The organism is Nonomuraea sp. 10N515B (assembly GCF_052245915.1).
In the GTDB taxonomy this organism is placed as follows: Bacteria; Actinomycetota; Actinomycetes; order Streptosporangiales; family Streptosporangiaceae; genus Nonomuraea.
In genome coordinates this window covers 1-113,643 of the sequence record NZ_JBQQBQ010000018.1, presented here as the reverse complement: position 1 = coordinate 113,643, position 113,643 = coordinate 1, and the positions used below count along the sequence as shown (strand labels likewise).

Annotated in this window: 104 protein-coding genes, 1 tRNA gene and 2 pseudogenes (1 of these 107 only partly in view); 43 read left to right on the top strand and 64 right to left on the bottom strand. The window is 70.3% G+C overall.

All coding sequences use genetic code 11. The features are described from left to right. From ACTWQA_RS26895 to ACTWQA_RS26875, 5 genes are all read right to left on the bottom strand, one after another. Positions 1-150, bottom strand: partial view of a segregation and condensation protein A gene (locus tag ACTWQA_RS26895; RefSeq protein ID WP_443161847.1) — the beginning only. 669 nt of this gene lie to the left of the window's left edge; the window shows 150 of its 819 coding nt (coding positions 1-150); its start codon is at positions 148-150; the stop codon falls past the left edge of the window. Further along, positions 147-1,082 carry a ParA family protein gene (locus ACTWQA_RS26890; protein WP_371825908.1) on the bottom strand — a complete coding sequence of 312 codons (936 nt, stop codon included), beginning with the start codon at positions 1,080-1,082 and terminating at the stop codon, positions 147-149. The genes ACTWQA_RS26895 and ACTWQA_RS26890 overlap by 4 nt, the downstream gene beginning before the upstream one ends. Positions 1,083-1,205: 123 nt before the next feature. Further along, positions 1,206-2,111, bottom strand: a complete 906-nt coding sequence (locus ACTWQA_RS26885) for a site-specific tyrosine recombinase XerD (RefSeq protein ID WP_443161846.1) — start codon at positions 2,109-2,111, stop codon at positions 1,206-1,208. Positions 2,112-2,126: 15 nt separating this feature from the next. Continuing rightward, complete coding sequence (locus ACTWQA_RS26880) at positions 2,127-2,735, bottom strand: NUDIX domain-containing protein (RefSeq protein WP_443161845.1); 609 nt, start codon at positions 2,733-2,735, stop codon at positions 2,127-2,129. Between the two features lie 76 nt (positions 2,736-2,811). Continuing rightward, positions 2,812-4,476: a CTP synthase gene (locus ACTWQA_RS26875; protein ID WP_443161844.1), complete on the bottom strand. Its 1,665-nt coding sequence runs from the start codon at positions 4,474-4,476 to the stop codon at positions 2,812-2,814. A gap of 111 nt (positions 4,477-4,587) precedes the next feature. On the opposite strand from ACTWQA_RS26875, the gene ACTWQA_RS26870 reads away from it, so the two are divergent. Next, on the top strand, positions 4,588-5,250 hold the full coding sequence (locus tag ACTWQA_RS26870) for an acyltransferase (RefSeq protein ID WP_443161843.1): 663 nt from the start codon (positions 4,588-4,590) through the stop codon (positions 5,248-5,250). Between the two features lie 16 nt (positions 5,251-5,266). Continuing rightward, positions 5,267-6,391, top strand: a complete 1,125-nt coding sequence (locus tag ACTWQA_RS26865) for an NAD(P)H-dependent flavin oxidoreductase (RefSeq protein WP_443161842.1) — start codon at positions 5,267-5,269, stop codon at positions 6,389-6,391. Here the strand turns inward: ACTWQA_RS26865 and ACTWQA_RS26860 are convergent. From ACTWQA_RS26860 to ACTWQA_RS26850, 3 genes are read right to left on the bottom strand one after another with little or no spacing between them, the layout of a single operon-like run. Further along, a complete protein-coding gene (locus ACTWQA_RS26860; RefSeq protein ID WP_443161841.1) occupies positions 6,342-7,418 on the bottom strand; it encodes a BadF/BadG/BcrA/BcrD ATPase family protein in 1,077 nt (358 codons plus the stop codon). The genes ACTWQA_RS26865 and ACTWQA_RS26860 overlap by 50 nt on opposite strands. Beyond that, positions 7,415-8,347, bottom strand: a complete 933-nt coding sequence (locus tag ACTWQA_RS26855; protein WP_443161840.1) for an N-acetylmuramic acid 6-phosphate etherase — start codon at positions 8,345-8,347, stop codon at positions 7,415-7,417. Before ACTWQA_RS26855 ends, ACTWQA_RS26860 begins: the two co-directional genes overlap by 4 nt. Beyond that, complete coding sequence (locus ACTWQA_RS26850; protein ID WP_443161839.1) at positions 8,344-10,476, bottom strand: alpha-N-acetylglucosaminidase TIM-barrel domain-containing protein; 2,133 nt, start codon at positions 10,474-10,476, stop codon at positions 8,344-8,346. The genes ACTWQA_RS26855 and ACTWQA_RS26850 overlap by 4 nt, the downstream gene beginning before the upstream one ends. A gap of 93 nt (positions 10,477-10,569) precedes the next feature. On the opposite strand from ACTWQA_RS26850, the gene ACTWQA_RS26845 reads away from it, so the two are divergent. Genes ACTWQA_RS26845 through ACTWQA_RS26825 form a run of 5 tightly spaced genes read left to right on the top strand, consistent with a single transcriptional unit; the run spans position 10,570 to position 15,776 of the window. Beyond that, on the top strand, positions 10,570-11,838 hold the full coding sequence (locus ACTWQA_RS26845; RefSeq protein ID WP_443161838.1) for an ROK family protein: 1,269 nt from the start codon (positions 10,570-10,572) through the stop codon (positions 11,836-11,838). A gap of 31 nt (positions 11,839-11,869) precedes the next feature. Then, positions 11,870-13,198: an ABC transporter substrate-binding protein gene (locus ACTWQA_RS26840; RefSeq protein WP_443161837.1), complete on the top strand. Its 1,329-nt coding sequence runs from the start codon at positions 11,870-11,872 to the stop codon at positions 13,196-13,198. Continuing rightward, the gene (locus ACTWQA_RS26835) at positions 13,188-14,141 is read left to right on the top strand and encodes a carbohydrate ABC transporter permease (RefSeq protein WP_443161836.1); all 954 of its coding nucleotides are present in this window, start codon (positions 13,188-13,190) and stop codon (positions 14,139-14,141) included. The genes ACTWQA_RS26840 and ACTWQA_RS26835 overlap by 11 nt, the downstream gene beginning before the upstream one ends. A 2-nt stretch (positions 14,142-14,143) precedes the next feature. Then, a complete protein-coding gene (locus tag ACTWQA_RS26830) occupies positions 14,144-14,959 on the top strand; it encodes a carbohydrate ABC transporter permease (RefSeq protein WP_443161835.1) in 816 nt (271 codons plus the stop codon). A gap of 58 nt (positions 14,960-15,017) precedes the next feature. Beyond that, positions 15,018-15,776: a GntR family transcriptional regulator gene (locus ACTWQA_RS26825; RefSeq protein ID WP_305922088.1), complete on the top strand. Its 759-nt coding sequence runs from the start codon at positions 15,018-15,020 to the stop codon at positions 15,774-15,776. Here the strand turns inward: ACTWQA_RS26825 and ACTWQA_RS26820 are convergent. Beyond that, positions 15,754-18,111, bottom strand: a complete 2,358-nt coding sequence (locus tag ACTWQA_RS26820) for a GcvT family protein (RefSeq protein ID WP_443161834.1) — start codon at positions 18,109-18,111, stop codon at positions 15,754-15,756. The two genes, ACTWQA_RS26825 and ACTWQA_RS26820, sit on opposite strands and share 23 nt — an antisense overlap. 69 nt (positions 18,112-18,180) lie before the next feature. Here ACTWQA_RS26820 and ACTWQA_RS26815 point away from each other — a divergent pair, with 69 nt between their 5' ends. Then, on the top strand, positions 18,181-19,086 hold the full coding sequence (locus ACTWQA_RS26815) for a phosphotransferase (RefSeq protein WP_443161833.1): 906 nt from the start codon (positions 18,181-18,183) through the stop codon (positions 19,084-19,086). A gap of 19 nt (positions 19,087-19,105) precedes the next feature. After that, positions 19,106-19,711 (top strand): DUF4126 domain-containing protein, encoded by a 606-nt coding sequence (locus ACTWQA_RS26810; RefSeq protein ID WP_327583070.1) that lies wholly within the window; start codon positions 19,106-19,108, stop codon positions 19,709-19,711. A gap of 159 nt (positions 19,712-19,870) precedes the next feature. Here the strand turns inward: ACTWQA_RS26810 and ACTWQA_RS26805 are convergent, their stop codons facing one another. Continuing rightward, complete coding sequence (locus ACTWQA_RS26805; protein ID WP_443161832.1) at positions 19,871-20,677, bottom strand: alpha/beta fold hydrolase; 807 nt, start codon at positions 20,675-20,677, stop codon at positions 19,871-19,873. 3 nt (positions 20,678-20,680) lie between these two features. After that, the gene (locus ACTWQA_RS26800; RefSeq protein WP_443161831.1) at positions 20,681-21,442 is read right to left on the bottom strand and encodes a glucose 1-dehydrogenase; all 762 of its coding nucleotides are present in this window, start codon (positions 21,440-21,442) and stop codon (positions 20,681-20,683) included. A 138-nt stretch (positions 21,443-21,580) separates the two neighbouring features. Here ACTWQA_RS26800 and ACTWQA_RS26795 point away from each other — a divergent pair, with 138 nt between their 5' ends. Then, the gene (locus ACTWQA_RS26795) at positions 21,581-22,186 is read left to right on the top strand and encodes a hypothetical protein (RefSeq protein ID WP_443161830.1); all 606 of its coding nucleotides are present in this window, start codon (positions 21,581-21,583) and stop codon (positions 22,184-22,186) included. Positions 22,187-22,244: 58 nt separating this feature from the next. Continuing rightward, entirely contained in the window at positions 22,245-22,823 is a 579-nt protein-coding gene (locus ACTWQA_RS26790; protein WP_443161829.1) for a Uma2 family endonuclease, read from the top strand. Here ACTWQA_RS26790 and ACTWQA_RS26785 read toward each other — a convergent pair. Next, entirely contained in the window at positions 22,820-23,299 is a 480-nt protein-coding gene (locus tag ACTWQA_RS26785; protein WP_443161828.1) for a hypothetical protein, read from the bottom strand. The two genes, ACTWQA_RS26790 and ACTWQA_RS26785, sit on opposite strands and share 4 nt — an antisense overlap. Positions 23,300-23,790: 491 nt before the next feature. Here ACTWQA_RS26785 and ACTWQA_RS26780 point away from each other — a divergent pair, with 491 nt between their 5' ends. Then, on the top strand, positions 23,791-24,672 hold the full coding sequence (locus ACTWQA_RS26780) for a serine protein kinase RIO (protein ID WP_443161827.1): 882 nt from the start codon (positions 23,791-23,793) through the stop codon (positions 24,670-24,672). Here ACTWQA_RS26780 and ACTWQA_RS26775 read toward each other — a convergent pair. Together ACTWQA_RS26775 and ACTWQA_RS26770 are read right to left on the bottom strand one after the other, a co-directional pair. Then, positions 24,669-25,100 carry a hypothetical protein gene (locus ACTWQA_RS26775; protein WP_443161826.1) on the bottom strand — a complete coding sequence of 144 codons (432 nt, stop codon included), beginning with the start codon at positions 25,098-25,100 and terminating at the stop codon, positions 24,669-24,671. The two genes, ACTWQA_RS26780 and ACTWQA_RS26775, sit on opposite strands and share 4 nt — an antisense overlap. Positions 25,101-25,194: 94 nt before the next feature. Next, on the bottom strand, positions 25,195-25,734 hold the full coding sequence (locus tag ACTWQA_RS26770; RefSeq protein WP_443161825.1) for a PadR family transcriptional regulator: 540 nt from the start codon (positions 25,732-25,734) through the stop codon (positions 25,195-25,197). 58 nt (positions 25,735-25,792) lie between these two features. On the opposite strand from ACTWQA_RS26770, the gene ACTWQA_RS26765 reads away from it, so the two are divergent. Next, complete coding sequence (locus tag ACTWQA_RS26765; protein WP_443161824.1) at positions 25,793-26,554, top strand: alpha/beta fold hydrolase; 762 nt, start codon at positions 25,793-25,795, stop codon at positions 26,552-26,554. A gap of 104 nt (positions 26,555-26,658) precedes the next feature. On the opposite strand, the gene uvrB is transcribed toward ACTWQA_RS26765, so the two are convergent. Then, positions 26,659-28,770, bottom strand: coding sequence for an excinuclease ABC subunit UvrB (uvrB, locus tag ACTWQA_RS26760; protein WP_327583077.1), 2,112 nt, complete (start codon positions 28,768-28,770; stop codon positions 26,659-26,661). Between the two features lie 38 nt (positions 28,771-28,808). Next, positions 28,809-29,042, bottom strand: a complete 234-nt coding sequence (locus ACTWQA_RS26755; protein WP_443161823.1) for a helix-turn-helix transcriptional regulator — start codon at positions 29,040-29,042, stop codon at positions 28,809-28,811. 327 nt (positions 29,043-29,369) lie between these two features. On the opposite strand from ACTWQA_RS26755, the gene ACTWQA_RS26750 reads away from it, so the two are divergent. The 3 genes from ACTWQA_RS26750 to ACTWQA_RS26740 are packed head-to-tail and all read left to right on the top strand — an operon-like array spanning position 29,370 to position 32,998. Further along, the gene (locus tag ACTWQA_RS26750) at positions 29,370-30,974 is read left to right on the top strand and encodes an SPFH domain-containing protein (RefSeq protein ID WP_327583078.1); all 1,605 of its coding nucleotides are present in this window, start codon (positions 29,370-29,372) and stop codon (positions 30,972-30,974) included. Beyond that, positions 30,974-32,215, top strand: coding sequence for an SPFH domain-containing protein (locus ACTWQA_RS26745; protein ID WP_327583079.1), 1,242 nt, complete (start codon positions 30,974-30,976; stop codon positions 32,213-32,215). The genes ACTWQA_RS26750 and ACTWQA_RS26745 overlap by 1 nt, the downstream gene beginning before the upstream one ends. Before the next feature lie 9 nt (positions 32,216-32,224). Beyond that, a complete protein-coding gene (locus ACTWQA_RS26740; RefSeq protein ID WP_443161822.1) occupies positions 32,225-32,998 on the top strand; it encodes a sporulation protein in 774 nt (257 codons plus the stop codon). Here the strand turns inward: ACTWQA_RS26740 and ACTWQA_RS26735 are convergent. Beyond that, the gene (locus ACTWQA_RS26735; protein WP_443161821.1) at positions 32,995-33,780 is read right to left on the bottom strand and encodes a class I SAM-dependent methyltransferase; all 786 of its coding nucleotides are present in this window, start codon (positions 33,778-33,780) and stop codon (positions 32,995-32,997) included. The genes ACTWQA_RS26740 and ACTWQA_RS26735 overlap by 4 nt on opposite strands. Before the next feature lie 148 nt (positions 33,781-33,928). On the opposite strand from ACTWQA_RS26735, the gene ACTWQA_RS26730 reads away from it, so the two are divergent. From ACTWQA_RS26730 to ACTWQA_RS26715, 4 genes are all read left to right on the top strand, one after another. Continuing rightward, positions 33,929-35,002: a hypothetical protein gene (locus ACTWQA_RS26730; protein ID WP_443161820.1), complete on the top strand. Its 1,074-nt coding sequence runs from the start codon at positions 33,929-33,931 to the stop codon at positions 35,000-35,002. Positions 35,003-35,014: 12 nt separating this feature from the next. Then, positions 35,015-35,638, top strand: a complete 624-nt coding sequence (locus ACTWQA_RS26725) for a hypothetical protein (protein WP_443161819.1) — start codon at positions 35,015-35,017, stop codon at positions 35,636-35,638. 10 nt (positions 35,639-35,648) lie between these two features. After that, the gene (locus tag ACTWQA_RS26720) at positions 35,649-36,449 is read left to right on the top strand and encodes an inositol monophosphatase family protein (protein WP_443161818.1); all 801 of its coding nucleotides are present in this window, start codon (positions 35,649-35,651) and stop codon (positions 36,447-36,449) included. A 105-nt stretch (positions 36,450-36,554) separates the two neighbouring features. Beyond that, complete coding sequence (locus tag ACTWQA_RS26715) at positions 36,555-36,797, top strand: hypothetical protein (RefSeq protein ID WP_443161817.1); 243 nt, start codon at positions 36,555-36,557, stop codon at positions 36,795-36,797. A gap of 4 nt (positions 36,798-36,801) precedes the next feature. Here ACTWQA_RS26715 and ACTWQA_RS26710 read toward each other — a convergent pair whose 3' ends face one another. Continuing rightward, entirely contained in the window at positions 36,802-37,974 is a 1,173-nt protein-coding gene (locus tag ACTWQA_RS26710; protein ID WP_443161816.1) for an SLC13 family permease, read from the bottom strand. Between the two features lie 58 nt (positions 37,975-38,032). On the opposite strand from ACTWQA_RS26710, the gene ACTWQA_RS26705 reads away from it, so the two are divergent. Both ACTWQA_RS26705 and ACTWQA_RS26700 read left to right on the top strand, forming a co-directional pair. Then, complete coding sequence (locus tag ACTWQA_RS26705) at positions 38,033-43,603, top strand: TIR domain-containing protein (protein WP_443161815.1); 5,571 nt, start codon at positions 38,033-38,035, stop codon at positions 43,601-43,603. Positions 43,604-43,670: 67 nt separating this feature from the next. After that, positions 43,671-44,393 carry a hypothetical protein gene (locus ACTWQA_RS26700; protein ID WP_443161814.1) on the top strand — a complete coding sequence of 241 codons (723 nt, stop codon included), beginning with the start codon at positions 43,671-43,673 and terminating at the stop codon, positions 44,391-44,393. Positions 44,394-44,401: 8 nt separating this feature from the next. Here the strand turns inward: ACTWQA_RS26700 and ACTWQA_RS26695 are convergent, their stop codons facing one another. Then, positions 44,402-44,953 carry an AAA family ATPase gene (locus tag ACTWQA_RS26695; RefSeq protein ID WP_443161813.1) on the bottom strand — a complete coding sequence of 184 codons (552 nt, stop codon included), beginning with the start codon at positions 44,951-44,953 and terminating at the stop codon, positions 44,402-44,404. 217 nt (positions 44,954-45,170) lie between these two features. Further along, complete coding sequence (gene coaE, locus ACTWQA_RS26690) at positions 45,171-45,773, bottom strand: dephospho-CoA kinase (RefSeq protein ID WP_305922061.1); 603 nt, start codon at positions 45,771-45,773, stop codon at positions 45,171-45,173. 47 nt (positions 45,774-45,820) lie between these two features. On the opposite strand from coaE, the pseudogene ACTWQA_RS26685 reads away from it, so the two are divergent. Beyond that, positions 45,821-45,961, top strand: a pseudogene (locus ACTWQA_RS26685) (Clp protease N-terminal domain-containing protein); the annotation flags it as partial. A 433-nt stretch (positions 45,962-46,394) separates the two neighbouring features. Here the strand turns inward: ACTWQA_RS26685 and ACTWQA_RS26680 are convergent. The 5 genes from ACTWQA_RS26680 to polA form a co-directional block, all read right to left on the bottom strand. Further along, on the bottom strand, positions 46,395-46,868 hold the full coding sequence (locus tag ACTWQA_RS26680; protein ID WP_443161900.1) for a GNAT family N-acetyltransferase: 474 nt from the start codon (positions 46,866-46,868) through the stop codon (positions 46,395-46,397). Positions 46,869-46,952: 84 nt separating this feature from the next. Beyond that, positions 46,953-48,089: an epoxide hydrolase family protein gene (locus ACTWQA_RS26675; protein WP_443161812.1), complete on the bottom strand. Its 1,137-nt coding sequence runs from the start codon at positions 48,087-48,089 to the stop codon at positions 46,953-46,955. Between the two features lie 214 nt (positions 48,090-48,303). After that, complete coding sequence (gene rpsA / locus ACTWQA_RS26670; RefSeq protein WP_443161811.1) at positions 48,304-49,791, bottom strand: 30S ribosomal protein S1; 1,488 nt, start codon at positions 49,789-49,791, stop codon at positions 48,304-48,306. A gap of 192 nt (positions 49,792-49,983) precedes the next feature. Next, positions 49,984-51,078: a polysaccharide deacetylase family protein gene (locus ACTWQA_RS26665; RefSeq protein WP_443161810.1), complete on the bottom strand. Its 1,095-nt coding sequence runs from the start codon at positions 51,076-51,078 to the stop codon at positions 49,984-49,986. 134 nt (positions 51,079-51,212) lie between these two features. Next, positions 51,213-53,903 carry a DNA polymerase I gene (gene polA, locus ACTWQA_RS26660; protein ID WP_443161809.1) on the bottom strand — a complete coding sequence of 897 codons (2,691 nt, stop codon included), beginning with the start codon at positions 53,901-53,903 and terminating at the stop codon, positions 51,213-51,215. Between the two features lie 104 nt (positions 53,904-54,007). Between polA and ACTWQA_RS26655 the strand changes: the two genes are divergently transcribed. From ACTWQA_RS26655 to ACTWQA_RS26630, 6 genes are all read left to right on the top strand, one after another. Further along, entirely contained in the window at positions 54,008-54,379 is a 372-nt protein-coding gene (locus ACTWQA_RS26655; RefSeq protein WP_443161899.1) for a PaaI family thioesterase, read from the top strand. Between the two features lie 476 nt (positions 54,380-54,855). Beyond that, positions 54,856-56,145: a branched-chain amino acid ABC transporter permease gene (locus ACTWQA_RS26650; protein ID WP_305922056.1), complete on the top strand. Its 1,290-nt coding sequence runs from the start codon at positions 54,856-54,858 to the stop codon at positions 56,143-56,145. Positions 56,146-56,161: 16 nt separating this feature from the next. Further along, positions 56,162-57,160: a branched-chain amino acid ABC transporter permease gene (locus ACTWQA_RS26645; protein ID WP_327583094.1), complete on the top strand. Its 999-nt coding sequence runs from the start codon at positions 56,162-56,164 to the stop codon at positions 57,158-57,160. Between the two features lie 4 nt (positions 57,161-57,164). After that, on the top strand, positions 57,165-58,088 hold the full coding sequence (locus tag ACTWQA_RS26640; RefSeq protein WP_443161808.1) for an ABC transporter ATP-binding protein: 924 nt from the start codon (positions 57,165-57,167) through the stop codon (positions 58,086-58,088). Further along, positions 58,085-58,879: an ABC transporter ATP-binding protein gene (locus ACTWQA_RS26635; protein ID WP_371825905.1), complete on the top strand. Its 795-nt coding sequence runs from the start codon at positions 58,085-58,087 to the stop codon at positions 58,877-58,879. Before ACTWQA_RS26640 ends, ACTWQA_RS26635 begins: the two co-directional genes overlap by 4 nt. Positions 58,880-58,941: 62 nt before the next feature. Then, positions 58,942-59,358: a hypothetical protein gene (locus tag ACTWQA_RS26630; RefSeq protein ID WP_443161807.1), complete on the top strand. Its 417-nt coding sequence runs from the start codon at positions 58,942-58,944 to the stop codon at positions 59,356-59,358. A gap of 51 nt (positions 59,359-59,409) precedes the next feature. On the opposite strand, the gene ACTWQA_RS26625 is transcribed toward ACTWQA_RS26630, so the two are convergent. Beyond that, on the bottom strand, positions 59,410-60,708 hold the full coding sequence (locus tag ACTWQA_RS26625) for an ABC transporter substrate-binding protein (RefSeq protein WP_443161806.1): 1,299 nt from the start codon (positions 60,706-60,708) through the stop codon (positions 59,410-59,412). 185 nt (positions 60,709-60,893) lie between these two features. On the opposite strand from ACTWQA_RS26625, the gene ACTWQA_RS26620 reads away from it, so the two are divergent. Then, on the top strand, positions 60,894-61,736 hold the full coding sequence (locus tag ACTWQA_RS26620) for a hypothetical protein (protein ID WP_327583098.1): 843 nt from the start codon (positions 60,894-60,896) through the stop codon (positions 61,734-61,736). 69 nt (positions 61,737-61,805) lie between these two features. Here ACTWQA_RS26620 and ACTWQA_RS26615 read toward each other — a convergent pair whose 3' ends face one another. After that, the gene (locus ACTWQA_RS26615; protein WP_305922050.1) at positions 61,806-62,390 is read right to left on the bottom strand and encodes an ANTAR domain-containing response regulator; all 585 of its coding nucleotides are present in this window, start codon (positions 62,388-62,390) and stop codon (positions 61,806-61,808) included. A 109-nt stretch (positions 62,391-62,499) separates the two neighbouring features. Here ACTWQA_RS26615 and ACTWQA_RS26610 point away from each other — a divergent pair. Together ACTWQA_RS26610 and ACTWQA_RS26605 are read left to right on the top strand one after the other, a co-directional pair. Beyond that, positions 62,500-62,582, top strand: a tRNA-Leu gene (locus ACTWQA_RS26610). 64 nt (positions 62,583-62,646) lie between these two features. After that, the gene (locus ACTWQA_RS26605) at positions 62,647-63,396 is read left to right on the top strand and encodes a helix-turn-helix domain-containing protein (RefSeq protein WP_443161805.1); all 750 of its coding nucleotides are present in this window, start codon (positions 62,647-62,649) and stop codon (positions 63,394-63,396) included. Here the strand turns inward: ACTWQA_RS26605 and ACTWQA_RS26600 are convergent. Beyond that, positions 63,375-63,683, bottom strand: coding sequence for a hypothetical protein (locus ACTWQA_RS26600; protein ID WP_443161804.1), 309 nt, complete (start codon positions 63,681-63,683; stop codon positions 63,375-63,377). The two genes, ACTWQA_RS26605 and ACTWQA_RS26600, sit on opposite strands and share 22 nt — an antisense overlap. An 82-nt stretch (positions 63,684-63,765) precedes the next feature. On the opposite strand from ACTWQA_RS26600, the pseudogene ACTWQA_RS26595 reads away from it, so the two are divergent. The 3 genes and pseudogenes from ACTWQA_RS26595 to dapD form a co-directional block, all read left to right on the top strand. Beyond that, positions 63,766-64,056, top strand: a pseudogene (locus ACTWQA_RS26595) (hypothetical protein); the annotation flags it as partial. Positions 64,057-64,318: 262 nt separating this feature from the next. Next, positions 64,319-64,741: a pyridoxamine 5'-phosphate oxidase family protein gene (locus tag ACTWQA_RS26590; RefSeq protein ID WP_443161803.1), complete on the top strand. Its 423-nt coding sequence runs from the start codon at positions 64,319-64,321 to the stop codon at positions 64,739-64,741. 55 nt (positions 64,742-64,796) lie between these two features. Next, positions 64,797-65,762, top strand: coding sequence for a 2,3,4,5-tetrahydropyridine-2,6-dicarboxylate N-succinyltransferase (gene dapD / locus ACTWQA_RS26585; protein ID WP_443161802.1), 966 nt, complete (start codon positions 64,797-64,799; stop codon positions 65,760-65,762). Between the two features lie 506 nt (positions 65,763-66,268). Here the strand turns inward: dapD and pyk are convergent. The 4 genes from pyk to ACTWQA_RS26565 all read right to left on the bottom strand — a co-directional run bounded on the left by pyk (position 66,269) and on the right by ACTWQA_RS26565 (position 70,648). Beyond that, positions 66,269-67,699, bottom strand: a complete 1,431-nt coding sequence (gene pyk, locus ACTWQA_RS26580; protein WP_305922045.1) for a pyruvate kinase — start codon at positions 67,697-67,699, stop codon at positions 66,269-66,271. Positions 67,700-67,734: 35 nt separating this feature from the next. Next, positions 67,735-68,085 carry a DUF2784 domain-containing protein gene (locus tag ACTWQA_RS26575; protein ID WP_327583102.1) on the bottom strand — a complete coding sequence of 117 codons (351 nt, stop codon included), beginning with the start codon at positions 68,083-68,085 and terminating at the stop codon, positions 67,735-67,737. Beyond that, on the bottom strand, positions 68,082-69,758 hold the full coding sequence (locus ACTWQA_RS26570) for a S8 family peptidase (RefSeq protein ID WP_443161801.1): 1,677 nt from the start codon (positions 69,756-69,758) through the stop codon (positions 68,082-68,084). The genes ACTWQA_RS26575 and ACTWQA_RS26570 overlap by 4 nt, the downstream gene beginning before the upstream one ends. Before the next feature lie 143 nt (positions 69,759-69,901). Next, complete coding sequence (locus ACTWQA_RS26565; protein ID WP_443161800.1) at positions 69,902-70,648, bottom strand: aldo/keto reductase; 747 nt, start codon at positions 70,646-70,648, stop codon at positions 69,902-69,904. A 269-nt stretch (positions 70,649-70,917) separates the two neighbouring features. Between ACTWQA_RS26565 and ACTWQA_RS26560 the strand changes: the two genes are divergently transcribed. Next, the gene (locus ACTWQA_RS26560) at positions 70,918-71,457 is read left to right on the top strand and encodes an MmyB family transcriptional regulator (protein WP_443161799.1); all 540 of its coding nucleotides are present in this window, start codon (positions 70,918-70,920) and stop codon (positions 71,455-71,457) included. A 33-nt stretch (positions 71,458-71,490) separates the two neighbouring features. Here the strand turns inward: ACTWQA_RS26560 and ACTWQA_RS26555 are convergent, their stop codons facing one another. Together ACTWQA_RS26555 and gltB are read right to left on the bottom strand one after the other, a co-directional pair. Further along, complete coding sequence (locus ACTWQA_RS26555) at positions 71,491-72,969, bottom strand: glutamate synthase subunit beta (protein ID WP_443161798.1); 1,479 nt, start codon at positions 72,967-72,969, stop codon at positions 71,491-71,493. A 13-nt stretch (positions 72,970-72,982) separates the two neighbouring features. Beyond that, positions 72,983-77,488: a glutamate synthase large subunit gene (gene gltB, locus ACTWQA_RS26550; protein ID WP_443161797.1), complete on the bottom strand. Its 4,506-nt coding sequence runs from the start codon at positions 77,486-77,488 to the stop codon at positions 72,983-72,985. Positions 77,489-77,972: 484 nt separating this feature from the next. On the opposite strand from gltB, the gene ACTWQA_RS26545 reads away from it, so the two are divergent. After that, entirely contained in the window at positions 77,973-79,592 is a 1,620-nt protein-coding gene (locus tag ACTWQA_RS26545) for a bis-aminopropyl spermidine synthase family protein (protein ID WP_443161796.1), read from the top strand. A gap of 29 nt (positions 79,593-79,621) precedes the next feature. Here ACTWQA_RS26545 and ACTWQA_RS26540 read toward each other — a convergent pair whose 3' ends face one another. The 17 genes from ACTWQA_RS26540 to ACTWQA_RS26460 all read right to left on the bottom strand — a co-directional run bounded on the left by ACTWQA_RS26540 (position 79,622) and on the right by ACTWQA_RS26460 (position 96,059). Then, positions 79,622-80,209, bottom strand: a complete 588-nt coding sequence (locus ACTWQA_RS26540) for a hypothetical protein (protein ID WP_443161795.1) — start codon at positions 80,207-80,209, stop codon at positions 79,622-79,624. 127 nt (positions 80,210-80,336) lie between these two features. Beyond that, on the bottom strand, positions 80,337-81,134 hold the full coding sequence (locus ACTWQA_RS26535) for a hypothetical protein (protein ID WP_443161794.1): 798 nt from the start codon (positions 81,132-81,134) through the stop codon (positions 80,337-80,339). Between the two features lie 62 nt (positions 81,135-81,196). Continuing rightward, positions 81,197-81,388, bottom strand: coding sequence for a hypothetical protein (locus tag ACTWQA_RS26530; protein ID WP_443161793.1), 192 nt, complete (start codon positions 81,386-81,388; stop codon positions 81,197-81,199). 627 nt (positions 81,389-82,015) lie between these two features. After that, positions 82,016-82,720, bottom strand: a complete 705-nt coding sequence (locus ACTWQA_RS26525) for a VIT1/CCC1 transporter family protein (protein WP_305922035.1) — start codon at positions 82,718-82,720, stop codon at positions 82,016-82,018. Then, entirely contained in the window at positions 82,717-84,081 is a 1,365-nt protein-coding gene (lgt, locus tag ACTWQA_RS26520) for a prolipoprotein diacylglyceryl transferase (protein ID WP_443161792.1), read from the bottom strand. Before lgt ends, ACTWQA_RS26525 begins: the two co-directional genes overlap by 4 nt. A gap of 26 nt (positions 84,082-84,107) precedes the next feature. Beyond that, the gene (locus ACTWQA_RS26515) at positions 84,108-84,860 is read right to left on the bottom strand and encodes a DsbA family protein (protein ID WP_443161791.1); all 753 of its coding nucleotides are present in this window, start codon (positions 84,858-84,860) and stop codon (positions 84,108-84,110) included. Further along, complete coding sequence (locus ACTWQA_RS26510) at positions 84,857-85,333, bottom strand: MauE/DoxX family redox-associated membrane protein (protein WP_305922033.1); 477 nt, start codon at positions 85,331-85,333, stop codon at positions 84,857-84,859. Before ACTWQA_RS26510 ends, ACTWQA_RS26515 begins: the two co-directional genes overlap by 4 nt. Before the next feature lie 179 nt (positions 85,334-85,512). Further along, positions 85,513-89,355 carry an endo-alpha-N-acetylgalactosaminidase family protein gene (locus ACTWQA_RS26505; protein ID WP_443161790.1) on the bottom strand — a complete coding sequence of 1,281 codons (3,843 nt, stop codon included), beginning with the start codon at positions 89,353-89,355 and terminating at the stop codon, positions 85,513-85,515. Between the two features lie 152 nt (positions 89,356-89,507). After that, a complete protein-coding gene (gene trpA, locus ACTWQA_RS26500) occupies positions 89,508-90,302 on the bottom strand; it encodes a tryptophan synthase subunit alpha (RefSeq protein WP_327583116.1) in 795 nt (264 codons plus the stop codon). Positions 90,303-90,571: 269 nt separating this feature from the next. Then, on the bottom strand, positions 90,572-91,777 hold the full coding sequence (gene trpB, locus ACTWQA_RS26495) for a tryptophan synthase subunit beta (protein WP_305922231.1): 1,206 nt from the start codon (positions 91,775-91,777) through the stop codon (positions 90,572-90,574). Between the two features lie 38 nt (positions 91,778-91,815). After that, positions 91,816-92,655: an indole-3-glycerol phosphate synthase TrpC gene (trpC, locus tag ACTWQA_RS26490; protein WP_443161789.1), complete on the bottom strand. Its 840-nt coding sequence runs from the start codon at positions 92,653-92,655 to the stop codon at positions 91,816-91,818. 152 nt (positions 92,656-92,807) lie between these two features. After that, entirely contained in the window at positions 92,808-93,239 is a 432-nt protein-coding gene (locus ACTWQA_RS26485; RefSeq protein ID WP_305922029.1) for a DUF2752 domain-containing protein, read from the bottom strand. Positions 93,240-93,287: 48 nt separating this feature from the next. Further along, positions 93,288-93,806 (bottom strand): CD225/dispanin family protein, encoded by a 519-nt coding sequence (locus tag ACTWQA_RS26480; protein WP_305922028.1) that lies wholly within the window; start codon positions 93,804-93,806, stop codon positions 93,288-93,290. Between the two features lie 154 nt (positions 93,807-93,960). Beyond that, positions 93,961-94,608 (bottom strand): DUF4190 domain-containing protein, encoded by a 648-nt coding sequence (locus ACTWQA_RS26475; RefSeq protein WP_305922027.1) that lies wholly within the window; start codon positions 94,606-94,608, stop codon positions 93,961-93,963. A gap of 116 nt (positions 94,609-94,724) precedes the next feature. Then, complete coding sequence (locus tag ACTWQA_RS26470; protein WP_443161788.1) at positions 94,725-95,303, bottom strand: Trp biosynthesis-associated membrane protein; 579 nt, start codon at positions 95,301-95,303, stop codon at positions 94,725-94,727. Between the two features lie 9 nt (positions 95,304-95,312). After that, on the bottom strand, positions 95,313-95,669 hold the full coding sequence (gene hisI, locus ACTWQA_RS26465; protein WP_443161787.1) for a phosphoribosyl-AMP cyclohydrolase: 357 nt from the start codon (positions 95,667-95,669) through the stop codon (positions 95,313-95,315). A 48-nt stretch (positions 95,670-95,717) separates the two neighbouring features. Next, complete coding sequence (locus ACTWQA_RS26460) at positions 95,718-96,059, bottom strand: STAS domain-containing protein (protein ID WP_443161786.1); 342 nt, start codon at positions 96,057-96,059, stop codon at positions 95,718-95,720. A gap of 254 nt (positions 96,060-96,313) precedes the next feature. Here ACTWQA_RS26460 and ACTWQA_RS26455 point away from each other — a divergent pair, with 254 nt between their 5' ends. After that, complete coding sequence (locus ACTWQA_RS26455) at positions 96,314-96,715, top strand: ATP-binding protein (protein ID WP_305922023.1); 402 nt, start codon at positions 96,314-96,316, stop codon at positions 96,713-96,715. 3 nt (positions 96,716-96,718) lie between these two features. On the opposite strand, the gene ACTWQA_RS26450 is transcribed toward ACTWQA_RS26455, so the two are convergent. Continuing rightward, positions 96,719-98,500, bottom strand: coding sequence for an ABC transporter ATP-binding protein (locus ACTWQA_RS26450; RefSeq protein WP_443161785.1), 1,782 nt, complete (start codon positions 98,498-98,500; stop codon positions 96,719-96,721). After that, positions 98,497-100,326 carry an ABC transporter ATP-binding protein gene (locus ACTWQA_RS26445; protein ID WP_443161898.1) on the bottom strand — a complete coding sequence of 610 codons (1,830 nt, stop codon included), beginning with the start codon at positions 100,324-100,326 and terminating at the stop codon, positions 98,497-98,499. Before ACTWQA_RS26445 ends, ACTWQA_RS26450 begins: the two co-directional genes overlap by 4 nt. A 116-nt stretch (positions 100,327-100,442) precedes the next feature. On the opposite strand from ACTWQA_RS26445, the gene ACTWQA_RS26440 reads away from it, so the two are divergent. The 3 genes from ACTWQA_RS26440 to ACTWQA_RS26430 all read left to right on the top strand — a co-directional run bounded on the left by ACTWQA_RS26440 (position 100,443) and on the right by ACTWQA_RS26430 (position 102,841). Continuing rightward, positions 100,443-101,072, top strand: coding sequence for a TIGR03085 family metal-binding protein (locus tag ACTWQA_RS26440; protein WP_443161784.1), 630 nt, complete (start codon positions 100,443-100,445; stop codon positions 101,070-101,072). Positions 101,073-101,257: 185 nt separating this feature from the next. After that, positions 101,258-101,419: a hypothetical protein gene (locus tag ACTWQA_RS26435; RefSeq protein WP_305922020.1), complete on the top strand. Its 162-nt coding sequence runs from the start codon at positions 101,258-101,260 to the stop codon at positions 101,417-101,419. A gap of 60 nt (positions 101,420-101,479) precedes the next feature. Next, positions 101,480-102,841: a glutamine synthetase family protein gene (locus ACTWQA_RS26430; RefSeq protein WP_443161783.1), complete on the top strand. Its 1,362-nt coding sequence runs from the start codon at positions 101,480-101,482 to the stop codon at positions 102,839-102,841. Between the two features lie 184 nt (positions 102,842-103,025). On the opposite strand, the gene hisF is transcribed toward ACTWQA_RS26430, so the two are convergent. The 9 genes from hisF to hisD are packed head-to-tail and all read right to left on the bottom strand — an operon-like array spanning position 103,026 to position 109,139. Next, positions 103,026-103,787 (bottom strand): imidazole glycerol phosphate synthase subunit HisF, encoded by a 762-nt coding sequence (hisF, locus tag ACTWQA_RS26425; protein ID WP_443161782.1) that lies wholly within the window; start codon positions 103,785-103,787, stop codon positions 103,026-103,028. Next, positions 103,784-104,194, bottom strand: coding sequence for a Rid family hydrolase (locus ACTWQA_RS26420; RefSeq protein ID WP_443161781.1), 411 nt, complete (start codon positions 104,192-104,194; stop codon positions 103,784-103,786). Before ACTWQA_RS26420 ends, hisF begins: the two co-directional genes overlap by 4 nt. Positions 104,195-104,214: 20 nt before the next feature. After that, the gene (priA, locus tag ACTWQA_RS26415; protein ID WP_443161780.1) at positions 104,215-104,940 is read right to left on the bottom strand and encodes a bifunctional 1-(5-phosphoribosyl)-5-((5-phosphoribosylamino)methylideneamino)imidazole-4-carboxamide isomerase/phosphoribosylanthranilate isomerase PriA; all 726 of its coding nucleotides are present in this window, start codon (positions 104,938-104,940) and stop codon (positions 104,215-104,217) included. Further along, complete coding sequence (locus ACTWQA_RS26410; protein ID WP_443161779.1) at positions 104,941-105,270, bottom strand: hypothetical protein; 330 nt, start codon at positions 105,268-105,270, stop codon at positions 104,941-104,943. It lies immediately after the preceding gene. A gap of 39 nt (positions 105,271-105,309) precedes the next feature. Beyond that, positions 105,310-105,951, bottom strand: coding sequence for an imidazole glycerol phosphate synthase subunit HisH (gene hisH / locus ACTWQA_RS26405; RefSeq protein WP_305922014.1), 642 nt, complete (start codon positions 105,949-105,951; stop codon positions 105,310-105,312). Then, entirely contained in the window at positions 105,945-106,100 is a 156-nt protein-coding gene (locus ACTWQA_RS26400) for a hypothetical protein (RefSeq protein WP_327583130.1), read from the bottom strand. Before ACTWQA_RS26400 ends, hisH begins: the two co-directional genes overlap by 7 nt. Then, positions 106,097-106,690, bottom strand: coding sequence for an imidazoleglycerol-phosphate dehydratase HisB (gene hisB / locus ACTWQA_RS26395; RefSeq protein WP_443161778.1), 594 nt, complete (start codon positions 106,688-106,690; stop codon positions 106,097-106,099). Before hisB ends, ACTWQA_RS26400 begins: the two co-directional genes overlap by 4 nt. A 59-nt stretch (positions 106,691-106,749) precedes the next feature. Continuing rightward, positions 106,750-107,850, bottom strand: coding sequence for a histidinol-phosphate transaminase (locus ACTWQA_RS26390; RefSeq protein WP_443161897.1), 1,101 nt, complete (start codon positions 107,848-107,850; stop codon positions 106,750-106,752). Then, positions 107,820-109,139 carry a histidinol dehydrogenase gene (gene hisD, locus ACTWQA_RS26385; RefSeq protein ID WP_443161777.1) on the bottom strand — a complete coding sequence of 440 codons (1,320 nt, stop codon included), beginning with the start codon at positions 109,137-109,139 and terminating at the stop codon, positions 107,820-107,822. The genes ACTWQA_RS26390 and hisD overlap by 31 nt, the downstream gene beginning before the upstream one ends. Positions 109,140-109,513: 374 nt before the next feature. Between hisD and ligD the strand changes: the two genes are divergently transcribed. Beyond that, entirely contained in the window at positions 109,514-110,524 is a 1,011-nt protein-coding gene (gene ligD / locus ACTWQA_RS26380; protein ID WP_443161776.1) for a non-homologous end-joining DNA ligase, read from the top strand. 26 nt (positions 110,525-110,550) lie between these two features. On the opposite strand, the gene ACTWQA_RS26375 is transcribed toward ligD, so the two are convergent. Next, positions 110,551-111,657, bottom strand: a complete 1,107-nt coding sequence (locus ACTWQA_RS26375) for an MFS transporter (protein WP_443161775.1) — start codon at positions 111,655-111,657, stop codon at positions 110,551-110,553. Between the two features lie 53 nt (positions 111,658-111,710). Between ACTWQA_RS26375 and ACTWQA_RS26370 the strand changes: the two genes are divergently transcribed. Next, the gene (locus ACTWQA_RS26370) at positions 111,711-112,460 is read left to right on the top strand and encodes an AraC family transcriptional regulator (protein WP_443161774.1); all 750 of its coding nucleotides are present in this window, start codon (positions 111,711-111,713) and stop codon (positions 112,458-112,460) included. Positions 112,461-112,700: 240 nt separating this feature from the next. Here the strand turns inward: ACTWQA_RS26370 and ACTWQA_RS26365 are convergent, their stop codons facing one another. Then, the gene (locus tag ACTWQA_RS26365; protein WP_443161773.1) at positions 112,701-113,426 is read right to left on the bottom strand and encodes a nucleotidyltransferase domain-containing protein; all 726 of its coding nucleotides are present in this window, start codon (positions 113,424-113,426) and stop codon (positions 112,701-112,703) included. Positions 113,427-113,643: the final 217 nt, after the last annotated feature.

Below are 113,643 nucleotides of genomic sequence, written 5' to 3'. Positions count from 1 at the left end.
GATGAACTCGTCGGTGACCTTGGAGAGCGAGACCTCGGTGATGTCCAGCTTATGCTTGGCGATGAGGCCAAGGAGCAGATCGAAGGGCCCCTCGAAGACGTCCAGGTGGACCTGGAAACCCCGAGGTTCGCTCTGCTCAGCGGTGGTCACCTGGACATTGTCGCAGGCTCCGGCCAGCGTGACAGCACCTCACGGGCCAGCTCACGGTAAGCGTTGGCGCCGAGGGACGACGGGTCGAACGTGGTGATCGGCTCGCCGGCCACGGTCGCGTCAGGGAACCGCACCGTACGGTTGATCACGGTGTGGAACACCTTGTCGCCGAACGCCTCCACCGTGCGGGCGAGCACCTCGCGCCCGTGCAGGGTGCGGGCGTCGTACATGGTGGCGAGCAGGCCCTCGATCTCGAGGTCCTCGTTGAGGCGCTCCTGGACCTTGGAAATGGTGTCCATGAGCAGCGCCACGCCGCGCAGCGCGAAGAACTCGCATTCCAGCGGCACCATGACGCCGTGGGCGCAGGTCAGCGCGTTGATCGTGAGCAGGCCCAGGGACGGCTGACAGTCGATGAGGCACACGTCGTAGTGCGGCAGCAGCGGCTTGATCACGCGGCCGAGCACCTGCTCGCGGGCCACCTCGGTGACGAGCTGCACTTCGGCGGCGGACAGGTCGATGTTGCTCGGCAGCAGGTCGAGTCCCTCGACACCGGTCCCGAGCAGCACGTCCTCAGCGGTGACGTTGCGCTCCATGAGCAGGTTGTAGACGGTCAGGTCGAGCTGGAGCGGGTTGATGCCCAGCCCGACAGAGAGCGCGCCTTGCGGGTCGAAGTCGACCAGCAGCACCTTGAGGCCGTATTCGACCAGCGCGGCGCCCAGGTTGATGGTGGTCGTGGTCTTGCCGACCCCGCCCTTTTGATTGACCATCGCGACCACGCGCGCGGGGCCGTGCACGGCAGGGGGCACCGGTTCTGGGAACACCGGTCTGGGCCGCTGTGTGGGCCCGAGGTTGACGCCATTGGAAGGCGCGTTGCTTTTCGTGCCGCCCCAGGGGTTGTCGGGGGTCCCCGGGGTTGAACCCTTGGTCGTCACAGTCACCAGCTCGAACCTCCCTGACGATCCCGAACCGGACCGTCCGGACGGACACTATGGCGTCACCACTTAACGCGGCAAGGCGGCACGCCGAGGGCGCCGCACGTCGCAAAAGACTATAGATCACTGACGGGCGCGAGGATGCGCGGCGGCATAGACCTCGCGGAGCCTGTCGACCGTGACCAGGGTGTAGACCTGTGTGGTCGTCACCGAGGCGTGGCCGAGCAACTCCTGCACCACCCTAACGTCAGCCCCGCCGTCCAACAGATGAGTTGCGAAGGAATGCCGGAGAACGTGGGGACTTATCCCGTCGAGTCCGGCGCGTTCGGCGGCTGTCTGGAGCACCTCCCAGGCTCCCTGCCTGGTCAGACGCCCGCCCCGGGCGTTCAGGAAGACGGCGGGGGTGCCCCGTCCGTGGGCGAGGAGTCCGGGCCGGGCACGCACCACGTACGCGTCCAGGGCGGAGCGGGCATAACGCCCCAAAGGCACGACGCGCGTACGGCCGCCCTTGCCGCGCAGGCGTACCTGCTCGTCTTCGAGGTCGTCCACGGCCAGCCCGACGGCTTCGGAGATGCGGGCGCCGGTGCCGTACAGGACTTCGAGCAGGGCGCGGTTGCGCAGCGTCAGGGGCGCGCCGTCGGGGCCGGAGGCGGCGATGAGCCGTTCGACCTCGTCCACGGCGATGGCCTTGGGGAGCCTGCGGAGCTGGCGCGGCGGGCGCACCTGGTGGGCGGGGTCGTGGGCGGTGACGCCCTCACGGAGGGCGAAACGGTGCAGCCCGCGCACGGCGGACACGGCGCGGGCGGCCGAGCTGGCGACCAGCGCCGGGTGCTCGCCGTCGCCCTCGCGCAACGCGGCGAGGAAGGCCTGGACGTCGGCCTCCCCCACCTCGTCGAGCTCGGCGCGGCCGCGCGCCTGCAGGTGCTCGAAGTAGCGGCGCAGGTCACGACGGTAGGACGCGAGCGTGTTGGCGGCCAGGCCCCGCTCCACCGCCAGATGGGCGAGGTAGCTGGAGAGCACTGCCTCCACGAACCGGTCCTTCCGTCACGCCTCCGGGGCGTCGGCGGGACGCAAGCAATCGAATCCCTCAACCGAAGCCGCATATGCGGCGAGGATACCGGCCACGGCCGGGGAATTGTGGATCATTCCCATGAGCGCCTTCTCCACCGCGTCGGCCAGGGGGATCCATTCGACCGGCATGTCGATTTCCTCGTGCCGGTGGACGAAGCCGTTCTCCTCGTCGGGGATCTTGGACAGGTCGCGGGCAAGGAAGACCCGGATGCGCTCGTCGCTCATGCCGGGCGAGGTGCGCAGGTCGATGAGCGTCTGCCAGGTCCCGGCCCGGTATCCGGCCTCCTCGGCGAGCTCCCGAGCCGCCCCTTCGACCAGCGCTTCCCCTTCCACGTCCCGGATCCCGGCCGGCAGCTCCCACATCAGCTGCCGGGTGGGATGCCGATACTGCCTGATCATGAGCACGCGGTCGCGGTCGTCGAGGGCCAGCACGGCGACCGCGCCGGGATGCACGACGTAGTCGCGGTCGGCGACCTCGTCGCGGGGCATCTTGACGGTGTCGGTGACCACGCGGATGACGCGGCCCTCGAACCGTTCCTTCGTCTCGACGACCTCCCACGCTTCGGGCATGTCTGCGCTCATGGTCGCGCTCCCTCGGGGGCTCCGCTGGTCACGCAAGCTACCGCCCTCCGCCCCCGGCTCGCCGCTCTGGTGATTTTCACTGGCCGACCCTAGCGCCGACGCGGCCGTCGGCGTAGATCAGGGCGGCGCCGATGAGGCCCTTGAACATCGGGTTGGCGCGGGTGGGGCGGGAGCGGAACTCGGGGTGCGCCTGGGTGCCGATGAAGAACGGGTGGATGTCGACGGGTAGCTCGGTGTACTCGACCAGGCGGCCGTCGGGCGACACGCCGGAGAACACCAGGCCGACCTTCTCCAGCTGCTCCCGGTAGGTGTTGTTGACCTCGTAGCGGTGACGGTGCCGCTCGTCGGCCTTGGCCTTGCCGCCGTAGAGCTGCCGGGCGAGCGTGCCCTCGCCGAGCTTGGCGGTGTAGATGCCCAGGCGCATGGTGCCGCCCATGTCGCGCTCGCCCGCGACGACGTCCTCCTGGTCGGCCATGGTGGAGATGACCGCGTGCTTGGTGTCGGGGTCGAACTCGGCGGAGTTGGCGTCCTCGATGCCGGCCATGTTGCGGGCGGCCTCGATGACCATGCCCTGCATGCCCAGGCAGATGCCGAGCAGCGGGATCTTGTTCTCGCGGGCGTGGCGGATGGCGCCGATCTTGCCCTCGATGCCGCGCACGCCGAACCCGCCGGGGACGAGCACGCCGTCCACGCCGTCGAGTTCGCGCTCGGCGCCGTCGGGAGTCTCGCAGTCATCGCTCTTGACCCAGCGGATGTTGATCCGCGCGTCGTTGGCGAACCCGCCGGCCCGCAGCGCCTCGGTCACGGACAGGTAGGCGTCGGGCAGGTCGATGTATTTCCCGACCAGCGCGATCGTGACCTCCTTGGCAGGGCGGTGGACGCGGCGCAGGAGCTCCTCCCACTCCTTCCAGTCGACGTCACGGAACGGCAGGCCGAGCCGCCGCACCACGTACGCGTCGAGCCCTTCGGAGTGGAGCACCTTCGGGATGTCATAGATGGAGGCGGCGTCCACGGCGGAGACCACGGCGTCCTCGTCCACGTCGCACATGAGGCTGATCTTGCGCTTGATCGCCGTCTGCACGGGCCGGTCGGACCGCAGCACGATCGCGTCCGGCTGGATGCCGATGCTGCGCAGCGCCGCCACGCTGTGCTGCGTCGGCTTGGTCTTGAGCTCCCCGGACGGCCCGATGTACGGCAGCAGCGACACGTGCAGGAAGAACACGTTGTCGCGCCCCACCTCGTGCCTGATCTGCCGGACGGCCTCCAGGAACGGCAGCGACTCGATGTCGCCGACCGTGCCACCGACCTCGGTGATGACCACGTCCACCTCAGGACCGGCCATGCCCCTGATGCGGTCCTTGATCTCGTTGGTGATGTGCGGGATGACCTGGACGGTGTCGCCCAGGTATTCGCCCCGGCGCTCCTTGGCGATGACGTTGGAGTAGATCTGGCCGGTGGTGACGTTGGCCGACCCGTGCAGGTCGGTGTCGAGGAACCGCTCGTAGTGGCCGACGTCGAGGTCGGTCTCGGCGCCGTCGTCGGTGACGAACACCTCGCCGTGCTGGAACGGGTTCATGGTCCCGGGGTCGACGTTGAGGTACGGGTCGAGCTTTTGCATGGTGACCCGGAGACCGCGTGCCTTGAGGAGGCGACCGAGGCTGGATGCCGTGAGCCCCTTGCCGAGACTGGAGGCGACACCGCCGGTGACGAACAGATGCTTGGTTTGCGATGCGCTGCGCAAAGGGGCTCCCGTGGCTCGAGGTGTGGTCGAAGTGTCCACGGGCTCTCAGGATATCAAACAACGCCCCTCACATGCCCGAACAGACATGACCTAGCGGTAACTTTGGTCCCTATGGCATTAGTACGGCGGGCTGTGGGCACGCTGATTCACCGTACCTACACGGCGATCCGCCGCGCGGGCGCGATCTCTCCGGCTTCTCCGGCCGGTTACCGATTCCGCCGGTTGGGCGACGGGGTCAGCATCGCGTTCCCCCCGGGCGCCATCTTCGGCGAGCAGTGGATCGAGATCGGCGACCACACGCTGATCGGCGAGCGCGTGTCGCTCTCGTGCGGCATGATGCCGGGCCCGGACCTCGGCCCGGACTCGATCCTGCGGATCGGCCGCGGCTGCTCGATCGGCCGGGGCTCGCACATCGTGGCCCACCAGTCGATCGACATCGGCGACGACGTCTTCACCGGCCCGTACGTCTACATCACCGACCAGAACCACGTCTACGACGACCCGGACGTGCCGATCGGCCGGCAGTGGCCGCGCAACAGCCCGGTCTCGATCGGCTCGGGCTCCTGGCTGGGCGCGGGGGCGATCATCCTGCCGGGCACCACGCTGGGCCGCCAGTGCGTGGTGGCGGGCGGGGCGGTGGTCCGCGGGACCTTCCCCGACCACAGCGTGGTCGCCGGGGTGCCGGCCAGGCGGGTGCGCGGTTACTCGCCGCACCTGGGCTGGCACGCCCCGAACGGCGCCGTCGAACCGGGGATGGACCGAACATCCTTCTAACCGTTAGCGTCGTGTCATGCGGACCGCCATCTGTGAGCGCCTGGGCATCGAGTTCCCCCTGTTCGCCTTCAGCCACTGCCGGGACGTGGTGGCGGCGGTCACGAACGCGGGCGGGTTCGGGGTGCTGGGCGCGATCGCGTACTCACCGGAGCAGCTCGACACCGAGCTGACGTGGATCGACGAGCAGGTCGGCGGCCGGCCGTACGGCGTGGACGTGCTCGTACCCGGCAAGATCGACGACTCGGCGCTGGACCGGCGCGCGCACCTGCTGGACTTCATCCCCGACCGGCACCGCGACTTCGTCACGCACCTGCTGGCCAAGTACGGCGTGAGCGCGCCGGCGCAGCCCCTGACGGCGGTGGCGGACGAGCTCGGCAGGCGGGTCACGGCGGCGGGGGCGACGGGGCTGATCGACGTGGCGTTGAAGCACCCGATCGGGCTGATCGCCAGCGCCCTGGGCCCGCCCCCGGAGGAGATGGTGGCGAAGGCCAGACAGGCGGGCGTGCCGGTGGCCGCGCTGGTCGGCACGGTGGAGCACGCCCGCAGGCAGGTGGCCGCCGGTGCGGACCTCATCGTCGCGCAGGGCACCGAGGCGGGCGGGCACACCGGTGAGATCGCCACGATGGTGCTGGTTCCGCAGGTCGTGGACGCGGTCGCGCCCGTGCCCGTGCTGGCGGCCGGCGGGATCGCGTCGGGGCGGCAGATGGCCGCGGCCATGGCGCTCGGCGCGGACGGCGTGTGGTGCGGCTCGGTGTGGCTGACCACGGAGGAGGCGGAGACGGCGCCCGCCGTCAAACGCAAGATGCTGGCCGCGTCGTCGCTGGACACGGTCAGGTCCAGGTCGCGTACGGGCAAGCCGGCCCGCCAGCTCAAGTCGGCCTGGACGGAGGAGTGGGACTCCGGGCCGGAGAGCCCGGGGCCGCTGGGGATGCCGCTGCAGATCCTGCTGTCGGAGGGGGCCATGGCCCGCATCGGGGCGGCGGCGGAAAAAGGCGAGCCGGGGGCTGTGGACCTGGTCAACTACTACGTGGGGCAGGTCGTGGGCCAGCTCGACCAGGTGAAGCCGGCCCGCGAGGTGGTCTACGACATGATCAGCGAGTTCGGCGAAGCGGTGGAGCGTCTGACGCGCCTGTCCGAGTGAAGACGTAGAGGTAGGGGTGGCGTGGCCGGACCGAGCCGTCGGCGGCGGCCTTGGCCAGGGCGAGCGCGCCATCGGCCGAGGTCCCGAGCGGCGGCGTGAAGCGGGCGCCGGGCAGCGACTCGCGCACGGTGCTCTGGAACGGCTCCATGAGCAGGTCCGCGGCCTCGAAGAGGCGGCCGCCCCAGGAGAAAACCGGTTCGAGACCGGCCGCGGCGGCGACGGCCGTCTGGCCGAGCTGCCGACCGGCCTCGGTCCAGATCCGCCGGGCGACGGCGTCGCCCGCGCGGGCCGCCTCGCCGACGCACGGCGCGAACGCCGCCAGGTGGTGTGCCGCGGAGCCCGACTCGTAGACGAGCGCCACCAGGTCGAGGGGGTGGCCGTAGCGGGCCGTCATGCGTTCGAGCAGGGCGGCCGAGCCGCCGGCCCGGCCGTCGTGGGCACGCAGGGCGGCGTGCAGGCCCTGCGCGCCGACCCAGGCGCCGCCGCCGTGGTCGCCGAGCAGGTGCCCCCACCCGTCGGCCTGGTTCCAGACGTCGTTCAGGTCGGTGCCGAGCGTGATGACGCCGGTGCCCGCGGCCACGACGACCCCCGGCTGGAAACCGAGCGCGCCCACGTGCGTCGTCACCATGTCACCGGCGACCACGAGCGTGCCCAGCGCGAGCCGCTCCCGCAGCGCCCGCCACAAGGTGCCGGGATCCTTGACCAGGCCGGGCAGCCCGGTCACCCCCACCGCCATGCCGGCGAGCCGGTCGAGAGCCGGCAGGGCGTCCGGCCCCGGCGCCCCGGTCTCCTGTCCGAACCCGGCGATCCGAGCGGGGGTCGCGTGCTCGAACCCGGCGGTCCTAGCCGGGGTCGCGTTCTCCACGACCGTGGCGATCCGGGCGGCGAGCCGGTCGAGGTCGACGCGGCCCTGGTCGCGTGGCACCGGCGCCGCGTCCTCCCCGTAGGCGATCACCTCTCCGGTCTCGATCCGGGCCCTGACTCCCCCGCCGCCGACGTCCACGCCGGCGAATCCGGCCCGGCTCACCGGGCGCGCCCGCGCTCGGCCGGGTGGGAGAGCGCGGCCACGGCCGCCCTGACGCCCTGGTGCGTGCCGAGCGCAGCCCGGGCCTCGGTGGCGGAGCAGCCGGTGAGCAGCCGTACGAGCGCCTCCGGGATGACCCCGTCCGCTTCGGCGAGGGCGCTGCGGCAGGCCTCCGCGCCGGCGCCGGTGGCCTCCATGAGCAGGCTCACCGCACGCTCGGCCAGCTTGGCGTTGGTGGCCACCAGCCCGACCATGAGGTTCCCGTACGTCCGCCCGGCCTTGATCATCAAGGCGGTCGAGAACGCGTTCAGCATCACCTTGGTCGCCGTGCCGGCCTTGAGCCGGGTGGACCCGGTCAGCGCCTCCGGCCCGGTGTCGGCGACGACCAGGATCTCGGCCAGGTCACGCAGCGGCGCGTCCGGGTTGCAGGTGATCAGCACCGTGAGGGCGCCCCCGGCCCCGGCCGCGCGCAGGGCGCCGGCGACGTATCTCGTCGAACCCGACGCCGTGATCCCCACCGCCACGTCCCCGGGACCGAGGGCCTGGGCGTCGGCCTCGCCCAGCGACTCGGCGTCCTCACGATCGATGGAGGAGTCGGTGAGCGCGGCGGCCCCGCCGGCGAAGTGCGCCGTGAAAAGCTCGCGCGCCACCCCGAACGTCGGCGTGATCTCGGTGGCGTCCAGCACGGCGAGCCGCCCCGACGCGCCGGCGCCGAAGTAGTGGACGCGACCGCCCGCGGCCAGGCGCCGATGCGCCGCGTCCACCGCGAGAGCGAGCGGCCCGGTGCCGGCGCGGGCCGCCTCGACGGCGCGGGCGTCCTCCTCCAGCAGCAGCCGGAGGACGTCGCCGGACTCCAGGGTGTCGATGTCGGCGGTGCGGGGGTTGCGGAGTTCCGTGGGCGGTGCCGCCTGGCTCATCATGCTCCTCGTCATTCGTGTGCTGCGTCGAGTGTGCCCGCGTACGTGCTGTGCAGGCGGCGCGACTGCGTGGCCAGGTCTCCGGGCCGCACCGGGGCCGCGCCGTCCCGCAGGAAGGTCTCGGCCCGCTCGCGGAGCCGTTCGCGCAGCTCCGTCTCGGCGCCGGGATCGCCGGCGAGCGCGGGGGCCAGGCCCCGCGCCCACAGCTCCCAGCGGTCGCGGTAGTAGCCGCCGACGAGTCCCGCCCAGTGCCGGCCCGCGTAGTCGTCGAGGAGCGGGCTGTCCGCGGTGCCCCACACCGTGATGATGCGGCGGGCGTTGTCCCGCAGGACCTCGCGGTCGGCCGGCCCGGCGGCCCAGGACACGGCCTTGTCCTCCCAGTGCTGGAAGGTGTATTCGGGGCGGCAGGCCAGCATCCGGTCGAGGTCCTCGAAGACCTTCAGGAACCGGGCGACCCGCTCGGGGTCGCCCGCCGACTCCACGACGTCGAGGCAGAGGCGGTCGGCCACCCTGGCCATGTAGGCGATGCCGGTCTCCATGAGGTCGTGCCCGAGCGGCCCGTCCAGGAGGCCGGCGTCGTGCTCGGCCACCTCGATCATCCGCTCCCAGGCCTGTGCCAGCACGGCCGGCCGGTACCAGAGGACACGGGATACCTCGGGTGTCCGCTCGTAGGAGGGATTGGTGGTGAGCACGCCCTGGAACTGGTCGGGAGCGATCCGCACGCCCTGTGCGCCATAGACGGTGTCCAGGAGCCCGCGCCAGGCTGCCCGCAGCTCGGGCGTCCCCTGTCCCTCGTAGCGCTCGCTGACGAAGGCGGCGAGCCAGGCGTCGAGGTCGGGAACCCGGTTCCAGATCTGGTCGGCCACCAGCTCGAAGAAGACCGGGTTGTTGCGGGTGGCCTCCATGGACAGGCCGAGCCCGGCGGGCGGACTCGGCGACGCCAGGGCCGCGTCGATCCCGGCCGACACACTACGCAGGTCGGCGGCCGGATCGGTGCGGCCGCCGAAGTTGAGCAGCGCGCACCAGAGCCACGGCTTTCCGGAGAATCCCTCGAAGGTGCCCCACAGCGGATCGTGCTCCGCCCACAGGTCGGCCACGAGCATCCGGTCGTGCGCGATCGCGTCGAGGAATGTGGTGACGCGGTCCTCGGTCCAGAAGTCCCGCTGGTAGGAGAACGGCCAGGCCTGCATGAGCCACACCGCGTCCGGGTCGGCGGCCCGCAGACCGGCCAGTGTCGCGGCCGCCACGGCGCCGGGGAAGGACGGGTCGGCGTCGATGGGGATCATCTCGATGAACGGGTCGGCGGCGTAGAGGTGGTCGGTGCCGAAGAGCTTGATCTGGGCGCGGGCGAGCTCGGCGCCGATGCGCTCGTACAGCGGGTCGGCAGGGTCGAGGGCCCAGGTCTCGAATCCCTGCCACTGGCGGCGGCCGGCCCGCGCCGTGGCTGCGATCTCGCGTGGAACGTGTCCGGTGAAGGCCGGGAGCACAGGCGTCATGCCGAAGGCCCGCTCACGGTCGAGGATGCGTGCCCCGAGCTCGCGACGAGTCTCGATCCAGGACGAGGGGAGCGGGCCGGCGAAGTCGTCCAGGCAGCCCATGAACTGGAACGGCAGGTAGCCCGGCCCGCCCAGGAAGCTTCGGATCCGGTCGTCGTCGAGGCCGAGAAGGGAGTAGGCGGCGTGCAGCGCGGCCTCGTGGCCGGTGATGGCCAGCGGCATGGTGATGCCGTGCAGGGCCATCCAGTCGATCTCGCGTTCCCAGTCGGCCCAGTCCCAGTAAGGCATCGTGTAGCTGAAGGTGCAGAAGTTGAAGTAATAGCCCTCCCGCACCCGGGCCGAGCCCTGGCGGAGCGGGGCGTCGGGGAACGACGTCAGCCGCAGGGGAAGCACCGTGTCCCAGCCCACGGACCTGCCGCAATGCTCCCGGAGATAGTGATGCAACGCGACGGAGGCGCTCACTCCGTCCGTCGCGGCGACGGTGAGCACGCCGCCCTTCGCCTCGTACGCGTACGCGCGCGGCGCACCGTCATGGGCAGCGGAGCTCGCGAACCGGACCGACTCCGCCACCGGCCCCAGAACACGATGGGCGAGGCCGCGGACGGTGTCCGCCCACAGCGGCGCATGCTCGCCGTCACCGGACAACATCGCAGGTCACACCCCTCGACGAATTAGTTCCGTACGATCCATAATTAATATGCTAGCGTACCGGGACATCGGTCGAAGGGCTCGGAGAGGCACATGGAGCAGCTGGTCGCCGCGGGCACGCAGTTCATGCGGGAGGTCAACGCGGCCGCGATCCTGAGCAGCCTGCGGGCCGAGACCAGCATGAGCGTGTCGGCGCTGGCCAAGTCGGTGGGATTGTCCAGGCAGGCGGTCACCCGTTCGCTCAACGCCCTGGCCGAGGAGGGCCTCGTCGAGTTCGGCCCCATCGACCGCGACACCACCCGGGCGGGGCGGCCCGCGCAGCTGGTGCGGTTCCGGGCGGAGGCGGGTCACGTGCTCGGGCTGTCGATCAGCCCGCAGGACGTGCGCGTGGCGGTGGCGGATCTGTCCGGGGCGGTCATCGCGACCGACGCGGTGCAGCTCGGCCCCGGCGCCGACGGGGTCCACGCGGTGGAGACGCTGCTGTCCACGGTGGCACTGACGCTGCGGGCGACCGGCCTCACGACCGGCGATCTCTGGTTCGCCTCGGCGGGCACCCCGGGCATCGTCGACCCGGCGTCCGGGATCATCAAGCTCATCCCGAGCCTGCCGGGGCTGACCGGCGACGTCCTCCTGCGCCGGCTCCAGGAGACGCTCGGCTGCCCGATCTACCTGGACAACGACGTCAAGCTGGCGACGCAGGGCGAGCGGTGGCGAGGCGCGCAGCGGCGTGAGGACTCGCTGGTGATGGTTCACTGGGGCGAACGCGTCGGCGCCGGGATCGTGCTCAACGGCGAGCTCTACCGTGGCGCCTCCAACGATGCGGGTGACGTCGGCTTCCTCGATCTGTTCACCGACGCGGCGGGCGGCGGCCCCGCCGAGTCCCACCACCCCCACGGCCTCGGCCCGTTCGAGCACCGGGTGGGCGGCGAGGAGATCGTGCGCCAGGCCGCCGCGGCGGCCGAACGCGCCGGCGACGGTGAATTCCGCGCCCGGATCGAGGCCGCGGGAGAGCGCGCGTTCGAGGCCGTGCTGGACGCCGTCGTCGACGGCCGGCCTGCGGCTCTGGAGGCGATCGACGTGGTGGCACGTCGTTTCGCCAAAGGCATCGCCGTGCTCCGAGCCATTCTCAACCCCCGGCTCGTGGTCATCGGCGGGCCCATGGCCAGATGCGGCGAGAGGCTGCTGGCGGCGCTCCGGCGGCATCTGTCCGGCGAGCCGCTGGACCAGCCCGCGCTGGAGGTCTCGACGCTCCACGAGGACGCCGTCGTCCACGGGGCGCTGCGGCACTCGCTGGAGGAGATCGAGCGCACCAGGTTCGGCCTGGTGAGAACCGGTCGTCACGAAGGCCGCCTGAGGACCTGACCCCACCACCCCCCGACAGAGGAGAAAGGTCATGCGTATCACGACACCAGCCCGGCGCGAGCTCCGGCACGCGCTCGTGGCGCTGGGCGTCACGGCGACACTCGCCCTGACGGCCTGCGCGGGCACCAGCAGCACGGCCGGCAACCCGGCGCCGAAGGTCGACGTCTCGACGACGATCCCCAGCGACCCGGTGACGCTCACTCTCGCCTATACCAACGACCCGCCGACCAAGGCGCTCATCGACGGCTTCACCAAGAAGCACCCGAACGTCACCATCAAGCAGCAGATGACGCCGTTCAACGACTACATCAAGTCCATCAAGCTCGCGATGTCGTCCGACGCGGCGCCGGACATCGCCCAGTACAACCCAGGCGCGATGAACTCCCTGGTCCCGGCCGGCCTCATCCTGGACCTGGGCCCGTGGTCCAAGGCGTACGGCTGGAACACGAAGTTCCCGCCGGCCAGCCTCGAGGTCCTGAGCTCGGACAAGTCGGCCAAGCAGTTCGGCACCGGCAGCCTGTACGCCGTGCCCGGCGGGCTCTCCGTGCTCGGCGTCTTCTACAACAAGAAGATCGTGAAGGAGACGCCGAAGACGCTGGCCGAGTTCGAGGCCGCGATGAAGCAGGCCAAGGACGCCGGCCACACGCCGCTGAGCAACGGCGCGCTCCAGGTCGGCGGTTTCCACCTGTGGAACGCGCTGCTCAACGTCACCGGCGACGTCGCCGACTACCGGTCCTGGGTGTACGGCAAGCAGGGCTCGACCATCGAGAACCCCGCCGCGCTGAAGGCCACCCAGATGCTGACCGACTGGGCGAAGAAGGGATACATCTCCAGCTCGGCGAGCGCCACCGCGGACGCCGACGCACTGGCGAGCTTCGCCAAGGGCGGCAGCGCGTTCCTGATCACCGGTAACTGGGCCGCCTCCACCCTGGAGACCGAGATGGGGAACGACGTCGGCTTCTTCCTCATGCCCACGGAATCGGCCGACAAGCCGGCGAACGTCGCCTCCGGGGCGAGCGTCGCCTACGCCATCTCGGCGAAGAGCAAGAACCCGAACGTCGCCGCGGCGTTCCTCGACTACCTGGGCTCGCCGGAAGCGGCCAAGATCGAGTTCGACGGCGGATTCATGCCGGTCGACACCAAGGCCGACCTCGGGGCCGAGGGGCTGCGGGGCGAGATCGCGACCATCTTCTCGCAGGTGGCGCAGAACAACGGCATCGTCCCGTTCCCCGACTTCGCCTCCCCCGGCATGATCGACAAGCTGACCCCCGGCATCCAGGGCCTCATCAACGACAAGATGGCCCCCGATGCCTTCCTCCGCTCCCTGCAGGAGTCGTGGGACGCCCACCATGGCTCGTGAGCTGACCTCGTCCGTCTCTCCGCCGCGCGCCGTCGAGGCACGCGGCGGGGGGCGGGCGGCCCCCACGCCCGCCCGCCCGCCGCGCCGGCGCGGAGCGCGCGGCGGGCTCTACGTGCTGCCCGCGCTCGCGGTCTACCTGGGATTCGCCATCTGGCCGGCGCTGAACACGCTGCGCCTGTCCCTCCTGACGTGGGACGGCATCCTGCCGGCCACCTGGGCGGGCTTCGGCAATTACGTGGAGATCTTTCAGGACTCGGCGCTGTATGAGGCCATCCTGCACAGCCTCGTGCTCATCATCTTCTTCTCGTTCATCCCCATCGGCGTCGGGCTGCTCATGACGGCGCTGCTGATGGGGAAGGTGCGCCGGGGGATGACGTTCTTCCGCGTCGTCTTCTTCCTCCCCCAGGTGCTTCCGCTCGTCGCCGTCGGCATCACCTGGCGGTGGCTCTACAGCGACGCCGGCGTCGTCAACCAGTTCCTCGACGTGGTGGGGCTGGGCGCGATCACCCGCGCCTGGCTGGGCGACTACCAGCTGGCGCTCGTCGCGCTCGGGCTCATCGGCACCTGGGTGATGAGCGGGCTGTGCATGATGCTCTTCCTGACCGGCGCACAGAAGATCGACCCCTCCCTGTACGAGGCGGCCAAACTCGACGGCGCGGGGTCGTTCCGGCAGTTCCGCCACGTCACGCTGCCCGGGGTGCGCCGGGAGATCACCGTCGCCGGCGTCATCACCACGATCGCCGCTCTGGCCAGCTTCGACCTGGTCTTCGTCACGACGAACGGCGGCCCCGCGGGTCAGACCAACGTGCCCGGCCTGCTGGTCTACCGGCTGGCCTTCAACGAAGGCGACATCGGCGGCGCCAGCGCGCTGGCCGTCGTGCTGACCGTGATCGTGGTCGCCGTCGTCAGCGCCGTCCGATACTTCACCAGGGATGAGAGTTGAGCATGCGCGGCGGTGTCAGTCTCAGGTACGGAGTGCTCGTCCTGCTCGCGGTCATGATTCTGGTGCCGTTCGCCGGCATCATCCTGGCCGCCCTGCATCCGCCCGGCTCGCAGCTCAACGGGCTGAGCATCCCGGACCAGTGGTCGTGGGAGAACTTCACGCTCGCCTGGGAGCGGGGCAACATGACCGCGCTCATGCGCTCGAGCCTGCTGATCGCGGTCTTCGTGGTGCCGCTGTCGGTGGTGCTGGCCACGCTCGCCGGCTACGGCCTGGCGATCCTCAGGGTGTGGGGGCACCGGACGTTGTCGTTCGCGTTCGTGATGGGGCTCACGCTGCCGATCGAGCTGATCGTGGTGGCGCTCTACTTCAACCTGCGCGAGGTCGGCCTCACCAACTCCTACGTCGGCATCATCCTGGCCGAGGCGGCCCTGTTCATGCCGTTCGGGGTCTACTGGATGCAGACGCACTTCTCGAACGTGCCCGAGGAGCTCGTGGAGGCGGCGCGGATCGACGGCGCCAGGGACCTCATCGTGCTGGCGCGGGTGCTGGTGCCCATCTCGTGGCCGGCGATCACCACGCTGTCGGTGCTGTACTTCATGTGGTCGTGGAACCAGTTCATGCTGGTGCTGGTGATGATGCAGGATCCGGACCGGCGCACCGCGCCGAGCGGGCTGGGGCTCTTCGTGGGCGAGCACACAACGGACATTCCGCTGCTGGCGGCCGCCTGCTTGATCGTCATCGCGCCGATCGTCGTGGTGTATCTCCTCTTCCAGCGCAGCTTCGTGAGCGGGATCACCCAGGGCGCCATCAAGGGTTGACCACCTGCACAGGGCTGGGGGTTTGGCGTTGGTACCGGCCCCCATGTCAAGATGCGGTGTGGTCGGTACCCCGCCTGAGCTGGAGCGTGGCACCGGCGTCCCCGCGCACGTGCAGATCGAGCGATGGCTGCTCGAGTCCATCGACAGGGGCGAGCTGGCGCCGGGCGACCGGCTGCCCGGCGAGCGGGAGCTGGCCGGGCGGCTCGGCGTGAGCAGGATGACGCTCAGACAGGCCCTGGCGACCCTGGAGCACGACGGCGTGCTGGTCAGGGTGCCCGGCAGGGCGGGCGGCGCGTTCGTGGCCGAGCCGCGCATCGAGTGCGACCTGACGGGCCTGGCCGGGTTCACCGAGCAGATGCGGCGGGCTCACCTGCGGGCCGAGGCGAGGATCCTGACGGCCAGGACGGTGCCCGCCAGGGGCACGGTGGCCCGGGCGCTGGAGGTCGAGGCGGGCTCGCCCGTGCACGAGGTGGCCAGGGTGCGCTCGGCCGGGCGCTCGCCGGTGGCGCTCGAGCGTTCCTACTTCCCCGACCTGCCCGGGCTGCTCGACCAGGACCTCACCGGCTCCCTCTACACCCTCCTGGCCACCCACTACGACCTGGAGCCGCGCACCGCGGTCGAGCACCTCGACCCGGTGATCGCCCGCCCGGGGGACGCCGCCGAGCTGGGCATCGCGCCGGGCGCGCCGCTCATGCTGATCGAGCGCACGGCCTACGCGGCGGACGGCACGCCGGTGGAGTTCGCGCGCGACCTGTTCCGCCCCGACCGGGTCCGCATCGCGGTACGCAGCGGCGTCACGGGACCAGCGGAGTCTTGACCACCGTGCCCGGCACCCACGCCCCCTCGACCTCGATCTCGACCTCGGCCCCCGTCTCGGCCGGCAGGTAGGCGTAGGCGATGGACTCGCGGGCGGTGTACCCGTATCCGCCGGAGGTGACCCGGGTGACGACCCGGCCGTCCAGCCGGACGGGCTCGTTGCCGAGCGCCACGGCCGTGGGGTCGCTCAGCGTCACGCACCGCAACCGGCGCTCAGGCGCCGGGTCCAACGCGTCCCTGCCGAGGAAGTCCTTGTCCGGCTTGACGCAGAACCCCAGGCCCGCCTCGTACGGCGTCGTCTCCGGCCCGATGTCCGCGCCCCACACCCGGTAGCCCTTCTCCAGCCGCAGGCTGTCGATGGCCTTGTAGCCGCCGGCCACCAGTCCGTACGGCTCCCCCGCCCGCCACAGGGCCTGCCACAACGCCAGGCCGTACTCGCTGGAGCAGTAGAGCTCCCAGCCGTGCTCGCCCACGAACGTCACCCGCAGCGCCAGCACCGGCACGTCCCCCACGGTGATCTCCCGCGACGACATGAACGGGAAATCCATCGGGTCCGGCGTCAGCTCCTTGACGATGTCGCGGGCCCGCGGACCCCACAGGGCGAAGCAGGCGTACTGGCCGGTCACGTCGGCGATCCTGACCGTCGAGCCGTTGTGCGCGGCCTGCTTGCGCAGCCACCCCAGGTCGTGGGAGCCGAACGCGGTGCCGGTGACGATGAGGAACTCCTGCTCGCCGCGCCGGGTGACGGTGAAGTCGCACTCGATGCCACCGCGCCGGTTGAGCGCCTGCGTGTACGTGATCGCGCCCACCTCCCGGGCGACCCGGTTGTCGCACACCCACTCCAGCAGCTGCGCCGCGCCCGCGCCGGTGACCTCGATCTTGGCGAACGAGCTCTCGTCGAACAGCCCCGCCGTGGTCCGGGTGGCACGATGCTCGGCTCCGATCGCGGGCGACCACAGCCGCCCCGCCCAGCCCGCCGGCCGCTCCCCTCCCCCGTCGTCGTTGGTCGCGTAGTAGTTGACCCGCTCCCAGCCCGATTTCTCCCCGAAGACGGCCCCGTGGGCGGCGTGCCAGGCGTAGGCGGGCGAGACCCGCAGGGGCCGCCCCGCCGACCGTTCGTGCCCCGGGTAGCGGATGTCGTAGTACGTCTCGTAGTTCTCGACCGCCCGCTTGAGCGTGTACGACGGCGAGCGGTAGTGGCGGCCGAACCGGCGCACGTCCATGTGCCACAGGTCCATGCTCGGCTCGCCCTCGACGATCCACTCGGCCATCACCTTGCCGATGCCGCCCGCTCCCGCGATGCCGTGCGCGCAGAACCCGGCGGCCACGAAGAACCCGGCCACCTCGGTCTCGCCGAGGCAGAACTCGTTGTCGGGGGTGAACGCCTCAGGGCCGTTGATCAGCTTGCGGATGCCGATGTCGGCCATCGCCGGCACCCGGGTCCGGGAGTTGTCGAAGATCTCCTCGAGCCTCGGCCAGTCCTCGGGCAGGAGGCGGCCGTTGAAGTCGGCGGGCACCGAGTCGTAGGCGTTGGGGCCGGCCGTCCAGGGCGCGCAGGTGCGCTCGTACCCGCCCATGACCAGGCCCTGCACCTCCTGCCGGTAGTAGACGAGCAGGTCGGGGTCGCGCAGCGTGGGCAGGCCGGTGTGGTCGTGGAAGGCGTCGGTCACCACGTACTGGTGCGACATCGGCACGATGGGGACTCGCACGCCTGCCATGCGGCCGATCTCGGCCGCGAACATGCCGCCGCAGTTGACCACGATCTCGCAGGCGATGTCTCCCTGGTCGGTGCGGACCCCGGTGACCCGGCCGTTCACGACGTCGATGCCCAGCACGCGGGTGCCGGTGCGGATGGTCGCGCCGCCCTCGCGGGCCCGCGCGGCCAGCGCGTAGCACAGCTGCGACGGGTCGATCTGGCCGTCCGTCGGCAGGTACGCGGCCCCGACCACGCCCTCGGGGTCCATGAGCGGGAACAGCTCCACGGCCTCGGCCACCGAGATCTCCTCCAGCGGCAGCCCGAACGTCCGCGCCCACCCGATCTGGCGCCGGATCTCGGCCATCCGCTCCGGCGTGGAGGCCAGCTTGATGCCGCCGCATTCGGTCCAGCCGGCGTCGAGGGTGCGGTAGAGCTCGACGGAGTATTGGTTCATCCGGGTCAGCGTGGGGTCGGCGCGCAGCTGACCGACGAGCCCGGCGGAGTGGAAGGTGGAGCCGCTGGTCAGCTCGTCCCGCTCGAGCACGACCACGTCGCGCTCGCCGAGCTGGGTGAGGTGGTAGGCGACGGACGCGCCGCCCACGCCGCCGCCGATGATCACGATGCGGGCCGAGTCGCTCATGGTCGCGAGGCTAGCCGCCACGCCGTAAAAGGTCTAGACCGTTTAGCGCGGGTCGTCCTAGCATCGAGCATGGCCGTGCCCGAGGTGCTCGATCGTATCCCGCTGCTGTCCGGCGTGCCGCGTACCGTCGAGGAGTTGCCCGGCGGGCTGACCAACCACAACTACAAGGTCGTCACACCCGATGGGGCGTACGTGGCGCGCGTGTGGGCCAGCGACGGGGCGCTGCTGGCCATCGACAGGGACGCCGAGCACGCGAACTCGGTCGCGGCGGCCGCCGCCGGGGTGGGGGCGCCGGTGCACGCATACCTGCCCGAGCTCGGGGTGCTGGTCGTGGGGTTCGTGCCGGGGCGGACGTTCACGGAGGCCGACCTGCGGGATCCGGCGAACCTGCCGCGCGTGGCGCAAGCGTGCCGGCGGCTGCACGCAGGGCCGCGGTTCGTGCGCGACTTCGACATGTTCGACGTCCAGCAGCGCTACCTGGAGATCGTCCAGACTCGCGGCTTCCGGCTTCCCGCCAAATATCTCGACTTCATGCCCGCTGTCGCTGAAATCCGGAAATGTCTGGCTGTGCGCGACGAAGGCACCGTCCCCTGCAACAACGACCTGCTGCCGGGCAACATCCTCGACGACGGCGAGCGCCTCTGGCTGATCGACTACGAGTACTCCGGCAACAACGACCCCTGCTTCGAGCTCGGCAACGTCTGGAGCGAGTCCGACCTGCCGCTCGGCCACCTGGAGGAGCTCGTCACCGCGTACTACGGCCGCCGGCTCCGCAACAAGATCGCCCGCGCCCGGCTGCTCGGCCTCATGTCCAAGTACGGCTGGACGTTGTGGGCCTCGATCCAGGACGGCGCCAACGAGAGCATCGACTTCGATTTCTGGTCGTGGGGGATGGAGAAGTACGAGCGGGCGGTGGCCGAGTTCACCGGGCCCCAACTGACGTCCCTCATGGACGAGGCCGCGCGTTCGGACTAGGCCGGGCAGACTTGGTGACATGCTTGCCGCATTGACCGGTCTTGGCCTGTCCACGGCCGCCGGTTTGAACGCCTACATCCCGCTCCTGGTGGTGGGCGTCTTGTCCAACGTCACCGACGCCGTGAAGCTGCCCGACGGCTACTCCTGGCTGTCGAACTGGGGCGTGCTCGCGGTGATCGCGGTGCTGCTGGCCGCGGAGATGGTCCTCGACAAGGTCCCCGCCGTCGACAGCGTCAACGACGCCATCCAGACCGTGATCCGCCCGGCCTCCGGCGGCGTGGTCTTCTCGGCCACGAACGCCGCCGCCGAACTGGAGCAGTCCACGTGGATGACGGAGAACCCGTGGGTGGGCTGGCTCCTGGGCATCGTCGTGGCGCTGGCCGTGCACGCGATGAAGGCGGCGGCCCGCCCTGTGGTCAACGCGGGCACGGCAGGCGTGGGGGCGCCGGTGGTGAGCACGGCGGAGGACGCGGGGTCGCTCGGTATGAGCCTGATCGCGGTGTTCGCCCCGATCCTGGTGATCGTCGCGTTGCTGGTGCTCGCCGTCCTGTCCTGGTGGCTGTTCAGGCGGGTACGCCGCTTCCGCGCCCGCCGCCGAGCCGCCCGAAGTCAGCCTCCGGGTTGACCTCCACTCCCCCTGCGGGTTGATCCGCCGCCCCTGCCGCGCCTCGTACGGTGATCCCGGTTAGCGAACAACCGCAAGACGTGTGAGCGCCACCGTGGCCCCCGACCCTGGCACGCTCACACGGCCGAGGGCCCGGCGGCCTCCGCACCGCCGGGCCCCTCACCCGCGCAGTCTCCGCAACCACCCACCCACCAGGTGCACGAACTCGGCCGGGCGCTCCTCGTGCAGCCGATGGCTGGAGCCCTCCCAGCACACGACCTTCGACTTCGGCACCTTGAGCAGGCCCGCCTCCCAGCTCGCGCGTCCCGGATCCGCCCAGATCGACAACACCGGGCACCGCCTGCGTGCCAGGTAGTCGTCGCTGGCCGGCCGCACGCCGATGGCGTCCGGCGCGGTGAACATGGCCTCGAACGCCTGGGCGAGCACGTGCGGCGGCATGCCGTACAGCCTGCGCTTGTGCCAGCGGCGGATGACGGCGGGCGTGGCGGCGTTCGTGCACCACTCGTCGATCGCCTCGGCGACCGCGTGCGGCTGCTCGCCGCGCAGGCCCTCGATCATCTGGGGGAACCCCTGGGCGATGTCGTCGGTGATGCCGTACCCCGGGTCGAGGGCGACGAGCGCGCGTACCCGGTCCGGGTGCTCGACGGCCAGGATCGACACCACCTGGCCACCCATCGAGTGCCCGACGGCGACGACCTGGGGGATGCCGAGGCGGTCGAGAAGGGCGTTCAGATCCTCGGCCATCATGCGCGGCGTGTTGCCCGTCGCCGGGACCGACGAGTAGCCGTGCCCGCGCAGATCGGCGGCGATCACCCGGCGCCCGGCGGCCGCCAGCGCGTCGATGTGCCAGGACCATTGGTGCGAGTCGGTCCCCCAGCCATGGACGAGCAGCAGCGGCGGCCCGTCGCCTTTCCCGTCGTCGGTGTAGAAGATCCTGATGCCGTCGCCGACGTCCGCGTACGGCATGGCTCACCCCACCTCTTCCGGGCGGGGCAGCAGCGCCGACTCCCCTGCCGTCCAGCCGCCGTCGACGGCGAGCTCGGCGCCGGTGACGTACGAGGCGGCTTCGGACAGCAGGAACACGATCGCCTCCGCGACCTCCTCCGGCTCACCCCACCGCCCGGCCGGGGCCAGGGGGAAGGTGCCCTCGCCCGACACGGCGCCGAACCCCTGGGTCATGGGGGTGACGATCATGCCCGGATGCACGGAGTTGACCCGGATGCGGTCCTTGCCGAACTCCAAGGCGGCGATCTTGGTGAGGCCGCGCACGCCCCACTTGGACGCGCCGTACCCGCCCGTACCCGGCAAGGCGAAGAGCCCCGCGACTGAGGACAGGTTGACGATGGCGCCGCCACCCGAGGTCCGCATGGCGCCGGCCACGGACTTGAGCCCCAGGAAGACGCCGACCAGGTTGACCTGGAGCACCCGCTGGAACTCCTCCAGCGGCTGCTGCTCGATGGGCACCATGGTGGCGATGCCGGCGTTGTTCACCAGGCCGTCGAGCCGCCCGAACTCCTCCACGGTCCGCGCGACCACCTGCGCCCACTGCTCCTCGCTCGTCACGTCGTGCGGGATGAACCGGGCGTCGAGCTCCTTGGCCGTGGCCGTACCCTCCTCCACGAGCACGTCGGTGAGCACGACCCGGCCACCGGCCGCGACGCACCGCCGCGCGGTCGCCGCCCCCATCCCCCTCGCACCACCGGTGATGATCACAACCTTGCCGTCAAGCACCCGCAACAGCCCCTTCCGCCCTGAGCCGCGACCATGTGAACTGAAACACAGCATTCTGGTTGTATCAAGGGCTTGCTTGGTCATGCGCGCCAAGACCGCTCCGGCGCACTATCCTCTAGGCATCAACACCAACAGGGGGTGGCGAAGATCGGCGAAGTCCTTGTCATCGTGCTAGTGATCCTGGCGTTCCTCCTGCTGTTGACGGGCGTCGGCGTCTACCTGCTGGTCAAGCTGGGCAAGAAGGCGGCAGGCAAGGCCAAGGAGGCCGCGACGCGGCTGAGCACGCATGTCAACGCGATGGGCACGGGCGACGCCGCCGAGGTCGAGCGCCTCCGCCTCGACCTGCGCCGCGAGGTGTCGCTCACCCGCCAGGCGGTCGAGCAGGCGCAGCATCAGGGATGGGGGCTCGGCGACCTGCCGCGGCTTCTGGCCGACCTCGAGGCACAGGCCAACGTGCACGACGGCCAGCTCGGCATGTACGCCCAGCAGCGCCGCGTGTCGCCGTACATCGACCACGCCACCCTGGACCGCCTGCGCGAACACCAGGCCAAGCTGACGGCCATGTGCGCCCGCATCCGCGCCGACCTCCTCGGCGACCAGGTCCACCACACGTCCTCCGGCATCGCCGACCTCACGTCCCGCACGGACCTGGAGATCGAGGCCCGCCGCCGGGCACCGGACCCGCTGGAGGAGATCGACGAGCTCTACCGCCGGTCGGTGGAGGAACGCAAAGACCTGCCCTGACGGCTACTAAGCGTGGCACAATAGATGCGCCGCGTGAAGACGCTGAGGAGGCAGACTGATGACTATGGCCCTTCCTGAGTGGTTCTATCCCGGCCCCCCCGGTGGCTGGACCGCCGACATGCTCGATCATCTTCCCCCCGGCGCGCCACGGCACGTCGAGCTGATCGATGGGTCACTGATCATGATGTCGCCGCAGACGCTCTTCCACCTGTACACGGTCGAGCTGATCAAGCAGTCCATCCAACCGCCCGCGCATCTGGAGGTCGTTCGCGAAATGACGGTCACTCTGGGCCTGCGCCAGCGGCCGGAGCCCGACATCCTCGTGGTAAACAGGTCGGCGACCACTTCAATGAAGCTCACCTCCTTCAAGCCGGAGGACGTGCACCTCGTGGTCGAGGTGGTCTCGGATGAGTCCAGGGAGCGGGACCGGACCACGAAGCCGATCAAATACTCGAACGCCGGAATCAAGTACTTCTGGCGGGTGGAAGAAGAAGGCGGGCTCCCGGTCGTCTACACCTTCGAGCTCGAGCCGACGGTCAGGGCCTACGTCCCCACCGGCATCCATCACAAGCGACTACAGACCAACATCGGATTCGACGTCGACATCGACCTCACGTTGGCACAGCGACGCGCCTAGGCGCGGCCCCACTCCCCGTAAACCAGCGCGGCGAGCTCGGCCTCCGTAGCGCCCTCATTGGCCTTGGCCTTGGTGGCCTGGGCCTGGGCTTTCGTGGGCAGCAGGCCGTCCAGCAGCACAGGCAGTGACAGTCGCCGCAGCAGCACCTCCGACTCCGAGATCCCGTACGGTCTGCGCGTCACCGCCACGTTCACCCGCAGCGCATGCTCGTTCCCCGGCGGAACGCCTGGACGATCGACCTCGATGGCCGAATACCGGAAGCCGTTCGCCAGGTTGCAGGCGGCGCACGAGGCCGGTCCCCTGCTGAGTCTGCCGCCGCATTCCGCACAGGTCAGGCGGTCGTAAGCGGCGTCGACCACGCGCCACGGATGCTTGTCGGGCTCGTCCACGACCATTTCGGCGATCAGACGCTCCTGCTCGAGCGGCTCGGCCGTGCCCTGCCCATGGTCGCGCTCGCACGGGGCTCCGCTGGTCACGCAAACTACCGCTCTCCGCCCCAGGCTCGCCGCGCTGTGTTTATGGTCGCGCTCGCACGGGGCTCCGCTGGTCACGCAAGCTACCGCTCTCCGCCCCAGGCTCGCCGCTCCGAACTCACGCTCGAGAAAGCCCCGCCAACCCTCCTCGACGATCTCGTCCACCAGCCCGGCACACCGGCCGCACCCAGGCGCACCGGCCGGCTCCCAGTGACCGCACATCCCGCATCGCCGCATGCCCGCACGCTACAAGCGGCTCCGGACCCGCCGCACCGCATTATCGGCCGCGGACTGCGGACCATCAGCGGGCCGGATAAATCGCTTGCGGCACCTGAACACACAGGCACGTTGATCGTTTGCCGCGACACGAAGGGAGGGTGAGACCGTGACGACGACTGTTCGCGTGCCGTTTTCCGCGTCCTCATTCCTTCCCACCGGGTGCTCATTGATCTGATCGACGTGCCGGTGGGCCTCACACCTGGAGCAATCCCACCGTGCCGAAGCACTCGCAGCACCGCACCCGCGGCAAGCACGCCCTCGACGCCGACGACATCGCATGGCTCGAGAGCACTCCCGACACCGCCATCGCCGATGACGGCCCGCCCGAGGGTGATCGCTGGTCCACCTGGGACCAGAGCACGCCCACCGAGAAGGGTCCCCGTCCATACCCCGACTGGCTGGTCACCGAGCTGGCAGCCGTCGACACCGAGCACGGCGTGCTCAAGACCGGCAAGGAAGCCGACGTCCACCTGATCTCCCGTGGCGTGCCGGGCACGGATCGGGTATGCCTGCTGGCCGCCAAGCGATACCGCTCCACCGAGCATCGCCTCTTCCATCGCGACTCCGGCTATCTGGAAGGCCGCAGGACTCGCGACAACCGCATGAACCGGGCCATGGCCAGCCGCACCGCGTTCGGGAGGCAGGCGATCGCCGCCCAGTGGGCGGTGGCCGAGTTCGGGGCGTTGTGCAGGCTGTGGGAGCTGGGGGTTCCGGTGCCGTACCCGGTGCAGATCGTGGGGACGGAGATCTTGCAGGAGTTCATCGGAACACCGGACGGGTACGCGGCCCCGCGCCTCGCCCAGGTGTCCGAAGGCCTCGACGACCTGTGGGAACAGCTGGTCGCCGCCATGGCCACGCTGGCCCGGGAAGGCCTCGCCCACGGCGACCTGTCTCCGTACAACCTGCTGGTCCACGACGGCAGGCTGGTGATCATCGACCTGCCGCAGATCGTGGACGTGATCGCCCACCCGGCCGGCCCGTCGTTCCTGGACCGCGACGCCCGTAACGTCGCCACCTGGTTCGCCGCCAAGGGCGTCCCCGCCGACCCGGACTCCCTCGCCGAGCTTCTACGTGCGGAGACCGGAATCATCCGCTAGAGGCGGCCCGCGTCGCGCGCGGCCTCCACGGCCCGCGCGACGCCAACCCAGCGTGGTTCTTCCCCTATGTAGACAAGCGTGCATTGGATCGCGAAGGCGGCAACCTTCCTACCGGAACTGAGTTCGAACTCAAGCCCGAAGCGACCTGGCCGCGTGTCGACGACCTCCCGAGCGGAAAAGGTGTGCGTCCGCCACGGATTGACCACACGTACGTGCCCGCCGGCCAACTCGACACGCGCATAGAACGCGGCCCACATCACTACGAGCAACACAACGAAAATGCCGGTCAGCCACGGCCATTGGTCGGCGGGCAGGCCCTCTTCCCACGTCGGGTTGAACCAGGACGGCGCGAGGAAGCCGGCCACAGGGAACGCGAGCGCGGCCACCGACAGGATGCGCACCCACCAACGGACACGCCATGCCTTCACAGCCGCCAGCTCCCCATCCAGACAGCGGCACGATTATCCTATCCGCCAGGCATCGCCGTCACTGTCACGGGCGGACCTCAGAAGGGCGGGCGAGTCAGGCCGAACCGTCGAGGGCAATCAGGGCGTCGATGGTGGCGCGGAGCCAGGCCAGCTCGGCCTGGCTGGTGGCGTGGGCGATGGTCAGCAGCCCCTGCCGGAACGGATCCCCGAACTCTTCGGCCGCCATCGGCCGGTCGCCGTCGTAGAAGAAGCTGGTCGGCTCTTCCAGGAACGCCAGCCGCCTGCGCAGCACGGCCCCCTGCTCCTTCGGCTCGTCCAGATGACGGAGGAACGCCAGCAGCGTGAACCACCGGTTCTCATCGCTGATGTCGAGATCGTCCGGCTCCCGCAGTCGCCGCTCCAGCTCCGCACGACCCTCGTCCGTCAGGTAGAGCATGCGCCGTGGCGCGGCCGCGGCCCCTGGCTCATCCTTCCTGACGAGCCATCCGGCCGCGGCCATCCGTTTGATCGCCGGGTAGAGCGTGCCATCGGCCACCGGGCGCACGTGCCCCATCAGGGCCGCCACACGTTTACGCAGGTCGTATCCGTGTAGTGGCCTATCTCTGAGGAACCCGAGTATCGCCAGCTCCAGCATGACGACGATCATACCTCGGGACCGATATATATTGGCCCCGATACATGAGGAGATCGCCATGCATGATGCCATCGTCCACCCCAGCGGCGCTCGCATGCGCTGGGTAGAGTTGCCGGGCGCGGAGCCGGCCCGTGTCTACGTTCACGGCCTCGGCGCCACCTCGGCCCCCTACTACGCGGAGGTCGCCGCCCATCCCCTCCTGGCGCGCCACCGCTCGCTCCTGATCGACCTGCTCGGTTTCGGCATCAGCGACCGGCCGCAGGACTTCCCCTACACACTCGAGGCCCATGCCGACGCGCTGGCCGAGGCGCTGGGCAAGGCCGGGGTCGCGGGTGCGTCGCTGATCGCCCACAGCATGGGCGGGGCGGTGGCCATCGTCCTGGCCGCTCACCACCCAGAGCTGGTCGCCAACCTGATCCTTGTGGACGCCAACCTCGACCCGTACTCCCCGATTCCCGTACGGCCCGGCAGCAACGGCATCGCGAGCTACACGGAGGAGGAGTTCGTCGCGCACGGGTGGAAGGAGGTGCGCGACCGGGTGGGGCCGCACTGGTGGTCCACGATGCGGCTGGCGGACCTGCGCGGTCTGCACCGCACGGCCGTCAGCCTCGCCCAAGGCACCGATCCCACGATGCGTGAGATGCTCAAGGCCCTGACGATCCCCCGCGCCTTCCTGCACCCGGAGGGCGACCCGCCGGAGGCGGCCGACGGCCTGCGCGCGGCCGGCGTCCAGGTGCTCGGCATCCCCGAGTCCGGTCACAACATCATGCTGGACAACCCGGAGGCCTTCGCCCAGACGCTCAGGACCCTTCTCCCATAAGTCCCTGTCGCGCCGACCGCCTCACAGCCGACCCGGCGTCGCGCAGTTGCACCACCGACCGGCCCGATGATCTCCCTGAGCACGTTTCCCCAGGCCAGGAGCCCCTACTGCACTCCGGCCTCGCGCATGTCCCTGAGCTCGCGCTTGAGCTCCTTGATCTCGTCGCGCAACCGGGCGGCCACCTCGAACTGCAGGTCGGCCGCGGACTGGTGCATCTGCTCGGTCAGCGACTCGATCAACGACTCCATCTGCGCCCGCGGCATCTCCCCGGCGATGGCCTTGGCGTGCTGCCCGACCGGCCGCGACGCGAACCCCGGCGTGGGCGCCTTGCCGCGCGACTGCTGACGGCCGCCGCCGCCCAGGAGCTTGTCGGTGTCGGCGTCCTCGCGCTGCAGCGAGTCCAGGATGTCGGCGATCTTCTTGCGCAGCGGCTGCGGGTCGATGCCGTTGGCCTGGTTGTAGGCGATCTGCTTGGCCCGCCGCCGGTTGGTCTCGTCGATCGCCCGCTCCATCGACGGGGTGACCTTGTCGGCGTACATGTGAACCTGGCCCGACACGTTACGGGCGGCGCGGCCGATGGTCTGGATCAGGGACGTCTCGGAGCGCAGGAAGCCCTCCTTGTCGGCGTCCAGGATCGCCACCAGCGACACCTCGGGCAGGTCGAGGCCCTCGCGCAGCAGGTTGATGCCGACGAGCACGTCGAACTCGCCGGTGCGCAGCTCGCGCAGCAGCTCGATGCGCCGCAGCGTGTCGACCTCGCTGTGCAGGTAGCGGACCCGGATGCCGAGCTCCAGGAGGTAGTCGGTCAAATCCTCGGACATCTTCTTCGTCAGCGTGGTGACCAGCACGCGCTCGTCGCGGTCCGCGCGGTCGCGGATCTCGTGGACCAGGTCGTCGATCTGCCCCTTGGTGGGCTTGACGACGATCTCGGGGTCGACCAGGCCGGTCGGGCGGATGACCTGCTCGACGACCTCGCCCTTGGCCCGCCCCAGCTCGTAGGGTCCCGGCGTGGCCGACAGGTAGACGGTCTGGCCGATGCGCTCCAGGAACTCCTCCCACTTCAGCGGCCGGTTGTCGAGCGCCGACGGCAGCCGGAACCCGTGCTCGACCAGCGTGCGCTTACGGGAGGCGTCGCCTTCGTACATGGCGCCGATCTGCGGCACCGTCTGGTGCGACTCGTCCAGGACCAGCACGAAGTCCTCGGGGAAGTAGTCGAGCAGCGTGTTGGGCGCGCTGCCGGGCTCGCGCCCGTCCATGTGGCGCGAGTAGTTTTCGATGCCGGAGCAGGTGCCGATCTGCCGCATCATCTCGATGTCGTAGGTGGTCCGCATCCGCAGCCGCTGCGCCTCCAGCAGCTTGCCCTGCCGCTCCAGCTCCGACAGCCGCTCGGCTAGCTCCGCCTCGATGCCCGTGACCGCGGCCGCCATGCGCGCCTCGCCGGCGACGTAGTGGGAGGCGGGGAAGATGTAGAGCTCCTCGTCCTCGGTGATGACCTCGCCGGTCAGCGGGTGCATGGTCGACAGCTTCTCGATCTCGTCGCCGAACATCTCGATGCGCACGGCGAGCTCCTCGTATTTCGGGATGATCTCGATCGTGTCGCCGCGCACCCGGAACGTGCCCCGAGTGAAGGCGAGGTCGTTGCGCGTGTACTGCATGTCGACCAGGCGGCGCAGCAGCTGGTCGCGGTCGACGTCCATGCCGACGCGCAGCCGGGCCATCCGGTCGACGTATTCCTGCGGCGTGCCCAGGCCGTAGATGCAGGACACGGAGGCGACCACGATCGTGTCCCTGCGGGTGAGCAGCGAGTTGGTGGCCGAGTGGCGCAGCCGCTCGACCTCGTCGTTGATCGAGGAGTCCTTCTCGATATAGGTGTCGCTCTGCGGGACGTACGCCTCGGGCTGGTAGTAGTCGTAGTAGGAGACGAAATATTCCACCGCGTTGTTGGGCAACATCTCCCGCAGCTCGTTGGCGAACTGGGCGGCGAGCGTCTTGTTGGGCTGCATGACCAGCGCGGGCCGCTGCAGCCGCTCGATCAGCCAGGCGATCGTGGCCGTCTTGCCGGTGCCGGTGGCGCCGAGCAGGACGTTGTCCTTCTCCCCGGCCTTGACGCGGCGCTCCAGCTCGGCGATGGCCGTGGGCTGGTCGCCAGAGGGAGTCATCTCGGTGACGACCTCGAACGGCGCCACCTTCCGCTGCAAATCTGTGACCGGTCGCATGTTGTCACTGTAGGCGGCGCGGCTGACAGAATCGGCTCTCAGGCCGTCCGCTCCCCGATCCGGGGGAACGGGGTGGTGGAGAAGACGACCTCGACGGGCACCTCGAAGTATTCGGCGATCTTCAGCGCCAGGTAAAGGCTCGGGCTGTACTCCCCCCGTTCCAGGTAACCGACGGTCTGGTAGTGCACGCCCAAGGCATCGGACAGCTGCCTGCGGGTCACGTTTCGCTCCGCGCGCAGCAGCGCGATGCGGTTGTAGACGGTCTCGCTCATCACCGCGTATCTTCTCAGCCGATCCGCTGGAGTGCCCAGTGGCGCCGCGCCTCCATCAGCGAGCCCGACTACCGCCGGGCCATCCTGCGTGGTCGCACCACGACTGCAGCACCACGCCCATCCTGGCCCGCCGGCGCTCGTCGGCGCGGACCGGCTCGGTGCCGAGCACCCACACGCGGCCCGCCGAGGGCGCGCGGAAGCCTTCCGGAACTCCATAGATAGCACACCTACTACGAAGCGCAATAGACCTGTGACAGGACATTGCAAGCGAACAGCAAGTCACACCCGATACGGTCGGATTCGCCTGTAGCGGAAAAGGAAGGTTCCATGTCACGACCCAGAGAGGCACTGATCCAGGCAGGTCAGGGCATAGCCCAAGCGGTCGCCCAAGGAGGTGATGTGCGACAGGCGATGGGCCAGGCCGTGGGACAGGTCGTCGACCAGGCGGGGCAACTGGCCGGCCAGGGCCGCGGCTTCGCGCTGAACCCGCACGACTTCGCCGCCGCGCGTGACGGGGGCGCCTCCGTCGGCACGCTCATCGAGGCCAGGACGGCGTCGCTGACCGAGGCCGGGGAGATCGTCAACCGCAGCTTCGCCGAGAACGGCATGCACGTCATCTCGCCCGTGGTGATCCCCAAGGGCAGCACCGCGAAGGTGATCGTGCCGCTGGGCATCCTGGTGGTGCTCGGCCTCATCGGCGCGCTCGGCAACGTCATCCCGAACACCGATCTGATCTTCGGGCCGCACTACTGGGTGGTGCTGGTCCTGGCCGCCGTGTTCCTGTGGTGGCGGCGCAGCGTGGTGATGGTGCCCGAGGGCTGCAAGGCGCTGATCACGCAGTTCGGCAAGCTGGTGCACATCGCGGACCCGGGCCGGGTGACGCTGTTCAACCCGTGGAAGCGGGTCAGCTACATCGTCAACACCACGCGCGAGTACCCGTTCAACGCGCCGATCAGCGAGGCCCCGACCCAGCAGGGCGTCAAGGCGAGCGTTGACCTGTTCCTGCAGTTCAGGATCGAGAACCCGGCGGAGTTCATCTTCGTGCTCGGCTCGGTCAGCGGCTTCCAGTCCAAGCTGCAGAACGCCATCAGCGAGGTCACCCGCTCCCTCATCTACGCCCAGCGAGCCGAGGAGATCTACGACCTGGTGGGCGAGAGCACACTCGGCATGCTGGAGAGCCTCAACCAGCAGTTCCTGCCCGCCGTACGGCTCACCGACGTGAACATCACCCACGCCGAGCCGTCCAGCCAGGAATACCGCATGGACCTGGCCGCCCCCGAGATGGTCAGGGTCGCCAAGGAGGCCTACACCTACGAGTACGAGCTCCAGCTGCGCAAGGAGCAGAACGAGGGCGACCTGATCAAGGAGCTGGCCGGGCTGCAGGAGACGCTGAGCGCCATCCAGGCGGAGATCGCCGGTTACCAGGCCCGCATGGACACCGCGCTCGAACGCGCCAGCCACCAGGCCAAGGCACAGGCCAGGCAGCGCCTGGTCGAGGCCGAGTCCACGGCCAACGCCAATGCCGCGCTCCTGGAGGCGCAGGCGCTGGACATCAGGGCGCTGTCGGCCGCCGAGGCGCCCGAGATCCTCGACTACCGCTTCCAGCAGGACCTGCTCAACAAGCTCGAGTCGGTCGCCACCAGGCTGCCTCAGGTGGTGCAGGTCGGCGAGCAGACCGACATCGACTTCCTGGCCCTGGCCCAGCAGCTCGTGGGCGGCAAGGGCACGGCGTTGTTCTCGGCCGAGGACATGGCCGCCATCCGCGGCAGGCTCGACGAGATCGGCGCCCGTGTGGAGAGCCGCGAGTCCGAGATCGCCGCCCTGCTCAAGAAGGCCGCCGCCGACGTGAGCGAGCCCCAGGCCCCGCCGGAGCCGGACGCGGACCTGGAGCGCACCGTCCAACGCCTGCTGCCCGGCAAGGGGGAGATCTGATGAGCCGCGAGTTCTCGAAGATCAAGGAGTCACTCGCCTCCTGGGGTGAGATCCGCCAGCTGCTGCGCGGCGGCGAGCAGGGGCAGCTCGTGCCCGTCGTGATCCCCAAGGACCGGCGCGGCTTCGCGTGGATGTCGCTGGTGTTCCTGGCGATCTACTTCGCCGGCATGGCGGCGCTGACCGACTTCACGATCATCGCGGCGCTGGTGGCGCTGGCCCTGCTGCTGCTGGCGGCGGTCACCATGTGGCGCAAGGCGATCATCGAGATCGAGGAGGGCACCACCGGCGTACGCAGCCGCTGGGGCGCCATCACCAGCACGCTCCCGCCGGGCCGCCACTACCTGTGGCTGCCGTGGGACCGGGTGGACGCGGTCGTGGACACCTCGACGGAGATCCCGTACTCGGCGCCGATCGTGGCCTGCCCGACGGCCGAGAACGTGCCGCTGAAGTCGATCGAGTTCTTTCTGAAGTTCCGCATCGTGGACCCGGTCGCGTTCGTGCGCACGATCGGCGCGGGCAACTTCGACCTGGTGCTGTCCAGCGCGGTGCAGGACGCGATCAGGCAGCGCAGCCGCAGGGTCAACACCGAGCGCGCGTACGACCTGCGCGGCTCCGACGTCGGCGACATGCAGGACGCGCTCAACCGTCAGCTCGGCCGCTACGGCGTGCGCATCACCGGCGCGAACATCCCCGACGTGCAGCTGCCGGACCAGTACCAGCAGCACCTGGCCACCCGCGAGAAGGTCGCCAAGGAGCTGTCGGCCTACGAGCGCGAGTGGGAGCTGACCCGCAAGCGCCGCATCGACACTCTGCTGATGGAGATCGAGCGCTCCAAGAAGACCCGTGACGCCCGCGTCGTCGAGGTCAAGGCCGCCCACAACAACGCGCGCAAGAACGTGGCGCGCATGCTGGAGGAGCAGGAGACCGAGGCGCAGCGGGTGACGTGGGAGATCGAGGCGCGGGGCAGGGCCGACCTGACCTCCGCCGAGAACGAGGCCAAGGCGCTGCGCCGGCTGGCCGAGTCGTACCGGGACAACCGGGCCGTGCTGCAGTACGAGCTGGCCCGTAAGCGCCTCGACGTGGGCGCCAAACTGGCGGAGAACGCACCCCAGGCGCTGGTCGTACGCACCCAGCAGGGGCAGGCGGACTCCGCGCTCTCCACCCTCCTCCTGGCCCAGTTGCTCCCCCGCATCTCGGGCACAGGAACCGGCCAAGTGAACGGCCACACACCTTCCGCATAGGAGAACCCCATGGTGTTCCGCAAGTTGATGGCCGCGTTCGGCGCGGGCGTCGAGGTTGACACGGTGTTGACCAACACGGGCGTGCGCCCCGGCGAGCCGCTGCGCGGCGTCGTGCACTTCCGCGGCGGCAACTCCGAATACAAGGTCGAGGGCATCTACATCGACCTGACCGCGGTGGTCGAGATCGAGTCGGGCGACAGCGAGTACAAGACGACCTACAGCTTCCTGCGCCAGCAGGTCGCGGGGACGTTCCAGCTCGCCAAGGGCGCGCAGCACCAGCAGCCGTTCGAGGTCATGATGCCGTGGGAGACGCCGATCAGCGCGATCGCCGGTCACCCGCTGCACGGGATGAAGCTGGGCGTGCAGACGGAGCTGGCGCTGGCGGGCGCGCTCGACAAGGGCGACCTCGACCCGCTGTTCGTCAGCCCGCTGCCGGCTCAGGAGCACGTGATCGGCGCGCTCGACCGGCTGGGCTTCCAGTTCAAGAAGGCCGACCTGGAGCGCGGCACGTTGTACGGCTCGACGATGCCGTTCTTCCAGGAGATCGAGTACTACGCCGGCGGGCAGTGGCGGCGCTACTTCAACGAGCTGGAGCTGACGTTCATCGCCGGGCCGCGGCAGATGGACGTCATCCTGGAGGCCGACAAGCGGGGCGGCTTCCTGACCTCCAGCCACGACGCCTACAACCGGTTCACGGTCCGCTACGACGACCCGCCTAACTCGGCGGACGCCGCCCTGCAGCGAGGCCTTGAGCAGATGGCCCGCCACCGCGGGTGGTTTTAGACGATCGTGACGGCCAGGAGGTGGCCGCTGACGCCCAGCAGGGACGGCTCGGACTCCAGGCGGCGGGCGGCGTCGAGCAGCAGCTCGCGCCGCTCGTCGTCGTCCAGCCAGTCATCGACGTCGCCATAGAGCCAGAACGCGCCCTCCAGGCCGTAGCGGCGCGGCTCGGGCAGGCCGGCGTCGGCGAACTCGCCCAGGATCTCGTCGGGTTCGTGGAGGTAACCGCGGAACCCCATCTCCCGGGGAGAGATGATCAGGCCTGTCTCGAGCGCGTGGTACTCGGCCACCCGGTGCTCATCGCGCGTGAGGTACCCGCGGTAGACGCTGTCGTGGAGGGCGGCGTAGCGGCTGATGAAGGCCGCCACGACCAGCCCGCCGGGGCGCACGGCGCGGCGGGCCTCTGACAGGGCGCGGACCCGGTCGGCCCGCTCGGGCAGATGGTAGAGCGGGCCGAGCAGCAGCGCCGCGTCCGCCTCGCCGTCAGGAACCGGCAGGTCGCGGGCGTCGCCGAGGCGCGCTGTCACGCCGGGCAGCGCCGAGGCCTCCCGCACGTGCAGCGGCACGGGGTCGATCAGCTCGACCACATACCCCTCCGCCGCCAGCCATTCGGCGTGCACGCCCGTGCCGCCGCCCACGTCGAGCACCCGGGCGGGCGCCGGCGGAAGCGTGCGCAGGAGCACATCACGCGTGCGCAGGAACTCCAGCCGGTTGCGGCCGTGCCGCAACCTGGTCAGCTCACCGCCGCGTTCGTAGTAGCCGAGGACGGCTGGATCCACGATCATGCCCAGGAATCCTACAGAGCGGCCCTGATCGGACTCGAAGCAATATTCCCCGGTACCTTTCGCCAGATGATCGTTCTCTGGTGGTCGCGTGGCGCGGTCGTTACCATAACCTCGGGAACTGACTGATCGTCGAACGGCGGGGCGAACGATGACACGGTTCACGGCGGCGGTGAAAAGAGTCGCCCCATGGGCGGCGCGCAACGCCGACGGCGCCATCGCGCTCGGCCTGGCCATCGTGGTCGGCGTGCTCGGCATCATGCCCGACCGGATCTTCGGCAAGGATGGCGAGAAGATCCAGGACGATCTCGTCAGCGCCGCGACCCTGGTCATGCTCGCGCTCGTGGCCACCGCGCTGCTGCGCGACCGCGCCCGCCAGGCCCCCGTCGAGAAGACGATCACCTCGGGCGTCCTGGCCGAGCTGCCGGTGCGGCTGGCCCGCCTGGAGCAGATCGAGACGCTGGCCCACAGCACCCGCCGCGCCCTGGACGCGCTGCAGCTGGTCCGGGTGCTGGGCAGCCGGCAGGAGATCGCCCAGTCGCACGCCGAGGCCCGCAAGGACACCGTCAGGTGGAGCTTCAAGGGCGGCACCGGCACCTACCTGCGCGCGGTCACGCTCCCCGCCTGCGTGGCGGCGGCGCGCAGGGACAAGCGCCACCTCACGGTCAGGATCGAGGTGATCGACCCGGCCGACGCCGAGGTGTGCGAGGCATACGCCCACTACCGCCGCTCGTTGTCCGACGTGCCCGACGGCACCGGCGAGACGTGGACGACCGACCGGGTCAGGAAGGAGTCGTACGCGACGATCCTGGCCGCCTTCTGGCATCGGCAGCGCTACGGCCTGCTCGACATCGCGGTGGGCCTGTCGCGGACGATGACGACGTTCCGCTGGGACCTGTCCACCACCCGCCTGATCATGACGGTCGAGGATCCGAACATGGCGATGACGGCGCTGGCGGGCACGTTCTACTACGAAAACTGCGACACCGAGTTGCGGCTCAGCTTCGAGCAGGCCCGGCGGGTGCCCCTGGAGATGTACAAGAAGGCGCCGCTGAGCGACGAGCCGACCATCGAGGAGGTGCAGGAGTTGTTCGAGCGCATCGGGATGCCCCTGCCCAAGTCCTACAACGGCCATGACGTCGTGGACATCGCCCGCAAGGCGTTGCGCGCGGTGGATCCGTATGGTGAGGCGCATCCAGCGGCTCACCGGCGAGACGGCACGTAAGTACGGGGGGCCATGAGCTACCACGGAGTGCATCGGCTGTTACGCGAGGGCCGGGCCCGGTCGTGGGCCCTTGAGGTGCTGGCGGGTCCGGTGACCGCGGTGCGCCACCCGCTCGGCTTCGTCTGCCTGCCGCTGGAGCGGGACGAAGCTCGCGGCGGCGAAGGGGTATGCCTGCACCTGTGGTCCGACTCGCTCGCGCACGCCGAGAGCACGACCTCACAGATCCACTGCCACAGCTGGGACCTGGTGAGTCACGTGCTCTACGGGCAGATGCGCAACGTGCACGCGGTGGTCAGCGACGCCGGCGCGGACGCCACCCATCGGGTCTTCGAGGTCGTCAGCGGGGCCGACGGCGACCGCATCTCGCCGACCGGCCGCACCGTGCGGCACGCGACCGGCCTGGTGGAGGTGTTCGGCCCCGGCGACACCTACACGCTGCCGTCCGGCCGCTTCCACAGCAGCGTCGTCCCCGAGGGCGGCGAGGCGGCCACGATCGCGCTGGGCCGCGGCCGGCCCGGCAGCCGCGACCTGTCGCTCGGCCCGCTGGGCGCCGGGCCGCACCACGTGTCCAGGCAGCCGCTGGACCGCGACGAGACGGCCCTGGCCGTACGACTGATCACCGCGCACCTGACCTGAGAGGCACCTGATGGACCTGGACCACGCTCGCACGGTCGCCGTCGAAGCCGCCGAGGCCGCCGGGGCCCTGCTCCTTGCGGGCACGCGCGGCGCGGTCGGGGTGCGCGCCAAGGGCGGGGCGGGCGACGTGGTCACCGATCTCGACCTGGCCTCGGAGAAGCTGCTGCTGGAGCGCATCCTGACCGTCTATCCCTCGCACGCGGTGATCGCCGAGGAGTCGGGGCTGGTCGGCGCGGCGGGCGGCGAGTGGACGTGGCTGGTCGATCCACTGGACGGCACCAACAACGTGGCGATCGGGCTGTCGGCGTTCGTGGTGGGGGTGGGGCTGTGCCGGGACGGGCTGCCGGTGCTGGGCGTGGTGCACGATCCGGTCTCCGCCCAGACGTGGTCGGCCGTCAGGGGGCGTGGCGCGCTCTCTTCGGAAGGGGTGCGCCTGGCGCCGCCGTACGCGCCGCGCCCGCACGGGCCGCTGCTGGCCTGGACTCAGGGGCACGGAGTGAGCAGAGGCGACGCGACTGTGCGCGCGCTGAAGCAGGCTCTGGAGCTCCACGCGCGCAGGGTGCTGCAGCTGTGGGCGCCGCTGCTGTCGTGGGCGATGCTGGCACGCGGCGACATCGACGGCATCGTCGGCTACCAGGCCGAGCTGGTGGACCTGCCGGCGGGCGCGCTGCTCGCCCAGGAGGCCGGCATCGAGATCAGGACGCTGGACGGCGGCCCGTTCGAGGCGTGCATCGACACCACGGCCGAGCAGCGCAGTTTCGTCGCCGCACACCCGCGTGCCATCCCCGGGCTCCTCGCACTCGTCCAGTGAGGAAAAGTACGCGAATAATGTGTGTCGAATGTCGATGAGTTCCTCCGCCGTTCGACGTCTATTTAGAGGAAGCCGGACAACGGCACTTCGCTAGAGGAGCCCGACATGATGACCACGACCGAGCTGGCGCAGGTGCTCTTCACGACCATCCTGCAGCCGTCCGACGAGTTGTCCCCGTGCCAGATCCGCGAGGCCGTGGACGAGCGGCTGTGCGCGTGTGGCGGCGACCCCGCGTGGTGCGCGGCGTACGTGGCACAGGAAGCCGGCGACCACCCCGAGACGTACGTGGTGCGGATGCGCTGGGCGCTGACCGCCGTCGCCGGCGCCTACGCCCTGGCCGCCGCCTGACGGCTCAGCCGAACGCGACCAGCGCCCACACCGTGGCGACCAGCCCCACGACGGCCAGCCCTGCGCCGGTGAGCAGGAAGCGGCGCATCGGCACCTTGACCCCGTGGCGGCGGCACGACTCGAACCACAGCAGGGTGGCCAGCGACGCCCACGGCGTCACGACCGGCCCCACGTTGGTGCCGACCAGCAGGGACAGCAGACGGTCCCGCTCGGCGGCCGGGATGACGGTCTCGACCGCCTGGTAGGCGGGCAGATTGTTGATCACGTTGGACAGCCCGGCGCCCACGGCGGCCGTGCGGTAGGGATCACCGCCGGCGCCGACCATCCATGCCATCAGGTCCGACAGACCGTTCCTGCTCAGCATCGGCACGACCAGGAACAGCCCGGTCACGAGGATCACCAGCTGCCACGGGAAAAGGCTCCAGGTCAGACGCTCGCGGGCGCGCAGCAGGAAGGCTCCCACCACGATCGCGGCGGCCGTGGTGGCGGCGACCGCGACATGCGCCTTGAGCAGCAGCATCACGATGAACAGCAGGCATCCGGCCGAGGCGGCCGCGAACAGCACCCGGTCGGCGACCGGCTCCACCACCGGCGGCGTGTACCGCAGGTCGCGCCGCTCGCCCCGGCGCCAGAAGAACACCCACAGGAACACCATCGTCACCGCGATGGAGGCGATCTGTGGCGCCCACATGCGGGCGGCGAACTGCTGGGCGTCGAGGCCGATCTTCTCCATGCCGAGAAGATTCGTCAGGTTGGAGACGGGCAGCAGCAGGCTCGCCGTGTTGGCCAGCCAGATCGTGGTCATGGCCAGGGGCAGGGCGGCGATGCGGGCCTTGGGCGCCAGGGCGAGCATGACGGGGGTGAGGAGCACCGCCGTGGTGTCCAAGTTCAGAAATATCGTGACAAAAGACGCGAAAGCGACACAAAGAAAAAAGAGCGCAGCGTAATTGCCACGGCCCAGCACCGCCATCCTGGCCGCGATGGCGTCGAAGACCTGGGCCTCCTTGGTGAGCTCGGCCAGCACGATGATGGCGACCAGGAAGATCAGCAGCGGGCCGATGTCGTCCAGGCTCTCAGCCGCGGCCTCCCAAGGCAGCAGCCCGACCGGCACCGAGACCACACCCAGAACGAGCAGCCCGATCCTGATCCAGTCGAGCACCCCAAAACGCCGCCACACCCGTCGATGATCGCACAACGTCTCCAAAACCCTTACAGCGCAAGGGATACTGAGCGACATGGCACGTGACGGCAGGCCGACCGAGATCTTCGTCAGCTACTCCCCGGCCGACACGGCGTGGGCGACGTGGATCGCGTGGGAGCTCGAGGCGGCGGGCTACAAGACCATGATCCAGGCCTGGGACTTCGTGCCGGGCACCAACTTCATCGACTTCATGGACCGCGGGGTCACCGAGGCGCAGCTGGTCGTGGCGGTTCTCTCGCGTAACTACCTGACCTCCCGGTACGGCCGGATGGAGTGGCAGGCGGCGCTGCGGGCCGACCCGGACAACCCCTCCAACAAGCTCGTCACGATCCGGCTGGAGGACGTCCAGCTGGAGGGCCTGCTGTCCACGATCACCTGGGTCGACCTGCTCGGCGTCACCGACCCAGGGCAGGCCAGGGCGCTGCTGCTCGGCCGGGTCAGGGAGGCGCTGGCGGGCCGGGCCAAGCCCGAGGCGGCGCCGGCGTTCCCTGACGGGTCCGGCGTGCCGGCGGCCGCGCCGACGCTGCCGCCGCCCGGCGAAGAGCGGGCCAGGGCGCGCCGCGCGCCGGTCACCGCGCCCAAGTTCCCGCCCGCGGCGAGCTCCGACAGCGGGCGGGAGTCGATCAGCGTGCTACACATCGGCGGCCCGCGGTTCGGCAGGGCGCTGCCCGACCCCGGCGACCCGTTCACGCCGGAGGACATGCAGGCGCGGATCTGGGCGGACCTGACCGGTATGTACGACCGGGGCATGCCCCGCCCCGATCTGATGATCGTCAGCGGCGACCTGACCGAGTCCGGCAGCCTGGGGCAGTTCGGGCAGGCGACGCGGTTCGTGACCGACCTGCGGCTGCTGATCGGGCTGGAGCCGCACCGGCTGGTGCTGCTGCCGGGGCCGCGCGACGTCACCAAGGCGGCGGCCAGCGCCTACTTCATGACGTGCGAGGCCGACGACGTGAGCCCGCAGCCGCCCTACTGGCCCAAATGGCGGCATTTCGCCGGGTTGTTCGGTGAGGTGTACCAAGGGCTGGACGACCGGGTGTTCGACGGCGGGCAGCCGTGGACGTTGTTCGAGGTGCCCGACCTGAAGGTGGTCGTGGCGGGGCTCAACTCGACGATGGCGATGAGCCATCTGGAGCGGGATGCGTACGCGCTGCTGGGCGAGGCGCAGGCGGCCTGGTTCGCCGAGCGGCTGCGGCCGTACGAGGAGAGCTCCTGGCTGCGGCTCGGCGGGCTCGGACACCCGCCGGGCGCGCTGCGGGACGCGCCCACGTTCGAGCGGCTGCTCGCGCACCGGCTCAACCTGCTCTTGCACGGCGGATCCCGGGAGGCCGCCGACGGGCGGATCGCCGCGCCGCGAGCCGGGCGGCACCAGGTCGTGGAGATCACCCCGGACGGGCTGCGCACGTGGCGGCCGGACGAGCGCGAGCCCGAGCTCGTGCCGTACAAGTGGCGGGCCGCGCGGGCGACGTTCACCGGCGAGGCCCCGCCCGCCCCGGCGCCCGGGCCCAAGCCCGACGAGCGCGAGCCCAGCCCGGTCGAGCTGCTGCTGGACCGGATCACCGAGGTCTGCGAGGCCATGCACGAGCGGGCCAAGATCCGCAGGTTCGCCGCTCATCTCGTGGTCACCCACCCGGAGGACGGGTTCGTCCGTCAGACGATGATCGGCGCGCAGGCCGGCGAGGTGACCGCGGAGGCGGCCGACGCCTTCGCCCGGCAGGCGCACGCCACCGGTCTGGCCGCCGAGCTGGTCTACCAGGGTCCGCCGGCCCCGCGCGCGGTCCGCGACGACCTCATGCGCAAGGGGGTGCGGCTGCGCAGCTTCACCGAGTTCCAGGGCCTGCTCGACCTGACCGGCTACGTCACCGAGCAGACGGCCAGGCTGACCACCGACCGCCGCTACCCGCCGGACCTGTACGTGCCGCAGCGCTACCGCGAGCTGGACCGGCCCGGCAACCAGGTCCGGCACGGGCTGACCGACGAGCTGATGCGCCTGCTGGCCACCGACCACGGCCGGTTCCTGCTGCTGCTCGGCGACTTCGGGCACGGCAAGACGTTCGCGCTGCGCGAGCTGGCCCGCCGCATCCCGGCCGAGCTGCCGCACCTGACGCCGATCCTCATCGAGCTGCGCGCCCTGGACAAGGCGCATTCGGTGGACGCCCTGGTGGCGGCGCACCTGGCCGGCCACGGCGAGGAGTTCATCGATCTCAAGGCGTTCCGCTATCTGCTGCGGCAGGGACGGATCGTGCTGCTGTTCGACGGGTTCGACGAGCTGGTGACCCGGCTGACCTACGACCGGGCGGCCGACCATCTGGCCACGCTGCTGTCGGCGGCCGAGGACAAGGCGAAGATCGTGGTGGCCAGCCGTACCCAGCACTTCAAGTCCAACAGCCAGGTGCTGACCTCGCTCGGCGAGATGGTCGGGGTGCTGCCGCAGCGGCGGGTGCTCAGCGTCGAGGACTTCACGCCCGACCAGATCCGCTCCTACCTGGACAACAGGTTCGAGGACGGCGCCGAGGCCAGGGCCCGCATGTCGCTGATGGGCGAGATCAAGGACCTGCTGGCGCTCGCGCAGAACCCGCGCATGCTGAGTTTCATCGCCGACCTCGACGCCGACCGGCTGCGTACGGTGGCCGGCGCCCGCCACACGCTCAGCCCCGCGCTGCTGTATGAGGAGATCCTCGGCTCGTGGCTGGCGTTCGAGGAACGGCGGGCCAGGCTGCCCGGCTCGGCCACGGCGCTGAGCGTCGAGGAGCTGCGGCGGGCGGTGACGGCGCTGGCGATGCGGCTGTGGGAGACCGGAGAGTCGCTGCTGGGCGTGGACGAGCTGACCGAGATCGGCGAGACGCTGGCCGATCTGGCCGGCGGGCAGTTGTCGGCCGCGCACGCCGCGCACGCGATGGGCTCGGGCAGCCTGCTGGTGCGGACCGAGGAGGGCATGTTCGGGTTCATCCACGCCTCGGTCATGGAGTGGCTGATCGCCCGGCACATCGCCGTGGACGACGTCACGCTGCTGTCCCGAAGGCCGCTGTCGGCGCTCACGGTGGAGTTCCTGTGCGACCTGGCCGACGTGCGGGTGCTGCGCGCGTGGGTGGCGGATCCGCCAGGCGACGACGTGTCCCGGGCCAACGCCGTCAAGATCGCGGCCAGGTTGCGCACGCCCGCCCGCGCCGACCTGCGCGGCGCGAGCCTCAAAGGCGAGGACCTGTCGGCCAGGGACCTGCGGGAGGTCGACCTGACCGGCGCGGACCTGTCGGAGGCGACGCTGGCGGGCACGAACCTGTCCAGGGCCGTCCTGCGTGACGCCAAGCTGGTGGGGGCCCGGCTGGACGGCGCCGTGCTGACCGGGGCCGACCTGACCGGCGCCGACCTGACGGGGGCGCGGCTGGCGCAGGTGGACCTGAGCGACGCCGCCGTCGAGGGCGCCCGCTGGCACCGCGCCTCGCTGATCAACGTGACCGGGACGCTGCCGCACCTGCCCGGCGCGGCAGTGGTGCCGGGGCAGCCGGTGGAGGTGGAGTTCGCGCCGGCCGCGATCGGCGTCCCGTACGGCTATCACTTCCAGACCACCCGCCTGCCCGAGCCGATCGCCTACAGTCCCGACGGCGACATGATCGCGATCGGCAACGAGGACGGCAGCGTGCTGCTGTGCGCCGGCGGCGCACCCGTGCGCACGCTGCAGGGGCATCGGGGCCGCGTGTATGCGGTCACGTTCGCGGGCGAGCTGCTGGCCACGGGCGCCGGCGACGGCCTGGTGCTGGTGCGTGACGCCGTCACCGGCGAGCTGCGGCACACGCTGACCGGCCACGGCGACGGCGTCTGGCCGGTGCGCCTGAGCCCGGCGGGCGACCTGGTGGCGGCCGGCGGCGGGGACGGCGTCGTCCGGGTGTGGGAGACCGCCACCGGGCGGCTGGTCCACGAGCTGGACGGTCATGAGGCGCCGATCTACGCGGCGGCGTTCGTCCACGGGGCGCTGGTGACGGGCGACACCGCGGCCGTGGTGCGGGTCTGGGACTTGGCCTCCGGGCGGATGACGCGCACGCTCGACGGCCACCGTGGCAAGGTCTACCGCGTGGTGGCAGGACCCGGCGGGCGGCTGCTGGTCACCGGCGACGAGGCGGGCGCGCTCAGGGTGTGGGACACCGCCACGTGGGAGCTGCTGCACACGCTGAGCGGTCACCAGGGCAGCATCTACAGCGTGGCGTTCTCGCCCGACGGTTCCCTGCTGGCCTCCGGCGACACGGCCTGCAGCGTGCGCCTGTGGGACCCGGTGGGCGGCGTGGCGCGCGGGGTGCTCACCACGCATCCGGCGTTCGTCTACCACGTGGCGTTCAGCCCCGACGGCCGCACCGTGGCGAGCGGCGACTCCAGCGGCGTCATCAGGTTGCAGCCGGTGGACGGCGGGCAGCGGGTGGAGTTGTCCGGCCACCGGAGTTCGGTCTGGCCGTTCGCCTACCGTCCCGACGGGCGCCAGTTGGTCACGAGCAGCAACGACGGCACGGTGCGGCTGTGGGACCCCGACACGGGCAAGTGCCAGCGGGTGCTGCGCGGGCACGGGCGGCGGATCTCGTCGGTGCGCTTCAGCGCTGACGGCTCGATGCTGGCGACCAGCGGCAACGACGGCGTCGTGCGGGTATGGGAGCCGCGTACGGGGCGGCGGCTGCGGGAGTTCACCGGCACCTCCGACCGGCTGATCTCCGCGGTGTTCTCCCCCTCCGAGCCGGTGCTGGCCACCTCCAGCAACGACGGCGGCGTGCACCTGTGGAACGCCACCACCGGCGACTACGCGCGCGAGCTCAACGCCGAGACCGATCACGTCTGGGCCGAGGCGTTCAGCCCCGACGGCGACATGCTGGCCACGGCCAACGACGACGACAGCGTCAAGATCTGGAACCGGCCGACCGGGCGGCTGGCGGTCAACCTGATGGACCACCGCGGGCGAGTGCGCTCGATCGCGTTCAGCCCCGACGGCGCGTACGTGGCCACCGGCTGCGACGACAAGCTCGTCCGCATCTGGCACGTGGCCTCCGGCGGCCGGGTGGCCACCCTCGAGGGGCACACCGACCGGGTGTACGCGGTGGCGTTCTCCCCCACCGGGCGTCATCTGGCCAGCGCCGGCAACGACGGCCGGGCCATGGTGTGGGAGCTGCGGCCCGCCCAGCCGTGGCAGCCGCGGCTGGTGCACACGCTGGACGGGCACGACGGGCGGCTGTGGAGCGTGGCGTTCGACGCCACCGGCGACCGCTTGGCCACCGGCGGCGACGATCTGATGGTGCGGGTGTGGGACACCGCCAGCGGCCGGCGGCTGCACGAGCTGGCCGGGCACGCCCGGCGGGTGTGGTCGGTCGCCTTCAGCCCCGCCTCCGATCTGCTGGCCAGCGCGGGCGACGACGGCGTGGTGATCCTCTGGGCGGGGGGCGAGCGGCAGGCGACGCTGCTCGGGCTGCCCGAGGGGTGGGCGGCGCTGGCGCCCGACGGCCGCTACAAGATCCATGGGGCGCCGGCCGGGCAGTTCTGGCACGTCATCGGGATGTCGCGGTTCGAGCTGGGCGAGCTGGACCCCTACCTGACGACGGTGCGGCAGGTCGCGCTCGACTCACCCTTCTGACGTGCCGGCCGAAAGACGCACGAGCCCCCCGGCGCGGTGTGGAAAGATCCATGTCCATAAGGTGTCGGTGCCGTCGAGCATCGCGAAGGGGATCACGTATGCCTACCTGCCGGAAGCCGCGCTCGTGACCGGCGAGCGGGACTCCGAGCCCGGCTCATTGGTCGTCGCCGAGCCGGGCTCAGAGGCCTGGCCGGTCGTGGCCGGCGAGCGGGATTCAGCGGGCCCGAGGCGGGCCGTCAAGATCGCGATCGTGCTGGTCGGCGTGGTCAATCTGGTCGTGGCAGGGGTTCTGATCGGGATTCCCGGGTTCAGGACGACGCTGGACCGCGTTCCCACCCCGGCCGCTGATCGCAGTACGCCTCCCGCGGCGGCCCTGAGCCGCAGTCCCGCCGCCACCCCGGCCCCGACCTCTGGCCCTCCCGAGGCGAGCACCCGGATCTCCAGCACCCCGGCCCTCGCCGCCCCGGCCTCCACCCCAGCCGCCGCCCCGGACTCGGCCGGTGCCACGACCTCCGGCATCCCGGACAATCCCGGCGCCGTCCAGCCGCAGGGCGCCCGTGCGACGCGGACCCGGGAACCGCGGCCGCGCTCGATCCGCCCGCGAGCGGTCCGCCCCAAGAAGCCGGTCGTGATCCGGCACACGGGCGAGGTGGTCGCGAGCAGCTCCACGACCCCGTCGGCCACCCCGGCCACCGAACCGCCGATCTCCCCTTCCGGCCCGGCCGCTCAGCGCCGCACGGGGCAACTGCCCGGCCAGGCAATGCTGGACGATGGGACCGCATCCGGCTGAGGCGCGCTTCAGAGGCCGGCGAGCTGGGAGATCACGGTACGGATCGCGGTCACCCGGTCGGGTAGCGGCCCGGCGGGGACGTCGATGAGGCGGTAGCCGAATGCGCGATAGGTCTGCTCATGGAGGCGTTCGAACGTCAGGGAGTCTTCGAAGCTGATCCGGCGGGCCTCGGTCGGCTCGCAGAAGCCGAGATTGCGGACGAAGAACACATTCCGGTCGTAGATCTGCTCTCGCGTGATCCTCTCGATCTCCGTGGACAGGGCCGAGGAGATCGAGTGCCCGACAAAGGTGCTGAGGGCGTGCGTGCAGATGGGCGAGCGGTCGAAGAACTGCACGCACGACTCGGAAGTGATCGGCTGCAGCTGCCGCCGTCGTTGCACGGCCACGATCGCGTCGATGAAGGACGGCCGGGTCCATGGCTCGGCGACGCCGCGCGCCTGCTCGTCCGCGATGACCGCCGTGGCCGCCTCCTCGACCGTCGCGTTTCCGAGGGCCGCCAGACACCGCAGGATCGTGGTCTTGCCGGCACCGGGGGTGCCGGTGAGGATGTAGCGCTTCATCGTCGTCTGATCGCCTTTCTGATCACACCGGAACGATCTTGCTCATGAGCGCACGCGGCAGCGACAGGTAGATCACCTGGGACTTGTCGGTGGATTCCACGAGCGTCCGGGCGCGTCGGCACGCGGTCGGGGCGCAGTCGGGGCGCAGTCGGGGCGCAGTCGGGGCGCAGTCGGGGCGCAGTCGGGGCGCGCAAAAGGGATCGCAGACGGTACCCGGTCAGCCGCGGGCGGCGCGCCGGCGCAGGTCCTCCCACACCTCGCTCACCCGCATGTCCAGCTCCTCCAGCGAGCCCTCGTTCGGGACCACGATGTCCGCGACCGCCAGCCGCTCCTCCCGGCTCGCCTGCGCCGCGATGCGGGCCTTGGCGTCGGACTCCGCCATCCCCCGGTGCTCGGCCAGCCGCCTGATCCGCACGCCGTCGGCCGCGTCCACCACGATGACCACGTCGTACATCGGGGCCAGCTTGTTCTCGGCCAGCAGCGGCACGTCGTACACGACGATCGCGTCATCGGCCGCCGCACCCTGCAGCTGCGCCACCCGCTCCCCCACCAGCGGATGCACGATCGCGTTGAGCGCCGCCAGCCGCTCGGAGTCGGCGAAGACGATCGACCCCAGCTTCTCCCGGTTGAGCGAGCCGTCGGGACGGAGCACCTCTTCCCCGAACGCGGCCACCACCCGCGCCAGGCCGACCGTGCCGGGCTCGACCACCTCGCGCGCGATCTTGTCGGCGTCGATCACGACGGCGCCCCTGGCCGCGAGCCGCTTGGACACCTCGCTCTTACCGGAGCCGATGCCGCCAGTGAGGCCAATCTTCAACACCGGTAAAGCCTATCCACCAATGTCGCATACGGGGTCATCATCGACGTATGACGACCACGATCGTAGGGGCGGCGCACGATCAGGCCACGGCGGTCGGCGACGACTGGGTGGGGCCGCCGCACATCGTGCTGGCCCTGCTGGCCGGCGACTCGATCGCTGCCCGCGTGCTCGCCGCGGCCGGGCTCGACCGGGCGCGAGCGCTGGAGTGCATGCCTCGCCGCCGCACCAGGCCCGGACACGGGGCAGGCGGCTTCGCCAACCCCGCCTTCCACAAGCTGTACGGCATCGCCACCGGCCTGGCGCTGGCCGCCGGGGACCGGAGCCCGGCACCCGAGCACTGGCTGCTCGCGCTGGCGTACGAGGCGCAGAACAGGGAGGCGACGCCGCTCCACATGTTCGGCCTGGACCCGGCACGGGTGGTCGAGGCACTGCGCGAGCACGGCGTGCGGGTGCCGCCGATCGACCCACCCGTGTACGTGCCGTGGCGGGGCCGGCACCAGATCGTCGTGCCCGCGTCCAGGCTCCAGCCGGTGCTCGACCGACTCAACGCCGAGCATCCGGCGGGTTCGGAATGGCGGTGGGGATGGAACTGGGTCGACGACGACATGGGCCGCGCCATGATCATTGCTGAGGAGGGGATCGATCTGGCCGCGGCCTGCGCAGGTGAACCATCGTCAGATGATCGTCCATCCGCTCACGGTGCGTCTCCCGATAGCCCAGGCGGCGGTAGAGCCGTAGATTGACCTCCGACAGGTGCCCGGTGAACAGGTCGAACGCCGTGGCCTCCGGCAGCTCTTCGTGCAGCGCGCTCAGCAGGGCCGTGCCCAGCCCTTGGCCCTGCCAGTCGGGGGCGACGACGAGGCGGCCGACCACGCAGGTGGTGCCGGACAGCTGCCCGCGTACGGCGCCGACGATCCGGCCGGCGTCGAGCGCCTTGAGCACGACGGCGGTCTCGATGACCTTCCGCAGCTGCTCCAGCGACTCGACGAGCGGCAGGATGTAAGGGTCGCCGTAGAGCTGGGCCTCGCTCACGTACGCCGCCCGCTGCACGGTGAGGATCTCCCCCGCGTCCGCCGCCACCGCCCGTTCGATCATCACGCCCAGCACCCTATCCGTTCGGCGTGGCCGCGGCGGGCATGTCGGCCGCGTCAACCGCCAGAAGGATCGGACACGCCTCGGTTACCTAATAATCCGGAAAAATGCCCGGATGCCCTCCACCAGCGAGTCCGGAGCCGCCATGGCCACCATGTGACTGGGGGAATGAGAATCCCCCCAGTAGACGATGTTGTTCTTGCGCTCGGCGATCCGCCGCAGCAGCGCCGGGCCGCCATGGGTCGCCCCGGTCGGCACCGCGGTCTGGTCGATCGGCATGCCGGCCGCGCCCTCGTAATACGTCCACGACGACGAGCCGCCGGTCCCCGTCAGCCAGTACAAGCTCGCGTTCGTCAGCACCAGGTCGCGATCGATGGGCTCGGCCTCCGATCCCCACCCGTCGAACTCCTTGAACCGCTCGACCAGGTAGGCCAGCTGCGCCACCGGCGAGTCCGCGAACCCGTAGGCCAGCGTCTGCGGCCGGGCGGCGAGATACGGCCCATAGCCGCTCCCGCCGGCCATCCGCTCGGCCAGCTCCTTGAGCTCGGCCAGCTCCTCCTCGCTTGCCCCCTCCAGCTCGGCGGGGTCGCCGGTGGGGATGCCGAGCCCGGCTGTGATGACCGCGCCGGCCAGGTGTTCATGGTCCAGTACGGCCAGTTGCGGCGTCACCAGCGCTCCGGCGTCGTTGCCGTGCGCGCCGTACCGGTCGTACCCGAGCCTGCGCATCAGTTCGGCCCACGTGCGTGCCACCCGCTCGATGCTCCACGGCCGCCCGTCGGCGGCCTCAGGGAACGGCGAGAACGCGAACCCGGGCAGCGACGGCGCGACCACGTGGAAGGCCATGTCGGGGTCGAGCCCGTGGCCACGGGGGTCGGTGAGCGGGCCGATGACGTCGAGCAACTCGGCGACGGAGTTCGGCCAGCTGTGCGTGACGATCAGCGGCAGCGCGTGCGGCTCCGGGGAGCGTACGTGCAGGAAGTGGATCGTCTGCCCGTCGATCGCGGTGGTGAACTGCGGGAAGGCGTTCAGCCTGGCCTCCTGGGCCCGCCAGTCGAATCCCTCGGCCCAGTACGCGGCCAGCTCGCGCAGATATTCCACAGGCACGCCCCGGCTCCACCCGCCGCCCCGCAACTGGCCGGCCCATCTGGTCCGCCGCAGTCGTTCCTTCAGGTCTTCCAGGTCGGCCTGGGGGATCTCGATGCGGAAACGCTTGATCTCATCCATGCGTACGACGTTAAGGTCGAAAGCGGCAAGGTTCCTTCCGCATTTCCGCGTGATCGCCCGCCGCACCACGTGCCCCTACGCCGCCACCGACGCATGCCAAGCGGCCCAGCGCCGCCACCCAACGCGGATGAGGCCCAGCGCGGTCGCCGGACGAGCATGCCAAAAGGCCCCGCACGGCGAACCGTGCGGGGCCTCAGGAAGGGGCTAGATGGCCTTAGCTCTGGCCGCCCGCGAGCTTCTCGCGCAGGGCCGCAAGCGCCTCGTCAGAGGCGAGCGCGCCGCTGGCGGGAGCCGACGACGAGGTGCCGCCGCCCTGCTGGGGCGGGGTCTCGCCGCTGTAGGTCGAAGGAGCAGCCTCGCCCGCCTCGGCCTCGGCCTTGCGGGCCTCCTCGATCTGCTTCTTGTGAGCCTCGAAGCGCTGCTGGGCCTCGGCGTACTGCCGCTCCCACTCCTCGCGCTGCTTGTCGAAGCCCTCGAGCCACTCCCCGGTCTCCGGGTCGAAGCCCTCGGGGTAGATGTAGTTGCCCTGGTCGTCGTAGGTGGCCGCCATGCCGTAGAGCGTCGGGTCGAACTCGACCTCGGTGCCCACGCCTTCGTTGGCCTGCTTCAGCGAGAGGCTGATGCGACGGCGGTCGAGGTCGATGTCGATGATCTTGACGAAGATCTCGTCGCCGACCTGGACGACCTGCTCCGGGATCTCCACGTGGCGCTCGGCCAGCTCGGAGATGTGGACCAGGCCCTCGATGCCCTCCTCGACCCGGACGAACGCGCCGAACGGCACCAGCTTGGTGACGCGGCCCGGCACGACCTGGCCGATCTGGTGGGTGCGGGCGAACTGCTGCCACGGGTCTTCCTGGGTGGCCTTGAGCGACAGGGAGACGCGCTCGCGCTCCATGTCGACGTCGAGGACCTCGACCGTGACCTCCTGGCCGACTTCGACGACCTCGGACGGGTGGTCGATGTGCTTCCAGGACAGCTCGGACACGTGGACCAGGCCGTCGACCCCACCGAGGTCGACGAAGGCGCCGAAGTTGACGATCGAGGAGACGACGCCCTTGCGGACCTGACCCTTCTGGAGGGTGTTGAGGAACGTCTGGCGAACCTCGGACTGCGTCTGCTCGAGCCAGGCGCGGCGCGACAGGACCACGTTGTTGCGGTTCTTGTCGAGCTCTATGATCTTGGCTTCGAGCTCGCGGCCGACGTAGGGCTGCAGGTCGCGGACCCGGCGCATCTCGACCAGGGAGGCCGGCAGGAAGCCGCGCAGCCCGATGTCGAGGATGAGGCCGCCCTTGACGACCTCGATGACGGTGCCGGTGACGATGCCGTCCTCGTCCTTGATCTTCTCGATCGTGCCCCAGGCGCGCTCGTATTGGGCGCGCTTCTTGGACAGGATCAGCCGGCCCTCCTTGTCCTCCTTCTGGAGAACCAGGGCCTCGACATGTTCGCCGACCTCCACGACGTCAGCCGGATCGACATCGTGCTTGATCGAAAGCTCGCGCGAGGGGATGACACCCTCGGTCTTGTAGCCGATATCGAGAAGGACCTCGTCTCGATCGACCTTGACGACGGTGCCCTCAACAATGTCACCGTCGTTGAAGTACTTGATGGTCTCGTCGATCGCGGCGAGGAAGGCTTCCTCGGACCCGATGTCGTTGACCGCTACCTGCGGGGTGCTCGAGGTGGCCTCAGTGCTGGACGTCATGTGTGGAATTGCTCCGAACGCGGACAGGATGTCGATGTGGCGGATGCGCGGCAGGCCCTCTTCCGCATCAAGCCGAGGAATTACGACATCGACGTGACCGAGCGCGAGCCCGCTCCGTCTGAGGCGCGCGCGAGCCCACAGCGCAGCGATCAGCATATGAGACCTGGGGCACGGGGTCAATCCGGGGAGAGGTCAATAGACGATGACCTGGAGCCCTCGCTTGGCGACGATATTACCCTGAAGTTCCTCCGGCATGGAGATCCGGTCAGGGTCTCCATCGGAGACGTAACGCTCGCCAGGGTGCTTGTCCAGCCAGTCCAGCCAGTATTGCGAGCACCACTTGCGGCACTCGCCTGTCTTGCCGTTGCTCTGGATCCGCTGGATCGCCCCTCGATCGAAATTTTTCGCGTAGGGCGAAAGCGACGGCTCGGCTCCGGCGAGGAAAACGCCGGAGAAATCATACCGGCTGCCATCCCAAGATCCGGTCCGCGCCGCCTTCTTGTCGCGGGGTAACGCCCCGTACGGGAGCGCTATGGTCGTGGACGACGGCGCGCCGAGCTTCTTGAACAGCCGCTCGAGGCGGACGATCTGCTCGCGGACCCGCTTCCTCTTGAGCGCGCGCAGGTTGGCGTGGCCCCAGGTGTGGTTGGCCACCTCGTAGCCGTGCTCGGTCAGCCACCGTAAGGCGGCCGCCTGAGAGGCGTGGTCGCGCAGCCCGAACGGCTCCTTGTTGACCCAGAACGTGGCGACCGGCCGGAACCCCGGATAACGGGTGGCCACGTCCTGGATGACGGCCACGGCCGTGTCCGGAGCGGGGTTGCCGTTCACGTCCAGCGCGAAGTGGCTGGGATGCCCGTCGTCGAACGTCAGCACCACCGGGAACTTGCCCGCCGGCACGTGAATGTCGCCGGCGGCGAACTCCGCGGCGGTGATCGGCACATAACCCCTCTTCGCCAGCTTCTCCAGCTCCTTCATGAGCTGGTCGGGCGTGCGGTCAAGGGAGGCCATCCGCTTGCGGAGGAGCCGGTGGTACATCAGGACCGGCACCTTCCCTAACTCGTTGGCGCCCACCTGCCTGGCGAACTCGGGCGTGGCCACGATCCCGGGCGGCTGGCCGACCGGGGTCAGGGTGGGCGCCGGGACGGTGTCCTGCGGCTTGGCGCCGGCCTGCGGCTTGGCGTGCGGCCGGGCTCCGGTCGGCAGGAGGCTCAGCCCGATGATCGCCACGGTGACCACGACGACGTTCGCGAGGCCGATGATCCTCGTGAGGGACGCTGATACCCGCACAGAACTCCCGTGCCGCTCGGGGGAAAAGACACTCCAGGGTAGTGGAGATCCCCATGGGGCCGGACCCGCGAGCGCCCGCGCGGAGGGTCAGCGCCCGTCCGCGCGGGGCCGGCCCTCGTGAGCGCCCGCGGAGGTCAGTGCCCGGCGTCCTCCCACGTGCGCCCGACGCCCACGGAGACCTCCAGCGGCACCCGCAGGTGATAGGCGGCGTTCATCTGGTCGCACACGAGCTGTTTGAGCTGCTCCAGCTCCCCTGGCGCCACCTCGAACACGAGCTCGTCGTGAACCTGGAGCAACATCCTGGAGGCCAGCCTCTCCTCGCGGATCGCCTGGTGCACGTGGAGCATGGCGACCTTGATGATGTCGGCCGCCGAGCCCTGGATGGGGGCGTTGAGCGCCATCCGCTCGGCCATCTCGCGGCGCTGGCGGTTGTCGCTGGTGAGGTCGGGCAGGTAGCGGCGGCGGCCCATGATCGTCTCGGTGTAGCCGTCGGTGCGCGCCTGGGCCACGATCGCGTGCAGGAAGTCGCGTACGCCGCCGAACTCCTGGAAGTATTCCTCCTTCAGCGCCCGCGCCTCGGCCACCGGGATGTTGAGCTGCGCGGACAGCCCGAAGTCGGACAGCCCGTAGGCCAGGCCGTAGTTCATGGCCTTGATGCGGGCCCGCAGGTCGCCGTCGATCTGCTCGGGCGGCAGGTCGAACACGCGGGCCGCAGTGGCCTGGTGGAAGTCGTGCCCGGACTCGAAGGCGGCGATCAGCGACTCGTCGCCCGACAGGTGGGCCATGATCCGCAGCTCGATCTGGCTGTAGTCGGCCGTCAGCAGCGTCTCGTAGCCCTCGCCGACCACGAAGCCCTGCCGGATGCGGCGGCCCTCGGCGGTGCGGATCGGGATGTTCTGCAGGTTGGGCTTCTCCGAGGAGAGCCGGCCGGTGGCGGCGATGATCTGGTTGAACGTCGTGTGGATACGCCCGTCGTCGCCGACCTCCTTGATCAACCCTTCCACCGTGGTGCGCAGCTTCTGCTGGTCGCGGTGGCGCAGCATGATCGTGGGCAGCTCGTGGTCGGTCTGGGTGGCGAGCCAGGCGAGCTGGTCGGCGTCGGTGCTGTAGCCGGTCTTGATCTTCTTGGTCTTGGGCAGGTTGAGCTTGACGAAGAGGATCTCCTGCAGCTGCTTGGGCGAGCCCAGGTTGAACTGCTCGCCGACGGCGCGGTGCGCCTCCTCCACCGCGTGTTTGACCGCGGCGCCGAACTCGGCCTCCAGGCCGGCGAAGTATTCGCTGTCGACCGCGATGCCCGCGCGCTCCATCTCGGCCAGCACGCTCAGCAGCGGCAGCTCCACCTCGCCGAGCAGGTGGGTGCCGCCGCGCCCGGCGAGGAAGCGCTCCAGGGCCTCGGCCAGCTCCCGCACGGCGTGGGCGCGCAGCGCGAGGTCCTTGGCGGGGGCGTCCTCGTCGTCGCCGAACAGTGCCGCCTGCCCGTGGGACTCCTCCTCGGCCCGCAGGTCGCGGTTGAGGTAGCGGCGGGCCAGGTCCTCCAGCGCGAACGTGCGCTGCCCCGGCATCGCCAGATAGGCGGCCAGGGCGGTGTCGCAGCCGAGGCCGCGCAGCTCCATGCCCTGCGCCCACAGGGCCAGGATGGGTCCCTTGGCGTCGTGGACGGCCTTGGGCTTGGTCTCGTCGGCCAGCCAAGCCCGCAGGGCGGCCTCGTCGGCCTCGGTGAGCTTGACGGGGTCGATGTGGGCGGCGGTGCCGGTGGGCGAGGCGATGGCGATGGCGTCGATGCGCCCGGTGCCGCTGCCGTAGACGCCCTTGACGGCGAGCCCGGCGCGGCCCTCGGGCAGCGCGGCCAGCCAGCCGGCCACCCGGTCGGGGCCGAGCAGCACGGTCTCGACCTCGAACCCCTGGTCGGGCTCCTGCTCGCCGGTGCCGAGCACCTTGAACACGCGCTCCCGCAACTCGCCGCGGATCTGCAGGCTGTCGAACAGCTTGTTGATCTCCTCGCGCTCCCAGGTGCCCTGCTGGAGGTCCTCGAGCTCGGCCTCCAGCGGGACGTCGCGCAGCAGCTCGGTGAGCCGCCGGTTCATCAGCACCTGGGCGACGTGCTCGCGCAGCTTGTCGCCGACCTTGCCCTTGACCTCGTCGACCCGGTCGACGAGGGCGGTCAGCGAGCCGAACTCGCGCACCCACTTGGCCGCGGTCTTCTCCCCCACGCTGGGGATGCTCAGCAGGTTGTCACTGGGGTCGCCGCGCAGGGCCGCGAAGTCCGGATATTGCGCCGGGGTCAGGCCGTATTTCTCCTCGACCGCCTCGGGCGTGAACCTCGTCATGTCGCTGATGCCGCGCCGGGTCATCAGGACGGTGACTTTGTCGTCGACGAGCTGCAGCGCGTCACGGTCGCCGGTGACGATGAGGACGCTCATCCCCTGCGCGGAGGCGCGGGTGGCGAGCGTGGCGATGAGGTCGTCGGCTTCGAACCCGGCCTTGGACAGGCGCGGGATGCGCAGCGTGTCGAGCAGCTCGAAGATGAGCTGCATCTGCCCGCGGAAGTCCTCGGGCGTCTCGCTCCTGTTGGCCTTGTAGTCGGAGTATTCCTCATGGCGGAAGGTCGGCTCCGACCTGTCGAAGGCGACCGCCACATGGGTCGGCTGCTCGTCGCGCAGGACGTTGGTCAACATCGAGGTGAACCCGTAGACCGCCTCGGTGTGCTGACCGTCGGTGGTCATGAGGTTGGCGTCCTTGAGCGCGAAAAAGGCGCGGTAGGCCAGCGAATGCCCGTCGAGCAGCAACAGGCATGGGCGGTTGGGGGTCACTTCACTCTTCGGCACACCCGCAGCCTAGTCTGCGACTGCGACAGAAAACCTGAGCTCGGAAGAGTGGAGACGTCCCTTTGACGCAGACCAACCCCCAGGATCTCCTTGTGCTGAGCGACATGCACGACGGCACGCTGGCCCACCGCATGGGGATCGAGTTCCTCGAAGCCGGGCCTGAGCGGGTCGTGGGCCGGATGCCGGTGGAGGGCAACACGCAGCCGTACGGGCTGCTGCACGGCGGCGCCTCGGCAGTGCTCGCCGAGACGCTGGGCTCGGTGGCCGCGGCCATCCACGCCGGTCCCGACCGCCTCGCGCTGGGCATCGAGATCAACGCCACCCACCACCGCGCGGCCTCCTCGGGGTACGTCACGGGCGTCGCGACCAGGTTGCACGGCGGCCGCACGCTGGCGACATACGACATCGAAATCACCGATGAGCAGGGGCGACGCGTCTGCACCTCCCGCCTCACCTGCATGCTGCGCGACCGCTGACCCCGCGGTCACTTCAGTGGATCCTTTGCGCTGCGCCCCCGTGGGTCGCTACGGTTGTCCGGACGGGCGAGCCTGCGGGGAGGCCCAGTAGATAACGTGTATCGGCCCGCGCCCGCGGGGATGCTCCCGTGAGCCCGCGCGGAGACCCAGTGGATCATGTGTTGGCTCCGCGCAAGCGGGATGTTCCGCCCTACACGGCCCCAAAGGCCACCCCGTGGGCTCGTCCATGTTTTCGTAAAATCGTTACTGATCTGTCTCTGCGAAGCGCCAGGCGTCTCCCCCGATGTAGCCCCTGACCTGGCGTGTTGTTTCCTCACATGAGTGACACACAGTTGTCACTAATTGGTGACGAACGGTACTGAACCGGGCGTCACCGGATTAGGCTCCCGCCATTGCATCCCAGTTGTGCCTGCGATGCGCGCGTGTCGAGATGGAGGGGCACAACCCCGCCTTGACCTAACTTTGAGGGAGCACCATTGCGCAGAGCCGTGATCGCGTTCACGGCCTTCCTGGGTGGACTCGTCTTCCTGCTGGCCGGACCCGCCCACGCGGGTCCCGCCGACTGCCAGGGACTGAGGGGAACACTCAAACTCCAAGGCCAGCCAGTGAACGGCGCCAAAATCTCGGTGGCCACCGAGGGCGGACAACCCGTCAAGGAGGTCACCACCAACGCTCAAGGCACTTGGGACGTTCAGCTAGAGGACCCGGGCAAGTACAAGGTCACCCTGGATCCGAGCACCCTTCCGCAGAACGCCGAGGTGCGCGGCGGCAGCAACGTCCGCACGCCGACCGTCTATGAGGGCAACTGCTCCACGGTCCTGTTCGCCCTCCAGCCCAAGACGGCCCCGGGCCAGCAGCCGCAGGACGACACCGGCGGCAGCACGTTCTGGACGCAGGCCGCACAGCTGACCTTCGAGGGACTCAACCTCGGCCTCATCATCGCCCTGGCCGCGCTCGGTCTGTCGCTCATCTACGGCACGACCGGCCTGACCAACTTCGCCCACGGCGAGCTGGTCACGCTCGGCGCGCTCCTCGCCTACGCGTTCAACGTGGGCTTCGGGCTTCATCTGATACCCGCCGCGTTGATCGCGGTCGTGGTGGCCGGGGGGCTCGGATACGGCCAGGACCGCCTGTTCTGGGGCCAGCTGCGCAGGCGCGGCACCGGCACCATCGCCATGATGATCATCTCGATCGGCGTGGCGCTCTTCATGCGCTACGCGTTCCTGATCTTCTTCGGGGGCCAGACCGAGGCCTACGCGCAGTACACCGCGCAGCCGGGCATCGAGGTCGGGCCGATCTCGGCCGCCCCGAAGAACTTCTACGCCATGGGCATCGAGTTGGCCGTCCTGGTCGTCGTCGGCTTCGCGCTGATGCGCACCCGAACCGGCAAGGCGGCTCGCGCCGTAGCCGACAACCCCGCGCTCGCGGCCTCGTCCGGCATCAACGTCGACCGGGTGATCAGGATCATCTGGACCGTGGGCGCCGCCATCGCCGCGCTGGCCGGCATCATGCTCGGGCTCTCGCAGAACCTGAAGTACACGATGGGCCAGGACATCCTGCTGCTCATCTTCGCCGGCGTGACGCTCGGCGGCCTCGGCACCGCTTTCGGCGCCCTGGTCGGCTCGCTCGTGGTGGGCCTGTTCATCCAGGTCTCCACGCTGTGGGTACCGCCGGAGCTCAAGAGCGTCGGCGCGCTGGCAGTGCTCATCATCGTGCTCCTCGTCCGGCCGCAGGGCATCCTGGGCCGCCGCGAGCGGATCGGCTGATCGGGGGAGGATCAGAATGGACTGGATCACGATCTTCAGCACCACCATCAAGGCCGCCATCGGCGTGGAGACGGTGCTCTACGGACTCGCCGCCATCGGCATCAACATCCACTTCGGCTACACCGGCCTGCTCAACTTCGGCCAGGCCGCGTTCATGGGCGTGGCCGGCTACGGGCTCGCCGTCACCGTCACCGTCCTGGGCCTGCCCTTCTGGATCGGCATCGCCATCGGCATCGCGGCCGCGGTGCTCCTGGCGATCATCATGGGCATACCGACGCTGCATCTGCGCGCCGACTACCTGGCCATCGTCACCATCGCGGTGGCCGAGATCATCCGGCTCGTCTTCCGCTCGGTGCAGTTCAAGAGCGTCTTCGGCGGCTCCGACGGACGGCGCGGCTTCTCCGACGGGTTCTACGCGCTGAACCCCTTCCCCGAAGGGGACTACGGCTTCAACCTCGGCCCGGTGCCGATCTTCTTCCCCCACTGGCAGCTGTGGGTGATCCTCGTCGGCTGGGTGCTGATCGCCCTGTGCTGTGGCATCGTCTACCTGCTGATGAAGAGCCCATGGGGCCGCGTGCTCAAGGCCATCCGCGAGGACGAGGACGCCGTGCGCAGCCTCGGCAAGAACGTCTTCTCGTACAAGATGCAGTCGCTCATCCTGGGCGGCGTCGTCGGCTGTCTCGGCGGCTTCGTGTACGGCCTGGCCTTCGGCTCGGTCCAGCCGGACATCTTCGGCACCGAGACCACGTTCTTCCTCTACACGATGGTCATCCTGGGCGGCGCCGCCCGCGTCCTCGGCCCCATCGTCGGGTCGATGATGTTCTGGGTGCTGCTCGTCCTGGTCTACGGCATCCTGACCGAGGCGGTCAGCGCCGGGTACATCACCTTCATGGACACCAGTCAGGTCGGTGCGTTCCGGTACATCTTCGTCGGTCTCGGCCTCATCCTGTTGCTCGTCTTCCGGCCACAGGGCATCTTCGGTGACAAGAGGGAGATAGCAATCGATGCACGCTGAAGCCATGACCACCGACCGCAAGGCCGCCGCGCTGGCCGTCTTCAAGGACCTGGCCCGCGAGCCCGGAGTGCCCAAGCCGGATCCGATCCTGGTGGTGGACAACGTGGTGCGCCGGTTCGGCGGCCTGACCGCCGTCGAGGTGGACCACGTCGAGATCCAGCGCGGCTCCATCACCGCGCTGATCGGGCCCAACGGGGCGGGCAAGACCACGTTTTTCAACCAGCTCACCGGCTTCGACACGGCCGACTCCGGCTCGTGGACGTTCAACGGGCGCTCCATGAGCGGCGTGCCCGCGCACAAGGTGGCCCGCTCGGGCATGGTGCGCACCTTCCAGCTCACCAAGGCGCTGTCCAGGCTGACGGTGCTGGAGAACATGCGCCTGGGCGCCCAGCAGCAGAAGGGCGAGACCTTCTGGCGAGCCCTCGTGCCGAGCTTCTGGCGCGGGCAGGAGGACGAGATCACGGAGCGGGCCGAAGAACTGCTGGCCCGGTTCAAGCTCGACGCCAAGCGAGACGACTTCGCCGGATCGCTGTCCGGCGGCCAGCGCAAGCTGCTGGAGATGGCCCGCGCGCTCATGGTGCAGCCCGAGCTGGTCATGCTCGACGAGCCCATGGCCGGCGTCAACCCGGCGCTGACCCAGTCGCTGCTCGGCCACGTCAAGGACCTGCGTGAGCAGGGCATGACGGTGCTGTTCGTCGAGCACGACATGGACATGGTCCGCGACATCAGCGACTGGGTGGTCGTCATGGCGCAGGGTGCGGTCATCGCTGAGGGCCCGCCGTCGACGATCATGTCCGACGAACGTGTGATCGACGCCTACCTGGGGGCGCACCACGACGCGCCCCTGTCGGACACCGAGCTCGAGGCTCAGCTGCACGAGGCTGAGGCGGCGCTGGAGGCCGAGATCGAAGAGGAGACGCAGAAGTGAACGCCGCAGAGCCTGCCGCCCAGTCGAAGGCGGCCGTCACCGACCGCAGCGCCCACCTGGAGGGCGCTGAGAACGCCGTGCTGCGATGCGACGAGCTGATCGCCGGCTACCTGCCGGGCGTCAACATCCTCAACGGCTCCGACCTCTACGTCAAAGACGGCGAGCTGATCGGCATCATCGGCCCCAACGGCGCCGGGAAGTCGACGCTGCTCAAGGCCATGTTCGGGCTGGTCAACATCCGCAGCGGCACGGTGCTGCTCAAGGGTGAGAACATCACGAACATGAAGGCGCACTCGCTGGTCTCGCGCGGCGTCGGCTACGTCCCCCAGAACAACAACGTCTTCCCCAGCCTCACCATCGAGGAGAACCTCGAGATGGGCGCCTTCCAGGTGCCCGCGAAGTTCAAGGAGCGCTTCGAGTTCGTCGCCGAGCTGTTCCCCGCGCTCAAGGAGCGGCGCAAGCAGCGCGCCGGCTCCCTGTCCGGCGGTGAGCGGCAGATGGTCGCGATGGCCAGGGCACTCATGACCGAGCCGTCGGTGCTGCTGCTCGACGAGCCGTCCGCCGGTCTGTCCCCCAAGCTGCAGGACCTGGTGTTCCTCCAGGCCCAGCAGATCAACAAGGCGGGCGTCACGGTGATCATGGTGGAGCAGAACGCACGCCGCTGCCTGCAGATCTGCCACCGCGGCTACGTCCTCGATCAGGGCCGCAACGCCTACACCGGCACCGGGCGGCAGCTCGCCAATGACCCCAAGGTCATCGAGCTGTACCTCGGCACGCTGGCCAAGGCATAAATCCCGATCAATACGGCGAAGGGGCTCCCCAGGGGCCCCTTCGCCGTTTTTTAATGAGCGCTGTGAAACGTTTAGCGGCAGTCGCGCTCATGTTGCCCGTCCTGCTCGTCGGCTGCCAGGACGACGAGTCCCCCCGGAATCAGACAGGGGCGCAGCAGTACAGCACCGGCGGAGACCCCGCCGACAGCCCCTGCGCCCGCGTCGTCTCCGCCATCGGGTACGCCGGCCTCATGCTGGAGCCGAGGGGCCAGGAGGACCGGCAACACTTCGAGGACGCCCTGATCGGCCGCCTGGCGGAGGCCCGCGGCATCACGCTGCAGTTCGGCGACCGGTTGCCCGGCTCGCTCAGCGGGGCCGTGGAGACCGTCAAGACGACGACCGCGGGGCTGTCCAGGAACGACGTGCCACGTGAGCGGCAGGTGGCACTGCTGAAGCGGTACCGGGCGGCCGCCGACCGGATCGTGGCGGGCTGCGAATAGCGAAGGGCCCGGCCGTGGCGGCCGGGCCCTGTTGCTTGCTGCTGGCGTGTACTAGCCGGCGATGTTGCCGGTGCGGTACTCGAGCGCCTTGGTGGCGTACTTGTTGTCCGCGCCGTACTGGTAGATGCCGATGGTGGCGACGGCCGGGTCACCGGCGTCGTTGAACTCGACCGGGCCGCTCACGCCGTCGTAGTCGAAGTCCTTACCGGCCTTCAGCAGGTCGACGCACTCCTTGAAGCTCTTGCACTTGTCGCCGCCCTTGCTGACCTCCGCCAGCTTGGCCGCGATGTCGACGCCCGCGTCGCTCTTGGCGGCCTCGGCGGCCAGGGCGATCAGGTTCGCCGCGTCGTAGGACTCGGGGGCGTAGCTGAAGTCCTCGAGCTTGGGGTTCACCTCGCGGAGCTTCGTCTGGAAGTCCTCCGGAGCCGCGGCACCGGGGATGGTGCCCTTGACGCCCTCAAGGGTGCCCTTAGGCATCTTGAGGTAGTTGGTGTTGGAGGTGTTGCCGTCAACCATGTACCACTTGTGCTTGTCGGCCGGCAGGCCCTGCTTGACCAGCTCCTGCACCACCTTGGCGGTCTCCTCGAACCCGATCAGGACGATGCCCTTGGGGTTCTTCGCCTTGAGCTTGGCCACGTCGGCCGAGAAGTCGGCGGCCTTCGGGTCGTAGTCCACGCGCTCGACCACTTCGGCGCCGCCGTCGGTGACGGTCTTCTGCACCTGGTCGGCCAGGCCCGTGCCGTAGGAGTCCTGCATCGCCATGATGCCGACCGTGTCGTTGCCGTCGGCCACGATGAGGTCACCCAGCACGCGGCCCTGCAGCTTGTCCGGCGGCGACGTGCGGAAGAACAGGTTCTTGTCCGCGACCGTGGTCAGCTCGTCGGAGGTGTTGGCCGGCGAGAAGTGCACCACGCCCGCGCCCGTGATCTTGTCGATCACCGACAGCGACACCGACGAGGACGCGGCGCCGATGATGGCGTCGGCCTTCTGCGCCAGCAGCTTGTCGACCGACTGCGAGGCGATGTTCGTGGTCGTGTCGCCAGAGTCCGTGTCGAACTTGGCGACCGGCTTGCCGAGCACGCCCCCGGCCTCGTTGATCTCCTTGAGCGCCAGGTCGACCCCGGCGAACTCGGGCGGGCCGAGGAAGGCGAGCGAACCGGTCTGGGGCAGCAGCGTGCCGAGGGTAAGAGTGCCGTCACCCTTCGCCGCGGGTGCCGATGAGGCGGGGGCCGCAGAACTTGGCGAAGTCTGCGTGGCGGTGTCGCCGCCGCCACCGCCGCAGGCTGTCAGGGCGAGGCTGGTGGCAGCCACGACAGCCAGCGCCCGCCCCACGGGAGCAATGCGGATCATGAAGTGTCTCCTTCAATCAGTTCGGGATCCCTCAGCACCGCTGAGCGTTCCCGATCGAATAACGGAAACGTACAAAATGTCGCGTGCTCCAGCCAGATCCTAGGAGGAACTGTCGGCACTTGGATGCGGAGTCGTAATCAGTCCTCAACTTACGGACCTGGGGAAGGACGCTTAAAGTGCATCGAGTGAAGCGTTTTACCCGGGCTTTTGCCGTCGCCATGCTCGCCGCCGGTTGCTCCACGTCCGAGCCACCCTCGCCGCCTCCCGCCACACCGCCCGCCGGCGTGTCCGTCTCACTGGTGCAGTGGCGCTCCGACGAACCGTTGCACGCGCTCCACGTAGCCGTCCGCAATACGACGAACACGCCAGTGTTTTTCGCCGACCTCCAACTAGTCACGCCCTCGTTCAAAACGCTCCCCGCACAAAAAACCGACGCCATCATCAAGCGGACGGAGCGTACGGACCTGCGCATCCCCTACGGCGCCGGCAACTGCCTGCCTCAGGGCCTGCCCGAGGTGCGCCCGGCCACGGTCGTGGCCCACCTCAGCACAGGCTCAGGACAGCCGCACAAGGTGGTCTTCAACGTCCCCCACCCCGACCCGCTGCTGGCCAGACTGCTGCGCGACGAATGCTCCGAATACCTGATCAGGCAGGTGGCCGGCATCGAGTTCGGCCCGGAATGGAAGCAGTCGGGCAAAGCCATGCTGGGCACGCTGGTGATCACTCGCCGCACCCCTGGCAACATGACACTGAACGACATAGGCGGCACCACCCACTACATCGTCACGCCCGAACGGCGGCCGCTCGGGACGCTCGAGGCCGGCGCGCAGCGACTGGAGGTGCCGATCACGCTCACCCCGGGCCGCTGCGACGCACACGCCTTCGCCGAGGCCAAGAAGGCCTTCCTGTTCCCCGTGCGGGCCAGCGTCGACGGAGGCCAGGAACGCGTGGTCATCGTGACGCCGCCCAAGCCGGAGCAGGATCGCCTCATCAAGTGGGCGGCCAAGGTGTGCGGCCTGGAGGGCTGACCGTCGGCCGGCCTCGGAGAACCGCAGCCGGCACCCGGTAGGAGCGGATCGCGGCCGCGACGACCCCGCTCAGCTGCGCTCGGCCGCGTCGTCTATAACGATCTGGGCAACCTCACGCATGCTCAACCGCCGGTCCATGGACGCCTTCTGAATCCACCGGAACGCCTGCGGCTCCGTCCAGCCGTGCTGCGTCATCAGCTGGCCCTTGGCCCGCTCCACCAGCTTCCTCGTCTCCAGCCGCTCCGACAGGCTCGACACCTCGGCCGCCAGCGCGACCATCTCCTCGTGCCTGCTGACCGCCATCTCGATGGCCGGCACCAGATCCGCCTTCGTGAACGGCTTCACCAGATAGGCCATCGCCCCCGCGTCCCGCGCCCGTTCCACCAGGTCACGCTGGGAAAAAGCGGTCAGGATCAGGCACGGGGCGATCCGCTCCGCCACGATCCGCTCCGCCGCTGAGATGCCATCGAGCACCGGCATCTTGACGTCCAGGATGACGAGGTCGGGCCTCAGCTCGGCGGCCAGCCGGATCGCCTGCTCACCGTCCCCGGCCTCGCCCACGACGACGTAGCCGTCCTCCTGGAGCATCTCCTTGAGGTCGAGGCGGATCAAGGCCTCGTCTTCCGCGATCACTACTCGCCGCTGCGTACTCACGAGCAGAAGAGTACCGACGTCCGGTACATTGGAGCCACGCTGGCGCCCTGCAGCTGATCAACATTGGCGGTGGGGTGTGCCAACGATCCGGACAAGTCCGGATTTTTGAGCCGGAATGATGGAATGGCAGACATGGACGCCTCAAAAGCGTCTGCTCGAAAGGGCGTGCGGGTTCGAATCCCGCTTCCGGCACCGTAGCGAGCCGAAAACTGTCGGTGACGTTCGCCATTCTGGACTCGTGCACTCTCGTGAGACTGTGGAGCGAGCCCTCCGACTCTCGGCCCAGGGCCTCTTCGATCGCCAGGTGGCCGAGTTGTGTGAGGTCTCCATTGGAGCGGTCCAGAAGTGGCGGACCGGTGCCCGGCGCGCGCACGAGGACGAGGATCTCCGGCGTCACCACAGCTGTCCCCGCTGCCATGGCCGCGACCTCGACCACGTGGCATATGCCCATCTGCTGGGGCTCTATCTCGGGGACGGGCACATCGTGCGCTGCCGCAAGGAGGTCTTTCAGCTGTCCCTCTTCTGCGGCGACGGCTGGCCGGGCCTGATCGAGGAGGCCGGGCAGACGATGGCGCAGACCATGCCCACCTCGTCTGTCAGCCGCCGTCAACGCAAGGGTTGCACGGAGGTGAAGAGCTACTCCAAGCACTGGGTGTGCCTGTTTCCCCAGCATGGCCCCGGCATGAAGCATCAACGCGAGATCAAACTGGCGGACTGGCAGCAGGAGATTGTGGAGGCGCATCCGGGGATGTTCGCCCGGGGCTTGTTCCACTCCGACGGCTTCCGCGGTATGAACTACGTCCGCCGTGCCCTTCCCAGCGGGGTCCGCTGGTACGAATACCCGCGCTACCACTTCAAGAACGAATCCCGCGACATTCTGGCCCTCTGTTGCGAGGCGCTGGACCTGCTCGGCGTCGCCTGGCGCTTCAACAACCGCAACGAGCTGTCAGTGGCCAAGCGGGAGGCCGTCGAGCTGCTCGACCTCTACGTCGGCCCCAAATACTGACTCACCAGGGCATCGTCCCCGCGTCGTCGAAGAAGCCGCCCATCGGCCTTGACGAGGATGCCGTCCTTGCTGAGCTCCTTGGCGTACTGGACGGTGAGCTGGTTGAGCGCGGTCTTGGACACCGGGTCGGTGGCGGCGGCCGGCAGGCCGGACATGTAGTGCTCAGGGTCCGTGTGGTGGGCGAGGGAGCCGACGCCGCTGGAGACGTTGACGATGCGGGCCGAGGGTGAGCGTCTGAGCAGGGGCAGCAGAGCATTGGTGACCATGAGGACGCGGAGGAGCCGCATTTCGGGCGGGCGGCCGAGCGGCTGGGCATGGCGCAGCCGCCGTTGTCGCGGGCGATCCAGAAGCTGGAGCGGCGGCTGGGGGGTGAGGTTGTTCGACCGGTCCAGTCGCGGGGTCTCGCTGACCGCGGCGGGCGAGGTGCCGGCCAGGGAGGCGCCCAGGTCCTCGACGCGGTGGTCGCCGCGGCGGCGCGCACCCAGCGGGCGGTGCGGGGTGGCGGAGCGGGCGCGGCTGGTCCGCGACGGCACGGCGGACGTGGCGTTCCTGCACATCCCGTACGAGGACCTGGCAGGGTTCGACAGCGAGCCACTGCGGGTGGAGGGCAGCGTCGCGATCGTCCCCCGAGGGCACCGACTGGCGGGGCGGGCGTTCGTGCGCGTGGCCGAACTCGAGGCCGATCCGACCCCTTTGTGGCCGAGGCAGCATGCGGACATCAACGATCCCGCGACGTTGATGCAGCTGGGCCGGTTGATCGCGATGGCGCCGGAGTCGGACGCCTCACCGGCCTTCGTGCGCACGGCCTCGGCCGTCGCCGAACGTCTGTCCCCGCGCCGGCCTGACGACGGATGGCAGCTTTTCGGGACCGCTCCCACCGGGAATAGCCGACTGGAGATCAACGAATACGGGGGTGGGCGGGATGCCGTTGAGCGTTGCGGAGCGGGAGGCCTTCCTGGCGGAGCCGCACATCGCAGGCCTGGCGGTCGAGGCGGGCGACGGCCGGGGGCCGCTGGCGGTGCCCGTCTGGTACGACTACAGCCCCGGCGGGGAGCTTCGCTTCCTGACGGACGGCGACTCGGTCAAGGCGAAGCTGATCGCGAAGGCGGGCCGGTTCTCGATGTTGGTCCAGCGGGTCAGCCCGACGTATCGGTACGTGTCGGTGGAGGGGCCTGTCGTGCGTACCGATCCCACGACGCTGGAGGACCTGACCCGCATCTCCGCCCGATACCTGCCGCCGGACGCGGCGGCGGGCTATGTGCAGGGCGCGGACCTGCACGCGCTCGTGACATTCGTGATGCGCCCGGAACGCTGGCTCTCGGCCGACCTGGGCGCCCTTGGCTGACCCACCCCCAGGCCTGATGCTCTGGGGTGAGCCGCGGACCGGTATTTTGGGGCCCGTGACGACTGCTATCGATCCCACCTCGACCGGCGCGTTCGGCGTCGGCCTCGCGACCATCGCCGCCGACGGCACCGTACTCGACACCTGGTTCCCCGCTCCCGAGCTGGGCGAGGCGCCCCTTTCGGGCACCGAGCGGCTGTCCGCCGCCGAGGCCGGTGAGCTGGCCTCGCTGACGGGCCCCGACACGGCGCGGGGCGTGGAGGTGGTGGCGGTGCGCACCGGCATCGCCAAGCTGTCGGAGGCGCCCGTGGACGCCCACGACGTCTACCTGCGCCTGCACCTGCTCTCCACCCGCCTGATCAAGCCGCACGGGGCCAACCTGGACGGCGTTTTCGGCCTGCTGGCGAACGTGGTGTGGACCAACTTCGGGCCGTGCCCGGTGCCGGACTTCGAGCAGACCCGCCTGCGGCTGCGGGCGAGGGGCGCGGTGACGGTCTACGGGGTGGACAAGTTCCCGCGGATGGTGGACTACGTGCTGCCGCCGGGCGTGCGGATCGCCGACGCCGACCGGGTACGCCTGGGCGCGCACCTGGCCGGCGGCACGACGGTCATGCACGAGGGTTTCGTGAACTTCAACGCCGGCACGCTGGGCTCCTCGATGGTCGAGGGCCGGATCTCGGCGGGCGTCGTGGTCGGCGACGGCTCCGACGTGGGCGGCGGCGCCTCGATCATGGGTACGCTCTCGGGCGGCGGCAAGCAGGTCATCTCGATCGGTGAGCGCTGCCTGCTGGGCGCCAACGCCGGCATCGGCATCTCCCTGGGCGACGACTGCGTGGTGGAGGCCGGCCTGTACGTGACGGCGGGCACGAAGGTCGCCCTCCCCGACGGCAAGGTGGTCAAGGCGGCCGAGCTGTCCGGCGCGAACGGGATCCTCCTGCGGCGCAACTCCCAGTCGGGCGCCGTCGAGGCGGTCCCCCGCACGGGCACCGGCATCGAGCTCAACGCCGCCCTCCACGCCAACTGAGGCGAGCCGGCCAACCCGGCCCCGGGTAGGCACGCCGGCTGCCCCGTGACCGTCTTTCCGGACCACGGCACGGCAGCCGGCCACGTGCGTAAGGCCCCGGAGCAGGGCGTCGCCGCAAGAGGCTCCAGCCGCCACGCGCGGAGCACAGACCGGCGCGAGGGCAATGACAATGGCTTGGCGCGCCGGGCACGAGGTCTTCGGGCACCGCTCTATGGCGCAGGCCTGCAGCGCGGCAATGGGGTCGCTGAGGCTCAGGCCGACAGCGGCGGCTCGCAGCCAGGCAACGCAGCGGAGCTCAGGCCAGCGCGTCGCGGGTAGCGCACTGCGTTGCGGCACCATGAACCGTCCCCGACAGCGCGCCACACGGCCCAGCCGCAGGCCACGGCCTTGGTCAAGGTTGCGCCGTCACGGCGGCGCGGCGGTGAAGCTGGTAACCGTCCCCCTGGAGGGCCGGTCACCAGCGTCGGCGGTTGGAGCCCAGGTGGCCTGCCGTAAAGAATGAAGACCTAGCTCGCGTGGGACACCGCCGAGCCGATGGTGTGGACGCGCAGGGCGTTGGTGGAGCCCGGGGTGCCGGGAGGCGAGCCGGCCACGATGACCACCTTGTCCCCCTTCTCCAGCCGTCCCAGCGACAACAACGACGCCTCGACCTGCCGCACCATGTCATCGGTGTGATGCACGAACGGCACGTGGAACGTCTCCACCCCCCACGTCAGCGACAGCTGCCCCCGCACGTGGGGTGCCGACGTGAAGGCCAGTAGCGGGATCGGCGAGCGGTAGCGGGCCAGCCGCCGCGCCGTCTCGCCCGACATCGTGAAGGCCACCAGCGCCTTGGCGCCCACGATGGCGCCCACCTCGGCCGCGGCCCGCGCGATGGCGCCGCCCGTGGTCTCGGGCATGCGCTCCAGCGTGTGGGTGGCCCGCAGGGAGGAGGCCTCGGCGGCGCAGGCGATGCGGTCCATCGTGGAGACGGATTCGATCGGGTAGTTGCCGACCGACGTCTCGCCCGACAGCATGATCGCGTCGGCGCCGTCCATGACGGCGTAAGCCACGTCGGAGGCCTCGGCGCGGGTGGGGCGCGGGGCGCTCATCATCGAATCGAGCATCTGGGTGGCGACGATGACCGGGCGGGCCTTCTCGCGGCACAGCTCGATGATGCGCCGCTGCACGATCGGCACCTGCTCCAGGGGCAGCTCGACGCCGAGGTCGCCGCGGGCGACCATGATGCCGTCGAAGGCCTCGATGATGTCGGGGAGGCGGTCGACGGCCTGCGGCTTCTCGATCTTGGCGAGCAGCGGCAGGCGCACGGCCTCCTGCTCCATGATGTTGCGCACCACGTCGGCGTCGGACGGGCGGCGGACGAAGGACAGGGCGATCATGTCGCAGCCGGTGCGCAGCGCCCAGCGCAGGTCGGCCTCGTCCTTGTCGGTCAGCGCGGGCGCGCTGACGTTGACGCCGGGCAGGTTGAGCCCCTTGTTGTCGGAGATCATGCCGCCGATGACGACGCGGGTGACGACGCGATCGCCGTCGACCCGGGTCACCTCGAGCACGAGGCGACCGTCGTCGACCAGGATCGTGTCACCGGACCGCACGTCGTAGGGCAGCCCCTTGTAGGTGGTGGAGACCTGCTCGCGATCTCCCGGCACGTCTTCGGTGGTGATGGCGAAGACGTCGCCGAAGCCGAGCCTGACGGGGCCCTCTTCGAAGGTGCCCACGCGGATCTTGGGGCCCTGCAGGTCGGCGAGCACGCCTACGCCACGGCCGAGATCGGCCGCCACCCTCCTCACGCGGTCGTAGACCTCTCGGTGCAAGTCATGATTGCCGTGGCTGAGGTTGAACCGCGCCACGTCCATGCCCGCGGCGATCAGCTCGCGGAGGCGTTCTTCGGACGAAGTGGCAGGGCCTAGGGTGCAGACGATTTTCGCGCGACGAGTCACGAGTCCTACCTTAATTGGTACAGACCACTTGGCAGTCATTGACGCCGGAGAACGTACCCGACGTAGGAGAACAGCACGAGAACGGCTACCCCCAGGCGTGCCAAGTTCGTGTACTCCTCCGGGTAGATCACGCCCTCGATGTAGTGGTCGATGAAGCCGGACGCCGGCAGCCCTTGCGTCCCGGCCTGCCGCCGCCCCCAGTCCTCGGCGAGGGTCAGCGGGCACTCTACCCCAGTGACGACCGACAACACGCCCCAGGCGACCACGGCGAGGTGGGCCCAGATCGTCCGCCGCCACCGCCACGCCAGGAATCCGCCCACCGCCATGTAGGCGAGGAACAGGAAGTGCACCATCATCGCGGCGTCCGCGACGAGGCGATACATCATGGTTCGAAGGTAGCCGCCTTCCAGGCGTCCACCATGCCCCGTCCGTAGAAACCGTTACGGGATTGCTCTCCTTCGCACATGTGCGTGTCGGTCTGGCCGTAGGACTTGTAGACGTACTGGCGGGGTGTCGGGCACGCCTTCTGGGCGGCGCTCTTGTAGAGGAGGTCCTCGACGGTGGCGGGGGCGAGGGACAGCGCCCCGCCGGCGCCGGGCTTGCCGAAGCGGCTGATGAGGATGGCGGCGACGCCGGTGGCGTGGGGGGCGGCCATGGAGGTGCCGTCCAGGTATTGGTAGTAGGCGCACGGGCTGCGCGTGCAGTCCCGTACGACATCCGCGCCCTTCGGGTTGCCCGAGGCGTCGATCCGGCCGGCGGCGCGCAGCACGCGCTCGGGAGCCGCGCCCAGGATGGACCGGGTGGCCTTGGCGCCCGTGCCGTCGAGCACGTCGCCGCCCGGGGCGGACAGGTCGGTCTGCTCGACACCGTAGTCGCTGTAGATGGCCTTGCGTCCGGAGGGGCCGATCGAGGAGACGGAGATGACGCCGTTGGACTCGGCGGGCACGTTGATGCAGGAGTTGTCGACCCTGCGGACCTTCTGCTCGCCTTCGGGGTAGCCGGGGCTCTTGTCGTCGACCGTGGGGCGGCCGAGGTCGGCGGCGCCGTTGCCGAGCGCGGAGACCAGGGTGACGCCCTTGCCGCGGGCGTAGTCGATGGCCCGCTGCATGCCGGTGATGATGGCCTGCTGCTCGAGTTGCTGCTTCCTGGAGTCGGATCTGTTGTTCGTGCAGTTGAACAGCCAGGGGTCGACGAAATAGCTCAGGTTGGCGACGTCGACGCCGATGTCGGCGGCGTAGGTGAGCGCGTCGAGGCTGGGCTTGAGGAAGAAGAACCCGGAGTCCTGGCCGGCCCGGATGTTCACCAGCCGCACGTCCGGGGCGACGCCGGCGATGCCGATGCCGTTGATCGGGGCGGCGATGGTGCTGGCCACGTGGGTGCCGTGGCCGTCGTCGTCCTCGTCGACCGGGTCCTTGCAGTCCTTGGCCTCGCACGGGCCGTCCAGCGTCTCGCCGTTGTCGTCCTTGGGCTTGTCGGTGACGAAGTTGCGGCTGAGCTCGTGGTCGAAGTTGGCGGCGATGTCGGGGTGCTTGCCGTCGATGCCGGTGTCGATGACCCCGACCAGCACCTGCCTGCTGCCGGGCACCTTGGCGTTCGCGCGGTCGGCGCCGATCATCCGCATGTCCCACTGGAGGCCGGCGAGTGGCTCGCCGGGGCGGCTCGCGAGGAGCGCCGACGCGTCGGGGAAGGCTGCGGGTCCGGTACGGCGGGCCGCGAGTCCGGTACGGCGGGCCGCGGTCGAGCCGATGGCCCGATCCGGGGAGACACCGACGATGGCCGGGTCGGTTCCCAGGTCCTCTGCGAAGGTCCTGCCGCCGCCGTCGGCCAGGAGGTAGCCGAGCCTGGGGTCCTCGCCCACGGTGGTGCCGCCCGCCCGCTCGACGGCCTTCAGCGCCTGCTGGTGCCGGCCCGCGGCGTAGAAGACGAGGAAGTCGGCGTGCTGGACGGAGGGGCTGGTCGGCTTGCTCTGGGTGCCCCCGCCCGCGGGGGGCGTGGGTGAGCAGGCGGCGAGCGCGACCACGGCAGCCAGTGCCGTCCAGCCAGAGGCGACTCGCCGCATTGTTCCCCCATCCGCCGACTTGCCGCAGAACCTGCATCTTCCCGACAGTCATCGACTGATGCAACTTCGTAGTGAAATTCCGCTCGATCAGGGGCGAAGCGGACCACACCGAGAAGTCCGCTTCGCCCCAGCTCGCGGCGGGGTCAGCGGGTCAGGTCGATCTCGGCGCCGCCGAAGACGACCTGGCGCGGCATGGGCGAGGCGAGGAAGTCGTGCGGGAAGCCGAGCGCGACCCGGCTGGCCTCCTCCAGAGCGGCCAGCTGGCTCTCGGTGAAGCGCACGTCGAGCGCGCCCAGGTTGTCCTCGAGCTGTGCCGGTGTACGCGCCCCCACGATCGGCGCCGTGACGCCGGGGTTGAGCGTCGTCCAGGCCAGCGCGACCTGCGACGGCGTCACGCCCAGCTCACCGGCGACCTGCTTGACCACGTCGGCGATGTCCAGGGCCCGCTCGGTCAGCGCGCCGTTGGCCGCCGCCACGTTCTTGCGGGTTCCGGAGGGGTCGGCGGTGCCCTCGCCCGCATCGAGGTCGGCTCTGGTGTACTTGCCGGTCAGCACCCCGCTGGCCAGGGGCGACCACGGGATCACGCCGAGCCCCATCTCGCGCGCCATCGGGATGAGATCGCGCTCCACCGTGCGCTGGACCAGGCTGTACTCGATCTGCAGGGCGATCAGCGGCGCCCAGCCCCGCAGGTCGGCGATGGCCTGCATGCGGGAGACCTGCCAGGCGGGCGCGTCGGAGATGCCGACGTAGAGGACCTTGCCCATCCTGACGAGGTCGTCCATGGCGCGCAAGATCTCCTCGACGGGGGTGGTGAAGTCCCAGGCGTGCAAATAGAGCAGGTCGATGTAGTCGGTGTCCGAGCCCCAGCCCCAATCCGTCCCGAACGTCATGGTCCCCAGGGCCAGCGGCGAGACCCGCAGGCCGGAGCGGCCGAGCAACCGGTAGGTGCGGCCTTCCTGCGCACCCGCCGCGAACGCCTGGATCCCCGCGACGTCGCGCTGCCCGCTCGCCGCTCCCAGCGCCGCACTCCCGGCCTGCGCAGGGAAGAGGTCGCCGAGCTGGCCGGCGTCAGCGTCGACTACGTCATTCGCCTGGAGCAGGGCCGTGGCCTGCGTCCATCGCTTGAACCGCTGACGAGGCGGGCCCGGTCTCCCGGCTCGTGCTCGACCTGTCCCCGCTGCCGGCCATGCTGCTCAACCACCGGTTCGACATCATCGCGTGGAAACCGGAGATGGCGGCTCTGGTGGTCGACTTCGGCGCGCTGCCTTCGGAGCAGCGCAACAGCATGTGGTTGTGCACGCTGCACCCGGGCCTGCGCGACTTCTACCGCGATCGGGAGCGCACGCTGCGCGAAGGCATCGCGGACCTGCGGGCGGCGTGGGCGGCCCACCCCGACGACACGGCCCTGTCGGAGCTGATCGACGAGCTGACCTCAGGCAGCGAGGAGGTCGCCCGCCTGTGGGCGCTGCGCGACGTCCGCGTGAACGGCCGGGGCAAGAAGCGCCTGCGGCACGCCACGGCCGGCCCGCTGACCGTCGAATACGAGGTGCTGGCCCCGCTGCAGGCTCCGGGCCAGCGGCTGGTCATCTACCGTGCCGCCGACCCGGCGTCCCAGCGCGCGCTGGACGCCGTCACGGCCACGTGCGACCGCGTCAGACCCCTCATGAGCGCCGAAGCCCCGGCGGCCGGACGCGCCTGACGGCGGCGCGCCCGGCGGCCGGGGCAGGCGTTATCAGACCAGCGGCCGCGCGGTCGGCAGGATCGGGTACGGCAGCGCCGTCTCTCCGGTCAGGTAGCGGTCCACGCCCGAGGCGGCGGCACGCCCCTCGGCGATGGCCCACACGATGAGCGACTGCCCGCGCCCCATGTCGCCGGCCACGAACACGCCGTCGACCTTGGACATGTACGTCTTGTCGCGCGAGACGTTGCCCCGCTTGTCGTAGAAGCCGTCGCCGCCGTCCTCGGCCAGGTCCTGCAGCAGGGCGCCCTTCTCGGGGCCGAGGAAGCCCATGGACAGGGTGACCAGCTCGGCCGGGATCTCCCGCTCGGTGCCCGGGATGGGCTTGAACCCGCTCTGCGGCCCCTCGACCTCGATCAGGCGCAGCGCCCGCACGTTGCCGTCGGCGTCGCCGGCGAACTCGGTGGTGGACACCGCGTAGACCCGCTCCCCGCCGCCGTCGGCCAGCTCCTCGTGGGCGCTCTCCATCTTGAACAGGATGGGGAACGTGGGCCACGGCTGGCTGCCGGGCCGGGAGACCGGCGGCTGCGGCATGATCTCGAGCTGGGTGACGGACTTGGCGCCCTGCCTGATCGCCGTGCCGATGCAGTCGGCGCCGGTGTCGCCGCCGCCGATCACCACGACGTGCTTGCCCTCGGCCGAGATGGGCGGGACCGCGTAGTCGCCCTCCTGGACCTTGTTGGACAGCGGCAGGTACTCCATCGCCTGGTAGATGCCCTTGAGCTCGCGCCCGGCCGCCGGCAGGTCACGCCACTGGGTGGCGCCGCCGGCCAGCACGACCGCGTCGAACTCCGCGCGCAGCTGCGCGGCCGTGACGTCCACGCCCACGTTGACGCTGGTGCGGAACTCGGTGCCCTCGGCCCGCATCTGCTCCAGGCGGCGCTCGATGTGCCGCTTCTCCATCTTGAACTCGGGGATGCCGTAGCGCAGCAGGCCGCCGATGCGGTCGGCCCGCTCGAACACCACCACGTCGTGCCCGGCCCTGGTGAGCTGCTGGGCGGCGGCCAGGCCCGCGGGGCCCGAACCGACGACCGCGACCTTCTTGCCGGTCTTGACGGCCGGAGGCTGCGGGGTCACCCAGCCCTCGGCGAACGCCCGGTCGATGATCTCTACCTCGACCCGCTTGATCGCCACCGGGTCGGAGTTGATGCCCAGCACGCACGCCGCCTCACACGGAGCCGGGCAGAGCCTGCCGGTGAACTCCGGGAAGTTGTTCGTGGCGTGCAGCCGCTCGATCGCCTCGCGCCAGTCGGTGCGGTAGACGAGGTCGTTCCACTCGGGGATGAGGTTGCCCAGCGGGCAGCCGTTGTGGCAGAACGGGATGCCGCAGTCCATGCAGCGGGCCGCCTGCTTGGTCAGCTTCTCCTGCGAGAAGTCCTGGTAGACCTCACGCCAGTCGCTGATGCGCACATCGACGGGGCGGCGCGCCGGCAGCTCCCGGTCGTGCGTGAGAAAACCCTTGGGGTCAGCCATCGGTACGCCTCCCTTAGCTCTGAACCGCGGCGGCCATGACCGCCTCGTCGATGTCTCTGCCTTCGATGCGGGCGGCCTCGGCGGCGGCCAGCACCCTCTTGTAGTCCGTCGGCATGATCTTGCCGAACCTGCCGACCGCCTGGTCCCACTCCGCCAGCAGCTGCTTGGCGACGGGGGACGCGGTCTCCGCGAAGTGCTTCTCGACGGTCTCCTTGAGGAACTCGGCGTCCTCTTCGGTGAGCGCCTCGATGGCGACCATCTCGCGGTTGACCCGCTCGGGCTTGAGATCCAGCAGGTACGCGATGCCGCCCGACATGCCGGCCGCGAAGTTGCGCCCGGTGGGGCCGAGGACGACGGCCCGGCCGCCGGTCATGTACTCGCAGCCGTGGTCGCCCACGCCCTCGACGACCGCCGTGGCGCCGGAGTTGCGCACGCAGAACCGCTCGCCCACGACACCGCGGACGAACGCCTCACCGGACGTGGCCCCGTACAGGGCGACGTTGCCGGCGATGATCTGCCCGTCGAGCGGGGCCTCCTCGTGCGGCCGGACGGTGATCCGCCCGCCGGACAGGCCCTTGCCGAGGTAGTCGTTGGCGTCGCCGGTCAGGCGCAGCGTGATCCCGCGCGGCATGAACGCGCCGAACGAGTTGCCCGCCGAGCCGGTGAAGGAGATGTCGATGGTGTTGTCGGGCAGGCCCGCGCCACCGTACCGCTTGGTGACCTGGTAGCCGAGCATGGTGCCGACCGTGCGGTTCACGTTGCGGATGGGCAGCTCCAGCGTGACCGGGGTGCGCTCGTTGAGCGCGCCCTCGGCGAGCTGGATGAGCGTGTTGTCCAGCGCGTGCTGCAGGCCGTGGTCCTGCTCGATGACCTTGTGCAGCGCGGTGCCGGCGGGCAGCTCGGGCTGGTGCAGGATCGGCGACAGGTCGAGCCCGCTCGCCTTCCAGTGCTCCTCGGCCGCCGTCGTGTCGAGCAGCTCGACGTGGCCGATCGCCTCGTCGAGCGTGCGGAAGCCCAGCTCGGCCAGGTATTCGCGGATCTCCTCGGCGATGAACTGGAAGAAGTTGACCACGAACTCGGGCTTGCCGGTGAAGCGCTTGCGCAGCTCGGGGTTCTGCGTGGCGACGCCCACGGGGCAGGTGTCGAGGTGGCAGACCCGCATCATCACGCAGCCGGAGACGACGAGGGGCGCGGTGGCGAAGCCGTACTCCTCGGCGCCGAGCAGCGCGGCGATGACGACGTCGCGGCCGGTCTTGAGCTGGCCGTCGACCTGGACGACGATCCGGTCGCGCAGGTCGTTGAGCAGCAGCGTCTGCTGGGTCTCGGCCAGGCCGAGCTCCCACGGGGCGCCCGCGTGCTTGAGCGAGGTGAGCGGCGAGGCGCCGGTGCCGCCGTCGTGCCCGGAGATGAGCACCACGTCGGCGTGCGCCTTCGACACACCCGCGGCGACCGTGCCGACACCGACCTCGGCAACCAGCTTCACGTGGACCCTGGCCTCCGGGTTGGAGTTCTTCAGGTCGTGGATGAGCTGGGCCAGGTCCTCGATCGAGTAGATGTCGTGGTGCGGCGGCGGCGAGATGAGGCCGACGCCGGGCGTGGAGTGCCGGGTCTTGGCGATCCACGGGTAGACCTTGTGACCGGGCAGCTGGCCGCCCTCGCCGGGCTTGGCGCCCTGGGCCATCTTGATCTGCAGGTCGGCGGCGTTGACCAGGTATTCGCTGGTGACGCCGAACCGGCCGGAGGCCACCTGCTTGATCGCGGACCTGCGGGCGGGGTCGTAGAGCCGCTCGGGGTCCTCGCCGCCCTCACCGGTGTTGGACTTGCCGCCGAGCTGGTTCATCGCGATGGCGAGCGTCTCGTGCGCCTCCATCGAGATGGAGCCGTACGACATCGCGCCGGTGGAGAACCGCTTGACGATGCTCTCGACGGGCTCGACCTCGTCGATGGGGATCGGGTTGCCCTTGCGCAGCTTGAACAGGCCGCGCAGGGTCATCAGCCGCTCCGCCTGGGAGTCCACGAGGTTCGTGTACTCCTTGAAGATCTCGTAGCGGCGCGTCCTGGTGGCGTGCTGCAGCTTGAAGACCGTCTCGGGGTTGAACAGGTGCGGCTCGCCCTCGCGCCGCCACTGGTATTCGCCGCCGACCTGGAGCCGGCGGTGGGCGTTCTCGGCCCGCGGGTAGGCGTGCCGGTGCCGCTGCGCGACCTCCTCGGCCAGCACGTCGAAGCCGACGCCGCCCAGGCGCGAGGTGGTGCCGGTGAAGCAGGAGTCGATGACCTCCTGGCTCAGGCCGAGCGCCTCGAAGATCTGCGCGCCGGTGTAGGAGGCCACCGTCGACACGCCCATCTTGGACATGACCTTGATGACGCCCTTGCCGTACGCCTTGATCAGGTTGCGCACGGCCTTGTGCTTGTCGAGCTGCAGGACGCCGGTGTCGACCAGGTCCTCGACGGTCTCGATCGCCAGGTACGGGTTGATCGCGCCGGCGCCGTAGCCGATGAGCAGCGCCATGTGGTGGCACTCGCGGGCCTCGGCGGTCTCGACGACCAGACCGATCTTGGTGCGGGTCTTCTCCTGGATCAGGTGGTGGTGCACCGCGCCGGTCAGCAGCAGCGACGGGATCGGCGCCAGCGTCTCGGACGAGCCGCGGTCGCTCAGCACGAGGATGCGGGCGCCGTCAGCGATCGCCTGGGACGCCTCGGCCCGGATCTCCTCCAGGCGGCGCAGCAGCGCCTCGCCGCCGCCGGCGACCTCGTACAGGCCGCTGATGACGTGCGGGTGGAAGCCGGGCAGGTCGTGCTCGTCGTTGATGTGGATGATCTTGGCGAGCTCGTCGTTGTCGAGCACCGGGTAGGGCAGCACGAGCTGACGGCACGAGCTCGGGCCCGGGTCGAGCAGGTTGCCCTCGGGGCCGATGGTGCTGGCCAGGGAGGTGACCAGCTCCTCACGGATGGCGTCCAGCGGCGGGTTGGTGACCTGCGCGAACAGCTGCGTGAAGTAGTCGAACAGCAGCCGCGGCTTCTCGCTCAGCACGGCGACGGGCGTGTCGGTGCCCATCGAGCCGATCGGCTCCTGGCCGGCCTTCGCCATCGGCGACAGGATGATGCGCAGCTCTTCCTCGGTGTAGCCGAAGGTCTGCTGCCGCTTGACGAGCGCCTCGTGCGTGGGGATCTCCCGCTGGCGGGCCGGCAGCTCCTCGAAGCGGACGAGGCCCGCGTGCAGCCACTCCTCGTAAGGCAGCTCGGCGGCCAGCTCGGCCTTGATCTCGTCGTCCTCGATGATCTTGCCGCGCGCGGTGTCGATGAGGAACATCTTGCCGGGCTGCAGACGGCCCTTGCGGACGACGTCCTCGGGCTTGATGTCCAGCACGCCGGCCTCGGAGGCCAGCACGACCAGGCCGTCGGCGGTCACCCAGAAACGTCCGGGGCGCAGGCCGTTGCGGTCGAGCACGGCGCCGGCGAGGGTGCCGTCGGTGAAGGTGATCGACGCGGGGCCGTCCCAGGCCTCCATCATCGAGGAGTGGAACTCGTAGAAGGCCCGGCGGGCCGGGTCCATCTCGGTGTGGTTCTCCCACGCCTCGGGGATCATCATGAGCACGGCGTGCGGGAGGCTGCGGCCGCCGATGTGGAGCAGCTCCAAGGCCTCGTCGAAGCTGGCGGTGTCGCTGCCATCCGGGTCACAGATGGGGAAAAGTCGCGAAATATCGCCCGGGATGTGGGCGGAGGCCAGCATCGCCTCGCGGGCCCGCATCCAGTTGCGGTTGCCCTTGACCGTGTTGATCTCGCCGTTGTGGGCGATGTAGCGGTAGGGGTGCGCCAGCGGCCAGCTGGGGAAGGTGTTGGTGGAGAAACGCGAGTGCACCAGGGCGATCGCGGTCTCGTAGCGCTCGTCGGACAGGTCGGGGAAGAACGGCTCGACCTGGTCGGGGGTGAGCATGCCCTTGTAGACGATCGTGCGCGCCGACAGGGAGGGGAAGTAGACGTCCGCCTCGTGCTCGGCCCTCTTGCGCAGGCAGAACGCCAGCCGGTCCAGCTCCAGCCCCTCGCACCCGTCGGGGCTCGACACGAACAGCTGGGCGAAGTGCGGCATGACGGCCCGGGCGCTCGGCCCCGGCAGCTCGCGGTCGACCGGCACCTCGCGCCAGCCGAGCACGGTGAGGCCCTCCTCGGCCGCGATCTCCTCGATCAGGCCCGTCGCGACGCTCCTGGCCTGCTCGTCGAACGGCAGGAAGGCGATGCCGGTCGCGTACGCACCCGCGGCGGGCAGCGCGAACGGCACGGTGGTGCGGAAGAAAGTGTCGGGGATCTGCGTCAGGATCCCGGCCCCGTCTCCGGTGTCCGGCTCGCTACCCTTGGCCCCCCGATGATCAAGGTTGCACAGCGCCGTCAGCGCCTTGACCACGATCCCATGCCCCCGGCGTCCCGCGACGTCGGCGACCATGGCGACACCGCAGGCATCGTGCTCGTTGGCGGGGTGGTAGAGGCCCTGGGGCTCGGGGAACCCGAGGTGGGCAGCAGGCATTGAATCCCTCCCGTCGTCATCGTCTGTCTCAAAACCGGCTACAGGCGGGGACGACGTTGGCCCTGCTGCATATCGTGGGTAGAGGTTACCGCACCCTGCCGGAATGGTGCCCGCCACGTCCGCATTGCGAACATTCGAACCCGTCCCAGCATCCGAACTCTCTATCCCAAACCTCGGGCGAGGGCGGCGAAATTCCCCATCTGAGCTGCGATTTACGCCACAGGGAGCGATTTCTTCCCACCATCCGGCAGGCCACCGCCAGGTCTCGCACCCGCCCCGCCCCATCGCTCCCGCTCACCCCTCCAGCCATCTTCTCCTCGCTGTTCACCTACGCCCTCTTCTTCCCGTTGACCTCCAGCGCCGGGCCGGGGCGGAACCACACGGGATGCCGGGATGACACAACCCGCCGGAAGCCGGCGACCGGGCGGGTCCGCCTGCCCGACGCACAGCAGAGACCGCCCCGCGCCCTCGATAGGGTTGCACCATGGAGCGGGTCGGTGCGGAGCGTGACGGTGCAGGTCAGGACCGGACGGAGCGGGAGGGCCTGGAGCGCCTGCTCGACGCCGCGGGCGCGGACAGCAGGCGGCTGCGGCACCTCCTGGCGCTCCTGTGCGACGGCCAGTGGTGGACGCTGCCGGACCTGGTGAGGGCCGGGGCCACATCGAGGCGCACCATCGAGACCCTGCTCCGCGAGCTCCACCTGGAGCAGGACGGAGACCGCTTCCGGGTGCCGCTCACCCACACCCCCGACTATCAGGACCTCCTCGCCGTGGCGCCCCCGCCCGAGGACCCGGTGGGCCACATGGTCCCCCATTACGCCCACGTGCTGGAACGCCTCACCGCACTCATCGCCGGCGCCCCACACGCCCGTCACGTGCTCGACCACGTCTCCGCCACGCCGGACACCGTGCTGCGACGCGCACTCCTGCTCGGCGCCCGCTTCTGGCTCCCGGGCACGCGCCTGCTGTGCGTCGGTGACCACGACCTCACCTCGCTGGCCGTCAAACTCGTCCACCCGGAGACGGACGTGACCGTGGTGGACCTCGACGAGCGCATCCTCGCCTACATCGACGACCAGGACCTGGGCGTCCGCACCCGCTGGGCCGACCTGCGCCTCGGCCTGCCGGCCTCGGCCAGGGACCATGACCTGGCGCTCACCGATCCCCCGTACACGCCGGAGGGCATCGGCCTGTTCGTGGCACGCGCCGTGGAGGGCTTGACCGACAATGGGCGGGTGTTGCTGGCGTACGGGGCGAGCGAGCGCACCCCGATGCTGGCCTTCAAGGTGCAGCAAGCCCTGTCCGAGCTCAACCTGACGTACGAGGCGATTTACCCCGATTTCAATCGCTATTTCGGCGCTGAAGCCATCGGCTCTGCCGCTGACCTGTACGTTCTGCGCCCCACCACCAAGACGCGCCCGGCCGTGACATCCCGCCTGAGCCGCCTGACGACCGCTATCTACACTCAGGGCCCGCAGTCCGTCGAAGCCGCCCAGACCACCCCCTCAGCCCCGCAGAAGGCCCATCCAGCCTCTCCGCCCATCCCTGACCTGCCGCCGGACTTCGACGCGGACCTGCTGGTAGGCGACTGGCCGAAAGATCTGAGCCAACCCCGGGTCAAGCTTTCGACCTGGCTGGCCAAGCCCTACGCGGCCGCCGTCGACCGCGTGGCGATCGCCGTACCACCCGGTCTGGAGGCCGCGCTCCCCCGCCTGCTCCTGGCCACCCGTGCCGCCCACGTACGCGTCCTCGGGACCTCCCTCCCGCCCGTCCCCGACGTGCTGGCCACCGTCTACAAGCTCAGCGCCGGCCTCGGTTCACTCGACGCCGTACGCCTCCCGGCACCGGAGGGCGACGCACCAGGCGTGCTGCGCAGGATCCTGGACAACGGCCACGCCAAGCTGGCCAACACGTGGCGGGAGGGGCTCATCGCGGTGGCCCGCATGCAGGGCACGACGCTCACCAAGAACGAGGCCCGCATTCTCATCCGCGAGGCCGCCCCGTGGTCGGACGGCCTCACCCCGCTGGAAGCCCCGCTCCACCGCCTGGCCACCCTCCCACATGCGGTCGCAGCGACGATCTCGGCCCTCACCACGACAACCTGAGAACGCTCACCACGCCCCGGCGAGTGTCGTCAGGTGGCGGCGACGATCCGCCCTTGGACCACACGCCCGAGTCCGTCCAGCGCGACGAGGGCGGCCACCAGCTCCTGCGCGGGCACCGGGCCGCCGACCCAGCTCACCGTCACGTAATGGCCCATGGCACGGGCCTGAGCACGGCTGCCGGCGGCCTCGAACATGATGCCCTGCCGTACGAAGCCATCCTTGCCCAGCGCCGCCACCAGCGCATCGGCCGCCCGCCCGTCGCTCAGGTTGAAGATGACGAACTGGCCCGCCACCGCACTCCCCCTGTACGTGCCCTGCAGCGCTTGCGTGCACCCCAGGGCGGAGGTGCCCCAGAGGACCTCGTCACAGTCAGTGAACTCCTGCGTGGAGTCCAGGTGCATGGTGCCCAGGGTCTGGGTGGCGGGGGTGAAGACCTCTTGCCTGGTCAGCGGCTCGGAGTCGTTCTGCCGGGTGTCGACGGCCGTGTAGAAGGCGGACGTGGACTCGCTGTGGAACGCGGTCGGCCGGGGATCGTCACGCCGCAACCACAGCCACCCGACCACGGCGATGACCACCACGTTGGCGACCACGACGGAGATGACGACACGTCGGGACATCAGCCGACCGCTCCCCTGCAGCTGACAACATTACGGACCCCCATGGCTCGGCGGGGCGTCGGGACACCGGTGTGACGGCCGCTTGGCCGAGCGGACATGAGACCGCGGACACCTGCCTGGGCGGCCATCAGGAGGACGGTCCCGTGATGGAGACGACACGGCGGTACACGGCCTTCTCGGCCCCGCGCAGGGCCAGCGCGAGTGAGACGAAGTCGTCCTTGGGGCCGGGCTCGGTGCCGTCGATCCTGCCGAGCCACACCAGGCCGACGTAGTGGCCGAGGGCGTAACCGCCCGCCTCGGAGTGCCCGCCTGCGGGGAAGGCGCCCTTGGACGAGGTCAGGGGACGTGCCCAGCCGCCGCGGTAAAGCGTCTTCAACGACTCGACCAGCTCGGCGGCCGACTGGCCGTCTTTCAGGTTGAGCAGGGTGTACTGGCCGACGTAGCGGCCGTCGGAGCTGGCGTAGAGTCCGCGCGCGACCTGGGTGCATCCGGCCTCCGACACCCGTTCGATAAGGTTCTCGCCCCACAGCGCGGCCGCGCAGTCGGTGTCGAGCTGCTTGGCGACGAGCTTGAGCTTGAGCTTCTTGGTCACCGCCAGCTCGCTCTGCGCGAACACCTCCTTCTCCGTGAGCGCCCGGCCGTCCTTGGCCCTGTCGGCGAGGGGGTCGAACAGCTTGGGTGAGCCCCACCCGCGAAACACCTGCGGCAACGCGGTGTCAGACTCCGGCACGGCGCCGGCCTGCCGTTCGGGCGAGTAGTCGCCGATCGACCCGGCGATGGCCACCAGGCCGGCCCCGCTCGCCAGCACGCCGACGACCGTGGCGATGATGACGAGCAGCCGCTGCCGCTCCGGGCGGAGACCCCAGTCGGTGAGCAACGGGAACTGCCAATCGGAGCGTGGGGTACGCCGCCTCTTGCGGGACACGGCCACACCGGGCCCCTCATCGGCGCTCCTCGCTGATCGGCCACCGGCCTCGATACCGGACATCAACGGGCCGTCATCGTCCCCGACGTCAGCCAGCCGACCACCATCGCCCCTGCCCGCCGCCGACCAGCCGCCGTCAGCACCAGCCGACCGGCCGCCGTCAGCACCACGAGACCGGGACCGGCCGCCGTCGGCGAAATGATCCGCCGGCGGCCCACCATCGCCGAAACCGGCCGCGACCTGACGACCTTCACCCGTCGACAACCGGCCACCCTCACCGGCGCCCGCCGACGACCGGCCGCCCTCACTGAAGCTCGCCGACGACCGGCTGCCTTCACCGAAACCCGCCGACGACCGGCCGCGCCTGCCGGCGCGGTACGACGACCGACGGCCCTCGCCCGCATCCCCCAGCGACGCACCGCTCTCGCCACCCGAGGCGGCGGGGTAACCGCGCTGATCGGCATTTGTCGCCGTCCCGCTGCGGGCAGCCGCGGCTCGTTCACCGCGGTCAGCGCTGGTCGTCGAATGGCGGCCACCGACCGGCGCCCCACCGCCATGCCCGACCGGCGCTGCGCTGCCATATCCCGCCGCCGTTGGCAGGGGCCCGGCGACCGCAGCGTTGCCGAACCCGCCCGCCGCCTGCTCAAAGCCACCGGCAGCGCCCCCATGCGCACCCGCCGACCAGCTGCCGTAATCACCACCCGAACGGCCGCCACCAGCCTGGCCGCCACCGTCCATGCCCGTTCCCGAACGGCCACCACCACCCGGCGCACCGCCGCCGAGCGCACTACCCCCCGGAACGCTCCCGCTGAGGCCCGCCTCGTCCGTCCCTGGTGCCGGGTGGCCTCCCTTAGGACGGGATCCGGCTCGTCTGCGGGCCATCACAGCCCCGTCGCCCCGATCAGACTGCCCACGCCAAAGGTGACTCCAGCCGCCACTCCGCCCACCACGAGCTGACGCAGCCCCGAATACCACCAGCTGCGCGCCGTGATGGCCGACACCATCGCACCCGCCGCGAACAGCGCCACGCAGGACACCACTGCCGACACCACCAGCCCCTCGGCCCCGAACACGTACGGCAGCAGCGGGAGCACCGCGCCCACCGCGAAGGCCAGGAACGACGACACCGCGGCCACCATCGGCGACGGCAGCTCACCGGGGACGACGCCGAGCTCGGTGCGGGTGTGGACCTCCAGCGCCCGGTCCGGGTTCTGGGAGATCTGCCTGGCCACCTCGGCGGCCAGTCCCGGCTCCACACCCTTGTCGACGAAGGTCTGAGCCAGCTCGGCCCGCTCGTCGTCGGGGTGGCGGTCGAGCTCGCGCCGCTCGACGGCGATCTCGGCCTGGGCGAGCTCACGCTGGCTGGCCACCGAGACGTATTCGCCGCCCGCCATGGACAGGGCCCCGGCGGCCAGTCCGGCGACGCCGCCGAGGGCGATGACCTTGGTGTTCGCGGTGCCGCCCGCGACACCCGCGATGAGCGCGAAGTTCGACACCAAGCCGTCCATCGCGCCGAACACCGAGGGCCGCAACCAGCCCCCGGTGACGTCGCGATGCTGGTGGTGGGCCTCCGCGCGGCCACTCATCGCGAATTCTTCTCCTTGCTCACGGCTTCAGGTCGGTCGGCAGGCTCGGCTTCGGCAGGCTCGGCTTCGGCGCGGTCTGCAGCGGCGGTGTTCGTGTCCGAAGGGTCGGAAGTGTCCGCGTCCGACACCTCCGAGGCGTCCGAGGATCCGGGGGCGTCGTCGTCGGACCGGCCGTCCTCCGTCCCGCTGACCTCAGCCTCACCGGCCCCGGGCGTGTCGTCGCCCCGCGTGCCGCTCTCGTCCGCCCCGGTCTCAACCGCGGCGTCAGCCGTTGCCTTGCTCCCGTCCTCCCCGGTCGCGTCCGCGGCATCATCGCTCCGCTCGGCCGCCTCCGCGGCACCGGGGTCGCCGTCCCCGGTGGCGGGGTTGCTGTCCCCGGTGGCGGGGTCGCTGTCCCCGGTGGCGGGGTCGCTGTCCCCGGTGGCGGGGTTGCTGTCCCCGGTGGCGGGGTCGCTGTCCCCGGTGGTCGTGTCCGGGGAGTCGGCGTCGGCCTGGTCGGCCGGGTGTGCCGGATCCGCCTCGGTGGCGGACGGTGGCACGACGACCTCCACGCCCTGCTTGTTCCTGGTCGCCCAGAAGTAGACCAACGCCCCGACGAACAACACGATCGACGTCCACTGGTTGATCCGCAGCCCGAGGAACGTCACCGCGTGGTCCACCCCGCCGACCGGGTCGATGCGCAGCCCCTCGATCCAGAAGCGGCCCAGCGTGTAGCCGGCGACGTAGAGGGCGAACAGCCGCCCGTGGTGCAGCGCGAACCGCCGGCCCGCGAAGATGAGCGCGAAGCCGAGCGCCACGTCCCAGATCGACTCGTACAGGAAGGTCGGGTGGTAGAGCACGCCGGGCTCTCCCCCGTGGGCGGCGTCGATCTCCAGGCCCCACGGCAGCGTGGTCGGCGAGCCGTAGAGCTCCTGGTTGAACCAGTTGCCCCACCGGCCGATGCCTTGCGCGAAGGCGATGCCGGGCGCGACCGTGTCGGCCATCGCGCTGAAGGAGATGCCGCGCCTGCGCACGGCCAGCCAGACGCCGAGGCCGCCGAGCGCGACCGCGCCCCAGATGCCGAGGCCGCCCTCCCAGATGAACAGCGCCTGGTAGGGCTCCTTGATCGCACGGCTGCCGAAGTAGGTCTGCCAGTCCGTGATGACGTGATAGAGGCGTCCGCCGATGAGGCCGAAGATGACCGCGGGGACGGCGATGTCGACGATCGTCCCCTTCTGGCCGCCGCGGGCGCGCCAGCGCCGCTCGCTCAACCAGACGGCGACGACAACGCCGAGCACGATGCACAGCGCATAAGCCCGGATCGGGATGATTCCGAGATACCAGACCCCCTCAGAGGGGCTGGGAATCGAGGCAAGGGGCATGTCAGGTGAGGGTAGCGGAAGCGAGGCTACTTAGCCGCCTTCGTAATCTGTTCGCGCAGTTGCTGCGGGCTGAAGACTACCGCATTGTCCATTTCCGTTCCGTTCAACTTCACCGTCGGCGTATGGGTCAGCTTCTGCTCCTTCATGATCTTCTCACTGTACGACAGCTGTGCCTGCGCGTGCTTGCCCGACGTGACGCACTGCTGGAAGTCCGGCGCGGTCACCCCGGCCTCCTTGCCCCACTGCACGAGCTCGTCGTTCTTGAAGCCTTCGGCGGTCTCGGACGGCTGGTTCGCGAAGAGCAGTCCGTGGAAGGCCATCCACTGCTTGCCGTCCGCGATGCAGCGGGCGGCGTTGCCCGCGCGTACGGAGTTGGACTTGGTCGGCTCCTGAGAGAAGATCGTGATGGGGTGGTAGACGACCTTGGCCTTGCCCTCGGCGGCGAGGTTCTTGAACGTCTGCCCGCTGACCCGCTCGGCCTCCTTGCAGGCCGGGCACTGGAAGTCCTCGTAGATGTCGACGACGGGCTTCGTGACGCCGTTCTGGGCCATCACGACGCTGCCGTCGGGCTGCACGGCGATCGGCGCGAGCCCTGCCGCGGCCTCCTCCGGGGTCGAGGTGGTGGCCGCGTACAACCAGCCGAGCCCGACCGCGGCCACCGCGACCACGCCGGCGGTCACGTACGTCACGATTCGCCGGCGCTTGTCGCGCGCCCGTGCGGCGGCCTGCTGCTCCTTGATCTTCTCGCGCGCGGACCGCGTCTTCGAACCCTTGCTCATCGGTCGTCCTCCTCGTCGTCTGCACTGTCGCCCCCCAGGCCGAGGGCTCCGTCGAGCGCGAAGCGGCCCGGCGGGAAACGGACGATCCAGGCGCCGAGCAACACGAGGCCGAAGTCACGCAGGATGTCGAGCAGGTAGGTGGGCTCCTGCCCCTTCCCCAGCTGGCCGCCGCCGCCGAAACAGCCGCAGTCGATCCGCAGGCCGTTCGCCCACGCCCAGGCGATGCCGAACACGAACGCGAACATGAGCAGCCCCGCGATCACGGCGGCCACCCTGGTCAGCAGACCGACGACCAGCAGCACGCCCACGACGATCTCCAGAATCGGCAGGATGTAGCCCACCGGGACGGCGATCGACTCGGGCAGCAGCTGGTAAGCCTTGACCGCCACGACGGAGTCCGACGGGTTGCCGATCTTGAGCGCGCCCGCTGCGATCAACACTCCGCCGAGAACGAGCCGTGCGACGGTCGTCACCCAGGGTATCGCTCTCCTGGCGTTGTGTGATGGTTGCGACGCGGCCACGGGTCACTCTCCTCTGCCTCTGTGCCGGGAGGCGCACAGTATCGGGTTCCATCCGATCATGCCGGGGATAAGCGGCAGCTAAGCGGCTTTTCTATGCCCTGAGCTGGGCTTTCGCGGGGAGATGCCCGGGTTCAGCCGCAGGTGAGCCTGGCCTCTCCCCAGTCGGCGTGGTCGTTGCCGTTCCCGTCGCCCGCGTCGTCGGCCACGAGGTCGACGTACCGGGCGCCGGCCAGATCGGCGACGAGCTCGTAGGCCGGGTCGGCGGCCCGCAGCACTGGGCTGCGCGCCCGCTCCACGCCGTCGGCCATCACGCCGAACCGCACCGACCCCCGCGTGGCCTGCACGTCGTCCACGCCGACGAACGCAATGAACGCCGAGCACCGCCCGTTCAGGTAGAAGCGGATCTTGGCGGGGGCATGCGTGCCGAGGCCCTTGGCGAAGGTCCGCCCGCCGATGACGAGAGGTCCGCCGTCGGCCTCGCCGGTGTCGCCGTTGGACCGGTCACGCTCGACAGGCCCCCAGCCGTTGCCGGCGCTGACCCATTCCAGATCGCTGGCGTAGGCGTCGGCCCGGGGAGGCGGCGGCAGGGTCCGTACGCGTGCCGAGGTCGTCAGCGTCCTGGCCGCGCCGCTCACCGTGTAGGACACGGCGGCCTTCAGGTCGTAGAAGCCGTAGGGGGCGTCGGCGGGCGGGGTGACCTTCCACGTCGTGGTGAGCCGGCCGCCGGGCTCGACGGTCCCGGTCCCGTCGCCGGCGACGGCCCAGCCCTGCGGTGCCTCCAGCGTCACCCGCGTCTCTGTCGCCGCCGCGTCCTCCCGGTTGGTGAACACGGTGGTGACCTCGTTCGCGGCGCCCTGCTCGAACGCCGCCGAGGCGGGCGTCAGCTCCAGCGACCCACAAGCTGGCGCGTCCTGCGCGGGCCCGAGGTCGGTGACGGAGAAGTCGTCCAGGACGAAGTCGGCCCCGGCCTGCTCGGGCCGGAGCGAGCGCAGCCCGACCCACACGTCGCCGCAGCCGCCGACCACCCGCTCGGTGAAGGTGGCCGTGGTCCGCCGCTCGGGGATCGGCGTGCGCCGCGTCTCGACGCTCGCGCCGCCCGCGTCGTAGCCGGTCACCCACTGGTACGTGTCCGCCTGCGCGTTCTGGTAGGCGAACGACACCTCGTAGGCGCGCCCGGGCTCGAATCGCGCGGTCCAGGGCAGCGTGCGGTAGATCAGCCCCTGCCGCTCCTCGTGGGCCTTGAGCGACCAGTCGCCGTTCAGCACGTCGTCGACCGCCTTGCCGTTCCACCCGGCCTGCGTGTACGGGTCATGCCGCTCGGCCAGGTGGGTGCGCGCGTCGAACGACCCGCCCGCGTCCCCCTTCACGAACGGCCCCCACCCGGGCTCGGCCGACTCGAACGTCTCGACCCGGCCCGGCGGCTCCCGCAGGAACACCCGCACGTCGTCCACCCGCACGTCCCCGGCCGCGTCGGCGGCCGTGATCCGCAGCGTGGCCGCCTGGCCTGCAGCCGTGAACGTGACCTTGACCCGCTGGAAGAAGGTGTCGTGCTTCTCGTCCGAGGCGATGTAGTTCTTGGCCGTGGACCGGTCGGTCGTCACCGCCGCCCCACCCGCCTCCAGCGTGGTCGCACGCGTCTTACCCGGCTCGACCTCGACGAACGCTGACGCGGTGTACGTCCGGCCCGGCTCCAGACCCGTCAGCCGCTGCTCAAGCCGCGCCTGGGCGCCGCCGGCCAGCCGGGCCACCCGATGGCCCAGCCCGTTCCTCTCGACGCTCACAGGCCCGCTGACACGCCATCCGTCGAGGCGGTCAGAGTTGAAGCCGGGGTCGCGCACGCCGCTGCCCTGTCCCCACCCGGGATCGGGCAGCTTGGGCGCCTTGCCCGGGTAGAGCACGTACGGCACGCCGGCCTCGGCCCGCAGCGTGATCTTCCCGCCCGCCGGGGTGACCGTGCCCGCGGGGACGCGGCCCTGGTCGGTGAGCTTGTAGACGGTCATCGGCCGGTCGGCGTCCCACGTGGTCTCGCCGCCCGCCGGGTTGTAGTGGTAGTGCTTGCCCTGCCACGGCAGCAGGTACGTGCCGCCGTCGAGCACCTTGCGCCCGCCCGCGAACCACTCCCGCCGGCCGCTGCGGTTCGTGCCGCGCACGCCGCCGGTGAAGACGATCTCGTCGGCGTTCCAGTCCATGATCTTGTGGTGCTGCAGGAACTTGGCCGGCAGGTTGTGCTCCCAGATGTTGCGGAAGAAGGCGGTGAAGTCGTTCTCCGCCGTCCAGCCCTCGAACTCGACGATGCGGGCGTTGCCGAGGATCGGGTGCGCGTTCCAGACGTCCTTCTCGTCGTTGCGGATGAACCGGATGATCTGGGAGTTCAGCCCTTTGTTGGTGACCCCGCCGTAGTTGAGGTCGTTGGCCCAGTGTGCCCACAGCGACGACCGCTCCAGTTTGTCCGACCATTCCGTGGTGACCTGCCAGCCTTGCGCGCGCAGCTCCGCGAGCGTGCGGTCGGCGACCCAGCCGAACGGCCGGAACACGTCCACGTACAGCACCGCGAGGTTCCTGTCGGTCTCCTCGCGCAGCTGCGCGAACCTTCGGGCGAGCGTCCCCCTGGTGAGGTCGCCGCGCTGGTCGATCAGGTACGCCTGGTCGAGCCAGTTCCAGCCCTTGGCGTCCTTGTCGACGAGCTGCTCGCTGAAGCTCTTGGCCTCAGGGTAGGACTCGGTGGCGTTGACGTGCACGCCGAACGTGGCGTTCCAGCCCTTGCCGCTCTTGAGCAGCGTGTTGAGGTCCTTCAGGCCGCCGGCGCGGCGGTTGTAGTTGCCGCCGTAGTCGGGGTGCGCCGCGTCGTGCCCTTCGGACTGGTAGCCCTTGAGCAGTGCCAGCTGGCCGAGCCCGTCGGTGGCCAGCGAGATCCGCTTGACGTCGTCGAGCGTGCGCAGGAACGGGTGCGTGGCCTGGCTGGAGAAGTTGAACGGGATGTGGATCGCCACCCGATCCCTGGTGCGCTCCGCGCCGAGCGCCTTGACGCCGATGTCCCGGAAGGCGACCGCGCCGTCCTGCCAGTCCAGCGTTCCGTCGCCGTTGGCGTCAGGGGTGACCACGACCTTGGCCCAGGGCGGTTCCTCGGCGAACGGCGAGCCCGCCGCCCGGTACGTCCACTGCCCGCTCCACACGCCCACCGTGACCGTCCCGGCCGCGTCCTTCCTGGCCTGGTGCCAGAACCTGGCGGCGTCCCGGTCGGTGACGCCCGAGGGGCGGTCATAAGTGGAGTTCGACTCGATCGCCGCGGCCAGCCGGTCGGTGTTCACGATCGCGTACGTCGCCCCGACCGGGGCCGCATCGGGCGCGGTGTCCCCGGTGACCTGGGCGAACACGTCCGCGGTGCGGGTCGAGTTCGGGTCGAGCCTGGTGAACGCGGTGGCGGCGCCCGGCTGCGCGCTCGAGACCGACACCAGGTCGTGGCCGGGCAGGTCGATCGTGCCGACGCGGAACTCCTCGCTGTCGGCCACCGAGTCGATCCTGAACGTCGTCACCCGGCCCTTGACGCCGATGCTCGCTCCCAGCGCGACACCTGGCAGGTCGGGGAAGGTCAGCCGGTAGCGGGCGGTCGCGCCGTCGTTCCCGGACAGCGCCACGGCGGCGGTGCGCGGCTGGCCGTTCAGCACGACGGCGGGCACGCCGGCGCTGCCGCCGAGCCTCGCGCCGCTCGCCACGTCGGTGTAGCGCAGGACGCGCGGGAAGGCCGGGTCCAGCTCCACGCGTATGTCCGCCGACGCGATCGTGATCGGCTCGGCCACCCGGGCAGGCGTGGGCGACACGTTCTGCGCCGTGGGGCGGGGCGGCGGCGGGCCGGTCGGCGAGGAGTCAGGGGATGGCAGCTCGTACGTGGGCGACGGAGCCGGCGGGTCGGTGGGGGCGGCCATGGCCGTGGCCGCGAGTGCGAGGGCTGCTAAGACAACGGGACCTTGACGCATAGGTGTCCTTCCGGGTCATGCGTCACACCGTTCGGGAGCCCCGATCATCACCCGGCACAGCGCCGCCCGCCAAGAACCTACGCGCCAGATCTTTGCGCTATCTGACAAAATTGGTCAAGCGCGACACCGAGGGGAGTCGCGCTGCGCAAACCTCAGCGGCGCATGCCTTGGGCCATGTCCTTGGCCAGCACGGCGATCGACTCTCGCCCTGCGGCCTCGTCGGGTGCGTCCAGGATGCGCCGGATGAACGCCGACCCCACGATGACCCCGTCGGCGTAGGCCGCCACCTCGGCCGCCTGCGCGCCCGTGCCCACTCCGAGGCCCACGCACACCGGCAGATCCGTGTGCGCTCGCGTCCGCTTGACCAGGCCTTCAGCGGCGACGTTGACGCTCTCCCTGGCGCCCGTGACCCCCATCAGCGACGCCGCGTACACGAAGCCGGTGCAGCAGTCGACGACGGCCTTGATGCGGTCCTCCGTCGAGCTGGGCGCCACCAGGAACACGGTGTCGATGCCGGCGCTCGCCGAGGCGGCGCGCCACGGCTCGGACTCCTCGGGCGTCAGGTCGGGCGTGATCGTGCCCACCCCGCCGGCGTTGGCCAGGTCGCGGGCGAAGCGCTCGGCGCCGTATTTGTCGACCGGGTTCCAGTAGGTCATGACCAGCGTGGCGGCGCCGGTGGCGGCCACGCCCTCGACCGTGCGCATGACGTCGGCGATGCGCGTGCCGTTGGTCAGCGACCTGTGCACCGCGTCCTGGATCGTCGGCCCGTCCATGAGCGGGTCGGAGTAGGGCAGGCCGATCTCGATGACGTCGCAGCCGGCCTCCACCAGGGCCGCGGCGGCGGCGACGTCGCCTCCCTTGGAGGGGAAGCCCGCGGGCAGGTAGCCGACGAGCGCGGCCCGGTTGTCCGCCTTCGCCTTGGCGAACACCGTCTGAAGAGTCGTCATGTCTGTCCGTTCCAAAGGTCTAGTCCCACCATGATGCCCCGCCGTCACGCCGGCCCGAAATCCTCCGCGCCGCCGCGCCGCCGCGCCGGCGGGCGTGCGATCCGGCCCGGAGAGCGGCCATCCCGGCCGCCGCCGGTCCCTCGCCCCCGCCGTACGTGCGGCAAGGCCATTCGGGGGTGAGCTCCTCTGCTGAGGGCGGGTGGGATGTGGCGATCCTCGCCCGCCGGTCTTGCCACGATGAGGAGCGAGCGCGGACTGGCGCGGGCCCGCTAGAGGTTGAAGTATTTCATCGCCGTGCCCATGTCCTTGTCGCCGCGCCCGGAGAGGTTGACCAGGAGGGTGGCCTCCGGGCCGAGCTCGCGCCCGAGCCGCAGCGCTCCCGCCAGGGCGTGGGAGGACTCGATGGCGGGGATGATGCCCTCGGTCCTGGCCAGCAGCGAGAAGGCGGCCATCGCCTCGTCGTCGGTGACGCCGTGGTAGGTCGCGCGTCCCGAGTCCTTGAGCCAGGCGTGCTCGGGGCCGACGCCCGGGTAGTCGAGCCCGGCCGAGATGGAGTGGGACTCGATGGTCTGGCCCTCGTCGTCCTGCAGCACGTAGGTGCGCGAGCCGTGCAGCACGCCGACCGAGCCGGCGGTGAGCGTGAGCGCGTGCTCGCCGCTGTCCAGGCCGTGCCCGGCGGCCTCGTAGCCGTGCAGCTGGACGGCCTCGTCGCCGAGGAACGCGTGGAAGATGCCGATCGCGTTGCTGCCGCCGCCGACGGCCGCGCACACCGCGTCGGGCAGCTTGCCGGTCAGCTCCAGCATCTGGCGGCGGGCCTCGACGCCGATGATGCGGGCGAAGTCGCGCACGATCTCGGGGAACGGGTGCGGCCCCGCCACCGTGCCGAACAGGTAGTGGGTGGTGTCGACGTTGGTCACCCAGTCGCGGAACGCCTCGTTGATGGCGTCCTTCAGGGTCTGCGAGCCGTTCGTCACCGGAACCACGGTGGCGCCGAGCAGCTTCATCCTGGCCACGTTGAGCGCCTGGCGCTCGCAGTCGACGGCGCCCATGTAGATGACGCACTCCAGGCCGAGCAGGGCCGCGGCGGTGGCGGTGGCCACGCCGTGCTGGCCTGCGCCGGTCTCGGCGATCACCCGCTTCTTGCCCAGCCGCTTGGTCAGCAGCGCCTGGCCGAGCACATTGTTGATCTTGTGGGCGCCGGTGTGGGTGAGGTCCTCGCGCTTGAGGATGATCCTGGCGCCGCCGGCCTGCTCACTGAAGCGCGGCACGTCGGTCAGCGTGGTGGGCCGGCCCGCGTAAGTCCGCAGCAGGTGGTCGAACTCGCGGAGGAACTCCGGGTCGCTCTTGGCCTTGTCGTAGACCGCGGCCACCTCGTCCAGCGCCGGGATGAGCGCCTCGGGCACGAACCGGCCGCCGAAGATGCCGAACTTGCCGTGCACGTCGGGGTCGTCCCCGTGCGCGCCGTTGCCCGCCAGGTCCGCGGCGGTCAGGATGGTGCCTTCGTTTGCCACTGCTATCCCTCTGCTGAGTGGTCGGGGCGCGTCGACGGATGAGCGCCGGCGGTCACCAGCGCCTCCACTGCCTTGCGCGGGTCCTTGCCGGTGACCAGACTCTCCCCCACCAGGACGGCGTCGGCGCCGCCCCTGGCGTAGGCGAGCAGGTCGTGCGGGCCGCGGACGCCCGACTCGGCGATCTTGATCACATTATCGGGGATCTTCGGCGCCAGCTTCGCGAAGACATCGCGGTCGACCTCGAGCGTCTTCAGGTTGCGGGCGTTGACCCCGATGACCCGGGCGCCGGCGGCGACCGCCCGCTCGAGCTCCTCCTCGGTGTGCACCTCTACGAGAGGGGTGAGCCCGATCGACTCGGACCGCTCGATCAGCGACACCAGGGCCTCCTGCTCCAGGCAGACGACCATCAGCAGCGCCAGGTCGGCGCCGTGGGCCCTGGCCTCCCACAGCTGGTAAGAGGTCAGGATGAAGTCTTTGCGCAGGATCGGGATGTCGACCCTGGCGCGGACCGCGGCCAGGTCGTCGAGACTGCCGCCGAACTTGCGGCGCTCGGTCAGCACGCTGATGACGTGCGCGCCGCCGGCTTCGTAGTCGGCCGCCAGCGCGGCGGGGTCGGCGATCGCGGCCAGCGCGCCCTTGGACGGGCTCGAGCGCTTGACCTCGGCGATCACCGAGATCCTGTCACCCCCGAGCGCGGCCATCGCGTCTCTGGGCGGCTGCGCCCGCTCGGCCCGCTGCTTGAGCTCGTCCATGGACACGGCCTGCTGGCGTGCGGCGAGGTCGGCGCGCACCCCGTCGAGGATGTCGTCGAGGACACTCGGTCCTTCCGTCCGCTCACTCACGCGCTGGGGTCCCTCCGGTCGACTGTGGGGGTGGCTGAGAGCGCGAAGGGAGCGGAGCTCCCGAGCTGATAGGACATCGCGTCGCGTCCGCTCTCCGCCTGTCCTGCGATGGTATCGGCCTCTGTGGGGTCGCCTCACCACAGGGGGCAGGACTAGGGGGCGAGGAACGCCCCGAACGGCAGGTTACGGACGACCCAGTAGACCATGACGACCCCGAGGAAGGCCCACAGCCACGCCGGATGGGCCAGCGTCGTGCGCCTGGGCCTGCCCTGCCAGGCGCGCACCACCCACCTGCCCCACCAGAACAGCAGGAACGGGATCATCACCACCGCGAGCGGGTTGAGCCCGAGCGCCGCCACCGGGTCGAGGTGGGCCAGGGCGTGAATGGTGCGCAGCGTGCCGCAGCCCGGGCAGTAGAGGCCGGTCAGCCACAGGAAGGGGCACGTCGGGTAGTGGCCGGGCTCGTTGGGGTCGACCGCGCCCACGAACGCGAACACGGCGCCCGCCCCGGCCGCAACACCGAGCGGCGCCAGCAGGCCCTTGAGCCGGTCGGTGCCGTGCCGCTCGGTCGTTGCGATGCCCATGGTTTCAGTATCCGCCTTCCCTGGATGCCGATCGTCCCGTACGGGGGCCTAGTAGGAGCCGGACGGCATGCTCGAGGCGGCGATGACGAACACCACGACATAGAAGATGATGATCAGCACCCACCAGATGGCGCCGGCGATCAGGCTCCATTTCCACCACTTCTTGGCCTCCTCGGAGGCCTGCACGGATCCCTGGTAGTCGCCGGCCTGCCACTTCGAGTTGACCTGCGACGACTTGACGATCGACACGATGCCGAGCGGCAGACAGCAGAACAGCGTGGTGAGGATGGCAGGGACCAGGTGGTTGTCCGGCGGCTGCTGCCCGCCGTAGCCGCCACCACTGGGCGGCTGCTGGCCGTACCCGCCGCCGTAGCCGCCACCACTCGGGGGCTGCTGGCCGTAGCCGCCGCCGTAACCGCCGCCGCTGGGCGGCTGCTGGCCGTAGCCACCGCCACCGCTGGGCGGCTGCTGGCCGTAGCCGCCACCGCCACTGGGGGGCTGCTGGCCGTAACCGCCGCCGGGCGGCTGCGAGCCGTAGCCGCCATCGCCCTGGTTACCGTAGGTCATCCTATGACTCCTCAATTCGTCATCGTTGTGGCGAGTGCGCGGCAGCCTAGCGAGAAACCATCTCCTACGTGGAGCAACATCCAATTTGGGGACAATTCGTAATCGGACCGCAAGCAGCCCGTCACGGTCCGGCTACGCAACTGACCGTTACTCGTCAGTAGCCGGCAGAGGATGAGGCGGCTGCGCTGAGGCCGAGCAGGGACAGCCACAGGCCGCCGAAAATGATCCAGCACAGGGCCCACAACACGACCGTGATGTACGACGTCACCAGGCCCGCCACCGCCATCCCCTGGCCCTCCTCGCCCGTGCGCTTGATCTTGTTGAGCGCGATGTGGCCGAGGATCACACCCGGGAGACTGGTCAATCCACAGAAAATCAGGCCGATGATGCCCAGGACGAGCGAGGCCACCGCCATGCCGTTGGTCGACCTGGGCTGCTGCGGCGGGCCATAGGGGTTGTAGCCGTAGCCCCCGGGCTGCTGGCCGAACCCGCCGCTGGGCGGCATCTGGCCGTAGCCGAGCGGCTCCTGCGGATAGCTGGGCGGCTGCTGCCCATATCCGCCGTAACCACCACCGCTCGGAGGCTGCTGCCCATAGCCGCCGCTATTCGGAGGCTGCTGCCCATATCCGCCACCGCTCGAGGGCTGCTGACCGTACCCGCCGCCGTATCCGCCACTGCTCGGCGGCTGCTGGCCGTATCCGCCCCCGCCATAGCCCCCGCCGCCGGGCGGCTGCTGGCCATATCCTCCGCCGGGCGGCTGCGCGCCATAACCGCCGTTTCCGCCCTGATCCCCGTAGCTCATGCGCCTGGCTCCTAGTGTTCGTGGCGAATTGCAACGGCAGCTTATTGAGGAACGACGGCCAGGCCGACCGAGGTTTCAGAACAGTGGATAGTTCGTAACATTGGGCCTTGCGGCGGCTAACGGGTGGGGTCGTCTCCCCGGTCGAGGGCGTCCCAGAGCGCCTTGTCGTCGTGCGCCGGCGCGGCGGAGCTCGCGCCGCTCTCGCCCGTGCGGGTTCCGCCGCGCTCGTAACGGGCGGACATACCCGCCCACCTGCCGCCGCGCGCGATCGCGACGGCTCCCCCGGCGATCATCAGGGCCGCTCCGGCGCCCGCCACGACGGGCCAGAGCGGGGCGATCTCCCAGGGCAGGTGCCCGAGCGAGGAGCGCAGCGCGTTGTGCTCGTGGACCCAGCCGGTCACGGTGGCGCCGTCGAGCGCCGTCCACGTGCCCCAGGCCGCGCCGGCGCCGCACAGGGCCAGCAGGACGCCGACGGCGCGGCGGCCCACGCCCTTGGTCGCCAGCACGGCCACCACGCCGGCCAGCCCGGCCAGCACCACGGGTGTCAGGACAGGGCTGAGGTCGCCGCCGGTGGGGGCCGTCGCCGCCGGGTGTGCGACCCGCGCCCACTCCCGCCCGGCGGCCAGCAGCACCAGCAGGCAACCCAGGACGGTCAGCGCCAGCCAGGCCCAGAGCTCCCTGCGGTTGGAATCCATAAAAGGCGCCTAGCCGATCGCGGTCTCGAGCTGGTCGGCGTCGAAGCAGGTGCGCTCGCCCGTGTGGCAGGCGGCGCCGACCTGGTCGACCTTGACGAGCACGGTGTCGCCGTCGCAGTCGAGGGCCACCGACTTGACGTGCTGGACGTGCCCGGAGGTGTCTCCCTTCACCCAGAACTCGCCGCGGCTGCGCGACCAGTAGGTGGCCCTGCCGGTGGTGAGCGTCCGATGCAGCGCCTCGTCGTTCATCCAGGCCAGCATGAGCACCTCGCCGGTGTCGTATTGCTGGGCGACGGCGGCGACGAGGCCGTCGGCGTTGCGCTTCAACCGTGCGGCGATCTTGGGGTCGAGGGACATGGCATCCATTCAACCAGCCCCTTCAACCGGCCCCTTCAACCGGCGCCGCCTCGTGCCTCAGGCCAGGGCCTGGGAGAGGGTGTCGTAGATCGGGAAGAGGGGGGCCAGGTTGGTCCTGCGCAGCCGCCGCAGCACCTGGCCGTCCGGCGCGACCAGCGCCATGCTGCCGTCACGCGCGCGCAGGTCGGCCAGCTGGCGCACGAGGACCCCGAGCCCCGTCGTGTCGATGAACGTCAGCGCGGACAGATCCACCACCAGCCGGGGTCCGTGGGTCTCCACCGCCTCGCCGAGGCACCGCCGGACCCGGGACGCGTTGTCGACGTCCACCTCTCCCGCCAGGCTGACCACCACGAGCTCGCCATGTCGGCGTCGCGTCATCTCCAGCACATCCACACTCATGCTCCTCATGCCCCCTGCCCACGCCGGGCGCTCCTGCCCGTGGGCGGCCCCGGCCGAAAAGGTACACCGATCAGCGTCACATCACGGTGGGTTTTGCAGAGAATGCACTACGTAATGGCGTGGCGAGGGGTATTTTCTTCGGCGACGCGTGCTAGGGGGAGGTGCCGCCATGCACGTCGCGGGGTCCGTTCTCGGCCCGGATCCGGGTGGTCACGTCCGCCTGCCGTTCGCCGGGCGGGCGAGGTGCGGCTCACATGTGTAAGCCGATGTGCAGGCAGGTGTGGTGCGCGAGCATCGCGCGCGGGCGGGTCACATTCTTGCGCAGGGCGGTCGCCGAGCACGCCGCCTCCGAGGGGATGACGGGGCGACGTCTGGAGGACTTCGTGCTGGCGGCCAACGAGATCACCACCAATGCGGTGGTGCACGGCGGCGGGCACGGGCGGTTGCGGCTGTGGGCGTACGGCGGGCGGCTGTGGTGCGAGGTGAGCGACGAGGGGCCGGGGTTGCCGCCGGGATGGCTGGGCGACATGAGCCCGCCCGCGTGGTTCGAGGGCCGCGGGCGGGGATTGTGGCTGACGCGGATGTTGTGCGATCACATCACGATCGTGTCGGGGCCCCAGGGGACGACCGTGACATTCGCCGCCGTCTGCGAATGATCGTCACGAGTGGGCGGCGGAGATCCAGGAGGCGTGCAGGTCGGCGTACACGCCCGGCTCGTTCACCAGCTCGGCGTGCGCGCCGCGCTGCACCAGGCGGCCCGCGTCGAACACCAGCACCTCGTCGGCGTTCTCGGCCGTGGACAGGCGGTGGGCGATCGAGATGGCGGTACGGCCGCGGGTCACGCCTTCGAGCGCGCGGGCCAGCCGTACCTCCGTGGCCGGGTCCACCGCCGAGGTGGCCTCGTCCAGCAGGAGCAGGTCGGGGTCGGCGAGGTAGGCGCGGGCCAGGGCGACGAGCTGGCGCTCGCCCGCCGACATCGACTCGCCCCGCTGGCCGACGGGCGTGTCCAGGCCGGTCGGCAGACCCTCGAGCCAGTCCGCCAGGCCCAGCTCGGTCAGCGCGAGCTCGATCTCCGCGCGGGTGGCCTCCGGCCTGCCGTAGCGGATGTTCTCCTCCAGCGTCCCGTCGAACAGGAACCCGTCCTGCGGCACCATGACGATGCGCTCGCGCAGCGAGGAGAAGCGCACGTCGCGCAGGTCGTGGCCGTCGATCGTGACCCGTCCCGAGGCCGGGTCCATCAACCGCGTCAGGAGCTTGGCGAACGTGGTCTTGCCCGAGCCGGTCTCCCCCACCACCGCGATGCGGGAGCGGGGCGGGATCTCGAGCGTGACCTCGCGCAGCACGGGCGGGCCTGCGGGGTAGGAGAAGTGCACCTCCTCGAAGGCGACGGAGATGGGGCCGCGCGGCAGCTCCACGCCCTCCTCACCGGGGTCGGCCACGTCGGCCGGCGTGTCCAGCACGCCGAGGATGCGCCGCCAGCCGGCGACGGCGTTCTGGGCCTCGTTGAGGACCTCGGTGGCGGTCTGCAGCGGCGACACGAACAGCGTGACCAGGAACAGGAACGCCACCAGCTCGCCCTGCGTGATGTCGCCCGACAGGCCCAGCCGCACACCGAGCAGCACGATGCCGGCGATGGCGACGGCGGCCACGATCTCGGTCAGCGGGAACACGAAACCGACGATGGTCTGTGCCCTGACCTGGGCGGACCTGTTGGCGTTCACGGCCTTGCCGATCCGCTCGGCGGTACGCCGCTCCGACGCGTAGGCCCGGATGACCGCGGCGCCGACGACGGACTCGCTGATCGCGGCGAGCATGTCGCCGGTGCGCTCGCGCACCACCGTGTACGCCCGCGACAGCAGCCGCTGGAAGCGCGGCAGGGCGATCATCAGCGGGATGAAGCACGCCCAGACCACGAGCGTCAGCTGCCAGGAATAGACGAACATCAGCACGGTCGCCACCAGCAGCTGCCCGAACGCCACGATGATCATCAGTCCACCCCATTGCATGAAGGTGCTGATCTGATCGATGTCGTTGGTGACGCGTGAGACCAGGGCGCCGCGGCGCTCGGTGTTCTGGGTGAGCACCGACAGGTCGTGCACGTGCCTGAAGCCGCGGACGCGCAAGGTCGCCAGGGACGACTCGGTGGCCTTGTAGAGGCGGACGTTCATGACGTAGCCGGCGAGCGCCGTGAGCACGACGGCCGCCGCACACACGAGGACGGCCGCGGTGATGTACGAGATGTCCGGGGCGCCGCCCTTGAGCCCCGTGTCGATCGTCTGCTGGACCGCGATCGGCACGATGATCTTGCCCACGGTCGCGATGACGGCCAGGACCATCGTGCCCGCGAGTCCCTTCCGGAACTCGGGCGTCAGCGACAGGCCCGTGCGGATGGTGGCCAGCGCCGAGCGGCCGGAGTCGCGCTGGATGCTCTGCGTCGTCATGCGCTGACTCCCTCTTCCTCTCCCGCCAGCACGTCTTCCTCTCCCTTGAGGATCTTTTCGTCTTCGGTCTGGATGTCGATGGCGGCGCGCTCGGCTTCCTCGCGCTCGTAGGCGGTCACCAGGTTGCGGTAGCCCGGGCAGCGGGCCAGCAGCACCTCGTGCGGCCCGCGGTCCACGACACGGCCGTGGTCGAGGTAGACGACCTCGTCGGCCAGCGCGATCGTGGCCAGGCGGTAGGCGACGACCACAACGGTGGACGCCTCGGCGGCGTCCCGGAGCCCGTACAGGATCCTGGCCTCGACCTGGGGGTCGACGCTGGAGGTCGCGTCGTCGAGCACGAGCAGGCGGGGCCGGCGCACGATCGCGCGGGCCAGGGCCAGGCGCTGACGCTGTCCGCCGGACAGGGTCGCGCCGCGCTCACCGACGCGGGTGCCGAGGCCGTCGGGCAGCCTGGCGACGAAGCCGTCGGCCTGGGCCAGGCGCAGCGCGGACCACACGTCCTCATCGGCGCTCTCCAGGCCGAGCGCGACATTGCCGCGCACGGTGTCGTCGAACAGGAACGTCTGCTGCGGCACCAGCGCCACCGACGCGGCGACCCCGCCGTACGCCAGCTCCCGCAGGTCGACGCCGTCGAGCACGACCTGTCCCGTGTCGGGATCGACCAGCCGCACGAGCAGCTGCACCAGCGTGGACTTGCCCGATCCGGTGGGCCCGACGAGGGCGATGGTGCGGCCCGCCGGCACGTCGAAGGTGACGTCGTGCAGCACTTCCGCCTCGCCGTAGCGGTAGGACACGCCCCGCACCTCCAGCTCGGCGGGCGCCGGGGAGGTCGTGGCGACATCGCCGTACGCCATGGAGCCGGTCGCCTCCAGGACGGCCTGCACCCGCTCCCAGCCGACGACGCTGCGCGGCAGCTCCGCCAGCACCCACCCGAGCGCCCTGATCGGGAAGGCCAGCAGCGTGAACAGGTAGGCGACCTGGATCAGGTCGCCGGCGACGATGGAGCCCCCGGACAGGCGCAGCGCGCCCACCGCGAGCACCGCCAGCACGCCGATCGTGGGCAGCGCCTCGAGCATCGGGTCGAACAGCCCGCGCACCCGGCCTACGGCGATGTTGGCATCGCGCAGCTCGTGGGCGCGGCGCTGGAATCGCTCGGTCTCCAGGTCCTCCCTGCCGAGGGTCTTGACGACGAGCGCGCCGTCGAAGCTCTCGTGCGCGATCTCGCTGACCTCGGCGCGCAGTTGCTGCGCGCGGGTCGCGAGAGGGCTCAGCTTGCGCTGGTAGACGAGGTTGAGCACGGCGATGGCCGGGAAGATGAGGAAGCCGACGAGCGCGAGCACGAGGTCGGTGAAGAGCATCGCGATCGCCGCCGTGACCAGCATGACGACCACGCCGACGGCCATCGGCAGCGGCGCGAGCGGCGCCCAGGCCGCCTCGGCGTCGGCGCTGGCGTTGGACAGCAGCTGCCCGGTGGGGTGCCGGTGGTGCCAGGACAGCGGCAGCCGCAGATACTGCTGGGTGACGTCCCTGCGCGACCTGGCCTGCATGCGATATTGCATGATCCCGGCCAGGATGCGGCGGCCCGCCACGCCGAACGCCTTCAGCAGTGCCGTGCCGATGATGAGGAGCACCCCGGTCCACAGCGCCCCCGTGGCCGCCCGGCCCTCGGCGAACGAGGGCAGCAGCACATGCTGCGTGGCCCAGCCGAGCGCCCAGGCCGAGGCCACGGTCATGCCGCCATAGACGGCGCTGGCCAGCACGGCCAGCGTGAAGACCGCCTTCTCGGTGCGAACGGCCACCCCAAGGACCCGTAGTCCTTGGCGCATCACGGCCGAGGTGACCTTGCTCGCCACTCGGTAGGCTCCCCTTCAGCTGACGTCTGTACGCAAGTCACTACATCACCTCTGATCAACCAGTTATTCCCACGGGTAGGGTTGACCACGTGACTCACGCTCGTAGCGAACGCGCCGCGCTCTGCGACCTGCTCGACCGGCTCGGGCCGGAAGCGCCGACGCTCTGCGCGGGCTGGACCACCTACGACCTGGCCGCCCACCTGGTGCTGCGCGAGCGCCGGCCCGACGCGGCAGGCGGGATCGCGCTCAAGCCCCTGGCCGGCTACACCGCCTCGGTCCAGGACGGGCTCAAGGCCAAGCACCCCTATCCCGAGCTGGTCGCCATGGTGCGAAAGCCGGGCGGCGTCTACGGCATGCTGCCGTTCCTCGACGAGGCCGTCAACGCACTGGAGTTCTTCGTGCACCACGAAGACGTGCGCCGCGCGCAGCCGTCCTGGGAGCCGCGCGAGCTGCCCGCCGACCTCGACCGGCTCATCTGGAAGCGGGTGGCGAGCGGCGCCAGGCTGATGCTGCGCAAGTCGCCCGTGGGCGTGGTCCTGCACCGCCTCGGCGGCGGCGTCGCGCTCGGCGGCCCCCGCCAGGGCCCCCGGGTGGAGGTGACCGGGACGGCCTCCGAGCTGCTGATGTTCTGCTTCGGCCGCCAGGAGCACGCCCGCGTGGAGCTCACCGGCGAGCCCCACGCCGTCTCCCAGCTGCGCGCGGCCTCCCTGGGCATGTAGCCCTCCTGCTCCGGCTCGCCCATCGCGGAAACCCCGCGTGGTAAGTGCTCGCGCATCAAGTCAAGCCTTTACCATGGCAGAGGAAAAGAAGCCCCCGGTTAGGATCATGAACATCTTCACAGAGGATGCCGATGATCGCCCAGATCCGGGTATATACGGCTGGGAATGGACTGCAGGAGGCCCCTATGCAGGTCAAGAAGGTGATCACGTACGCGGCTGTCGCGTTCGTGATCTTCTACCTGTTCACCCAGCCGGACCAAGCCGCCGACGCGGTCAGAGGTGTGTTCGACGGAATCGTCCAAGGAGCCAATCAGTTGGCGACGTTCTTCACCAGGGTTCTAGCCTAACGAGGGTTCTGCCTGAGGCAGACGCTTCCCCGCGCTGCCAGATCGTGCTACGCAGGCAGAATGAGAGATCGCCCTAGCGGCAGCAAGATCAATCAGCTTGATCCGAACGTCCGGCGCATCCTCGAGCGCGCCGAGCTCGAGGGCATCGAGCTGATTCGTTTTCTGTACGCCGACCACGGTGGCGTCATTCGTGGTAAAGCGGCTTCCCGATCACGGTTGGCCGAACGGCTCAACACCGGCATCGGGCACACGGTGGCCATGATGGCGATGAACATGCTCGACCAGCTCCAGGACGTCGAGCAGATGGGTCCGGTGGGCGAGGTCCGCATCGTCCCCGACCCCGCCACGTACGTCCCTTTGCCTCACGCACCCGGCGCGGCGGCGATGTTGTCAGATCTGCGGCGGCCGGACGGCTCGCCGTGGGAGGCGTGCGCGCGGACATTTCTCAAGGACGCGATCGCCGAGCTGGCCACGGAGGGTTACACGCTCCAGGCGGCGTTCGAGCCGGAGTTCACTCTGGGCCGCCGCCTGCCCGACCCGACAGGCGGCCCGGACCGGCTGGTGCCGATTGACGACTCGCTCTGCTATGCCAACGCCGGGTTCGACACGGCGCACGACTACACCGTCAAGCTCATCCACGCCCTGGAGACACAGGGCCTGCGCGTCGAGCACTACCACCCGGAGCTGGGGCCCGGCCAGCAGGAGCTGTCGATCAGGCACGCGCCCGCGCTGCGGGCCGCCGACAACCACGTCCTGTTCAGGGAGACCGTGCGCGGCGTGGCCCTGCGGATGCAGCTGTGGGCCACGCTGGCCCCCAAACCGCTGGCCGACCAGGCCGGCAACGGCGCCCACCTGCACCTGTCGCTGTGGAACGACACCCGCAACGTCTTCGCCGCCGACGGGGAGGTGCGTGACGGCTTCATCGGCGGCCTGCTCGCCCACCTGCCCGCCCTGACCGCGCTGACGTGCGGCAGCGTCAATAGCTTCCGCCGTCTGGCGCCCCGCATGTGGTCCAGCGCGTACGCGGTGTACGGGCTCGACAACCGGGAGGCCGCCGTACGCGTGTGCTCGCCGATCGGTGAGACCGGTGAGCCGAACCTGGAGCTGAAGCCGTCGGACTCCTCCGCCAACCCGTACCTGTCGCTGGGGGCCGTGATCCACGCCGGCCTGGACGGCATCCGGCGCAAGCTCGACCCGGGGGCGCCCGTGGACGTGGACCCCGACACGCGGCCCGGCCGATACCCGCGCCTGCCGTCGTCGCTGGACGAGGCGCTGGACGCGCTGGAGGCCGACGAACTGCTCATGGAGGCGCTCGGGCCGCTGCGGCGCAGCGCGTACCTGGCCGTCAAGCGGTCGGAGGCGGCCGCGTTCGGCGCGAAGGACACCTCCTATGAGCTGTTCAACCACCTGCGGGTGTTCTGAACGCCGCCCCGCACGCCACCTCGACGGCACAGCCCGGCCCGCCCGCCGTGCTGGCTCAGGCCGATCCCGGCCGGGACCGGCCCACGCCACCACAGCCGCACCGGCCGGACCCGGCAGTCGCAGCACCTGCGGCGGCCGCAGGACCCGGGCGCAGTGGCCGCGACCGGTGGGCCCTGGTCGGGGGTCAGCGGACCGGGTGGCCCGCCAGGCGCAGGGTGTTCTTGACCTCGGAGATCTTGAGCGTGCCGAAGTGGAAGACGCTGGCCGCCAGGACGGCGTCCGCGCCCGCAGCCACCGCCGGCGGGAAGTCCTCCAGACGCCCGGCCCCGCCGCTGGCGATCACAGGAACCCGCACGGCCGCCCGGACCGCCCGCAGCATCGCCAGGTCGTAGCCGTCGAGCGTGCCGTCACCGTCCATCGAGTTGAGCAGGATCTCTCCCACCCCCAGCTCCTCGCCGCGCGCCGCCCACTCCACCGCGTCGATGCCGGTGCCGCGCCGCCCGCCGTGCGTGGTCACCTCGAAGCCGCTCGGTGTGCCCGGCGCACGCCGGGCGTCCACGGACAACACGACGCACTGGGCGCCGAAGCGCCGGGACGCCTCGGTGAGCAGCTCCGGCCGGGCGATGGCGGCCGTGTTGAGCGACACCTTGTCGGCGCCGGCCCGCAGCAACCGGTTGACGTCCTCGACCGACCGCACCCCGCCACCGACGGTGAGCGGGATGAACACCTGCTCGGCGGTCCTGCGTACGACGTCGAGCATGGTCTCGCGCTCGCCGGACGAGGCGGTGATGTCGAGGAAGGTCAGCTCGTCGGCGCCCTCCTCGTCGTAGCGCCTGGCCAGCTCCACGGGGTCGCCCGCGTCGCGCAGGTTCTCGAAGTTGACGCCCTTGACCACACGGCCGGCGTCCACGTCGAGACAGGGAATGACTCTTACCGCTACGGTCATGCTCGCAATGCCTCGATTTCGATCTCGACCAGCATTCTCGGGTCGACCAGACCGGCCACCCGTACGCCCGTGCAGGCAGGCCGTACCTCGCCGAACACCTCGGCGATGGCCCGCCCGACGAGGTCGAAGTGGCGCTGCTCGACCACGTAGTAACGGACCATGACGACGTCCTCGCGGGTCAGCCCGCCCGCCAGGACGGCCGTCAGGGCGATGTCGATCGCGGTCAGGCTCTGGTGGTAGGCGTCGCCGGCGTGGCGCACCTCGCCGTCGACCGTGGCCGTGCAGCCGGAGACGATCACCCGCTCTCCGACGACCACGGCGCGCGCGTAGCCGTACTTCTCCTCCCAGATGCCACCCGAGAACACCCTAGGCCCGATGCTCTGCATGCTGACGCTACCTACGCTCATCCCGCCCCCTCCCGGCGAAGTCACCCGCGCACCGCGGCAAGCGCGTTTTCCAATGTGAACGCGTGAGCGTAAAGGGCTCTGCCCACGATGGCCCCTTCCAGTCCGTCCGGGACGAGACCGGCGAGTGTGACCAGGTCATCCAGGCTGGAGACGCCACCACTGGCGATCACCGGCTTGTCGGTACGGGAGCAGATCCGGCGGTAGAGGTCCACGTTGGGGCCCTGGAGCATGCCGTCCTTGGTCACGTCGGTGACGACGTAGCGGGGGCAGCCGTCGGCCTCCAGCCGGTCGAGCACCTCCCACAGGTCGCCCCCCTCCTCGGTCCAGCCTCGGGCGGCCAGGGTCGTGCCCCGCACGTCGAGACCGACCGCGATCTTGTCGCCGTGCTCGGCGATGATCTTCCGGCACCAGTCGGGGTTCTCCAATGCGGCGGTGCCGATGTTGACCCGGCGGCAGCCGGTGGCCAGGGCGGCGGCCAGCGAGTCGTCGTCGCGGATGCCGCCGGACAGCTCCACGTTCACCTCCAGCCGGCCGATCACGTCGGCGATCAGCTCCCGGTTGCTCCCACGGCCGAACGCGGCGTCCAGGTCCACCATATGGATCCACTCGGCGCCCGCCTCCTGCCAGGCCAGCGCGGCGGCGAGCGGCGCGCCGTAGCCGGTCTCGGTCCCGGCCTCGCCCTGGACCAGGCGTACGGCCTGGCCACCGACGACGTCCACGGCGGGCAGCAATACGAGCGACGACATTCAGATCCTCCGGTCGAAGGCAAGAGTCACGACAACGGGTACGAGCAGCACAGACAGGACGAGGACGGCGAAGCTGGCGAAGAACGACCCCCACAGCAGCCAGGCGATCACCTGGACGAGCAGGAACCCGAGCGCCACCAGGGCGTTCTGGGCCCGGTGGCGGCGCGCCAGCAGGCCTCCCTGGCGGGAGAGGCGCACCGGGCGCGGCGTGAGCCTGGCGATAAGGGTGCGGCGGCGGGCCAGGCGCGCCTGGCGCTCCTCGTTGGCCCGCATCGCCCGGGCCCGCTCGGCCTCGCGCTCGGCCCGGCGGCGCGCCCGCTCCTTGCTCACCGCGCCGGCTCCCTCACCCGAGCCGGGAACGCCCGGCCCTTACTCAACGGTGCCCAGCCAGTTGCTCAGCAGAGCGGCGCCGGCGTCGCCGGACTTCTCCGGGTGGAACTGGGTGGCCATGAGCGGGCCGTTCTCCACGGCCGCCACGAACGGCACGCCGTGCTCGGCCCACGTCACGATCGGCTCGGCGAACCCGTCGCCGGTGCGCAGCTCCCACTCGCGCACGCCGTAGGAGTGCACGAAGTAGAAACGGGTGGCGGCGTCCAGGCCGGCGAACAGGACGCTGCCGGCCGGAGCCTTGACGGTGTTCCACCCCATGTGGGGCAGCACGGGCGCGTCGAGCCGTTCGACGGTGCCCGGCCATTCGCCGCAGCCCTCGGTCTCCACGCCGTGCTCGACGCCCCTGGCGAACAGGATCTGCATGCCGACGCAGATGCCCAGCACCGGGCGGCCGCCGGCCAGGCGCCTGCCGATGATCTGCTCGCCGCGGACGCTCTTGAGCCCGCTCATGCACGCCTCGAACGCGCCGACGCCGGGCACGACCAGCCCGTCGGCGTTCAGCGCGGCCTCGAAGTCGGGCGTCACGGTCACCTCGGCGCCGACCCTGGCCAGCGCCCGCTCCGCGGAACGCAGATTGCCCGAACCGTAGTCCAGGACGACGATGTTCTTCTTCGTCACCACCACAGCACCCCCGCCGTGATCGCCATCGCCGCGCCGAGCGCGCAGACGACGGCACCGATTTTGAGTCCCTGCTTGGCCAGGGAGAACACGCCGCCGATCAGGAACAACCCGATGAACACCATCACGCCGGCGATGAGGTTGTCCGTCATAGGACGCCCTTGGTGCTCGGCACCCCGCTCGCGCGCGGGTCGAGCTCGGACGCCTCGCGCAGCGCCCTGGCCAGGGCCTTGAACTGGGCCTCCACGATGTGGTGCGCGTTGCGCCCGTAAGGGACGTGCACGTGCAGGCAGATCGCGGCCTGGGCGACGAGCGACTCCAGGATGTGGCGCGTCATCGTCGTGTCGTAGTCGGGGCCGATCATCGGCGCCATGCCCTCGGGCTCGGTGTGCACCAGGTAAGGCCGCCCGGACAGGTCGACGGTGACCTGGGCGAGCGACTCGTCCAGCGGGCACGACGCGCTACCGAACCTCCTGATGCCCGACTTGTCGCCCAGCGCCTCGCGGAACGCCGCGCCCAGCGCGAGCGCGGTGTCCTCGATCGTGTGGTGCGCGTCGATGTGCAGGTCGCCCTCGGTCTTGACGGTCAGGTCGAACAGCCCGTGCTTGCCGAGCTGGGCCAGCATGTGGTCGAAGAACCCGACCCCGGTCGCCACCTCGACCCGGCCGGTGCCGTCGAGACCGACCTCCACCAGGACCGAGGTCTCCTTCGTAACGCGCTCGACGCGGCCTACGCGGTTCACAGGCCCTCCTTCGTCGGTCCTGTGAACCGCAGAAGCGCCGTGTTCATTGGTTCGCTCGCTCACAGCAGGACCCCTTCCAGGGCGGCGCGGAAGGCCGCCATCTCCTCGCCGGTGCCGATCGTGACACGCAGCCATTCGGGCGGGCCCACCTCGCGGATGAGCACACCGCGTTCCAGCAGCCCCTCCCACACCTGGCGCCGGTCGGGGAAGCGCCCGAACAACACGAAATTGGCATCCGAGTCGGCCACGGCCAGGCCCTTCGACCGCAGCCAGGTCACCGTCTCGTCGCGCTCGCGCCGCAGCGCGTCCACCGTGCCGAGCAGCTCCGCGCGGTGCCGCAGCGCCACCCGCGCCGCCGTCTGGGTGAGGGTCGACAGATGGTACGGCAGCCGCACCAGCAGCAGCGCCTCCACCACCGCCGGGTGCGCGGCCAGGTAACCCAGCCGCGTGCCCGCCATGGCGAACGCCTTGGACATCGTCCTGGTGACGATCAGCCTCGAGTGGGCGGGCAGCAGCGTGAGCGCCGACGGCGTGCCCTCGCGGGCGAACTCGGCGTAGGCCTCGTCGACCACGACCATGCCGGGCGCGGCGGCCAGCACCGCCTCGATCGTCTCGATCGGCTGGGCGGTGCCGGTCGGATTGTTGGGCGAGGCCAGGAAGACGATGTCCGGCCGGTGCTCCTCGATCGCCGCGACGGCCTTGCCGGGGTCGAGCGAGAAGTCCTCCTCGCGGCTGGCCTTGATCCACTCGGTGTTGGTGCCGCCGGTGATGATCGGGTGCATCGAGTAGGACGGCTCGAACCCGATGGCGGTGCGGCCGTGGCCGCCGAACGCCTGCAGAATCTGCTGGAGCACCTCGTTGGAGCCGTTGGCCGCCCACACCTGCTCGGTGCTCAGCCCGTGCCCGAGGTAGCCGGCCAGGTCGGCGCGGAGCGCGGTGGCGTCCCTGTCGGGGTAGCGGTTGAGCTCGCCCGCCTGGGCCCGGACCGCCTCGGCCAGGTCGTCGACCAGCTCCGGGGAGGGCGGGTAGGGGTTTTCGTTGGTGTTGAGCCGGACCGGGACGTCGATCTGGGGCGCGCCGTACGGCGTCTTGCCCCTCAGGTCGTCGCGGATGGGCAGATCGTCCAGGTTCACTCGGGGGTCTCCGTGGGCACTCGCCAGTCGAAACGGGCGCGGATCGCGGCGCCGTGTGCGGGCAGGTCTTCGGCGTCGGCCAGGACCGACACGTGGGCGGCGGCGCCGGCGAGCGCCTCGCGGGTGTAGTCGACCACGTGGATGCCGCGCAGGAACGACTGCACCGACAGGCCGCTGGAGTGGCAGGCGCAGCCGCCCGTCGGCAGCACGTGGTTGGAGCCGGCGAGGTAGTCGCCGAGCGAGACCGGCGCGTACGTGCCGACGAAGATCGCGCCGGCGTTGCGGACCCGCGCGGCGACCGCGGCGGCGTCGGCGGTGTGGATCTCCAGGTGCTCGGCGGCGTAGGCGTCCACCACCTTGAGTCCGTCGTCGAGCGAGCCGACCAGCACGATGCCGGACTGCCGGCCGCCCAGGGCCTCGGCGATGCGCGCGGAGTGCTTGGTCGCCGAGACCTGTCCCGGCAGCTCTTTCTCCACGGCGTCGGCCAGCTCGGGGCTGGTGGTGACCAGCACGGCGGCGGCGATCGTGTCGTGCTCGGCCTGGCTGATCAGGTCGGCGGCCACGTGGACCGGGTCGGCCGTCTCATCGGCCAGGATCGCGATCTCGGTCGGCCCCGCCTCGGAGTCGATGCCGATGCGGCCCTTGAGCAGCCGCTTGGCCGCCGCCACCCAGATGTTGCCGGGCCCGGTGACCATAGTGGCCGGCGGGCACTCCTCGGTGCCGTAGGCGAACATGGCCACCGCCTGCGCCCCGCCGACGTTGTAGACCTCGTCCACGCCGAGCAGCGCGCACGCGGCCAGGATCGTGGGGTGCGGCAGCCCGCCGAACTCCTTCTGCGCGGGGCTGGTCACGGCCAGCGACTCGACGCCGGCCTCCTGGGCCGGCACGACGTTCATGACCACACTGGACGGATAGACCGCGCGGCCGCCGGGGACATAGAGGCCCACGCGGTCGACCGGCACCCACCGCTCGGTCACGGTGCCGCCGGGCACGACCTGCGTGGTGACGTCGGCGCGCCGCTGGTCGCGGTGGACCAGCCGGGTCCGCCTGATCGACTCCTCCAGCGCCGCCCGCACCTTGGGGTCGAGCTCGCGCAGCGCCCGCTCGATCTCCCCGGCGGGCACGCGGGTGGTGGCGATCTCCACGCCGTCGAACCTGGCGGTCAGCTCCCGTACGGCCGCCACGCCGCGATGGCGCACGTCGTCGCAGATGGGCCGCACCTTCTCCAGGGCGGCCTCGACGTCGAGCTCGGCGCGTGGCAACACGTCGCGCAGGTTGTCCGGCAGGGAACCGCGCATGTCAATACGGGAAATCACCCCCACAGTCTACGGAGTCCGGCCCCTGAATCTCGTTCTGTCCACACTGCGGGACACGGTTCCCCGGTCCTCCCCGGACACTCGACGGCCGCGGGAGGGGGGCAGTCGCCTCCGCCGCACCCGCGGCCGTCGTCGCCCCGGACCGGGCCTGCCGGGGCGGACGCCGTGGCCGCCACGGGGGCGCGGCCACGACCGTGAAGAGCTTTGAGCCATTCCCACTGCCCGCCGGGCGTGTCTGTGTAACATCACACCTCTGAATACTTTATGCAGTCAAATCCTACGCTAAGTTATTTTTGCAGGTCAGCGCCCAGCTTGACCATCTGTAGACCGCCATCCACCACTGTCGATCAAGCGGACGGGGTACGGCATGCACCATGGTGCGCCTGCCGACGTACGCGCCGATGCTGGCCCAGCTCGGCACCCTGGCCTCGGTGCAGGGCCCGGGCTGGGCGGTGGAGATGAAATGGGACGGCGTGCGGGCTCTGGCCTACCTCGAGGAGGGCGCCGTCCGCCTGATGTCGCGTAACGGCAAGAACATCACCCCCGCCTACCCCGAGCTGCAGCTCATGGCCGGAGCCACGGCAGGCCGCGCCGCCGTCGTCGACGGGGAGATCGTGGCGTTCGACGAGGCCGGTCGGCCGAGCTTCGAGGCGCTGCAGCCGCGCATGCACCAGCGCAAGGCTGCCGTCACGGCCGAGCTGGCCAGGGCGGTGCCAGTGACGTTCATGGCGTTCGACATCCTGCACCTGGACGAATCCAGCGTGGTCTCGCAGCCCTACACCGAGCGCAGGGAGCTGCTCGAGGGCACCTTCACCCCCGGTTATCGGTGGCAGGTGCCCATCTGGTTCGCCGACGCCGCCAGGCACGCCTTCGACTCCTCACGGCAGCTCGGGCTCGAAGGGGTCGTGTGCAAGCGGATGGTCTCGCCGTACCGGCCGGGCAAGCGCAGCGGCGAATGGACCAAGGTCAAGAACGTCAGCACCGTCGAGGTGGTGATCGGCGGCTGGCAGCCCGGCGGCGGACGACGCTCGGGAACGATCGGGTCGCTGCTGCTCGGCGCGTACGACGAGCGCGGGCGGCTCCTGTACGTCGGGCATGTCGGCACCGGCTTCACCCAGGCCATGCTGCGTGACCTGCGGGAGCGGCTGGCGCCGCTGGAGCGCCCCGATCCGCCGTTCGACCAGCCCGTGCCGCGGGAGCACGCCCGCGACGCGCAGTGGGTCGAGCCGCGCCTGGTCGGGGAAGTCCAGTACGCCGAGGTCACCGGCGACGGCATGTTGCGCCACCCGTCGTGGCGCGGACTCCGCCCCGATCGCGAGCCGGTGGAGGCCGACGCCGCCGAGATCCTGCGCCTGCGGCACGGCGGCGACGCCGCGGCCGGCTGACCGGCAGACCACATCGATCAGGGCGCTCACGGGGCGGGCTCCTTCAGCGTGCGGGCCAGCAGCCAGGCCAGGAACGGGAACACGATCAAGCAGGCCAGTGCCATCCTCAGCGTGGCCGCCTCCGCGACCGCGCCCACCAGAGGGCTGGCCAGGCCGCCCACACTCACCGCCAGCCCCAGGGTCACACCGCTGGCCGTGCCCACCCGGCGCGGCAGGAAGTCCTGGCCCAGCGTCACATGCAGGGAGAACGGGGCGTACAGGGCGATCGACGAAGCGGCGATGAAGACGTAGGCGGCGGGTCCGGGCGCGAGGACCACGCCGGCGACGGCGGGCACAGCCGCCGCGTAGGCCAGGCGCATCGTCCGCACCCGGCCCCAGCGGGCCGCCAGCCTGCCGCCCAGCACGGTCCCGGCCGCCCCACCGGCGAACAACACGAACAGTGCCACCGCGCCCGCCGCCCCGCCCCCCATGAAGAGGGCCACGAAGGCGCTCAGGCCGACGTACACGACCGAGCGGAAGACGATCACCAGCGTCAGCCTGGTGAACGACGGCCAGTCGTCGCGGCCCGACACCGGCGCCGAGACCCTGGCCTCCTGCCCGGCGGGCGCGAGGATCGCCGGCAGCGTCACCAACGCCCCCAGCACGGCCGGGACCACCAGAAACGGCGAGGCGCCCAGACCCCACACCGCCAGCAACGGCGTCACCAGCACGGGAGCCGAGGCGAAGCCCAGCGTGCCGCCGAGCGAGAACCAGCTCATCCGCACATGGCTGCCGGCGCTGGCGAGCCTGGCCAGCCGCGCCGACTCCGGATGGTAGGCGGCCACGCCCAGCCCGGACAGCGCCACGGCCAGCCAGGTCAGCACGTAGGAGTCGGTGACGCCGCCGGCCGCCACCCCCGCCCCGGCCACCACCATGCTCACCGGGATCAGCCACGGCATCCGCCATCTGTCCGTCAGCACGCCGAACACCGGCTGCACGATCGACGACAGCAGCGTCGCCGCCAGCACCACGCCCGAGACGGCGACGTAGCCGTAACCGCGCTCGGCCACCAGGAACGGCACGAGCGCCGGCACCGCACCCTGGTAGAGATCGACGGTGGCATGACCGGCGGCGAGCATGGGGATCCTGTTCACCCCTCGATCATTTCTCGGTGCTCCCTGGCCCGCTTCCGATAAAATGCCAATTCATGCCGGAAATCCGCCATCTGTCTGAAGCGCCCACCGGGCGACGGCCGCTCGCGCCCGGCGCCGGCATCGACGCGCACCGGCACGACACCCACCAGATCGTGTACGCCTGCCGCGGCGTACTCTCCGTCACCACGAGCGCGGGCACGTGGGTGGCCCCGGCGAACCGGGCCATCTGGGTGCCGGCGGGCACCGTCCACGAGCACCGCGCCCACGGCGACACCGACCTGCGCCTGGTGGGCCTCACCGGCAACCCGCTCGCCCTCGACCGTCCCGCCGTCCTGGCCGTCGGCCCGCTGCTGCGCGAATTGATCATCGCCTACACCGATGACGCGCCCGCCGGGACCGGTCCCTCCCGCGCGGAGCGTGGGCGGCTGCTGTCCGTTCTGCTCGACCGCCTTAAACGCGCGCCCGAGCAGCCCTTCCACCTGCCGGCCCCGGAAGACCCCAGACTGGTGGCCGTCTGCGCGATCCTGCACCGCGATCCCGCCGACGGCAGCACCCTCGCGCGACTGGCCGCGCAGGCCGGCACCAGCGAGCGCACGCTCGCCCGGCTGTGCGGCCGCGAGCTCGGCATGAGCTTCCCGCAGTGGCGCACCCAGCTCCGCCTGCACCACGCGCTGCTGCTGCTCGCCGACGGCCTCCCGGTGACCGCCGTCGCGCACCGGTGCGGGTGGGCGTCGGCGAGCGCGTTCATCGACGTGTTCAGGCGGGCGTTCGGGTACACCCCTGGCCGCGCCTTTACATTGTAGATTCGCTACAATCGTTCCTTGTGAGCAAATCGAAAGGCAAATGAGCCGTGACACGTTAGTTGGAACATGGCCATGGTTATTGGCACTATCCAACTGTGCTGGCCTAGGTTCCGCCGCGCCGGTGGATGGTCGAGAGGCCACGAGATATGCCAAGCTGCCCGCAGTCTTCTCAAGCAGTGACCGCGCTGCTGGTTGACTGTGCTCATGCTGCTCAGGCCGTATTCGGCAGCCGGGGCGGCGTCAGTCGAGAGTCTCCTTTACGAGATCGAGGTAGGCGTGCCCGGCGGCGACACTGTCGGGCAGTCCGAGCGCCGCGAATCCGTCCAACAGCTGGCGTAGCGCGGCGAGGTGCTGCCGCCAGGAAGCGTCGGGTGCGTAGGGGCCTCCGAGGAACTCAATCATCCGGGCCGTCTCCGGTGAGCGGCGGGCGATCCGCTTGCCTGCAATCGGGACGAGCGCCAGCCGCAATGCTTGGTGTTCTGCGGGGCCCTTGGGCGTCGGCTGCTCGTGCTCGTCGGCGCTGAGATGCTCGGCGAAGGTGGCCGCGAGCCGGTCGAAGCCTCGCCGGTCGAAGATGACGGTGCTGTCGGTGGGCCAGCCCGCCTGGGAGATCGGGTGGATGTGCCAGTCGACCCAGAGCGGAAGTCCGTCCACGAGGTGCTGTCCGCTGACCGCCCTGGTGCCACGAGGGCCGTTGTGGCGGGCATCGAAGGCCGCCGTCAACATCCCCGGGCCGGAAGGGAGACGGCCGAGCACTGCGTAATTGTCGAGGTGCGCGTCGTCCACGACCACGAGCAGGTCAATGTCGCTCCAGTCGTCGGCCCGGCCCGCGCCGAGCGACCCGACCAGGGCGGCGCCAGCCACTTCGGGGTCGTCGTGGAGGCCGACGGTCGCGGCACTGAGCCAGCGGGACCGGATGCCGGCGAGGCGGGGAGCCGGCGGCACCTTGCTGCTTTCCGTGCTCATCAGGACACCTCAGCACCCTGGCGAAGCGGCGGCAACCCATTAAGATCCGCAGGGCCTGGGAGAAGGCCATCGGTTTTCCAAGCCGCCGCAGTGTCAACGGTCACTGAGTTCTCCCCGTAGGCGGCCTGGAGTTCTCCCCGCTGGCGGCCACGAAGGTCTCCCCAACGGCGGCCATTTATCTCCCCACCGTTGGTGCCGGTCTGGTTAGCTGAAGGGC

Excerpts from the sequence above, each read along its gene's own strand:
- ACTWQA_RS26590 (WP_443161803.1), top strand. The coding sequence starts at position 64,319 with ATGCCGTTGAGCGTTGCGGAGCGGGAGGCCTTCCTGGCGGAGCCGCAC.
- ACTWQA_RS26600 (WP_443161804.1), bottom strand. The coding sequence starts at position 63,683 with ATGCGGCTCCTCCGCGTCCTCATGGTCACCAATGCTCTGCTGCCCCTG.
- ACTWQA_RS26770 (WP_443161825.1), bottom strand. The coding sequence starts at position 25,734 with ATGCTGGAGCTGGCGATACTCGGGTTCCTCAGAGATAGGCCACTACAC.
- ACTWQA_RS26370 (WP_443161774.1), top strand. The coding sequence starts at position 111,711 with ATGCCGGAAATCCGCCATCTGTCTGAAGCGCCCACCGGGCGACGGCCG.
- ACTWQA_RS26540 (WP_443161795.1), bottom strand. The coding sequence starts at position 80,209 with ATGTCCCGACGTGTCGTCATCTCCGTCGTGGTCGCCAACGTGGTGGTC.
- ACTWQA_RS26880 (WP_443161845.1), bottom strand. The coding sequence starts at position 2,735 with ATGAGCGCAGACATGCCCGAAGCGTGGGAGGTCGTCGAGACGAAGGAA.
- priA (WP_443161780.1), bottom strand. The coding sequence starts at position 104,940 with ATGTCGTCGCTCGTATTGCTGCCCGCCGTGGACGTCGTCGGTGGCCAG.
- ACTWQA_RS26695 (WP_443161813.1), bottom strand. The coding sequence starts at position 44,953 with ATGAAGCGCTACATCCTCACCGGCACCCCCGGTGCCGGCAAGACCACG.
- ACTWQA_RS26720 (WP_443161818.1), top strand. The coding sequence starts at position 35,649 with ATGGACCTGGACCACGCTCGCACGGTCGCCGTCGAAGCCGCCGAGGCC.
- ACTWQA_RS26420 (WP_443161781.1), bottom strand. The coding sequence starts at position 104,194 with ATGAGCGTAGGTAGCGTCAGCATGCAGAGCATCGGGCCTAGGGTGTTC.
- ACTWQA_RS26400 (WP_327583130.1), bottom strand. The coding sequence starts at position 106,100 with ATGACGGACAACCTCATCGCCGGCGTGATGGTGTTCATCGGGTTGTTC.
- hisF (WP_443161782.1), bottom strand. The coding sequence starts at position 103,787 with ATGACCGTAGCGGTAAGAGTCATTCCCTGTCTCGACGTGGACGCCGGC.
- ACTWQA_RS26865 (WP_443161842.1), top strand. The coding sequence starts at position 5,267 with ATGCGGACCGCCATCTGTGAGCGCCTGGGCATCGAGTTCCCCCTGTTC.
- ACTWQA_RS26835 (WP_443161836.1), top strand. The coding sequence starts at position 13,188 with ATGGCTCGTGAGCTGACCTCGTCCGTCTCTCCGCCGCGCGCCGTCGAG.
- ACTWQA_RS26750 (WP_327583078.1), top strand. The coding sequence starts at position 29,370 with ATGTCACGACCCAGAGAGGCACTGATCCAGGCAGGTCAGGGCATAGCC.
- uvrB (WP_327583077.1), bottom strand. The coding sequence starts at position 28,770 with ATGCGACCGGTCACAGATTTGCAGCGGAAGGTGGCGCCGTTCGAGGTC.
- ACTWQA_RS26675 (WP_443161812.1), bottom strand. The coding sequence starts at position 48,089 with ATGGATGAGATCAAGCGTTTCCGCATCGAGATCCCCCAGGCCGACCTG.
- ACTWQA_RS26820 (WP_443161834.1), bottom strand. The coding sequence starts at position 18,111 with ATGAGCGACTCGGCCCGCATCGTGATCATCGGCGGCGGCGTGGGCGGC.
- ACTWQA_RS26555 (WP_443161798.1), bottom strand. The coding sequence starts at position 72,969 with ATGGCTGACCCCAAGGGTTTTCTCACGCACGACCGGGAGCTGCCGGCG.
- ACTWQA_RS26480 (WP_305922028.1), bottom strand. The coding sequence starts at position 93,806 with ATGACCTACGGTAACCAGGGCGATGGCGGCTACGGCTCGCAGCCGCCC.
- ACTWQA_RS26545 (WP_443161796.1), top strand. The coding sequence starts at position 77,973 with ATGGAGCGGGTCGGTGCGGAGCGTGACGGTGCAGGTCAGGACCGGACG.
- ACTWQA_RS26640 (WP_443161808.1), top strand. The coding sequence starts at position 57,165 with ATGACCACCGACCGCAAGGCCGCCGCGCTGGCCGTCTTCAAGGACCTG.
- ACTWQA_RS26745 (WP_327583079.1), top strand. The coding sequence starts at position 30,974 with ATGAGCCGCGAGTTCTCGAAGATCAAGGAGTCACTCGCCTCCTGGGGT.
- hisI (WP_443161787.1), bottom strand. The coding sequence starts at position 95,669 with ATGGATGCCATGTCCCTCGACCCCAAGATCGCCGCACGGTTGAAGCGC.
- ACTWQA_RS26740 (WP_443161822.1), top strand. The coding sequence starts at position 32,225 with ATGGTGTTCCGCAAGTTGATGGCCGCGTTCGGCGCGGGCGTCGAGGTT.
- ACTWQA_RS26625 (WP_443161806.1), bottom strand. The coding sequence starts at position 60,708 with ATGATCCGCATTGCTCCCGTGGGGCGGGCGCTGGCTGTCGTGGCTGCC.
- ACTWQA_RS26840 (WP_443161837.1), top strand. The coding sequence starts at position 11,870 with ATGCGTATCACGACACCAGCCCGGCGCGAGCTCCGGCACGCGCTCGTG.
- ACTWQA_RS26455 (WP_305922023.1), top strand. The coding sequence starts at position 96,314 with ATGTGTAAGCCGATGTGCAGGCAGGTGTGGTGCGCGAGCATCGCGCGC.
- ACTWQA_RS26730 (WP_443161820.1), top strand. The coding sequence starts at position 33,929 with ATGACACGGTTCACGGCGGCGGTGAAAAGAGTCGCCCCATGGGCGGCG.
- ACTWQA_RS26655 (WP_443161899.1), top strand. The coding sequence starts at position 54,008 with ATGCACGACGGCACGCTGGCCCACCGCATGGGGATCGAGTTCCTCGAA.
- ACTWQA_RS26805 (WP_443161832.1), bottom strand. The coding sequence starts at position 20,677 with ATGCCGTACGCGGACGTCGGCGACGGCATCAGGATCTTCTACACCGAC.
- ACTWQA_RS26645 (WP_327583094.1), top strand. The coding sequence starts at position 56,162 with ATGGACTGGATCACGATCTTCAGCACCACCATCAAGGCCGCCATCGGC.
- ACTWQA_RS26365 (WP_443161773.1), bottom strand. The coding sequence starts at position 113,426 with ATGAGCACGGAAAGCAGCAAGGTGCCGCCGGCTCCCCGCCTCGCCGGC.
- ACTWQA_RS26850 (WP_443161839.1), bottom strand. The coding sequence starts at position 10,476 with ATGTTGTCCGGTGACGGCGAGCATGCGCCGCTGTGGGCGGACACCGTC.
- ACTWQA_RS26430 (WP_443161783.1), top strand. The coding sequence starts at position 101,480 with ATGAGAGATCGCCCTAGCGGCAGCAAGATCAATCAGCTTGATCCGAAC.
- ACTWQA_RS26505 (WP_443161790.1), bottom strand. The coding sequence starts at position 89,355 with ATGCGTCAAGGTCCCGTTGTCTTAGCAGCCCTCGCACTCGCGGCCACG.
- lgt (WP_443161792.1), bottom strand. The coding sequence starts at position 84,081 with ATGCCCCTTGCCTCGATTCCCAGCCCCTCTGAGGGGGTCTGGTATCTC.
- ACTWQA_RS26810 (WP_327583070.1), top strand. The coding sequence starts at position 19,106 with ATGCTTGCCGCATTGACCGGTCTTGGCCTGTCCACGGCCGCCGGTTTG.
- ACTWQA_RS26445 (WP_443161898.1), bottom strand. The coding sequence starts at position 100,326 with ATGCGCCAAGGACTACGGGTCCTTGGGGTGGCCGTTCGCACCGAGAAG.
- ACTWQA_RS26475 (WP_305922027.1), bottom strand. The coding sequence starts at position 94,608 with ATGAGCTACGGGGATCAGGGCGGAAACGGCGGTTATGGCGCGCAGCCG.
- ligD (WP_443161776.1), top strand. The coding sequence starts at position 109,514 with ATGGTGCGCCTGCCGACGTACGCGCCGATGCTGGCCCAGCTCGGCACC.
- ACTWQA_RS26870 (WP_443161843.1), top strand. The coding sequence starts at position 4,588 with ATGGCATTAGTACGGCGGGCTGTGGGCACGCTGATTCACCGTACCTAC.
- ACTWQA_RS26515 (WP_443161791.1), bottom strand. The coding sequence starts at position 84,860 with ATGAGCAAGGGTTCGAAGACGCGGTCCGCGCGCGAGAAGATCAAGGAG.
- ACTWQA_RS26845 (WP_443161838.1), top strand. The coding sequence starts at position 10,570 with ATGGAGCAGCTGGTCGCCGCGGGCACGCAGTTCATGCGGGAGGTCAAC.
- ACTWQA_RS26765 (WP_443161824.1), top strand. The coding sequence starts at position 25,793 with ATGCATGATGCCATCGTCCACCCCAGCGGCGCTCGCATGCGCTGGGTA.
- ACTWQA_RS26525 (WP_305922035.1), bottom strand. The coding sequence starts at position 82,720 with ATGAGTGGCCGCGCGGAGGCCCACCACCAGCATCGCGACGTCACCGGG.
- ACTWQA_RS26575 (WP_327583102.1), bottom strand. The coding sequence starts at position 68,085 with ATGATGTATCGCCTCGTCGCGGACGCCGCGATGATGGTGCACTTCCTG.
- ACTWQA_RS26815 (WP_443161833.1), top strand. The coding sequence starts at position 18,181 with ATGGCCGTGCCCGAGGTGCTCGATCGTATCCCGCTGCTGTCCGGCGTG.
- ACTWQA_RS26470 (WP_443161788.1), bottom strand. The coding sequence starts at position 95,303 with ATGGATTCCAACCGCAGGGAGCTCTGGGCCTGGCTGGCGCTGACCGTC.
- ACTWQA_RS26790 (WP_443161829.1), top strand. The coding sequence starts at position 22,245 with ATGACTATGGCCCTTCCTGAGTGGTTCTATCCCGGCCCCCCCGGTGGC.
- ACTWQA_RS26680 (WP_443161900.1), bottom strand. The coding sequence starts at position 46,868 with ATGATCGAACGGGCGGTGGCGGCGGACGCGGGGGAGATCCTCACCGTG.
- ACTWQA_RS26485 (WP_305922029.1), bottom strand. The coding sequence starts at position 93,239 with ATGGGCATCGCAACGACCGAGCGGCACGGCACCGACCGGCTCAAGGGC.
- ACTWQA_RS26435 (WP_305922020.1), top strand. The coding sequence starts at position 101,258 with ATGCAGGTCAAGAAGGTGATCACGTACGCGGCTGTCGCGTTCGTGATC.
- rpsA (WP_443161811.1), bottom strand. The coding sequence starts at position 49,791 with ATGACGTCCAGCACTGAGGCCACCTCGAGCACCCCGCAGGTAGCGGTC.
- gltB (WP_443161797.1), bottom strand. The coding sequence starts at position 77,488 with ATGCCTGCTGCCCACCTCGGGTTCCCCGAGCCCCAGGGCCTCTACCAC.
- ACTWQA_RS26460 (WP_443161786.1), bottom strand. The coding sequence starts at position 96,059 with ATGAGTGTGGATGTGCTGGAGATGACGCGACGCCGACATGGCGAGCTC.
- ACTWQA_RS26450 (WP_443161785.1), bottom strand. The coding sequence starts at position 98,500 with ATGACGACGCAGAGCATCCAGCGCGACTCCGGCCGCTCGGCGCTGGCC.
- ACTWQA_RS26705 (WP_443161815.1), top strand. The coding sequence starts at position 38,033 with ATGGCACGTGACGGCAGGCCGACCGAGATCTTCGTCAGCTACTCCCCG.
- ACTWQA_RS26715 (WP_443161817.1), top strand. The coding sequence starts at position 36,555 with ATGATGACCACGACCGAGCTGGCGCAGGTGCTCTTCACGACCATCCTG.
- ACTWQA_RS26855 (WP_443161840.1), bottom strand. The coding sequence starts at position 8,347 with ATGACGAGGAGCATGATGAGCCAGGCGGCACCGCCCACGGAACTCCGC.
- ACTWQA_RS26735 (WP_443161821.1), bottom strand. The coding sequence starts at position 33,780 with ATGATCGTGGATCCAGCCGTCCTCGGCTACTACGAACGCGGCGGTGAG.
- ACTWQA_RS26570 (WP_443161801.1), bottom strand. The coding sequence starts at position 69,758 with ATGCGGCGAGTCGCCTCTGGCTGGACGGCACTGGCTGCCGTGGTCGCG.
- ACTWQA_RS26725 (WP_443161819.1), top strand. The coding sequence starts at position 35,015 with ATGAGCTACCACGGAGTGCATCGGCTGTTACGCGAGGGCCGGGCCCGG.
- ACTWQA_RS26830 (WP_443161835.1), top strand. The coding sequence starts at position 14,144 with ATGCGCGGCGGTGTCAGTCTCAGGTACGGAGTGCTCGTCCTGCTCGCG.
- ACTWQA_RS26565 (WP_443161800.1), bottom strand. The coding sequence starts at position 70,648 with ATGACGTTCGGGACGGATTGGGGCTGGGGCTCGGACACCGACTACATC.
- ACTWQA_RS26755 (WP_443161823.1), bottom strand. The coding sequence starts at position 29,042 with ATGAGCGAGACCGTCTACAACCGCATCGCGCTGCTGCGCGCGGAGCGA.
- trpA (WP_327583116.1), bottom strand. The coding sequence starts at position 90,302 with ATGACGACTCTTCAGACGGTGTTCGCCAAGGCGAAGGCGGACAACCGG.